Annotated in this window: 103 protein-coding genes and 4 tRNA genes (2 of these 107 only partly in view); 33 read left to right on the top strand and 74 right to left on the bottom strand. The window is 68.0% G+C overall.

What is annotated here, in order from left to right:
- The 15 genes from secD to thrS form a co-directional block, all read right to left on the bottom strand.
- A protein-coding gene (secD, locus tag OPF83_RS00795) for a protein translocase subunit SecD (RefSeq protein ID WP_264885310.1) crosses the window boundary here: on the bottom strand, positions 1-1,538 show its 5' portion. It extends 118 nt beyond the left edge of the window; 1,538 of the gene's 1,656 nt are visible here — the first part of the coding sequence; its start codon is at positions 1,536-1,538; its stop codon lies beyond the left edge, outside the window.
- A 126-nt stretch (positions 1,539-1,664) separates the two neighbouring features.
- Positions 1,665-1,997 carry a preprotein translocase subunit YajC gene (gene yajC / locus OPF83_RS00800; RefSeq protein ID WP_264885311.1) on the bottom strand — a complete coding sequence of 111 codons (333 nt, stop codon included), beginning with the start codon at positions 1,995-1,997 and terminating at the stop codon, positions 1,665-1,667.
- A 106-nt stretch (positions 1,998-2,103) separates the two neighbouring features.
- Positions 2,104-3,171, bottom strand: a complete 1,068-nt coding sequence (gene ruvB, locus OPF83_RS00805) for a Holliday junction branch migration DNA helicase RuvB (RefSeq protein ID WP_264885549.1) — start codon at positions 3,169-3,171, stop codon at positions 2,104-2,106.
- Positions 3,172-3,191: 20 nt separating this feature from the next.
- Positions 3,192-3,791, bottom strand: a complete 600-nt coding sequence (gene ruvA / locus OPF83_RS00810) for a Holliday junction branch migration protein RuvA (protein WP_264885312.1) — start codon at positions 3,789-3,791, stop codon at positions 3,192-3,194.
- Complete coding sequence (locus OPF83_RS00815) at positions 3,788-4,447, bottom strand: crossover junction endodeoxyribonuclease RuvC (RefSeq protein WP_264885313.1); 660 nt, start codon at positions 4,445-4,447, stop codon at positions 3,788-3,790. The genes ruvA and OPF83_RS00815 overlap by 4 nt, the downstream gene beginning before the upstream one ends.
- Before the next feature lie 61 nt (positions 4,448-4,508).
- Entirely contained in the window at positions 4,509-5,261 is a 753-nt protein-coding gene (locus OPF83_RS00820) for a YebC/PmpR family DNA-binding transcriptional regulator (RefSeq protein WP_264885314.1), read from the bottom strand.
- 82 nt (positions 5,262-5,343) lie between these two features.
- On the bottom strand, positions 5,344-5,958 hold the full coding sequence (gene pdxT / locus OPF83_RS00825; RefSeq protein WP_264885315.1) for a pyridoxal 5'-phosphate synthase glutaminase subunit PdxT: 615 nt from the start codon (positions 5,956-5,958) through the stop codon (positions 5,344-5,346).
- On the bottom strand, positions 5,955-6,872 hold the full coding sequence (locus tag OPF83_RS00830; RefSeq protein WP_264885316.1) for an acyl-CoA thioesterase II: 918 nt from the start codon (positions 6,870-6,872) through the stop codon (positions 5,955-5,957). The genes pdxT and OPF83_RS00830 overlap by 4 nt, the downstream gene beginning before the upstream one ends.
- A gap of 265 nt (positions 6,873-7,137) precedes the next feature.
- Positions 7,138-8,043: a pyridoxal 5'-phosphate synthase lyase subunit PdxS gene (gene pdxS, locus OPF83_RS00835; protein ID WP_264885317.1), complete on the bottom strand. Its 906-nt coding sequence runs from the start codon at positions 8,041-8,043 to the stop codon at positions 7,138-7,140.
- Positions 8,044-8,138: 95 nt separating this feature from the next.
- Complete coding sequence (locus OPF83_RS00840; RefSeq protein WP_264885318.1) at positions 8,139-8,753, bottom strand: LemA family protein; 615 nt, start codon at positions 8,751-8,753, stop codon at positions 8,139-8,141.
- Positions 8,743-9,858 carry a glycosyltransferase family 4 protein gene (locus tag OPF83_RS00845; RefSeq protein ID WP_264885319.1) on the bottom strand — a complete coding sequence of 372 codons (1,116 nt, stop codon included), beginning with the start codon at positions 9,856-9,858 and terminating at the stop codon, positions 8,743-8,745. Before OPF83_RS00845 ends, OPF83_RS00840 begins: the two co-directional genes overlap by 11 nt.
- Positions 9,859-9,866: 8 nt before the next feature.
- Positions 9,867-10,775 (bottom strand): phosphatidylinositol mannoside acyltransferase, encoded by a 909-nt coding sequence (locus OPF83_RS00850; protein ID WP_264885320.1) that lies wholly within the window; start codon positions 10,773-10,775, stop codon positions 9,867-9,869.
- A complete protein-coding gene (pgsA, locus tag OPF83_RS00855; protein WP_264885321.1) occupies positions 10,772-11,455 on the bottom strand; it encodes a phosphatidylinositol phosphate synthase in 684 nt (227 codons plus the stop codon). The genes OPF83_RS00850 and pgsA (OPF83_RS00855) overlap by 4 nt, the downstream gene beginning before the upstream one ends.
- 22 nt (positions 11,456-11,477) lie before the next feature.
- A complete protein-coding gene (locus OPF83_RS00860; protein ID WP_264885550.1) occupies positions 11,478-12,005 on the bottom strand; it encodes an HIT domain-containing protein in 528 nt (175 codons plus the stop codon).
- An 86-nt stretch (positions 12,006-12,091) separates the two neighbouring features.
- The gene (gene thrS, locus OPF83_RS00865; protein WP_264885322.1) at positions 12,092-14,191 is read right to left on the bottom strand and encodes a threonine--tRNA ligase; all 2,100 of its coding nucleotides are present in this window, start codon (positions 14,189-14,191) and stop codon (positions 12,092-12,094) included.
- A gap of 142 nt (positions 14,192-14,333) precedes the next feature.
- Here thrS and OPF83_RS00870 point away from each other — a divergent pair, with 142 nt between their 5' ends.
- A complete protein-coding gene (locus tag OPF83_RS00870) occupies positions 14,334-14,996 on the top strand; it encodes a DsbA family protein (protein ID WP_264885323.1) in 663 nt (220 codons plus the stop codon).
- Positions 14,997-15,122: 126 nt separating this feature from the next.
- Here the strand turns inward: OPF83_RS00870 and OPF83_RS00875 are convergent.
- Positions 15,123-15,197, bottom strand: a tRNA-Val gene (locus OPF83_RS00875).
- 346 nt (positions 15,198-15,543) lie between these two features.
- Between OPF83_RS00875 and OPF83_RS00880 the strand changes: the two genes are divergently transcribed.
- The 3 genes from OPF83_RS00880 to OPF83_RS00890 all read left to right on the top strand — a co-directional run bounded on the left by OPF83_RS00880 (position 15,544) and on the right by OPF83_RS00890 (position 15,843).
- Positions 15,544-15,616 (top strand) — tRNA-Gly (locus OPF83_RS00880).
- A gap of 50 nt (positions 15,617-15,666) precedes the next feature.
- Positions 15,667-15,740, top strand: a tRNA-Cys gene (locus OPF83_RS00885).
- 28 nt (positions 15,741-15,768) lie between these two features.
- Positions 15,769-15,843 (top strand) — tRNA-Val (locus OPF83_RS00890).
- 129 nt (positions 15,844-15,972) lie between these two features.
- On the opposite strand, the gene OPF83_RS00895 is transcribed toward OPF83_RS00890, so the two are convergent.
- Genes OPF83_RS00895 through OPF83_RS00910 form a run of 4 tightly spaced genes read right to left on the bottom strand, consistent with a single transcriptional unit; the run spans position 15,973 to position 19,904 of the window.
- Positions 15,973-17,064 (bottom strand): glycosyltransferase family 4 protein, encoded by a 1,092-nt coding sequence (locus OPF83_RS00895; RefSeq protein WP_264885324.1) that lies wholly within the window; start codon positions 17,062-17,064, stop codon positions 15,973-15,975.
- Between the two features lie 7 nt (positions 17,065-17,071).
- A complete protein-coding gene (locus tag OPF83_RS00900; RefSeq protein WP_264885325.1) occupies positions 17,072-18,127 on the bottom strand; it encodes a glycosyltransferase family 1 protein in 1,056 nt (351 codons plus the stop codon).
- Entirely contained in the window at positions 18,124-19,656 is a 1,533-nt protein-coding gene (locus OPF83_RS00905; protein ID WP_264885326.1) for a sugar transferase, read from the bottom strand. The genes OPF83_RS00900 and OPF83_RS00905 overlap by 4 nt, the downstream gene beginning before the upstream one ends.
- Positions 19,653-19,904, bottom strand: coding sequence for an acyl carrier protein (locus OPF83_RS00910; protein ID WP_264885327.1), 252 nt, complete (start codon positions 19,902-19,904; stop codon positions 19,653-19,655). The genes OPF83_RS00905 and OPF83_RS00910 overlap by 4 nt, the downstream gene beginning before the upstream one ends.
- A 413-nt stretch (positions 19,905-20,317) precedes the next feature.
- On the opposite strand from OPF83_RS00910, the gene OPF83_RS00915 reads away from it, so the two are divergent.
- From OPF83_RS00915 to OPF83_RS00940, 6 genes are read left to right on the top strand one after another with little or no spacing between them, the layout of a single operon-like run.
- Positions 20,318-21,259 (top strand): amino acid--[acyl-carrier-protein] ligase, encoded by a 942-nt coding sequence (locus tag OPF83_RS00915; RefSeq protein ID WP_264885328.1) that lies wholly within the window; start codon positions 20,318-20,320, stop codon positions 21,257-21,259.
- Positions 21,256-24,126 carry a glycosyltransferase gene (locus OPF83_RS00920; RefSeq protein WP_264885329.1) on the top strand — a complete coding sequence of 957 codons (2,871 nt, stop codon included), beginning with the start codon at positions 21,256-21,258 and terminating at the stop codon, positions 24,124-24,126. Before OPF83_RS00915 ends, OPF83_RS00920 begins: the two co-directional genes overlap by 4 nt.
- Positions 24,123-25,184 carry a GNAT family N-acetyltransferase gene (locus OPF83_RS00925; protein WP_264885330.1) on the top strand — a complete coding sequence of 354 codons (1,062 nt, stop codon included), beginning with the start codon at positions 24,123-24,125 and terminating at the stop codon, positions 25,182-25,184. Before OPF83_RS00920 ends, OPF83_RS00925 begins: the two co-directional genes overlap by 4 nt.
- 50 nt (positions 25,185-25,234) lie before the next feature.
- Positions 25,235-26,680, top strand: coding sequence for a flippase (locus OPF83_RS00930; protein ID WP_264885331.1), 1,446 nt, complete (start codon positions 25,235-25,237; stop codon positions 26,678-26,680).
- Positions 26,680-27,477: a polysaccharide deacetylase family protein gene (locus OPF83_RS00935; RefSeq protein ID WP_264885332.1), complete on the top strand. Its 798-nt coding sequence runs from the start codon at positions 26,680-26,682 to the stop codon at positions 27,475-27,477. The genes OPF83_RS00930 and OPF83_RS00935 overlap by 1 nt, the downstream gene beginning before the upstream one ends.
- A complete protein-coding gene (locus OPF83_RS00940) occupies positions 27,474-28,889 on the top strand; it encodes an O-antigen ligase (protein WP_264885333.1) in 1,416 nt (471 codons plus the stop codon). Before OPF83_RS00935 ends, OPF83_RS00940 begins: the two co-directional genes overlap by 4 nt.
- Here OPF83_RS00940 and OPF83_RS00945 read toward each other — a convergent pair.
- The gene (locus tag OPF83_RS00945) at positions 28,796-29,911 is read right to left on the bottom strand and encodes a glycosyltransferase (protein ID WP_264885334.1); all 1,116 of its coding nucleotides are present in this window, start codon (positions 29,909-29,911) and stop codon (positions 28,796-28,798) included. The two genes, OPF83_RS00940 and OPF83_RS00945, sit on opposite strands and share 94 nt — an antisense overlap.
- Before the next feature lie 26 nt (positions 29,912-29,937).
- Positions 29,938-31,116, bottom strand: a complete 1,179-nt coding sequence (locus OPF83_RS00950; protein ID WP_264885335.1) for a hypothetical protein — start codon at positions 31,114-31,116, stop codon at positions 29,938-29,940.
- 248 nt (positions 31,117-31,364) lie between these two features.
- Between OPF83_RS00950 and OPF83_RS00955 the strand changes: the two genes are divergently transcribed.
- Positions 31,365-33,107, top strand: coding sequence for a condensation domain-containing protein (locus tag OPF83_RS00955; protein WP_264885551.1), 1,743 nt, complete (start codon positions 31,365-31,367; stop codon positions 33,105-33,107).
- Positions 33,104-34,183 (top strand): glycosyltransferase family 4 protein, encoded by a 1,080-nt coding sequence (locus OPF83_RS00960; RefSeq protein ID WP_264885336.1) that lies wholly within the window; start codon positions 33,104-33,106, stop codon positions 34,181-34,183. The genes OPF83_RS00955 and OPF83_RS00960 overlap by 4 nt, the downstream gene beginning before the upstream one ends.
- A gap of 10 nt (positions 34,184-34,193) precedes the next feature.
- Here OPF83_RS00960 and OPF83_RS00965 read toward each other — a convergent pair whose 3' ends face one another.
- Positions 34,194-35,459, bottom strand: coding sequence for a cellulase family glycosylhydrolase (locus tag OPF83_RS00965; RefSeq protein WP_264885337.1), 1,266 nt, complete (start codon positions 35,457-35,459; stop codon positions 34,194-34,196).
- A 175-nt stretch (positions 35,460-35,634) separates the two neighbouring features.
- Between OPF83_RS00965 and OPF83_RS00970 the strand changes: the two genes are divergently transcribed.
- On the top strand, positions 35,635-36,162 hold the full coding sequence (locus tag OPF83_RS00970; protein WP_264885552.1) for a GNAT family N-acetyltransferase: 528 nt from the start codon (positions 35,635-35,637) through the stop codon (positions 36,160-36,162).
- Positions 36,163-36,193: 31 nt separating this feature from the next.
- Here the strand turns inward: OPF83_RS00970 and zapE are convergent, their stop codons facing one another.
- Positions 36,194-37,210 carry a cell division protein ZapE gene (zapE, locus tag OPF83_RS00975; protein WP_264885338.1) on the bottom strand — a complete coding sequence of 339 codons (1,017 nt, stop codon included), beginning with the start codon at positions 37,208-37,210 and terminating at the stop codon, positions 36,194-36,196.
- A gap of 52 nt (positions 37,211-37,262) precedes the next feature.
- Between zapE and OPF83_RS00980 the strand changes: the two genes are divergently transcribed.
- Genes OPF83_RS00980 through msrB form a run of 4 tightly spaced genes read left to right on the top strand, consistent with a single transcriptional unit; the run spans position 37,263 to position 41,280 of the window.
- On the top strand, positions 37,263-38,081 hold the full coding sequence (locus OPF83_RS00980; protein ID WP_264885339.1) for a dihydrofolate reductase family protein: 819 nt from the start codon (positions 37,263-37,265) through the stop codon (positions 38,079-38,081).
- 20 nt (positions 38,082-38,101) lie between these two features.
- Positions 38,102-39,592, top strand: coding sequence for an alpha/beta hydrolase (locus OPF83_RS00985; RefSeq protein ID WP_264885340.1), 1,491 nt, complete (start codon positions 38,102-38,104; stop codon positions 39,590-39,592).
- Positions 39,593-39,645: 53 nt separating this feature from the next.
- On the top strand, positions 39,646-40,842 hold the full coding sequence (locus OPF83_RS00990; RefSeq protein ID WP_264885341.1) for a glycosyltransferase family 87 protein: 1,197 nt from the start codon (positions 39,646-39,648) through the stop codon (positions 40,840-40,842).
- 9 nt (positions 40,843-40,851) lie between these two features.
- Positions 40,852-41,280, top strand: a complete 429-nt coding sequence (gene msrB, locus OPF83_RS00995; protein ID WP_182631209.1) for a peptide-methionine (R)-S-oxide reductase MsrB — start codon at positions 40,852-40,854, stop codon at positions 41,278-41,280.
- A 120-nt stretch (positions 41,281-41,400) separates the two neighbouring features.
- Here msrB and hemQ read toward each other — a convergent pair whose 3' ends face one another.
- Genes hemQ through hemE form a run of 3 tightly spaced genes read right to left on the bottom strand, consistent with a single transcriptional unit; the run spans position 41,401 to position 44,609 of the window.
- Positions 41,401-42,096, bottom strand: a complete 696-nt coding sequence (gene hemQ / locus OPF83_RS01000) for a hydrogen peroxide-dependent heme synthase (protein WP_264885342.1) — start codon at positions 42,094-42,096, stop codon at positions 41,401-41,403.
- A 3-nt stretch (positions 42,097-42,099) separates the two neighbouring features.
- Entirely contained in the window at positions 42,100-43,491 is a 1,392-nt protein-coding gene (hemG, locus tag OPF83_RS01005; protein ID WP_264885343.1) for a protoporphyrinogen oxidase, read from the bottom strand.
- Positions 43,491-44,609, bottom strand: coding sequence for a uroporphyrinogen decarboxylase (hemE, locus tag OPF83_RS01010; RefSeq protein ID WP_264885344.1), 1,119 nt, complete (start codon positions 44,607-44,609; stop codon positions 43,491-43,493). Before hemE ends, hemG begins: the two co-directional genes overlap by 1 nt.
- A gap of 98 nt (positions 44,610-44,707) precedes the next feature.
- On the opposite strand from hemE, the gene OPF83_RS01015 reads away from it, so the two are divergent.
- Together OPF83_RS01015 and OPF83_RS01020 are read left to right on the top strand one after the other, a co-directional pair.
- Positions 44,708-45,295, top strand: coding sequence for a DUF3000 domain-containing protein (locus OPF83_RS01015; protein WP_264885345.1), 588 nt, complete (start codon positions 44,708-44,710; stop codon positions 45,293-45,295).
- The gene (locus OPF83_RS01020; protein WP_264885346.1) at positions 45,292-46,530 is read left to right on the top strand and encodes an HRDC domain-containing protein; all 1,239 of its coding nucleotides are present in this window, start codon (positions 45,292-45,294) and stop codon (positions 46,528-46,530) included. The genes OPF83_RS01015 and OPF83_RS01020 overlap by 4 nt, the downstream gene beginning before the upstream one ends.
- Before the next feature lie 25 nt (positions 46,531-46,555).
- Here OPF83_RS01020 and dxs read toward each other — a convergent pair whose 3' ends face one another.
- The 3 genes from dxs to OPF83_RS01035 form a co-directional block, all read right to left on the bottom strand.
- Positions 46,556-48,448 (bottom strand): 1-deoxy-D-xylulose-5-phosphate synthase, encoded by a 1,893-nt coding sequence (dxs, locus tag OPF83_RS01025; protein ID WP_264885347.1) that lies wholly within the window; start codon positions 48,446-48,448, stop codon positions 46,556-46,558.
- Positions 48,449-48,568: 120 nt separating this feature from the next.
- On the bottom strand, positions 48,569-49,921 hold the full coding sequence (locus OPF83_RS01030; protein WP_264885348.1) for a class I SAM-dependent RNA methyltransferase: 1,353 nt from the start codon (positions 49,919-49,921) through the stop codon (positions 48,569-48,571).
- On the bottom strand, positions 49,918-51,909 hold the full coding sequence (locus OPF83_RS01035; RefSeq protein ID WP_264885553.1) for an APC family permease: 1,992 nt from the start codon (positions 51,907-51,909) through the stop codon (positions 49,918-49,920). The genes OPF83_RS01030 and OPF83_RS01035 overlap by 4 nt, the downstream gene beginning before the upstream one ends.
- Before the next feature lie 111 nt (positions 51,910-52,020).
- Here OPF83_RS01035 and OPF83_RS01040 point away from each other — a divergent pair, with 111 nt between their 5' ends.
- Positions 52,021-52,683: a TrkA family potassium uptake protein gene (locus OPF83_RS01040; protein ID WP_264885349.1), complete on the top strand. Its 663-nt coding sequence runs from the start codon at positions 52,021-52,023 to the stop codon at positions 52,681-52,683.
- A gap of 76 nt (positions 52,684-52,759) precedes the next feature.
- On the top strand, positions 52,760-53,419 hold the full coding sequence (locus OPF83_RS01045) for a TrkA family potassium uptake protein (protein ID WP_264885554.1): 660 nt from the start codon (positions 52,760-52,762) through the stop codon (positions 53,417-53,419).
- On the opposite strand, the gene OPF83_RS01050 is transcribed toward OPF83_RS01045, so the two are convergent.
- Complete coding sequence (locus OPF83_RS01050; protein ID WP_264885350.1) at positions 53,394-54,095, bottom strand: hypothetical protein; 702 nt, start codon at positions 54,093-54,095, stop codon at positions 53,394-53,396. The genes OPF83_RS01045 and OPF83_RS01050 overlap by 26 nt on opposite strands.
- Before the next feature lie 48 nt (positions 54,096-54,143).
- Between OPF83_RS01050 and OPF83_RS01055 the strand changes: the two genes are divergently transcribed.
- Positions 54,144-54,332 carry a hypothetical protein gene (locus OPF83_RS01055; protein WP_264885351.1) on the top strand — a complete coding sequence of 63 codons (189 nt, stop codon included), beginning with the start codon at positions 54,144-54,146 and terminating at the stop codon, positions 54,330-54,332.
- Positions 54,333-54,365: 33 nt separating this feature from the next.
- On the top strand, positions 54,366-58,280 hold the full coding sequence (gene hrpA / locus OPF83_RS01060) for an ATP-dependent RNA helicase HrpA (protein WP_264885352.1): 3,915 nt from the start codon (positions 54,366-54,368) through the stop codon (positions 58,278-58,280).
- Between the two features lie 44 nt (positions 58,281-58,324).
- Here the strand turns inward: hrpA and nrdR are convergent, their stop codons facing one another.
- Positions 58,325-58,780 (bottom strand): transcriptional regulator NrdR, encoded by a 456-nt coding sequence (nrdR, locus tag OPF83_RS01065; protein ID WP_264885353.1) that lies wholly within the window; start codon positions 58,778-58,780, stop codon positions 58,325-58,327.
- Between the two features lie 800 nt (positions 58,781-59,580).
- Between nrdR and lexA the strand changes: the two genes are divergently transcribed.
- Positions 59,581-60,246 carry a transcriptional repressor LexA gene (lexA, locus tag OPF83_RS01070; protein ID WP_264885354.1) on the top strand — a complete coding sequence of 222 codons (666 nt, stop codon included), beginning with the start codon at positions 59,581-59,583 and terminating at the stop codon, positions 60,244-60,246.
- Between the two features lie 44 nt (positions 60,247-60,290).
- Here the strand turns inward: lexA and hflX are convergent, their stop codons facing one another.
- Both hflX and dapF read right to left on the bottom strand, forming a co-directional pair.
- Positions 60,291-61,739 (bottom strand): GTPase HflX, encoded by a 1,449-nt coding sequence (hflX, locus tag OPF83_RS01075; protein WP_264885355.1) that lies wholly within the window; start codon positions 61,737-61,739, stop codon positions 60,291-60,293.
- Between the two features lie 83 nt (positions 61,740-61,822).
- Positions 61,823-62,707, bottom strand: a complete 885-nt coding sequence (gene dapF, locus OPF83_RS01080; RefSeq protein ID WP_264885356.1) for a diaminopimelate epimerase — start codon at positions 62,705-62,707, stop codon at positions 61,823-61,825.
- A gap of 119 nt (positions 62,708-62,826) precedes the next feature.
- Between dapF and OPF83_RS01085 the strand changes: the two genes are divergently transcribed.
- Positions 62,827-65,016: a malate synthase G gene (locus OPF83_RS01085; RefSeq protein ID WP_264885357.1), complete on the top strand. Its 2,190-nt coding sequence runs from the start codon at positions 62,827-62,829 to the stop codon at positions 65,014-65,016.
- Positions 65,017-65,151: 135 nt separating this feature from the next.
- Here the strand turns inward: OPF83_RS01085 and OPF83_RS01090 are convergent, their stop codons facing one another.
- Genes OPF83_RS01090 through OPF83_RS01100 form a run of 3 tightly spaced genes read right to left on the bottom strand, consistent with a single transcriptional unit; the run spans position 65,152 to position 67,594 of the window.
- Complete coding sequence (locus tag OPF83_RS01090; protein ID WP_264885358.1) at positions 65,152-65,898, bottom strand: IclR family transcriptional regulator; 747 nt, start codon at positions 65,896-65,898, stop codon at positions 65,152-65,154.
- Positions 65,895-66,893: a tRNA (adenosine(37)-N6)-dimethylallyltransferase MiaA gene (gene miaA, locus OPF83_RS01095; RefSeq protein ID WP_264885359.1), complete on the bottom strand. Its 999-nt coding sequence runs from the start codon at positions 66,891-66,893 to the stop codon at positions 65,895-65,897. The genes OPF83_RS01090 and miaA overlap by 4 nt, the downstream gene beginning before the upstream one ends.
- The gene (locus OPF83_RS01100; protein WP_264885360.1) at positions 66,890-67,594 is read right to left on the bottom strand and encodes a hypothetical protein; all 705 of its coding nucleotides are present in this window, start codon (positions 67,592-67,594) and stop codon (positions 66,890-66,892) included. Before OPF83_RS01100 ends, miaA begins: the two co-directional genes overlap by 4 nt.
- A gap of 238 nt (positions 67,595-67,832) precedes the next feature.
- On the opposite strand from OPF83_RS01100, the gene OPF83_RS01105 reads away from it, so the two are divergent.
- Positions 67,833-69,227, top strand: coding sequence for a DUF349 domain-containing protein (locus OPF83_RS01105; RefSeq protein ID WP_264885361.1), 1,395 nt, complete (start codon positions 67,833-67,835; stop codon positions 69,225-69,227).
- Between the two features lie 116 nt (positions 69,228-69,343).
- On the opposite strand, the gene OPF83_RS01110 is transcribed toward OPF83_RS01105, so the two are convergent.
- The 9 genes from OPF83_RS01110 to pgsA (OPF83_RS01150) all read right to left on the bottom strand — a co-directional run bounded on the left by OPF83_RS01110 (position 69,344) and on the right by pgsA (OPF83_RS01150) (position 76,134).
- Complete coding sequence (locus OPF83_RS01110; protein ID WP_264885362.1) at positions 69,344-69,916, bottom strand: hypothetical protein; 573 nt, start codon at positions 69,914-69,916, stop codon at positions 69,344-69,346.
- Positions 69,913-71,493 carry a tRNA (N6-isopentenyl adenosine(37)-C2)-methylthiotransferase MiaB gene (gene miaB / locus OPF83_RS01115; protein ID WP_375546183.1) on the bottom strand — a complete coding sequence of 527 codons (1,581 nt, stop codon included), beginning with the start codon at positions 71,491-71,493 and terminating at the stop codon, positions 69,913-69,915. Before miaB ends, OPF83_RS01110 begins: the two co-directional genes overlap by 4 nt.
- Before the next feature lie 14 nt (positions 71,494-71,507).
- A complete protein-coding gene (locus OPF83_RS01120; protein WP_264885363.1) occupies positions 71,508-72,119 on the bottom strand; it encodes a regulatory protein RecX in 612 nt (203 codons plus the stop codon).
- On the bottom strand, positions 72,119-73,222 hold the full coding sequence (gene recA / locus OPF83_RS01125; RefSeq protein ID WP_264885364.1) for a recombinase RecA: 1,104 nt from the start codon (positions 73,220-73,222) through the stop codon (positions 72,119-72,121). The genes OPF83_RS01120 and recA overlap by 1 nt, the downstream gene beginning before the upstream one ends.
- Positions 73,223-73,448: 226 nt before the next feature.
- Positions 73,449-73,643 (bottom strand): DUF3046 domain-containing protein, encoded by a 195-nt coding sequence (locus OPF83_RS01130; protein ID WP_264885365.1) that lies wholly within the window; start codon positions 73,641-73,643, stop codon positions 73,449-73,451.
- 73 nt (positions 73,644-73,716) lie between these two features.
- The gene (locus OPF83_RS01135; RefSeq protein WP_264885366.1) at positions 73,717-74,550 is read right to left on the bottom strand and encodes a PspA/IM30 family protein; all 834 of its coding nucleotides are present in this window, start codon (positions 74,548-74,550) and stop codon (positions 73,717-73,719) included.
- Between the two features lie 110 nt (positions 74,551-74,660).
- The gene (locus OPF83_RS01140) at positions 74,661-74,975 is read right to left on the bottom strand and encodes a helix-turn-helix domain-containing protein (RefSeq protein ID WP_264885556.1); all 315 of its coding nucleotides are present in this window, start codon (positions 74,973-74,975) and stop codon (positions 74,661-74,663) included.
- Between the two features lie 71 nt (positions 74,976-75,046).
- Positions 75,047-75,556: a nicotinamide-nucleotide amidohydrolase family protein gene (locus tag OPF83_RS01145; protein WP_264885367.1), complete on the bottom strand. Its 510-nt coding sequence runs from the start codon at positions 75,554-75,556 to the stop codon at positions 75,047-75,049.
- The gene (pgsA, locus tag OPF83_RS01150) at positions 75,553-76,134 is read right to left on the bottom strand and encodes a CDP-diacylglycerol--glycerol-3-phosphate 3-phosphatidyltransferase (protein WP_264885368.1); all 582 of its coding nucleotides are present in this window, start codon (positions 76,132-76,134) and stop codon (positions 75,553-75,555) included. Before pgsA (OPF83_RS01150) ends, OPF83_RS01145 begins: the two co-directional genes overlap by 4 nt.
- 76 nt (positions 76,135-76,210) lie before the next feature.
- On the opposite strand from pgsA (OPF83_RS01150), the gene OPF83_RS01155 reads away from it, so the two are divergent.
- Entirely contained in the window at positions 76,211-76,501 is a 291-nt protein-coding gene (locus tag OPF83_RS01155) for a YciI family protein (protein WP_264885369.1), read from the top strand.
- Between the two features lie 87 nt (positions 76,502-76,588).
- Here OPF83_RS01155 and OPF83_RS01160 read toward each other — a convergent pair whose 3' ends face one another.
- The 22 genes from OPF83_RS01160 to rimP all read right to left on the bottom strand — a co-directional run bounded on the left by OPF83_RS01160 (position 76,589) and on the right by rimP (position 102,084).
- Positions 76,589-79,303 carry a DNA translocase FtsK gene (locus OPF83_RS01160; protein ID WP_264885370.1) on the bottom strand — a complete coding sequence of 905 codons (2,715 nt, stop codon included), beginning with the start codon at positions 79,301-79,303 and terminating at the stop codon, positions 76,589-76,591.
- Positions 79,304-79,651: 348 nt separating this feature from the next.
- Complete coding sequence (locus OPF83_RS01165) at positions 79,652-80,305, bottom strand: TIGR03085 family metal-binding protein (RefSeq protein WP_264885371.1); 654 nt, start codon at positions 80,303-80,305, stop codon at positions 79,652-79,654.
- 4 nt (positions 80,306-80,309) lie between these two features.
- Positions 80,310-82,517 carry a ribonuclease J gene (locus OPF83_RS01170; RefSeq protein ID WP_264885372.1) on the bottom strand — a complete coding sequence of 736 codons (2,208 nt, stop codon included), beginning with the start codon at positions 82,515-82,517 and terminating at the stop codon, positions 80,310-80,312.
- The gene (dapA, locus tag OPF83_RS01175) at positions 82,514-83,461 is read right to left on the bottom strand and encodes a 4-hydroxy-tetrahydrodipicolinate synthase (RefSeq protein WP_264885373.1); all 948 of its coding nucleotides are present in this window, start codon (positions 83,459-83,461) and stop codon (positions 82,514-82,516) included. Before dapA ends, OPF83_RS01170 begins: the two co-directional genes overlap by 4 nt.
- Before the next feature lie 82 nt (positions 83,462-83,543).
- Positions 83,544-84,296, bottom strand: coding sequence for an FAD-dependent thymidylate synthase (thyX, locus tag OPF83_RS01180; protein ID WP_264885374.1), 753 nt, complete (start codon positions 84,294-84,296; stop codon positions 83,544-83,546).
- A 37-nt stretch (positions 84,297-84,333) separates the two neighbouring features.
- Positions 84,334-84,786 carry a flavodoxin family protein gene (locus OPF83_RS01185; protein ID WP_264885375.1) on the bottom strand — a complete coding sequence of 151 codons (453 nt, stop codon included), beginning with the start codon at positions 84,784-84,786 and terminating at the stop codon, positions 84,334-84,336.
- Positions 84,783-85,262: a hypothetical protein gene (locus tag OPF83_RS01190; protein ID WP_264885376.1), complete on the bottom strand. Its 480-nt coding sequence runs from the start codon at positions 85,260-85,262 to the stop codon at positions 84,783-84,785. Before OPF83_RS01190 ends, OPF83_RS01185 begins: the two co-directional genes overlap by 4 nt.
- A 10-nt stretch (positions 85,263-85,272) precedes the next feature.
- The gene (gene dapB / locus OPF83_RS01195; protein ID WP_264885377.1) at positions 85,273-86,022 is read right to left on the bottom strand and encodes a 4-hydroxy-tetrahydrodipicolinate reductase; all 750 of its coding nucleotides are present in this window, start codon (positions 86,020-86,022) and stop codon (positions 85,273-85,275) included.
- 36 nt (positions 86,023-86,058) lie between these two features.
- The gene (locus OPF83_RS01200; protein WP_264885378.1) at positions 86,059-87,345 is read right to left on the bottom strand and encodes a pitrilysin family protein; all 1,287 of its coding nucleotides are present in this window, start codon (positions 87,343-87,345) and stop codon (positions 86,059-86,061) included.
- Positions 87,346-87,469: 124 nt separating this feature from the next.
- Positions 87,470-89,725, bottom strand: a complete 2,256-nt coding sequence (locus OPF83_RS01205) for a polyribonucleotide nucleotidyltransferase (RefSeq protein WP_264885379.1) — start codon at positions 89,723-89,725, stop codon at positions 87,470-87,472.
- 361 nt (positions 89,726-90,086) lie between these two features.
- On the bottom strand, positions 90,087-90,356 hold the full coding sequence (rpsO, locus tag OPF83_RS01210; protein WP_264885380.1) for a 30S ribosomal protein S15: 270 nt from the start codon (positions 90,354-90,356) through the stop codon (positions 90,087-90,089).
- Between the two features lie 115 nt (positions 90,357-90,471).
- Positions 90,472-91,434, bottom strand: a complete 963-nt coding sequence (locus OPF83_RS01215; protein ID WP_264885381.1) for a bifunctional riboflavin kinase/FAD synthetase — start codon at positions 91,432-91,434, stop codon at positions 90,472-90,474.
- Between the two features lie 23 nt (positions 91,435-91,457).
- Positions 91,458-92,369: a tRNA pseudouridine(55) synthase TruB gene (truB, locus tag OPF83_RS01220; protein WP_264885382.1), complete on the bottom strand. Its 912-nt coding sequence runs from the start codon at positions 92,367-92,369 to the stop codon at positions 91,458-91,460.
- Positions 92,366-93,100: a 4'-phosphopantetheinyl transferase gene (locus tag OPF83_RS01225; protein WP_264885383.1), complete on the bottom strand. Its 735-nt coding sequence runs from the start codon at positions 93,098-93,100 to the stop codon at positions 92,366-92,368. The genes truB and OPF83_RS01225 overlap by 4 nt, the downstream gene beginning before the upstream one ends.
- 79 nt (positions 93,101-93,179) lie before the next feature.
- Positions 93,180-94,118 (bottom strand): metallophosphoesterase, encoded by a 939-nt coding sequence (locus OPF83_RS01230; protein WP_264885384.1) that lies wholly within the window; start codon positions 94,116-94,118, stop codon positions 93,180-93,182.
- Positions 94,115-95,533 carry an MATE family efflux transporter gene (locus OPF83_RS01235; RefSeq protein WP_264885385.1) on the bottom strand — a complete coding sequence of 473 codons (1,419 nt, stop codon included), beginning with the start codon at positions 95,531-95,533 and terminating at the stop codon, positions 94,115-94,117. Before OPF83_RS01235 ends, OPF83_RS01230 begins: the two co-directional genes overlap by 4 nt.
- Positions 95,517-96,461 carry a bifunctional oligoribonuclease/PAP phosphatase NrnA gene (locus tag OPF83_RS01240; protein WP_264885386.1) on the bottom strand — a complete coding sequence of 315 codons (945 nt, stop codon included), beginning with the start codon at positions 96,459-96,461 and terminating at the stop codon, positions 95,517-95,519. Before OPF83_RS01240 ends, OPF83_RS01235 begins: the two co-directional genes overlap by 17 nt.
- 32 nt (positions 96,462-96,493) lie before the next feature.
- Complete coding sequence (gene rbfA, locus OPF83_RS01245; protein WP_264885387.1) at positions 96,494-96,952, bottom strand: 30S ribosome-binding factor RbfA; 459 nt, start codon at positions 96,950-96,952, stop codon at positions 96,494-96,496.
- Between the two features lie 116 nt (positions 96,953-97,068).
- The gene (gene infB, locus OPF83_RS01250) at positions 97,069-99,945 is read right to left on the bottom strand and encodes a translation initiation factor IF-2 (protein ID WP_264885388.1); all 2,877 of its coding nucleotides are present in this window, start codon (positions 99,943-99,945) and stop codon (positions 97,069-97,071) included.
- A 69-nt stretch (positions 99,946-100,014) separates the two neighbouring features.
- Complete coding sequence (locus OPF83_RS01255) at positions 100,015-100,413, bottom strand: YlxR family protein (RefSeq protein WP_264885389.1); 399 nt, start codon at positions 100,411-100,413, stop codon at positions 100,015-100,017.
- A gap of 142 nt (positions 100,414-100,555) precedes the next feature.
- Positions 100,556-101,542 (bottom strand): transcription termination factor NusA, encoded by a 987-nt coding sequence (gene nusA / locus OPF83_RS01260; RefSeq protein ID WP_264885390.1) that lies wholly within the window; start codon positions 101,540-101,542, stop codon positions 100,556-100,558.
- The gene (rimP, locus tag OPF83_RS01265) at positions 101,539-102,084 is read right to left on the bottom strand and encodes a ribosome maturation factor RimP (RefSeq protein ID WP_264885391.1); all 546 of its coding nucleotides are present in this window, start codon (positions 102,082-102,084) and stop codon (positions 101,539-101,541) included. Before rimP ends, nusA begins: the two co-directional genes overlap by 4 nt.
- A gap of 107 nt (positions 102,085-102,191) precedes the next feature.
- Here rimP and OPF83_RS01270 point away from each other — a divergent pair, with 107 nt between their 5' ends.
- Positions 102,192-102,665 carry a hypothetical protein gene (locus tag OPF83_RS01270; protein WP_264885392.1) on the top strand — a complete coding sequence of 158 codons (474 nt, stop codon included), beginning with the start codon at positions 102,192-102,194 and terminating at the stop codon, positions 102,663-102,665.
- Positions 102,662-103,066, top strand: coding sequence for a ferritin-like domain-containing protein (locus tag OPF83_RS01275; RefSeq protein WP_264885393.1), 405 nt, complete (start codon positions 102,662-102,664; stop codon positions 103,064-103,066). Before OPF83_RS01270 ends, OPF83_RS01275 begins: the two co-directional genes overlap by 4 nt.
- Positions 103,067-103,152: 86 nt before the next feature.
- Here the strand turns inward: OPF83_RS01275 and OPF83_RS01280 are convergent, their stop codons facing one another.
- Positions 103,153-104,898, bottom strand: coding sequence for a proline--tRNA ligase (locus tag OPF83_RS01280; protein WP_264885394.1), 1,746 nt, complete (start codon positions 104,896-104,898; stop codon positions 103,153-103,155).
- Positions 104,899-104,956: 58 nt separating this feature from the next.
- On the opposite strand from OPF83_RS01280, the gene OPF83_RS01285 reads away from it, so the two are divergent.
- Positions 104,957-105,706, top strand: a complete 750-nt coding sequence (locus tag OPF83_RS01285) for a peroxide stress protein YaaA (protein ID WP_264885395.1) — start codon at positions 104,957-104,959, stop codon at positions 105,704-105,706.
- A 178-nt stretch (positions 105,707-105,884) separates the two neighbouring features.
- Positions 105,885-106,451 carry a dihydrofolate reductase family protein gene (locus OPF83_RS01290; RefSeq protein WP_264885396.1) on the top strand — a complete coding sequence of 189 codons (567 nt, stop codon included), beginning with the start codon at positions 105,885-105,887 and terminating at the stop codon, positions 106,449-106,451.
- Between the two features lie 19 nt (positions 106,452-106,470).
- Here the strand turns inward: OPF83_RS01290 and OPF83_RS01295 are convergent, their stop codons facing one another.
- The 3 genes from OPF83_RS01295 to mqo form a co-directional block, all read right to left on the bottom strand.
- Positions 106,471-107,502: an LLM class flavin-dependent oxidoreductase gene (locus OPF83_RS01295; RefSeq protein WP_264885397.1), complete on the bottom strand. Its 1,032-nt coding sequence runs from the start codon at positions 107,500-107,502 to the stop codon at positions 106,471-106,473.
- 82 nt (positions 107,503-107,584) lie between these two features.
- Positions 107,585-108,817: a uroporphyrinogen-III C-methyltransferase gene (gene cobA, locus OPF83_RS01300; protein ID WP_264885398.1), complete on the bottom strand. Its 1,233-nt coding sequence runs from the start codon at positions 108,815-108,817 to the stop codon at positions 107,585-107,587.
- 134 nt (positions 108,818-108,951) lie between these two features.
- Positions 108,952-110,439, bottom strand: a complete 1,488-nt coding sequence (gene mqo / locus OPF83_RS01305) for a malate dehydrogenase (quinone) (protein ID WP_264885399.1) — start codon at positions 110,437-110,439, stop codon at positions 108,952-108,954.
- A gap of 167 nt (positions 110,440-110,606) precedes the next feature.
- On the opposite strand from mqo, the gene OPF83_RS01310 reads away from it, so the two are divergent.
- Together OPF83_RS01310 and mtr are read left to right on the top strand one after the other, a co-directional pair.
- Positions 110,607-111,638 carry an alpha/beta hydrolase gene (locus OPF83_RS01310; RefSeq protein ID WP_264885400.1) on the top strand — a complete coding sequence of 344 codons (1,032 nt, stop codon included), beginning with the start codon at positions 110,607-110,609 and terminating at the stop codon, positions 111,636-111,638.
- Between the two features lie 5 nt (positions 111,639-111,643).
- Positions 111,644-113,044 carry a mycothione reductase gene (mtr, locus tag OPF83_RS01315; RefSeq protein WP_264885401.1) on the top strand — a complete coding sequence of 467 codons (1,401 nt, stop codon included), beginning with the start codon at positions 111,644-111,646 and terminating at the stop codon, positions 113,042-113,044.
- A gap of 53 nt (positions 113,045-113,097) precedes the next feature.
- Here mtr and OPF83_RS01320 read toward each other — a convergent pair whose 3' ends face one another.
- Positions 113,098-114,576: an NAD(P)/FAD-dependent oxidoreductase gene (locus OPF83_RS01320; protein WP_264885402.1), complete on the bottom strand. Its 1,479-nt coding sequence runs from the start codon at positions 114,574-114,576 to the stop codon at positions 113,098-113,100.
- A 174-nt stretch (positions 114,577-114,750) separates the two neighbouring features.
- Positions 114,751-115,343, bottom strand: partial view of a type I methionyl aminopeptidase gene (map, locus tag OPF83_RS01325; RefSeq protein ID WP_264885403.1) — the 3' portion only. 283 nt of this gene lie beyond the right edge of the window; the window shows 593 of its 876 coding nt (coding positions 284-876); its start codon lies off the right edge, out of view; the stop codon is at positions 114,751-114,753.

Genomic DNA, 115,343 nt, shown 5'->3' on the forward strand with positions numbered 1-115,343 from the left:
GCAGCCTGCTGCTCACGGCGTTCGATGCGCCGCCGTTCGGCCGCCTCTGCCTGGAGGTTGGCCATACGGCCCATACCGTTCGCCCAGGTCTTGGAGAACAAGTCCTTGGTCGACGCGAGGTACACCAATGGCCAGGTGACGGTGAACGCCACGAGAATGTCCGTGAGAGTAGTGAGGCCCAGGGTGAACGCGAAGCCACGGACCTCACCGGTCGCGAGCAGGTACAGGACCACTGCACCGATGAGACTCACCATGTTGCCGGTGACGATCGTGCGACTCGCGCTCTTCCAGGCACGTGGGACCGCGGATCTGAATCTGTGGCCGTCCCGCAGTTCGTCCTTGATGCGCTCGAAGAAGACGACGTAGGAGTCGGCGGTCATACCGATGCCGATGACCAGACCGGCGATACCCGCGAGATCGAGGCTGTAGTCGACCGTGTATCCGAGGAATACCAGCGTTCCGTAGGTGAGCACATACGACAGGACCAGAGAGATGAACGCCAGGAGACCGAGCAGACGGTAGAACACGGCGGAATACGCCAGCACCAGAAGAAAACCAATCGCTCCGGCCAGGAGGCCGGCTTCGAGAGACGCGAGACCGAGCGATGCCGGGACGTTGTCGACATTGGGCTCTTCGAATGAGATCGGGAGTGCGCCGAAGCGGAGGTTTCCGGCGAGGGCCTGTGCTTCCTCGATGGTGAAGTCGCCCGTGATGGAGGTGGCGGAACCGACAGGGGTGACGCCCTGGACGACCGGAGCGCTGATCACCTCGCCGTCGAGGAGGATGGCGATCTGACGCTGGAGGTTCTCCTGGGTCAGGCGGGACCACGTGGCGCTGCCCTGCTGCCCGGGGCCGGCGTTGAACCGGAACGAGACCTCGTTCTTTCCAGCCTGCTGGTTGAACCCGGAACTGACAGAGTCCTTGACGATCTGCTGACCGTCCAGGCGCGTACCGTCCTCGGGCTCGCCCACCAGTAGCGGAACCGGACCCAACACATACTTGGCGTCTTCGCCACAGGCGATGAGCGCCTGGGACTGATCGTCAAAACCGGCGAGGATATCTCGTTCGGGACAACGGAAGCCCGCGAGTGCCTGGGACAGCTTCTCGGGATCCCCCTGCCTGGCGTCGCGAGCCTCCTCCACTTCCTTCGCCACGGCTTCAGCATCGCCCTTGGCGGCGGGAACCGGCTCGAGATCACCCGGGTTGATCGGCTGGGTCTGGAGTACCGGACGAATGGTGAGCTGTGACGTGGTGCCCAGGTCGCGCGCCTGACTGGAGTCCTCGCCGGGAACGGTCAGGACGATGTTGCTGCCCTCGATGACGACGGTGGTGCCCGCGACGCCGAGTCCGTTGACACGGTCGCGGATGATCTCGGTCGCCAGTTGGAGGTCCGCCTCCTCAGGCTGGCCCTTGGGGATCAACGTGACGCGGGTCCCGCCCTGGAGATCGATACCCAGCTTCGGCGTGAGCCCGCGGTCAGCGACCGCGAACGCCGCCACGAAGATGATGAAGAGCATCACGGTGAAGATGCCGAGCATCCGCCATGGCTTGGGTCTCGCGTCCGCGCGCCGAGATCGAGCTGCTGTCACGGGAGTATTGCCTCGCTTCGGTTCAACATGGGCCTGGGACTGGACGGCCCTCCCACCCTACTGCCGGATCCGGCCTTACTGAGAACCCGACGCATCGGTCCCACTGTCGGTTCCGCTGTCGGTCCCGGCCTCGGTGCCCGACGTGGGGGCCGGGTCGATCTTCTCGCGGATCACGCGGCGGTCCCACCGGGTCCGCACCCCGGGAGAGATCTCGAGATCGATCGTGTCCTCGTTCACCGCGACGACCTGTGCGTGGACGCCGGAGGTGGTCAGGACGCGATCGCCCACGACGAGGGAGTCCTGCATCTGCTGCACGGCTTTCAGGGCCTTCCGCTGCTTCGAGCTCTGCAGGAACATCATCACGATCAGCGCGATGATCATCAGCGGGAGTAGTAGCTCAAGTCCCATGGGGTCCTCCTGGCGTGGACCCGGTCATGTTGCAGGCCCTGCGTCTGTTGTTATCGGTGTGTCCGCGAGTGCCGGACGCTACCGTCCGAGCTTGCCAGTCCGTGACTCACCGTGTCGTGTCGGGTCCCCCGTCGATATCAACCGGAAGTGCGGTCTGTGTGGTACCGCGATGTGGCCGATCGAGCCCCATGTGGTCCCACGCCGCGGCTGTGGCGATCCGTCCACGCGGGGTACGTGCGAGGAGTCCCGCTCGGACGAGGAACGGTTCGCACACCTCCTCGAGGGTGCTCGCCTCCTCGCCCACCGCCACAGCGAGGGTGCTCAGGCCGACGGGACCTCCCTCGTGTTGGACCAGGAGCGCCCTGAGCACCGCGCGGTCGAGCCTGTCGAGGCCCAGATCGTCGACTTCGTAGACCCGGAGTGCGGCACGGGCCACGGGCACCGTGATGTGTCCATCAGCACGGACCTCAGCGAAGTCACGCACACGGCGCAGGAGGCGGTTCGCGATTCGAGGGGTACCGCGCGAGCGTCGGGCGATCTCGAGCGCGGCGTCTGTATCCACGGGGATCGACAGGATGTCCGCGGCGCGCGTGACGATCCTCGCCAGATCATCGTCGGTGTAGAAGTCCATGTGTGCCGTGAACCCGAACCGGTCACGGAGTGGGCCGGTCAGTGCGCCGGATCTCGTGGTGGCGCCGACGAGGGTGAACGGCGCGATCTCAAGTGGGATCGAGGTGGCGCCAGGCCCCTTGCCGACCATGATGTCGATCCGGAAATCCTCCATGGCGAGATAGAGCATCTCTTCTGCAGGTCGGGCGATGCGGTGGATCTCGTCGATGAACAGGACATCGCCCTCGATGAGGTTCGACAGCATCGCCGCGAGGTCGCCTGGTCGCTCGAGCGCGGGACCGGACGTGATCCGCAGTGACCCGCCGAGCTCGGCCGCGACGATCATGGCGAGACTGGTCTTGCCCAGTCCGGGAGGGCCGGAGAAAAGCAGATGATCCGGCACCACCCCCCGTCGAGTGGCCGCGGTCAGGACCAGGTCGAGCTGCTCCCGGACTGTCTCCTGGCCGATGAACTCACCGAGACTCCGGGGGCGGAGGGCGCCCTCGACATCAGTGTCGAACGGGGTGAGTGAGGCCGAGAGCTCGCCGTCGGCGCCTGCCTCCATCTCGTCTGACCGGTCCACTATCAGCGCTTCCCGAGAGAGCGGAGTGCCAGGCGAAGTGCTTCAGCCGGGCCGAGTTCCGGCTGGGCGGCGAGAACCGCCGTCGCGGTCTTCTCCGCCTCCGCCGCGGAGAAGCCGAGTCCCTCGAGCGCTTCGGCGACCTCCGTGGCCGCCGGTACCGCGGTGGCACCGGAGGATCCGGTAGCGGGACCGTCAGCGGAGACGGGTCCGACCTTGTCCTTGAGCTCGAGCACCATGCGTTCCGCCGTCCGCTTACCGACTCCGGGAACACGGGTGAGTGCCTTGACGTCGCCGGTTCCGAGAGCGTGGATCAGGTCCGGTGGCTCGAGCGTGGCGATGATCGCCAGAGCCAGCCGTGGTCCCACGCCGGAGACCGTCTGGACGGTCAGGAAGAGTGTGCGCGCATCAACCGAGTCGAATCCGTAGAGGGTCAGCGAGTCCTCCCGTACCACGAGCTCGGTGTGGAGCATCCCCTCCGCACCGCGCCTGAGGCCCGCCAGGGCGGCGGGGGTGGCATGGACGAGAACGCCCACTCCCCCTGTCTCCACCACGCATCGATCGAGACCGATCTCGGTCACGGTCCCCCGAATGGACGCGATCACCAGCGAACTCCCTTCGTTCGAGCCATCCCCCGAGCGGCGGCCCGAGCTCGTTCCTGATCAGCGGCGGAACCACCTGCCCGATGTCCGTTAGTCGCCCCGGACGCGCGTGCCGCTGCGACCTTGGCCTCGAATCCGGCGCGGGTGCGGGCGACCGCCTGGTCCTGTGCCGCGACACGTCCCTGCATGGGAGCGCGCCAGCTGTGACACACGGCGAGTGCCAGTGCGTCGGCGGCGTCCGCCGGGCTAGGTGGCTTCTGTAGACCCAGGATCCGCGTGATCATCAACGTCATCTGCTTCTTGTCCGCGCGACCGCTGCCGGTGATCGCCGCCTTCACCTCAGAGGGAGTGTGGAAGGCGACCGGAATGTCCCGATATGCCGCCGCCAGCGCCACGACTCCGGCGGCCTGGGCGGTGCCTATCGCCGTGGACACCTGGTTCTGGGCGAAGACGCGCTCGATCGCGACGACGTCCGGCCGGTGGATCTCCATCCACTCTTCCGCCACGGTGTGCACCGCCCGCAGGCGGTGCTCGAGTGGCTCGTCTGCGGTCGTCCGCACCACATCCACGTCCAACGCCACGACCGAGCGTCCGGGCTTGGTCTCGATGAGGGCGAGCCCGCACCGGGTGAGACCCGGGTCCACTCCCATGACACGCATCGCGACCTCTCCCCGACCACTGGTAGAACCTACGTTCGAGACCCTACCAGCGGTCCGGCGGTCACGCGTCGAGGGCCGCCAGCACGTCCTCCGGAATGTCGACATTCGAGTAGACGTTCTGGACGTCGTCCGAGTCCTCGAGGGCGTCGATCAGCTTGAACACCTTGCCAGCGCCGTCCGCGTCGACGGTCACCTCGACGGAGGCGCGGAAGCCGGATTCTGCCGATTCGTAGTCGATCCCCGCATCCTGGAGCGCGGTGCGCACCGCGACCAGATCGGTGGGTTCACAGACCACCTCGAACTGCTCGCCGAGATCGTTGACCTCCTCGGCGCCCGCGTCGAGAACGGCCATGAGGAGGTCGTCCTCGGTGAGTTCGCCCTTGTCCAGGACGATCTCGCCCTTGCGGGTGAACAGGTACGCGACCGAGCCGGGATCGGCGAGGTTGCCTCCGTTGCGGGTCATCGCGGTGCGCACCTCACCGGCGGCACGGTTGCGGTTGTCCGTCAGACATTCGATGAGCATGGCCACACCGCCCGGGCCGTAGCCCTCGTACATGATGGTCTCCCACTCTGCGCCGCCCGCCTCCTCGCCGGCGCCGCGCTTGCGCGCGCGCTCGACGTTGTCGGCCGGGACCGAGTTCTTCTTGGCCTTCTGGATGGCGTCGTAGAGCGTGGGGTTACCTGCGGGGTCTCCTCCGCCGGTGCGGGCCGCCACCTCGATGTTCTTGACAAGCTTGGCGAAGAGCTTGCTCCGCTTGGCGTCGATCGCCGCCTTCTTGTGCTTGGTGGTGGCCCACTTGGAATGGCCTGCCATGTGAAGTTCCGCCCTCCGGGGGTGTCTGGGGCCGGGGCGCGCGTGTGCGCGTGCCGGTGCGAGTTGTCGCTGACCGCCTAGTCTACGAGGTCGCGGCGCGGACCATGTCGAGGAAGTACTCGTGGACCCGGACGTCGGGCGTGACCTCGGGATGGAACGAGGTCGCCAGTGCGTTGCCCTGGCGCACCGCGACGATGTGCTCGCGGTCGTCCGAGGCCCGCACCTGTGCCAGGACCTGGACGTCGGGACCGACACGCTCGACCCACGGGGCGCGGATGAAGACGGTGCGCAGCGGCTCGGGCCCGAACGCGTCCACCACGAGGTCGGCCTCGAACGACTCGACCTGTCGACCGAAGGCGTTCCGGCGCACGGACATGTCGATCGCGGAGAACCAGGTCGCGTCCGCGCGGGTGTTAACGACCTCGGAGGCGAGCAGGATCATCCCTGCGCAGGACCCGTACACGGGCATCCCCGCGGTGATCCGCGCGGCCACGGGCTCGTACATCTCGTACACGTCGAGAAGCCGGCTCATCGTGGTGGACTCACCACCGGGCAGGACGAGCCCGTCCACCGCGTCGAGCTCGGTTCGCCGTCGCACGGGAACCGCACGGGCACCAGCGGCCTCGAGGTGCCGGATGTGCTCTCGCACATCGCCCTGGAGGGCGAGAACGCCGATCGTCGGCGTGGCGTCTGTCATCGGGTCGTGTCCTTGTCGGTCGCGGTCGGCTGAGGCGTCCCGCCGGGCGTGTCGCCGGCGCCGGACAGGTCCACCGGGAAGGGCTGGGCTCCGGGTCGGAGTCGACGGGACAGGCCCTCCTGGGTCACGGCGGCCACGAGATTCCCGGACCGGTCGAAGATCCGACCCTGTGTGAGTGTCCGGCCCTCCGAGGCGGACGGCGAGGTCTGGTCGTACAACAGCCAGTCGTCGGCGCGGAAGGGCCGGAGGAACCACATCGCGTGGTCGAGGGACGCGTCCTGGGTGGGCTCGTCAGGATGCGGGATCTTGGCCGAGCCGAGCAACGTCATGTCGGACATGTAGGCCAGGGTGCAGACATGGAAGTTCAGGTCGTCGGGCAGTGCGTCCACACAGCGGAACCAGACCCGCTGCTGTGCAGCCAGCGCGGAGGAAGTCTCCAGGCGGTCCCGGGGGACGATCCGGATGTCCCACTGAGCCCATTCGTCGACGAACACACGGTGGGTCTCGTCCAGGTCCTCATACGTCGGAGCCACCACCTCCTCCGGAGGGATCACCCGAGGGATCGGATCCTGGTGTTGGATACCGTCCTGGCCCACCAGGTGGAAGGAGGCGGACATGGAGAAGATCGGTTCGCCCTCCTGGATCGCGGTGACGCGGCGGGTGGCGAAACTCCGGCCGTCCCGCAGGCGGTCGACCTGGAAGATCGTCGGCACGTCCGGGATCCCGGGCCGCATGAAGTAGCCGTGGAGCGAGTGCACGTGCTTGTCGTCGTCGACCGTCCGTACCGCCGCGGTGAGGGTCTGTCCGGCGACCTGGCCACCGAAGGTGCGCTGCAGGTGGGTGCTGATGGCGGGACCACGGTAGAGGTCCCGGTCGAGTCGTTCGATGTTGAGGATGTCCTCGATCTTGGCCACGCCGGTCACCGTCCCTGATAGTCGAGTACCGCGGCCTCGTGGAAGTGCTCGGTCTCGCCACCCGAGGGTGCCCGGACCGGACCCGGTTCAGGGGTCAGTGTGCGGTGGGGATTCATGGATCGATCGTAGCCCTGCGGCTTCCCGCCCCGACCAGACGACTCCGCCCGGGTCACGACCGAGGATCTCGGCGTGGCCCGGGCGGGTGGGTTCCGGCGCGGGGTGCGCGTGGCGCGGATCCTTGGTCAGACCGCCGCCCCGCGCGTGGTCACCAGCCGCGCTCGGCGAGGCGGTGCGGCTCGGGGATCTCGTCGACGTTGATCCCGACCATGGCCTCACCGAGGCCACGGGAGATGTTCGCGAGGGTTTCCGGGTCGTCGTGGAACGTGGTGGCCTTGACGATCGCCTTGGCGCGGTCGGACGGGTTGCCCGACTTGAAGATGCCGGAGCCCACGAACACGCCCTCGGCGCCGAGCTGCATCATCATCGCGGCGTCGGCCGGGGTGGCGATACCGCCGGCGGTGAACAGCACGACGGGGAGCTTGCCGGTCCGGGCGACCTCCTTGACGAGCTCGAACGGGGCCTGCAGTTCCTTGGCGGCTACGTACAGCTCGTCGGAGGGCAGGCTCGCGAGCGCGCGGATCTGCTGGCGGATCTGGCGCATGTGGGTGGTGGCGTTGGAGACGTCACCGGTGCCGGCCTCGCCCTTGGAGCGGATCATGGCCGCGCCCTCGGTGATGCGGCGCAGGGCCTCGCCGAGGTTGGTGGCGCCACAGACGAACGGGACGGTGAAGTCGAACTTGTCGATGTGATTGGTGTAGTCGGCCGGGGTGAGGACCTCGGACTCGTCGACGAAGTCCACGCCGAGCGACTGGAGGATCTGCGCCTCGACGAAGTGGCCGATTCGGGCCTTGGCCATGACCGGGATGGAGACGGCCTCGATGATGCCGTCGATCAGGTCGGGGTCGCTCATGCGGGCCACGCCACCCTGCGAACGGATGTCGGCGGGGACGCGCTCGAGGGCCATCACGGCCACCGCGCCGGCGTCCTCGGCGATCTTCGCCTGCTCGGCGTTCACGACGTCCATGATGACGCCACCCTTGAGCATCTCTGCCATTCCCCGCTTCACGCGTGCGGTTCCGGTGGTGTTCTCAGTGGACTGGGGCTCGCTCACGAGATAGGCCTTCCTGGCTCAGACGACGTGTAATGCCTCCCAGTGTAGGTCTCCGGCACCGGGACTCCCCAACTGCCGTCCGCCAGTGGAGGTGGTCAGGTACCGGACAGCGGTGTGTCGACGAGCTCGACGTAATCGGGCATGGGGGCACGACCGGCGAGGCGCAGTGCCCGGACGACCGTGTTCTCGCGCAGGGCACGGGTGTCGCGGACGGCGTCGTTGTAGAAGCGCCTGGCCATGGACAACCGGTCGGTGACGTCCACCAGCTCGTCGGCGAGATCCGGATCGAGAGCGCCCGGCGCGATACCCGCCAGCACCACCCCGAGCCGGTTCTCGGCCGCTTCGGCGTCCGGGGTGGACTCCGTCCCGGGCGGGGTCCGGTCGACCGTCGGTGCGAGGGTTTCCCTCCGGCGAGAAGGTGGAGTCGGCGAGGGATCGTGTCCGGTCACCGCTTCCGGGGGGTGTGCGCGGGCGTCCTTCAGTGCGTCGGTCAGCGTGTCGGCGGTGCCCGGGTCGGTGACCGTGAGGTCGCGGGCGATCGCGGCGCCGAGGGTGTGGCGTCGTTGGAGGAGGCCGAACAGCGCCGCGCGGGCGAGGTCGGTGCGGATGTGCAGCCGGTCGAGTCGATGGGCGGTCAGGTAGGCCGTGGTCAGTGCGATGACCACGACGACGGCGATGACGACGATGAGGCCGACGAGCTCACCTGACATGGAGCGTCTCCCCCGGTCCGCGGATCGTGTCGTACACCCGGATCACACGGTCCGCGACGACGGGCCAGTCGTAGTCCCGCACCTCCTGTCGACCACGGGCACGGAGTTCATCACGGACGCCGGCATCGACCAGGACCCGGGTCAGTGCGGTCGCGAGGGATTCCGGATCACCGACCGTCGCGAGCGCGCCGCAGTCGCCGTCTCTGAGGACCCGGCGGAACGCGTCGAGGTCGGAGGCCACCACGGCGGTTCCCGCGGCCATCGCCTCGACCAGGACGATCCCGAAGCTCTCCCCTCCGGTATTCGGCGCGCAGTAGACGTCGGACGCCGCCAGGACCGCGGCCTTGCGTGTGTCGTCGACGCGGCCGAGGAACTCGACCTGCAACCCGCGCGGGAGTCGTGCCCGGAGCGCGTCGGAGTCCCCGTCACCCATGATCCGTAACCGTAGGTCCGGGACGGCATCGAGCACTGCGGGTAGTGCGCGGACGAGGACGTCCATCCCCTTGCGGGGTTCGTCGAACCGGCCGAGGAAGCTGATGGTCGGTACGTCGGCGATCTCGGCACGGGCGTCGACCTCCGAGAACGCGGAGACGTCCACGCCGTTGGGGATCTCGACCGCGTCGGATCCCAGCGCCTCGATCTGCCAGCGTCGGGCGAGTGCCGAGACCGCGATGCGGCCGCGGATCTTCTCCAGTAGGGGCGCGAGGACCCCGTCGCTGGCTTCCAGCAGCATCGAGCTGGTGGTCGAGGTGTGGAACGTCGCGGCGATCGGTCCGGTGCACATGGCCAGGGCGAACATCCCGACACCGGGTGCGTTGGGCTCGTGGATGTGCAGCACGTCCAGCGGCTCTGCCCGGAGCCATCTACGGGTCGCCCGCCAGGTGGCTGGGCCGAAGCTCAGCCGGGCGACGGAGCCGTTGTACGGGATGGCGATGCCGGGACCGGTGAGCGTCATCCCCTCGATCGGTGCGTGCTCGGGACGTCCCGGCGCGAGGACCCGGACCGTGTGCCCTCGCCGACGCAGCTCCCGGGTCAGGTCCACGACATGGGCCTGCACTCCGCCGGGCGCGTCGAACGAGTAGGGGCAGATCATGCCGATGCGCATGGCGCCGATCAGCCCTCCAATCGTGTGCGCCGCCGGGCGGACAGGTCGTCGAGCCAGAGCGGCTGGAGCATGTGCCAGTCCGCGGGATGCTCGGCGATACCCGCGGCGAACTCGTCAGCCAGTGCCTGGACGGCGGACTCGACGCCTCCAGAGACGTCGATCGGCGGCGTGACCCGAACCCGCATCGTGTCCTCGTCCTCGTACCAGAAGTGCGCGACGAGCAGCGGTGCGCCCGTGGCCACCGCGAGCTTGGCAGCTCCGGCGGGCATTCGGGTGGGCTCGCCGAAGAACGTCACAGGGACCCCGGTCTCGCGGAGATCCCGCTCCCCCGGAAGGCAGACGATCTCGCCCGCCGCCAGGTGCTCGCGCAGCGCCTCGAAGGGCGGTCTGTCCCCGCCGGTGAGCGGGTAGATGGTGAAGCCCAGGCTTTCGCGGTAGTCGAGGAACCGCTGGTACAGGGACTCGGGTTTCAGCCGCTCGGCCACCGTGGCGAACCCGCCGTAGCGTCGTGCGAGCCAGGTTCCCCCGAGGTCCCAGTTGGCCGCGTGCGGGAGTGCCACCACGACCCCACGGCCTCCGGCCAGCGCCGCGTCGAGATGTTCGACCCCGCTGATCGTGCGGTCCATCTCGCGGGCGACCGCTTCGCGGTCCATCGACGGCAGACGGAACGCCTCGCGCCAGTAGCGTGCGTAGGAGCGCAGCGAATCCCGGATGAGCTCGTCCGGTACTTCTGCAGGCGGTACGTCGAGCACTCTGGCGAGGTTCCTGCGGAGCTGTGAGTCCGGCCCCTGGCGCCGCGCCGCGAGATCGGCCCCGGTCCGGAACGCCGCGCGCGCCACTCCTTCGGGCAGACCCCGGACGAGGGCCCACCCAGCGGCGTAGCCGGCATCGGCCAGACGCTCCCCGAACCGGCTCATCGGTCCCCCACCGGCTTCGCGGTACCGCCATAACCCGAACCGTTCGCAGCACCCGACACCGCCGAGTCACGGGCTCGGGACAGGTAGTCGGCGCGGCCGCCCCACACCCTCTGGACGACCGTGATCAGGCTGCCCACCGAGACGGCCGTCACCGAGACCTCGATCGCCCACGGCACGCCGAGCCCCTCCAGGCCCGCACCGAGCAGGATCAGGACGAGTCGATCAGCACGTTCCATGAGACCGCCCGGAGTGCGCAGTCCTCCCGCGTCCGCCCGGGCCTTGGAATACGAGACCACCTGGGAGAGCACCATGCAGGCCAACAGCATGACCAGCGTGTACGCGTTCCCGGGCTCCTCGGCGACGATCCACCACACGAGAGCACCCAGGATCACCCCGTCGGCGACCCGGTCCGACACCGCGTCGACCAGGGCGCCGTAGGGTGAGCCGCCGTCGCTCGCCCGGGCGACCGCGCCGTCGACCAGGTCGAAGAGTGTGCACAGCGCGATCACGATCGCCCCCGCGACGAGCTGCCCGGTGCCGAAGAGCCAGATCGCCGCGGCACAGGTCAGTACGAGTCCGGTGAGCGTGATCCCGTTGGCGGTCACGCCGAGGCGGACGAGGAAGGTGGCGAACGGATGGGCCACCTTCGTCACCCCGGGACGGCCGATCTCGCTGAGCATTGTTCTCCCCGCTAGTGAAAAGTCAGTTGGTGTCAGAGGCGTCGGCTGTGTCGGAGACGCCGGTGGCGTCGGCGCCCGATGCCGCAGTGTCCCACGCATCGGCGAGCAGTTGCCGGGTCTGCCGGAGCAACTGCGGCAGGACCTTGGTCCCCGCCGTGACCGTGATGAAATTGGCGTCGCCGATCCACCGCGGCACCACGTGCTGGTGCAGGTGATCGGACAACGACCCACCGGCCGCGCCACCGAGGTTCAGTCCCACGTTGAAGGAGTCCGGTGCCGAGACCGCCTTGATGACCCGGATCAACCGCTGCGTGTATGCCATGAGCTCCCACGACTCGTCGTCGTCGAGATCCTCCAGGTTCGCGACCTTCCGGTACGGCACCACCATCGAGTGACCCGGGTTGTACGGGAACAGGTTGAGGACCACGTACACGTGCTCGCCACGGGCGACCACCAGTCCGTCCTCGTCGCTCATCCGGGGGATATCCAGGAACGGTTCCCCGGTCATCCCCTCGGCCGGCGTCGGTTTGGGCTCCGCGATGTAGGACATCCGATACGGCGCCCACAGCAGTTGGAGGGTGTCCTCCCCCACGCCGACCTGGCGGTAGGTCTCGGCGGGGGCGGTACCGCCGCCCGTCACATCCGCTCCGCGGTGGGGGTGTCGTTCCGACGCGACGAGATCCAGTGCTGGATCTTGTCCATCGCCGCGTTACGCGACACCCCGTTGAGCTGCGTCCCGTCGGGGAACCGGAAACTCACCGCGCCGGCCTCCACGTCGCGGTCGCCGGCGAGCAACATGAAGGGGACCTTGCCGGTGGTGTGGTTGCGGATCTTTTTCTGCATCCGCTCGTCGGCCAGGTCGAGCTCCGCGCGGATACCGCGGCCGCGCAGCTCGTCGATGATGTCCTCGAGGTGCTTCTCGTGGGCCTCGGCCACCGGGATGCCCACGACCTGCACGGGCGAGAGCCACGCCGGGAACAGACCCGCGTAGTGCTCGAGCAGGACCGCGAAGAAGCGCTCGATCGACCCGAACAGCGCCCGGTGGATCATCACCGGACGCTTGCGGGAACCGTCGGCGGCGTTGTAGGTGAGGTCGAACAGTTCGGGCAGGTTGAAGTCGAGCTGCACGGTCGACATCTGCCAGGTCCGGCCGATCGCGTCACGTGCCTGGACGGAGATCTTGGGGCCGTAGAAGGCCGCCCCGCCCGGATCCGGGGCCAGCTCGAGACCGGAGTTCGTGGCCACGCGACGCAGGGTCTCGGTCGCCCGCTCCCACAGCTCGTCACCGCCCACGTACTTCTCCGGGTCCTTGGTGGACAACTCGAGATAGAAATCGTTCAGACCGTAGTCGCGGAGCAGCGAGATGATGAACGAGAGCACCGAGGCGATCTCGCCCTCCATCTGCTCCTCGGTGCAGTAGATGTGCGCGTCGTCCTGGGTGAAGCCGCGGGCACGGGTCAGTCCGTGGATCACACCCGACTTCTCGTAGCGGTAGACGGTGCCGAACTCGAACATCCGCAGCGGGAGCTCGCGGTAGGAGCGGCCGCGCGAGTCGAACACGAGGTTGTGCATCGGGCAGTTCATTGGCTTGACGTAGTAGTCCTGGCCCGGCTTGGTCTCCTTGCCCTCGGCGTCGTACTCCGCGTCCACGATCATGGGCGGGAACATGCCGTCGGCGTACCAGCTCAGGTGCTGCGACTTGCGGAACAGGTCGCCCTTGGTCATGTGCGGGGTGTTGACCAGCGAGTACCCTGCGGCGAGGTGCCGCTTGAGCGAGTGCTGCTCCATCTCGTTGCGGATGATGCCGCCGCGCGGATGGAAGACCGGGAATCCCGAGCCGATCTCGTCGGGGAAGCTGAACAGGTCGAGCTCGGTGCCGAGGCGACGGTGATCGCGCTTCTCGGCCTCGGCGAGGCGGTCGAGGTAGAGATCCATCGCCTCTGTGGACTCCCACGCGGTGCCGTAGATGCGCTGGAGACCGGCGTTGGCCTGGTCACCTCGCCAGTAGGCGGCCGACGACCGGGTGAGCGTGAACGCGGGGATGAACTTGGTCGTCGGGGCGTGTGGACCGCGGCACAGGTCCGACCAGATCACCTCGCCGGTCCGCGGGTTGAGGTTGTCGTACGCGGTGAGCGCCCCTGCGCCCACCTCCATGATCTCCGAGTCCTCGAGCGCCTCCGCGCCGTCGGCGTCACCCGCATCCGCTCGGCCCTTGTCCTCGATCAGCTCGAGCTTGTACGGCTCGTCAGCCAGCTCTGCCCGGGCCTCGTCGAGCGTGGCGTACTCGCGCCGCGAGAAGCGCTGACCGGCCTTGATGATCTTCTTCATCCGCTTCTCGAGGTCCTTGAGATCCTCGGGCGTGAAGGGCTCGGCCACGTCGAAGTCGTAGTAGAAGCCGTTCTCGGTCGGCGGGCCGATACCGAGCTTGGCCTCGGGGAACTTGTCCTGCACGGCCTGCGCCAGTACGTGGGCACAGGAGTGACGGATGACGGACCGACCGTCCTCGGAATCCGCGCGGACCAACTCCACCTCGGTGTCGACCTCCGGAACCCAGGACAGGTCGCGGAGTCGACCCTCGGGGTCGCGGACCACGACGATCGTCTCGGGGCCGCTCTTGGACTGGAGCTCACGCTCGGCGAGGATCTTACCCACCGGCTCGCCCGCGGGGATGACGGTGGTCACGGTGGCCGCACCCGTCACGTCGACATCGGTTTCCGGAATGCGGTTCTCGGACACGGGCTGCGATCTCCTCGGTGTGGACAGGGGGCGACGACAGGTCACCCGGGGGGTGCGTCCCGGATCGCGGACGGACCGGGGCCGGTCCATGCTACCCGTGCCGTCGAGGAATCCCGGATCACCCTGCGGCGTTGCACCGGTTATGCGAATTGATATCTGGTCCGACGTCATGTGCCCCTTCTGCTGGATCGGAAAACGTCACCTCGAGAAAGCTCTCGAGACCTTCCGCGCGGAGAACCCCGAAGTTCCCGTCTCCGTGGTCTGGCGCGCCTACGAGCTCGACCCGTCCGCGCCGGTGATCGCCGGCGAGACCACGGGCGAGAGCAGTGCCTCGATGCTCGCCCGCAAATACGGCATGTCCACTGCGGACGCGGAGGCGAGCCAGGAACAGATGGCAGCACGGTTCGCCGAGCTCGGACTCGAGTACGACTGGCGGTCCTCCCAGGTCTGCTCGAGCCACGACGCACACCGGTTGGCGGCCCTCGCCGCCGAGCACGGCCGCGCGAACGAGGTCGACGAGGCGCTGCGGAAGGCGCACTTCACGGACGGACAGGCGATCTCGGACCCTGAGGTCCTCCGCCACATCGGGATCGACGCGGGCATTCCCGCCGAGGCTGTAGAAGATCTACTCGCAGGCAAGGGCTACGCCGACACGGTGGCCAAAGATATCGAGATCGCCCGCGGGATAGGTGTCCAGGGCGTGCCGTTCTTCGTCTTCGAGGGACGTCTCGCCGTGAGCGGGGCCCAGCCGGTCGAGGTGTTCTCCCACGCTCTCAATCAGGCTCTCACCGGCGCCGACGCTTGAGAGACCTGAGAAGTACCCGCCCGGGCGTCGCACTCGTACCGCCGTCGCGCTCCCGGGACCCGACTTCCCGCCGGGCAACGACAGAGCCCCTCCCGGGAGACCCGGGAGGGGCTCTTCTCGAACTGCTGGTGGTCCTAACTGGGTTCGAACCAGTGACCTCTCCGGTGTGAACGGAGCGCTCTTCCGCTGAGCTATAGGACCTCGCCTGTGCCGTGGCTCTCCGCCTCGGCACTGGAACACTGTAGCAAGCCGGGACCCGGTCCCCAATTCGGGCCCCGACCAGCGTCCGAGGCCGCCTCCAGAAGAGGGTGTGGGGTCCTGCGGCCGGGTCGGAATCCGAACTGGCCGGCTCCCCTGCCGGTTGCCTGACGGCAACGATCACCGCCGACGGGAATCCACATTGATGACGACCACGGCCCACCTGCCCCTTGGTCGACGTTCACACAGATGAAACGGTATTTTCGACCCCCGATTTGTGTTCTTAGTTCGGCGTCGGCTAATGTTCTTTCTCGCAGCCCGGAGAGCCCAGAGCGAACCGGAACGCGGTGCGGATGTGGCGCAGCTGGTAGCGCATCACCTTGCCAAGGTGAGGGTCGCGGGTTCGAATCCCGTCATCCGCTCGGAGGGATCGAGGAGTCAGGTTGTCCTCACCAGGCTCGATACCTTTAGCGGTGGAGTGGCCGAGTGGTGAGGCAGCGGCCTGCAAAGCCGTCAACACGGGTTCGATTCCCGTCTCCACCTCCACGGCCGACGAGAGTCGGTCGGAGAGCTTGCGCGTTTAGCTCAGCGGGAGAGCGCTTCCCTGACACGGAAGAGGTCACTGGTTCAATCCCAGTATCGCGCACCACAGATACCGCCCCCCGGCTTCAGGCCCGGGGGGCGGCTGTCGTTTCGCCATCACTTGCCGCGGGAGCCCGCGCTTTCAGCTCTCGCCAACCGCCACCACTGCTCGGCAGCTCCGCCCTGCCGATCCAGGTCATGCCTCGGTGAGTGCCTTCACCATCGCCGGGAGCGTGTGGCTGATGTCGTGCTCTGTTCGCGCCCGCGCCCGTGCCGTCTCAGCAATCAGGTCCCGGCGCTCCGGGTCCGCCAGAAGCGCAGAGATCACTTCGGCGAGCGAGTGGGGGTCGCCCGGGGGCACAAGAACTCCAGCGCCGCCTGACAGGTACTCCGCCGCTCCCCCGTGGTCCGTTGCAACTATCGGCAGCCCGGCGGCCATGCATTCAAGCACACCCAACGGTCCGGCCTCCGGAAGCACGGACGCCGAGACGGCGATCGCCCAGCGACCGAGTACCTCAGACCTGTCGACGTGGCCCAGGAAGCGGACCCGACCCCGCAGGTCGTCCCGGTCCGCCCGCTCGTGCAGGTCCCGGGAGTACGCCTCCTCCCCCGGCAGCGCGCCCCCGGCTATCTCTACCGTCGCCCCGGGGCACCGCGCGATCGCCTCGAGAAGGATGTCCTGCCCCTTCCACGGTGTGAGCGCGGCGAGGATCCCCACCGTGGGAGCACGGTCGGCGGTGCCGGTCACGTCGTGAGGGATGGACACCCCGTTGGGGCGGACCACCACGTCAGCGACCTGGGACCGAATGGCCGAGGCGGTCACCTCGGACACCGCGACGGCTCGCCGTAGCCTCGCCGCCCCGGCGGCAACGGCGACGCGCTGCTTACGGCTGACGACCGTGTCGTGGGCCAGCCAGGTAGTCACGCCGGATCGACGCGCCCGGGGGAACGCTGCGGGTAGCGCAGGCAGGGCGAAAAGAGAATTGACGACGACGACGTCGTCCTCACCGGTCACCGAGCTCAGGATGCGCCCGGCACGAATCCAGCGGGTGAGTACGCGGGCGATCCCAACCAGTCGACCGACACCACCCCGGCCCTCGAGCCCGAGAGTGGGTATGGAGACATGACGGGTGCGGGCAGGAAAGGCGTCCACGAGCGGGCCCGGTGGACTGACCAGGATGATGTCGCGTCCGGCGGTGTCGAGGCTGTGGGCCACATCGACGAGCACGTTCTCGGCGCCCGACCGGATTCCCGTCGCGTTGACCAAGACGATCGATCCGGTGCTCATGGCGTACTCATCCTCCCGACGAGAGTGACTCGTATACAGACAGGGTCTCCCCTGCGACATGCGCCCACGTCCGCATGCCGACGACATCCTCAGAGGCGCGGCGAAGCTCGGATCGCCGGCCTGAGTCCTCGACCAGTTCCCGGAGCACCGATGTCCAGTTCTCCACTGTGTCACGGGGCACCACGACCGCGCCGTTGCCGACAGACTCAGGGATTCCTCCGACTGCGCTGGCGGCCACCACAGCACCACACGCCATAGCCTCGAGTGGCGGTAGTCCAAAACCCTCGTAGCGTGAGGCGTATGCCACGACGGTGGCCGCGCGATACAGAGCGGGGACGTCAACCCCGTCGACGTACCCGAGCCCGATCGAGCCCGACGGCCGGTCGGGTCCATCGGTTCCGGCGCCACCGAGGACCATCGGAATTCCGAGCTCCCGGGCCGCCTCGGCCACCACGTGCGGATTCTTTCTCGGTTCGAGGGTGCCGAGCTGCAGGATGAACCTCTCGGGGAGACCGTACTTCGCCCGCACCGCGTCGACCTCGTGGTCCTCGGGGACCCGCACCCATCCCGCCGGCGCCAGAGGCGTGACCGTGGCGTGTCGGCCCGTCAACGCCAGCACTCGCTCCGCAGTGAACTGTGACACCGCGATCACCGCGTCCGCGCGCCGGATCGATCGACGAAGCAGCGCACGCTCGCCCCCGGCCCGTACCTCCCCGAATGCCCAGGGGGTGTCGAAGACCGACATGTCGTGCACTGTGCTCACCGTGGCGCCGCGCTGACCGAGCGGTAGGTCAACATCGAGGGAATGAAAGACATCGGCGCCGGTAACAGCTCGCAGCCCGTGCAACGCACGCGCCGCCCCACTGCTGACCGGTCTCCGGATCGCGGCAACCGCACCGGGGAGCTCATCCACCGCATCGGCCTGCACGACCGCGGCGAACCGCCGTCCGGTATGCAGAGCGGAGGTGGCGTGGATGAGCTCGCGCTGGTAGGTCTGGACTCCGCTCCCGCCCGGCCGGAGCGCCAGGGCGCCCCACACCACGGTCCGGCCGCGTCCGGTCACTTACCAGTGCCCTTGATCACGACCAGCAATGTCAGCAGGATCGACCGGATATCCATCCAGGGCGACCAGTTCTCGATGTAGAAATTGTCGAACATCACCCGATCGGCGATGCTCGTGTCACCGCGGAGGCCGTTGATCGCCGCCCATCCCGTGAGTCCCACCGGAACCCGGTGCCGAGCGGCGTAGCCGCGGTACTCGCCACTGAAGCGTTCGACGAAGTGCGGCCGCTCCGGGCGCGGTCCCACCAGGGCCATGTCGCCGCGGAAGACGTTATAGATCTGGGGGATCTCATCCAGGGACGACTTACGGAGGAACGCACCGAGCGGCGAGATTCGCGGGTCACCAGCGATGTTCCAACGGGTCTGGGACTCGTTCTCGTCCGCGGGACGCATTGACCGGAACTTCAGCAGCTCGAACTCGCGTCCGCCCTCTCCGATACGGATCTGTCGGAACAGGACGGGAGCAGTCCGGTCATCGAGCTTGACTGCGAGAGCAATGGCCAGGAACAGCGGTGAGAGCAGGACAAGTGCCAGGCCACTCAGCAGTACGTCCATGGGCCGCTTGAACTTCCACCACACCGAGCGGTGAGCCGACCGCTTTACGCGGATCAGTGGGAGCGCGTTGATGCGATCCATCCGGCCCTCGACATTCAGGTAGTCGAACAGCCGCGGGACGATGAACACCTCCGCGTCCTCGTGGTCGCACTCGGTCAGCATCTTCAGCAGTTCGCGATCGTCATAGGCACCGAAGCCGATGATGACGGTGCGTACGCGATGGCGACGGATCACCTCGACCAGACCGGCGCTCGGGTTCTCGAGCGGAATACCCATCTCGAAGGCCGTGCGCCTGGCGGAAGCAGTCCGGTCAGCGTCGACAAGTGCGACCGGAGAAAGACCGAAGTCAGGACGTTCCCGGAGCGTGCGGGCCAGGTCCAGCGAGGTGGAACCGGTTCCGACAATGATGGTGCGATGGCGGAATGCTCTGTAGCGCCGCCGACTCCACCTCAACAGTGGCGCCACGACCATGCGCGTGATGACGAGGGTCGTCACCACCACTGCCGTGAAGTACATGAGGCTGAACAGGTTCATCCCGGCGTTCGAGACGACCGCGCCGAACACGGACAGGACCGTACCAACCACCACGACCCGGGGCAGATCGTCGAGGACGGAGACGGTAAGGCGATGTCTGTAGAGCGTGGGCGAGAACATGATCGCGACGATCAGCGCCGACGCGGTCAACCACGGCCGCTCCGGAAGAAACAGCAAGGCGATGACGACGATGGCGATCGCGTCCGCGAGTCGGTGCCACACGTCGAAGCGGTAGCGCGGGGTGACGAGCAGGAACCGAATCCGACGAACCCACGGTGAGCGATGCGTGACGGTCGCCCGCGCTTGGTCGGCCGTGGCATCGACACCCCATGTGGAGTCGCGTAGTGGTGCGGAGTCGGTTGCTCGATCAGGAGCGCCTACTCGCGTGTCTGCGTCCTCACGGGAGTCAGCCAGGGCACGGGTAGGGGCGGGAACGCTCATGCGAGGTCCTTCAGCGCTTCGACCATCGACCCGATACTGGAGAAGGTGGCCTTATTCAGACGATCGTCAGGGAACTCGACGTCAAATTCGTCTTCAAGTGCGAGCATCACCTGCACGGTTTGATGGGACGTCATTCCCGCATCAAAGAGGTTGTCGGACGCGCCAAGTCCGCTGAGATCAACTTTCCCGGCCAGAGCGGTATTGAGTGCCCCCCGGACTCGGTCCTCGGCTCCCTGCAGATCGTTCATGCCCTCCCCTTTGGCCCGTCGACACTGTCTAGTAATAGTGCAAGTGGACGGTTTTGTTACCCGCCAGTAAGGGTAAGAAGACTCACACCGCGCTCATCGGGGTCTGCGCCGGGAATCACGACTGCGCCGCGAGGTGCTGCCGGGCGATCGGATTTTCGCCGACAAGCCCTTGCCGACAGCGCAATTCGGCGACACGCAGGCGCACTTGCCACAGCGAATCCCACTCGGAAACCGGCTGTCATCACCGGACCTTGTGACCAAAACCATATCGGCGAACTCGCAGGGCCGAGACGATGATCACCAGTTGGGTAGCATCCCCTGCGGGCATACGGGTGAGTCAACGACCCTCCCGGCATCGCACGAACGGTTCGTGGGTGGCCTCAGCCCGGACACGAGAGGTGGACTGCGCCTTCATGACCTCGATCGACACGCTCCACGATCAGTTCAGGCGGGAACTCGTCGAGGCCGGGCTGCTCTTCGACACCGGACTGGACGGCCTCTACGCCCGCGGTGCCGAGTTTGAGCGCATCCTCGACGCGGTGGATCACCTGATCACTCGAGATGGACACGCTGCCAGCGACCTGACTCCTGCGGGTAGTGGATACCGACTGTATCGATTTCCCCCGGTGTTTCCTCGCGACGTGTACGACAAGACCGACTACATCGAGTCCTTCCCGGATCTCACCGGGCTCGTCCACACGTTCACCGGGTCGAGCTCGGATCACCGGGCGCTGTTGGCCCGGCGGGCAGCCGACGAATCCTGGGATCACCACCTGACCCCGGGCGACACCGTCATGGTCTCCTCTGCGTGTCACCCGCTCTACGGGGCGATCCCACAGCAGCTTCCCGAGGGCGGGATCGCGGCCGAGGTGAACGGATACTGCTTCCGCCACGAACCGTCGCCGGACCCGATGCGCATGCAGGCGTTCCGGATGCACGAGTTCGTGCGGATCGGCACCCCCTCGGAGGCTGCAGAGTTCCGGACAGCCTGGGTCGGGCGGGCCCAAGGACTGCTGTCCGGTCTGGGGCTCGAAGTGGAGGCCGTCGCCGCCAACGATCCGTTCTTCGGACGTGCGGGCAAGCTCCTGGCCAACGGACAGCTCTCGAACAACCTCAAGACCGAGCTCGTCGTGCATGTCTACGGGGACGACCATCCCGCCGACGCGATCGCCTCGTGCAATCTCGCGGAGGACCACTTCGGGCGGAACTTCTCCCTGACCCTGCCGGACGGGTCAACCGCGCACAGCGCGTGTGTCGGCTTCGGTTTGGAGCGGATCACCCTTGCCCTCCTGTCGGTTCACGGCACAGACCCGGCACAGTGGCCGGCTACTGTGCGGGAGACCCTGTTCCCGTGACGGGTGCGTCCACATCGCAGGCCACCTGGTTCGGCCCGGGCGATGCCTCCCTGTTCGGGGTCCTCGAGTACCCCACCGATCGTCGTATCCGAGCCGGTGTCGTGGTGGTTGCCTCCCTCGGCATCGAGCAGGTCACCACGTACCGCGGTGCACGCGCGCTCACGGGCCGGCTCGCCCGCGAGGGATTCGCCACCTTGCGGTACGACCATCCGGGGACGGGCTCGTCGACCGGGGACCAGCTGTCGGACACCGCGTGGGACGAATGGCGTGACGGCCTCGCGACAGCCGTAGAGTTCCTCCGGAACCAGGGGGCGTCGCACGTGATCGTGCTCGGCATTCGGGCGGGCGCACTCATCGCCGCATCGGCGATCGCCTCCGGCGCCGTGACGGGGACGTCCCTCGCACTGTGGGACCCGCCGCTGACGGGCCGTCGATTTCTCCGGGAGCAGACTGCCAAGTACCGTCTGATCGTGGGCGAGGACCCGACCGACCCCGGGGTGTCCGTCCCCGGCGGCCACTTCTCTGTAGCCACAGCCAAACAAATCAAGTCCGCCGCCTGGCCTACGGAAGTCGGGGTAGACCTCCTCGCCGCACGGTCCGACGACCTGTCCACCCCGACACTCGGGCAGCTCACAGGTCCCGACACCCGGACGGTGAAGCTCGCCCAGTGTGAGCTGTTCGTCGCACCGCTGGCCTTCATCCACCACGTGCCCGAGCCTGACATCGACCTCCTCGTCAACCACCTCTCCGCCCTCGCCGACCGCACCGACCTGCCTCATCTCCCCGCCGATTCGTATTCGGACTTCGTCCCCGACATCCGCCTGACGGCGGTCGTGGGTCATCGACCGGACGGTTCGGTGATCGAGGAGGAACTGTCGACCCTCACCCCGTCCGGGCTTCCGCTGGTGACGACCCGGGTCCGGGGCGAGCCCACACGTGGCGGCGTCGTGTTCCAGTCCACCGCCAACGAGCCCTCATGGGGTCCCACACGGGCCTGGGTGGAGGCAGCCCGCGAGAACGCCGGCAACGGATTGGCCTGCTTCCGTTTCGACAAGACCGGCGGAGGCGAGGCCGGCGCGGTCGTCCCCGGCGAGATCGCGGTGCTCTACTCGCACGCTTCCCGTGAGGAAGCCGTTAATGCGCTGCATGCCCTCGGCCTACCGAGACGAGCCCTGATGGTGGTCGGACTGTGCTCTGGTGCCTGGATGTCCGCCGAGTCGGCGATCCGGGCCGGAGCCGGGACCGCCCTGCTGTTCGGAATGATCCAGTGGTCACGGGTCCGTGAGCCCGTGACCAAGGAGTTCCTCCTCCGGCACGGATACGACCTCGAGAACCAGATCCCCCCGGCCACCGAATCTGGGACCTCGCGCCTCAAACCACTGGCCCGTCGCCTCCTGCCGTATCCGGCATGGCGAGAACTCGGGCGACGGGGCTTCACTCAGGTCCCTGGTCCCCTCCTGTCCGACTTGCACTCCGCCGGCGTCCGCACGGTCGTTGCGCTGACCCCAGAGGACGATGACCACTTCACGATCCAACGCGGCGACGCCGAGCTGCGCCGGTTACGGCGGCGCGGATTCGACGGTCGAATCGAGCGCATCCCCTCCCCTCAGGGGGATCACAACCTATACCGCCCAGACACCCGCCGGTCCGCGGTCCGCCTGATCCGGCAGGAGGCCGACACGCTGCGCGCCAGGCTGGGACTGCGGATCGAGGACCAACCGGTTCGGCCGCTACGGGCGTTGTTCGTCAACGAGAACATCGGAGGCCACGCGACCGTTCACCATGCGCTACGCCGCGTCCTGGCCGCCCGCCCGGATATCGAGGCGGAGTTTCTTGACGCTCATGGGCCAGGCCTGCCCGGCCGACTGCTCCGGGCTCCGATACCGGGGCTTGCCCGGCTCGATCTCGATCTCCAGCCGCTCCGCGGCCAGCTCGTCCACTCGTGGTCCGTCACCAAGCGTGTCCGACGCCGTCTGCGCCGGGGCGACATCGACGCCGTTCACCTCTACACGCAGAACTGCATGCTCGGAGGTGCCCGAATCCTGAAGTCGGTCCCGACCGTCATCACGACCGACAGCACCGGACTGCGCAACGCCTACAGCATCCCCTACCGCACCCCGTCCCGCTTCACCCCACTGAGCAGCCGGGCTATCCTGCCGTTTGAACGCCCGGTTTTGCACGCGGCCCATCACATCCTGGCCAATGCGGCCCCCGTCGTGGATTCGCTCACGTCGCCCGACTACTCGGTGCCGCCGGAGTCAGTCTCTCTCCTGCGGATGGGGATCTGGTCGCCCCACCTCATCGCCGGGCTTCCTGACCGCCCGGAAGATCGTCGTCCCACCATCGTCTTTCTCGGGACATCGATGGAACGAAAAGGGGGATCCCTCCTCCTGGACGTGTGGCGGAACTCCTTCCGCGAGCGGGCGGACCTTCTGCTGGTCACGCTCGACCCCGTCCCCGAAGAACCGGGATTGCAGGTCGTGAACGACCTGACGCCGGGCGACGACCGACTGTGGGACCTACTCGCCGGGTCGGACATCATGTGCTTTCCGTCGACGATTGATCAGGCGCCCAACGTCGTCCTCGAGGCCTCCGCCGCCGGACTGCCCGTCATCGCCCACCCCGGCGGCGCCGTTCCCGAGATGGTCCGGGACGGGATCAGCGGTCTGCTCGTCGACGGCGCCGACCGCGACGCGGTCGCGTCAGCTCTGGACACGCTGGTCTCAGCCCCGGCCCTGCGCCGCCGCATGGGCGAGGCGGGTTTCGCGCACGTGCGCGACAACTACAGCATGGTCCATTCCGCCGACCGGCTCGTCCGGGCACTGCAGGAGGCCACCGCCACGCGAATCACGGAGTCGATCTCATGACATTCGACCTCCGTACATCCGTTGATGAGCAGCTGCGGGCCGACTGGGCCGAACTCGCCGAACAGGTCGGGACCAGGTTCGCTTCCCGTCCAAGCTACGGACTGTCCTGGCACCGACATCTCGCCCGCGGTCCGCTTCGGATCGCCACCGTGCACCGTGATGGCCGTTTGGTCGCCCTCCTCCCGCTGCACGAACGCCGCCGATTCGGGGTTCCGGTCCTGCGACTCCTCGGCCATGGCCTGGGTACTGTCTCCGAGGCGTTAGCAACCGACGAACAGGCACTGACGGACCTGGTCTCCGGACTCGCCACCACCGGCGCGGTACTCGAGCTGACCCACCTCCCGGCCTCATCGACGCTGGTCACCGCGGTCCACCGTGATCCGGGTTGGGACTCCACCTTCGATCCGGATGATCATTGTCCGGTGATCGAGCTGCCGGTCGGCACCCGCGCCGCGGACCTACGCAGCAAATCCACCCTCTCCCGCGCGGCGTCCACCCGGCGCAAGCTGGAACGTGAAGGAGCCGGTCTTCAGGTGGAGACGGTCCGAACGCCTGAAGAACTCGATGCGCGCTGGGACGACATCGTCGCTACCGCAGCGGCCGCCCAGAACGACGAGGGGGACGACCGGCTCAATCTGTGCGCGCCCCCACATGACCAGTTCACCAGAGAGTTTCTCCGTCAGGAGGCCGCTGACGGACATCTCCTGCTGTGGGGTGGCACCTTTGGCGGCATCTGGGGCGCCCACTTCGCCACGCTGCGCACCGGCCACACGGCCGAACTGTGGTTCACCCGGTTCGATCCCGACCGGGGCCGGTCCCGCCCCGGCCACCTGCTCATCGAAGCGGTATGTGACCAGCACGACGACGTCGATGTGACCAGAGTGGATCTCCTCATCGGCCGGAGCAGGTACAAGAGGGACTGGCAGAGCCACGAGTACGCGGTCGGCACACTGACCGCCGTTCCCGCCGGAAACCGGACCGCACGGTCACGCATGGCCGCGGCAGAGCACTCGGTGCGGATCCTCAGGGCTGTCGCGGAACGGGCCAGGCGCCCGTGACCGAACCGAGCCTGGAGAGGCCGGCTCAGCACTCGCAGAGCCGGTCACTGGTGACCAACTCCTCCGTCCTGGTCGCCAGCAGGATCATCACGGCGGTGTTCGGCTGGGCCGGCACTGTCGTGATCGCCCGGACCCTGTCCCCGGAGGACTGGGGACAGTACGCATTCATCTTCGGGTTGCTGGGGATCATGGCGCTGATCACCGATCTCGGGGTGGGACGCGTCGTCCTCGCCAGGCTCGCCGCGGACGACCACGATGAGGCGCGCCAGGTGGCAGGATCGTTCATCCTGCTCCGGGTACTTCTCGGCACGCTCGGGTTCGCCGTCGCCATCGCCTACGCAGCACTGACCGGACTGTCGGTCACCATGGTGGCCGTGGTCGCCTTTGCTGCCACGAGCGTCATCCTCGCCACCCCCGCCAACGCCCTGCTGGTCCTGTACCAGGCGCGACTTCGACTCGTCCCTGTGGCTCTGTGGGACATCGTGGCGCAGCTCGTGCAGTTCGCCCTCGTCCTGGTGGTCGCCTGGGCATCGCCGAGCCTGGCGTGGTTCATCATCCCTGCGATCGTCAAAGAGTTGGTGGTCCTGGTGGCCCGGTCAACCGGGGTCCTGCGCGGATCGCTCGGCTCGGTGCCCGACTTCTCCGCCGGAACCAAATACTGGGGCGAGATGCTGCGGGAAGCGATTCCGATCTCCATCGGGTTCGCGCTCATCATGCTGCTGACCAAGGTCGACATCCTCATTCTCCAGCGCTTGGACACCTACGACGCGGTCGGCATGTACGCGATCGGCTACAAATTTTCTGACCTCGTGATCATGGTGACCGTGACCATCTCGGTGCCCATCACGACAGTGCTCGTGCGGTCGTGGCCCGACGACCCCGAGACGTTCCGTCACCGGACCCGGCAGGCGATGGTCGTGGCCGGTGGGCTCGGGGCTCTGGCATCTATCGGCTTCTGGCCGACCGCCGATTTCTTCGTGGGCCTGCTCTATGGAGAAACCTTCGTCCCCGCCTCCCATGCCGCCCGGATCCTGGTGGTCTCGAGCGCGATCAGCGGTGTGACCAACATTGGGCTCGTGGCACTGGTCGCCGCGCGCAAGCTCTCCGTCTTCCCTTGGGTAGCCGGCGCCGGCGTCCTGCTCAATGTGGGCCTGAACTATCTCGCGATCCCTCGGTGGTCCTACGACGGGGCGGCAGTGGCCACCCTGATCACCGAAGTGGTGATGTTTGTGGCCTGCTTGATCGTCGTCCAGGTCAGCCTGCGGATTCGAGGCAGCGTGCCCTGGGGTCCATTGATCCGTCAGATCCTGCTCGCCGCATCCGTGATCGCTCCCGCGGCAGTGCTCATCGGGTTCTCCGGGTGGCCGTGGCCACCGGTTATCATCGTGGCTCTTGTACTCTTCGTGGCGTTGGTCGAATACAGCGGGTCACTCGAGGACGTCACTCTGCTCGGACGAATCCCCGCGAGGATCCGCCGCGGACGGAAGGACCACTGATGGCAGTCCGGCAGCCGTCCCGCACGCTCCGCGACGCCACTGCGGGTCTGCGCCCTGGTCGTTCCGGAGTGGTATTGGCCTATCACGACGTCATCTCGGACACGGCCGAGGTCTACCCCTACGCCGTCACCGAATCGACGTTCCTGCACCAACTCGACCTGGTCGAGGCAGTAGGCCTACGACCGGTCACGCTCTCCCACTTCACCGATTGCCTCGCCGCTGGCGATGCGTCCGGGCTCGCCGCAATCGTCTTTGACGACGCCCTGGTCGGGGTACACCAGCACGCGCTACCCCGCCTGGCCGATCGGGGTCTCCCGTGGACGCTTCTGCCGGTGACCGAACGCACGGGTGTCCGTCCACAGTGGTGGCCCGAAGCGTCGCGGACCATGAACAGAACCGAGATCGACGACGCCCTGTCCGCCGGGGCGACGCTGTGCGCACACACCACTACCCACGCCTCGCTTCCCGGGATGTCCACCGCAGACGCACTCGACGACCTCCGCCGGTCCCGGGACTCACTGTCCGACTGGGCGGGCACCGACATCCGCGAGCTGTGTTACCCGTTCGGGCACCAGAACGCGCGGATCCGGGCGGTGGCGTCCGACGCGGGTTACCGGGTGGGGTTCACCTTCACCAACGGGCGCAGCGATCCCCGGACAGACATGTACGCCCAACCCCGGTTGGCGATGCACGAGAACCTTCGGTCCGCGAAATGGCTGGCCACGCTCCTGCGTCCGAGACGGAGCTGGCCCCCGGTCCGCGACCTGGGCGTCGACGATTCCGGAGATGCGTCATGATCGCCGGAATCACGGTGGCCCTGGCGATCTGCGTGGTGCTCTTTGGGCTCTCGGTCAGACGACCCCAGTGGGGCGTGCTCGCCATGACAGCCCTCATGCCCTTCCACGGGCTCCTTCTGATCTACCCGGTCACCGTGTCGTTCTGGAAGGAGGCGGCGGTTCTCGCCATTCTCGTGGCGTGCCTGTTCGCCCGGCGTATGCCGAGAACTCGCACGGTCGTCGCGCCGTGGCTGCTCCCGTTGATCGTGCTCGTTCCCCTGGGGGTCATCTCCGCACTGATCGTCCACGGTGCGGATGCCTTCTTCCCACTGAAGATCGCCTTCTTCTATATCCTCCTCGCGGTGGTGGCGGTGATGTTCCCGTTCACCCGACGAGACAAGGACGTGTTTGTCTCGATACTGATCGTGACCGGGGTCCTGTCCTCGCTGTACGGGATCTGGCAGCAGTTCGCCGGGCCATTCGCCCTCGCCGACATGGGTTACGAATGGAATGAACACATCCGGAGTGCGGGCCCACTGCTGCGCAGTTTCGGCACCTTCAACCAGCCGTTCCCCTTCGGGCTCTTCCTCATGCTCGTGATCATCGTCGGGACGGCCACCGCTCTCGCCGAGCCGCATCGACTCCGATCGCGGCTATTCCTGCTCGCGTTCCCCGTCCTCGGGCTCGGCATGGTCCTGTCGGTCGTGCGGGCGAGTTACGTCGGCGTCGTGGTAGGCCTCATCCTCATCGGGGTCCTCCTCTACCGCCGTTTCCTCGGATGGCTGGGAGTCGCTGCCGCCGGCGGCGTCCTGGCACTCGCGGCAACCGCCGCGGTGTTCGGCTCCGCCGTGGTGTCGACGTTCTTCTCCAGCAGCAGCCTGGAGGACCGCGGTGGACACTGGACGACCAACGTGCCCCTCATCCTCACCCAACCGTTCGGTCAGGGACTCGGAACCACCGGGTCGTCCGCGGCCAAGGTCTCCGACGGGTGGGACCCGGCGGCGCCGCTCTACCAACCCGACAGCAATATCATCAAGATCCTGCTGGAGCTGGGCCCGCTCGGTTTCGCCTTGTATGTCGCGGTCGTCCTGCTCATGGTCATCCCGTTGACGCGGATGATCCCGCTGACCACTGATCCACTGGAGCGAGGACTCCTGGGCGGGGTGGTCGCCGCGACCCTGGCCGCATGCGTCGCCGCCCTGTTCTCGACCTATCTCGAGATCTTCCCCATGGACGCCTACTTCTGGCTGTTCCCCGCCGTCGCCGGGAGCACGAGTCTCACTGTGCGGAATCAGATCTCCGGTCGACTACGGCTTCCCCGGCCGGCGATCCTGTCCACTCACAGGACACGGTCCACGACGGCCGCGATCCGTTCCCGGAACGCCGCCTCGGAGAATCCCTCGGCGAACCGCGTCAATTCCGAGACCGAGTAGGCCGAATCATCCCAGTCGCGCATCGCCTCGGCGAAAGCGGCAACGATGTCGTCGTCGTCACACTCTCCACCCACCAACTGACCAGACACGCCCGGCACCACGGTATCCACCGCACCACCCCGACCCAGGGCCAGAACCGGCGTACCCGCGGCGATGGCCTCAACCGGCACAATCCCGAAGTCCTCCTCGCCGGGCATGACCAGTGCACGGGCGCCACGAACGAGGTCGCGCATCTCCTCCCGCGGGAGACGGCCGAGGAACTCCACGCCGGGGCCGGATCGGGCGACGCACCGCTCCATGTCCCGCCCCTCACCCACGACGAGGAGACGGACGCCGGCCTTGACGGCCGCGGCGACGGCCCTGTCGACCCGTTTGTAGGGCACCAGGCGACCGACGGAGATGAAATAGTCACCCCGTGGCACATCACCCGGAGTGAAGTAGGTGGTGTCCACGGGCGGATGCACCACCCGGGCATCCCGGCCCCACCACTGACGGATCCGTTCCCGTACCGCCGTCGAATTGGCGACGATCTCGTTCGGCGCGGGCGACCAGCGCTTCTCATTGGCTTTCGCCCGCGCGCCGAGCACGCCCAGTGCCGCTCGGCCCGCCGCCGAGTCCGTCTCCCCGTGGCGAAAGCCCGGATCCCACGCCCAGCGGGCGGGACTGTGGACATACGCCACCGACGGCACGTCGATCGCCGCTGCGGCGATCGCGAACGCATGGTGGCTGATCACCACCGCATCCGTCTCGGCGGGAGTGATCTCCGCCCGGCGCAGCGCCCACGGCACCAGAGGCAGTAGCGGCGCGTAGGACCGCCTTCCGATCAGGTCGTAGGTCCGCTGCAGCGGGCCCGTGGCCACCCGGTGGGCCAATCCGGCCGGGATGCCCTCCGGGCGCGCGAACGGAACGTGGATCGGGGCCTCCGGCCACGTGCGGGCCATCTGCTCGACCACGTGCTCGCTGCCCGCGATATCGGTGAGCCGCTCGTGCACGAGGGCAACCCGGGGCTGACGCGACCCCACTGGATGCTCCCTCCTACCCGCGGCGGTCACTTCACTGTTTCTTGCAACCGCACCGCCACCCGGGCGGGCACACCGACCTCGGCGAACGAGGCGAGAGCGGCCTCCGCCGCCTTACCGTCCGCGGAACGGTTGTCAACCACAACGATCCCGAGATCCACGTCGGTTGCGGGCACCTCGCGCCACCACGGATCATCGAAGGACGCGCCCACCGACCGTCCCTCCTGGGCTCCGGAGGCCCGGGGCGCCTCGACCGGGTCCACATCGCCTAGGACGACGACGGTGCCGCCGGCGGAGAGCACAGCGGTCACTGCGGCCTCGGTCAGAGGCGGGAACCCCGTGCGCGACGACTGGTCGATGTCAACGGTGGCCGAGTGGCGATGGCCAGCGGAACGAGCCCAGATGGAATCGGTCCGCCGGCCCCTACGCAGCCGCGCCAAGCCCAGGACCAGGACGGCCAGTGCCGTCGTGGCGAGACCCGCCACGAGGCCCGTTTGGAACGGCTTCGGCCAGCTCGGTCCAGTGCCTCCGGACTGCGCGACGATGGTGGCCACAGGATAGGCAGTCCGGAGTTGTTCCGCACCCGCTCGAGCCTCGTAGATGAGGGCGAGAAGATCAGAGGTGTCCGCCTGGCGATCCAGACGACGACGGGCATCGATCTGCTCATTGAGACGGTCGACCTCTTTTTGAGCCGCCTCGGAGACGGGCTCCAGGATCTGCTCCCGCGCTTCGACAGACCGCAAGTTCATGGCCTCGACCGCCAGATCACCCATCTTCGCCGCGTTCAGCGGTCCGGACTGCGACCTGGTGTTGACCTCGAGGAGACCCGGGATCTTGGAGGTGGTGACCGTGACCGACGGCCTCAGTCCGTACAGGGTCACGGGCTCCCCCACGCCCTCCTCGATATAAAATCGCGCCCTCTCGTCCGTCACATATTCGGACATCCCGGCGGCAAGGGCTTCCATCGTGGCCGCGTCCCGCTCCTCGCGGCCGGGCGTGGCGACATTCACGGTGGTGGTGGCGGTGTACTCATCCCGGAACGTCGATGCGATGATTCCGGCCAACACTCCCACGACCAGACCGATCACGATCGCCGCGGGCAGAGACCTCGCAAGCGAGGAGATCACCAGGCCCAGATCGAGAACCGGTGGACGGTCCCCTCGGGTGCCCGCCTGGGTACCGCGCCCGTCAGTGCTAGCCGTCTCCATTGATGGAGTCCCTCCAGTCGACAAAGGTGGGTGCCGGAACCCCGCCGCATTCGGGACACTCCGAGTACCGCGCGATCATATCGCCCAATACCACCAGATGAGGACACCTCCCGACTGTGAGACCGAGCACCTGCTCGGTTCTCCGAACTGCCGGTAGCATGCGCGACGAACGCCCTGGCGACCTCAGACCAGGGCCCCGACCATCGTAGGTACTCATGACCGACACTTCCTCGCCGCGTCTGCCTCTCATGCCTTCACAGACCGGGATGCGTGACGGACATCTCCAAGATCCAGAAAATTCCGCCTACTCCGTTGCCCAGATCGTCTGGTTTTCGGGAGAGGAACTCGACGAACAGATGGTGATCGACGCGGTGGAAACCGGCGTCCGAGACACACGTTCCATCCTCATGACAGCCTCACTTGACGAGGACGGTCAGTGGTACCAGCAGCTCGACTCGAGCGTCGATATACCTGTGCACCGCGTCGACCTCACCACGGCGCCCGATCCGCGTCAGGCCGCCCGTGATCTCGCCTTCCGGGAGGTTCGACGTGCACTTCCGATCAGCGGCCCGGACCTGCCTTTCAGGTCCTACGTCCTCACACTCGGACCTCACTCATTCGCGTGGTTCGGCATCTGTCACCACATGTTCATCGACGGCTACGGGGCGACGCTGCTCCGAGCCCGGGTTGGTCAGGCTCTCGGGGCACTCGCCGCCGACCAGCCGGTGCCCGAGAGCCCGTTCGGCGACATCGTTGACCTGATCCCGGCCACACCGGATCCCGATCCGGCTGACCTGGAGTTCTGGAAGTCCCACGTGGCCGACGCGCCGGAGGTGATCGGGTTCACCGATCGTGTGGCACCGCCGGCACCCCTGTACGAGATGCTCGATTTCCGGACGCCCGGATTCGCCACCAGAATCGCCGAAGCCCTCGACGGCGTGAACTGGGCACACGTCGCGGCCGCCGCGGCGATCTCCTACTCCTCGGTGATTCTCGAGAATCCGGTCGTGGTGGTGGGACTGCCCGTGACGGGGCGCTTCACGCCAGAGGAGAAGTCCACCCCCTCCCAGTCGATGGGGGCACTCCCGCTCAAGATCGAGGTCAACCACGAGGCTGATCTGCCTACGCTGGTCGCGACGTTCCGGCAGACGGTCCGCAGTACCAAGGATCACCAGAGGCAGGCACCGGATGCGCTTCGGGCTGAACTCCCCGTGGCATGGCGTACCGGTCGGATGTACGGACCGATGGTCAACATCATCCCGTTCGAGATGCCGTCGATGGCCGGAGCTCTGGAGACCGGGCTCGAGGTGATCAGCCACGGTCCGTGCGACGACATCTCCTTCACCGTCACCCCCGGCCCCGAGGGCGGGATCCGCACCGAGATGCTCTTCAATCCCTCCCTGTACGGGCCGACCGTTCGTGCGGCCCACACTGCCCGTTTCCAGCGTTGGTTGGAGCAGATTGCCGACCGGCCGGACTCGCCCCTGGCCGACCTTGTCTGCCTCACCCCCGAAGAGCAGGCTGCGCACGCCGACCTCGCGGGTACCCCGGCGACAGGCGCCCCCCAGCCGTTGGTCTGGGGCACGTCATGCGCCGTCGCGGATCTCGCTGAGCGGGCCGAAGAATCCGAGGTAACGGGTATCGCCGTGCATTCGGACCTGGGCAGGCCCGCCGTCTTCGGCATACCCGGAAGGGTTGTCTTCTACACCCCGGCCGGCCCCCGGGAATCCGAGCTGCTCGTCGCACTGGGTTCAAGCGGGCTCGAGTACCGGGGAACGGTGGACGACCGGGTGGTCGTCAACGGGAACCAGGTCGAACTCGAAGCCGTTCGCCTTGCGGTCACGCGCGATCCCCGGCACGCCGATGCCGAGATCTCTGCTTCCGGCAGACGGATCACCGTCCGACTCGGCACCGAGGCCGATCAATCCGAGCGGGACGAGGTCTCCCTTCGCGTGGCAGAGGTCACCGCAGCCCCTGTTGTCGTGCAATGATCTGCTCCGACCTGAGGGTCCTCCACCTCGTCAACGAGGTCGTAGACACCGGCAACGGGATCGTCAACGTCACCGTGGATTTGGCGATCGACGCGCACGCACGTGGTCACGAGGTCGCCGTCGCCTCGTCCGGCGGCGGATTCGTGGACCTCCTGCGCTCATCCGGGGTGGCCCATCACCGCATCGACTTCCGCGGGGAGCCGTTGCGTTCCTTCTCGAAATTGCGCGCGCTTATCGCCGACTTCCAGCCCGACATCGTGCACGCCCACACCGTCGCACCCTGCCTCCTGGCCGCCGCGGTCCGCGCAGTGCCGGGCGGACCCGATTTCGCACTGATCGCCACCATGCATAACGTGTACCAGCGCTCGTCGTTACTCATGGCGTCGGCGGACATGACGGTGGGAGTGGCGCAGTCCGTTTCCGACGTGGTCGGTAGTCGCCGAATCCGGTCCCCCCTGCTCGCCACCGTGGTCAACGGCGTGATCAACTCCCCGCGGCGTGGGCGAACCGACCCTGTGGCCAGGGATCTGGGACCCCGCTCGATCGTGGCGGTCGGCGCTGTCTCACACCGCAAAGGAGTGGACGTACTCCTCGCTGCCTTCGAGATTCTGGCCACCACCCGCCGGGATCTGCACCTCTGGTTTATCGGCAACAAGGACTGGGAGGAGTTCGTCCACGAGGCCGAGTCCTCCGTCCATGCCGACCGTGTCCATCTGATTGGCTTGGCCGACGACCCCACCGCGTTCCTTGGCGAAGCCACGGTGGTCGCTCTGGCTTCACGACGCGAAGGACTCGCGTTGTCCCTGCTGGAGGCCCGAGAGTCCGGCGCGGCCATCGTCGCCACGGAAACCGACGGCGCTCGCGAAGGCCTTGACGCCGGTGAGGCCGGCCTCCTCGTCCCCGTCGACGATCCCGATGCGCTGGCAACGGCGCTCGCCCGGGTCATCGACGATCGCGAGTGCCGGGACGACCTCCGTCGGCGCTCGGCGAACGGTCTGGACCGGTTCAGCGTGACCAGGATGGCACGTGAGTACGAAGAGGTATATCGACGAGCGATCGCTCACCGTCACACCTGATCGGCCTCGGTCAGGAACCGAACCCTCCGCCGCTTCCTCCGGACGTCGGTTGCCCGATAATGGGAGCTTCGGCACCGACCGAGCCAGTACCGGTGCCCGGCACGCAATTACTGATCGCGTCCTGGAGTGCCGCGACGGCGGGCTTGGGAGTCTGATTCTCGTAGTAGAGGCCGAAGTATCGTTCCGGGTCTCCGTTGGGTGCTCCCCCGTCGATCAGCGTGTAGATGAAGATCGGCCCGATGGACCGATGTGCGGCCGCGAGTTCATAGGCTTCAGCGACCATCTGGGCCTGCAACTTGGGGCTCACCCCGCTGGAGCCCCCCGTGGGGGCGCCGTACTCAGTGAGCCAAACCTTCTTGTCCCCGTCGCCGTGAGTGGCCATGAGGTTGACGACATCCGTCAACGATCGGAACGTGTTCCATTCCGAGTCCCCCGAGGGCAGCTCCGGATAGGAATACGGATGCATTCCTATCGCGTCGGAGAAGTCACCGCCGCCAAGCTCGTAGAGCCTGTCGAGGAAGGTCAGCGGGGCGATCGTCTGTGACCCATCCGGCGCGGGCGCAAGTCCTCCTGTGATCACGGTCGCGTGAGGATCGGCCGCGTGGATCCGTCCGTAGGCGGCCTTGAGGAGTTTCACATAGTGCTCGACATTCGGATTGGGCCAGAACTTGTGGAGATTCGGCTCGTTCCAGATCTCGTACTCATTCACGTCGTTGCCGTATCGATCGGCAATCGCCCCGGCGAAGTCGCCGTACTTCGCGGCGAACTGTCGGTGCTCGTCAGTGATCGGTCCGGACGGGGGCGTAATCCACCCCGGAACCGTCTGGATGACCAAAAGCGGCTGCAGACCCGCATTCCGCGCGTGGTTGATCCTCATGTCGAGCTCGGACCAATCATAATTTCCCGGCGAGGTTTCAATCTCCGCCCAGTTGGCGCCGATGCGCACCCTCCCCATCCCGATCTCTCGGGTCGTCCGGATAGCCTCGCCGTACTCCGCGTCAGAGAAATCATCCCACTGGGCGTTGCCCGCCATGCCGATGATCTCGCACGGCTCCTGATGAGCCATCGAGGTGACTTCGGAGGTCGGCCGAAGAGAGTCGAACGGGGCGTAGCCCCAGAGGATTCCTAAGACGAGAACGACGGACGACACCATCGAGATGACTACCGTGCCCCACGAGCGGAGTGGGGACACACGAGCGGCAGTTCCGGATACCACGTTTCGCTCCTTCTGGGTTGCCTTGCTTTGCGACCACCCGAACCGATTCGACTTGCGCACCGAATCGATTCGGTCACCCAAGATGTCTGATCGACACCAGAATGATTGTCCAAGTTCTCAAACGGCCATTGCCGACGTTTCGATGATATTGATGATCCCTCCACAAAGCGTCACCTAATGTGACTTTCCACACACTACCTGGTGAATTCCCGGAACTAGAATTCGGGTCGTGACGATGGTTGTTCGCCCCGCCCTCCCCGACGAAGCAGCGACGCTCGCGGACCTCGCAGCCCGGACATTTCCCCTCGCATGCCCACCCGAGCTCCCTCGCGAAGCGATCGAGGAGTTCATCACCGAGCACCTCGATGTGGATGCCTTCCGCGGCTATCTCAACACGGACGGTTACACCGTCCTGGCCTCTGCGCGAGCCGACGGTGAGGCCTGCGCGTATGCATTACTCGTCGATGGGGCCGCCATGGATCCCGCATGTGCGCACCTGCTGGCAGGTGATCCCACCATCGGCATCAGTAAGTTCTATGTCGATCAGTCACTACACGGCAGTGGAGCCGCACGCATTCTGCTCGATGCCGTGATCGACCATGGCCGGCTGGCAGACGCGAGGAGCCTGTGGCTGGCGACCAACGTCGGTAATGCCCGGGCTCGCGCCTTCTACACCCGGAGCGGATTCGTCGAACGGGGCACCCGCATCTTCACCGTCGGCGGCCTAGACAACCAGGACGTGGTGCTAGAGCTGCCGCTGTAAGCCTCAATACTGCTGCTCTCACGGGGCAGGGTCAGCCGCCGACCTTGTCGAACCGGGACAGCGCGAGCAGACGGGACGTCGCCCGCAGGTACTTCTTCCGGTAACCACCCGCGACCATCTCCTCGGTGAAGATGGCGTCCAACTTGTCACCGGAATTCCGCACGGGAATGCCGGCGTCATACAGTCGGTCGGCCAGAACGACCAGCCGGAGCGCGATCGACTGGTCCGGCAGTGGCTTGACGCCGCTGAGGCATACCCGCGTGACACCGTCGACGAGGCGGTTGTACTTGGACGGATGCAGTGTGGACAGGTGCTGGCACAGCTCGTCGAAATCGTCCAGGGTCGCTCCCGGTACCGCCGCCGCGTCGGCAGCCAATTCCTCATCGGTCATCGGGTCCGGGGCGGGCGGCAGATTGCGGTGACGGTAGTCAGGGCCGTCCACACGGATCGAATCGAAGATCCCCGACATTTTTCGGATCTCACGCATGAAGTCCTTGGCCGCGAACCGCCCCTCACCCAACTGCTCGGGGAGGGTGTTGGACGTGGCCGCGACACTCACCCCGGCAGTGGTGAGCTCGGCGAGCAACCGTGAAACAAGCATCGTGTCACCGGGATCATCCAACTCGAACTCATCGATGCACAGCACCGAATGCTCGGACAACTCCTCCACCGCCCGGTTGAAGCCCAACGCGCCCACGACGTGGGTCAACTCAACGAATGTGCCGAAAGCCTTGGGCTCGGGGCAGTTGTGATAGATCGAGGTCAGCAGGTGGGTCTTGCCGACGCCGAAGCCACCGTCCAGGTACACCCCTGTGCCCTGCACTACCTTGGGTCGTCGACCGAACAGGCCCTTCTTCGGTGCACGTCGTGCGCTGACCGTCTCCGCGAACTCACGACACGTCTTGACCGCCGCCGCCTGCGAAGGCTGTGCGGGATCCGGAATATAGGAGTCGAAGCTCACGTCGTCGAACATCGAGGGCGGCACCATCTGGGCCACGAGTTGGTCGGCAGGGATCACCGGGGTGACGTCAGCGAGGCGAGAGACCATGGGCGAAGCTTATCGTGGGATGAGCCCACGCCAGAAAGGGAGGACATCCGACGTGCACAGTTGCCGACCCGAGGTGGTGGATGACAACCCGGCGGCGCTGGATGTCCTGTGGCGCGCTCTCGAACCAGAGCCGTTCGGGCCGGCTGTCCGGATCCGGGCGGTGATGATCTCCTCCGTCGACGGCACAACCGCAGTCGACGGACTCAGTGGGCCTCTGGGGACCCCCACTGACCGGCTCGTCTACGGCGCGATGCGGGCCCGCGCCGACGTCGTTCTGGTCGGCTCGGGTACCGCACTCGACGAGGGTTACGGTCCGGCGACCGTCGCGCCCGTGTGGACCGACCGCCGCGATCGAGCTGAACCACCGCCCGTCATCGTCCTCACTCGCAATCTCGACGATGCCCTTCTCGATCACTGCGCCAAGACAGGTTCCGGCATGCAGATCGCTGCTGCGGCGGAGACTCCACCGGCCCGGATAGCAGCCGCACGGTCTGCGGGGGTATGCGTTCACGTGATGGAAGAAGGCCCCTTCGCGCAGTCGCTTCGAGACTTGTTGGCAGAGCTCGGCGCCGGTGAGGTGACCTTCGAAGGCGGCCCGCGCCTGCTGGCGGACTTCGTAACTCAGGGTCTCGTCGACGAACTGGTACTGACTGTCTCGCCCGAGATCATCGTCGGCGGCAGGTCCCCGGGTTTGGTTCCGTCGCACACCCTGCACCGCGTCCCGATGCGGGTGGCGGCGGCGTTCTCGTGCCCGCGTGGCGGCCTCTACACTCGGTGGGTCGTCGACCACGGTGGCCGCAACGAGCCGGCCGGTGGCACCGTGTCAGACAGAACGTACGGGACCGACAGGGTGGACGGGGCTGACGAATGAGGATGTCGGGCGTTGCTCGAATGGCGGCAGCCAGCCTGTCCGCTATCGCCATGACGGTGACCGCGTGCGCACCACTGCCGGCCACGGGACCGCAGCTGGCCACCGACAACGGCCCCCGGGGCACCGGGAGTTCAGTGTCCGAGGGTGACGGACCTGCCGAGCGACCCGAATGGTTGGTTCCCCCGCGCGACCTCGACTGGTCACCGTGCGGAGACGGCCCGATCGACGGAGTCCCTGATGAGGTGTCCGTGGGATGTGGACTGGCCGGAGAGTCGCCCGCGATCCGGCTCTCCTCGTCAACGACGCCGAAGGATGCGGCGCCACTTGTCGTGGTCGCCGGACCGGAAACACCCGCGTCAGCCCTGGCCGGGAGACTCATCCGGACGGGTCGTGACCTCATGGACACCCGGCCGCTCGTCGCGGTCGATCATCGGGGACGCACCGATGCCGCGGGGTCGTGCCTGTCATTCCAGGCACGAAGGACGCTGGACGGCCTCGCCGACAACGGCGTCGATCCGGGATCGCCCGAGTTGCGGGCGGACCTGGCCGACACATCCCAGTCCTGCACTGATCAACTGATGGGTCATGAGCTCGACTATGGCGCTACCGGTGCGGCGCAAGACCTCGAGAGGCTGCGTGAACAGTGGGACGTGCCCGGGCTGGCACTACTGGGCATAGGTACCGGAGCGCGGACCGCTCTGGCCTACTCCACGACACACCCGGACCGAGTGTCGCTTCTCGCCCTCGACTCCCCCGCGCCGGACGACGGCGACCAGGAGTCCACCGCCCGCACGGCACTGGCGGGTTCTGACGCCGCTCTGAGGCTGTGGGCTTCGTCCTGCACACGGCCAGAATGCGGTCCCGGCGAGGCCGACCAGAAGGTGGAAGCGATCACGCGGGCACTTGAGCGCGCGAGAGAACCCGATGCAGACGTACCGGCAGCGTTGCTCTCGGACGTGGTTCGGTCGGCCCTCGGTGATCTCGCTGGAGCTTCGGCGTCAGCACCCTCCCAGGGCGACATCATCCTCGGGGACCTGATCGAATCGGCACCGGGCGAGATCCCGGACAGCGCCCGCGATCGGGCGCAGGCGCTCACGGCATCCTCGCTGCCCTATGTCGCGGGCTGCTCCGACCTGTCCCGACGGGTTCCGGTCAATCGGGTGGAGGAGCTCGAATCCGAATGGTCGGAGACACCGCCGTTCGGAACGATTCTGGCGGCCCAGCTGTCGGCCTGCTCCACCTGGCCCGTCCCCGATGCCACACCGCTGGAGATCTCACCGGCGATCCCGGTCCTGCTGATCGCGGGCATCGCAGATCCCGTCGCGGGTGCGGCCTATCTCGAGCCGACCGCCGGCCGGCTCACCGCCGCCGGCGCCACCGACGTCCGCACAGTCACCTGGGGCGCTCCGGGATCCGACGTCCTCGGACATTCGAGTTGTGCCCGGGAATCGCTGATCGCCTTCCTCGACGCCCCCACCGATGCCGATGAATCCACCGCCTGTCCGTCCTGACGGACCGGAGTGCCTCACCCGGGGGCGACGAAGCGAAAGGTAGCCTGCTCACCGTGCCGCTGCCCACCCGAAACACGATGACCGTGCCACGCATCCTCTCCAACGTCCTGTGGCCGTTGGCGATCATGACGGTGATCCACCGCGTCCTCATCAGGGCGATCAACGGATCGATCACCAACGACTTCGGAACGGTCTACGCCGCGACGCGGCGCTTCCTGGCCGGCGAGCCCGTCTACTCGGAGAACCTGCTGACGGTTCAGCCGCACTACCTGTACGCGCCAAGCGGCACCCTGATGCTGTCGCCGTTCGGGATCTTCGACAATTACACGATCGCGAGATGGCTGTTCATCCTGGTCAACACCGCCGCGATCATCCTCGCGTTGTGGCTACTCATGCGGCTGTTCAACCTGGACGTCAAGACCTTCGCAGCTCCGGCGATCCTCCTCGCGGCGTTCAGTACGGAAGCGGTCACCAACACCCTGGTGTTCACCAACATCAACGGCGTCATCTTCCTGTGTCAGGTGGCATTCCTCTACCTGCTCCACACCCGCCGGCTCTGGTGGGCAGGCGTTGCGATGGGCCTGTCCCTGGCCATCAAACCGATGCTGGCGCCGCTGCTCGTCCTCCCGCTGATCCGCAAGCAGTGGCAGCCGTTCGTCGGTGCGCTGGCGATCCCGGCAGCGGCGATGGCCGCCGGCTGGGCGATGACGGTGGACGCGCGGAGCTACCTCGACACCACGATGCCGTACATGGGCGAGGTGAGGGACTACTACAACAGTTCACTGTCGGGACTCGGGGTCTACTACGGCATCCCCGAACCCTTGATCCTGGTGGCCCGGATCCTGGTGGTCGCAGCGACCCTGCTCGCGGTGTGGCTGCTGCTGGACTACCGCCACAACAACGAGGTGCTGTGGCTGGCCACCACCTCCGGAGTGGTCCTGGCCGGTGTGTTCCTCGTCTCCACGCTCGGGCAGATGTACTACTCCATGATGCTCATCCCGATCATGCTGACGGTCGTTCTGAAGGACTCCCTGGTCCGAACGTGGCCGGCCTGGCTGGCGGCGTACGCGTTCTTCTTCCCCGACGTCTGGGAGTCCGTCCGCTGGCCGTACTACGGCCGTGTTCTCGAGTTCGCCCACCCCACGTTGGGCTGGTTGCTGCTGCTCGTCACGGTCCTGGTCGTGTTGCTGTGGCGTCGTGCATCGCCGGACCGGCACGAGCGGATCGCACCGAGCGCCGCGGCGGCGTAGCCTGCGGGCATGAGCGAGACCACCAACACCCCTCAGCCTGACTTCACCCTCGACGACGCGGAGTGGCGACGTCGACTCACCCCGGACGAGTACCAGGTGCTGCGGCAGGCAGGTACCGAGCGACCGTTCACGGGCGAGTACAACGACACGAAGACCGAGGGCGTCTACCGTTGCCGCGGCTGCGGTGCCGAACTCTTCCGCAGCGAGGGCAAGTTCGAGTCCAACTGTGGCTGGCCGTCCTTCTTCACGCCGCTGGCCGGTGACGCGATCATCGAGAGGGAGGACACCTCCCTCGGGATGCGCCGCGTCGAGGTACTGTGCGCGAACTGCCACGGTCACCTCGGTCACGTCTTCGAGGGCGAGGGCTACCCCACGCCCACCGACCTGCGCTACTGCATCAACTCGCTGAGCCTGACGCTGGAGCCCACGCAGGACTGACCCCGCCACGCCCACCGGGCACACCGAATACGACGAAAGCCCGCCGGGAATCTTCCCCGGCGGGCTTTCACCACGCATCGACTGAGCAGGTCAGTGCATGTCAGTGCGTGTCTGGACTTGTCAGGGCATGGAGGCCGCGAGCTTGTCCGGCGTCACGCGCGGCCCGGTGAAGAACGGGATCTCCTCGCGGACGTGGCGCCGCGCCTCGGTGGCCCGCATGTCGCGCATGAGGTCCACGATCCGGTCGAGCGCGGGCGCCTCGAAGGCGAGCAGCCATTCGTAGTCACCGAGGGTGAACGCGGGCACCGTGTTGGCGCGCACGTCCGGGTACTCCCGCGCGGCCCGGCCGTGGGCGGCGAGGATCTGGCGCCGCTCCTCGTCGGGCAGCAGGTACCACTCGTAGGAGCGCACGAACGGGTACACGGAGATGTACGCGCCGGGCTCCTCCTCGGCGAGGAACGCCGGGATGTGACTCTTGTTGAACTCGGCGGGACGGTGCAGCGCCGTGTTTGACCAGAACGTGGTGCTGGCCTTCCCGAGCAGCGTGGTGCGACGGAACTCGTTGTAGAACCCCTGGAGGTCCTCGATGTGCTCGGCGTGGGTCCAGATCATGAAGTCGGCCTCGGCGCGCAGCCCCGAGACGTCGTAGATCCCACGCACCACCACGTCGGTGCTCTCATACTTCGCGAGGAAGGTTTCCAGGTCCGCGGCCACCGCGTCCCGGTCGTCCCCCAGCTGGCCCGGGGTCACGGTGAAGACCGAGAACATCAGGTAGCGCAGGGTTGAATTGAGCTTCTTGTAGTCAAGGCGTGCCATGGCTCAATCCTGCCACTGTGCGGCCAACCGGCGGGCCGCGGCCCGGGCCGACCCGATGCACGCTGGCACGCCGACGCCCTCGGTGGCGCCTCCGACGAGCTCCAGCCCCGGCACCCGCTGCGCGAGCTCGCCACGGATCCCCGCGATGGTCGCGTCGTGGTCGGGTCCGATCTCCGCGAGTGAGTCCTGCCATCGCCGTACCCGCGAGTGCATCACGATCGGGTCCGAGCCGCACACGTCCGCTAGCCCGGCGACGGCCATCCTGGTCAGGGCCTCGTCGCCGGAGTCGAGCACCTCGTCGTCGTCGAGCCGTCCGAACGACACACGCACCAGGTGGCCCGGCCGGTCGTCCAGATGCGGCCATTTGCGGCTGGTGAACGTCATGGCCTTGTACGGGACCGGCTCGTCGGTGGCCACGAGGACCCCCGACCGCTGTGGGAGGTCGAGCGCGCGGTCGACCTCGAGCGCGACGACGGCCGACGAGGCGGTGCGGATCCCCGACAGGGATCCGGCGGCGGCCTCGGCTCCCCCGATCGCGGTGAGGAGCGGGAGGGCCCGGGGAACGGGGACGGCGACGACGACGAGGTCGGCCCCGACCGACCGGGTGCCCCCGGCCCCGGTGACGTCCACGGCGTACCCCGGCCCGTCCCGGCGGATCGCGGTGCACCTCGACCCGGTCGCGATCTCCGCGCCCGACGCCCGCCCGAGGGCCTCCACGAGCACGCGGTACCCCCCGTTCAGGGTGGCGAACACGGGCCCGGTCGCGCGCCGGGCGGTCAGTCGGCGCGTCGCCTCGGTGAGGCTGGGCGCGCCCTTGTCGAGGGCCTCGGCGAGGCCCGGCACGACCTGGCGCAGACCGAGACCAGCGCTCCGAGCGGCGTAGACGCCGCCGAGCATGGGGTCGACCAGGCGCCGGACGACCGCCGGCCCGAAGCGCTCCGCGACGAGATCGCCCAGCGACACGTCGGCGCCGGGGGGCCACTCGAACGGGATCTCCGGTTCGCGCGCGGCGCGGGCCACGTCCTCGGGATCGAGCACTCCCGCCAGCGTGCCGGCGTCGGAGGGCAGACCCATCAGGGTCCCCGTGGGCATCGGCTCAAGGCGGCCCCCGGTGAGGATCGCCGGGCCCAGCGTCCCGGGGTGCTCGAGGCGGTCGGTCAGGCCCAGCTCGTCGATCAACCCTGCTGCCTCGGGCCGGCGGCAGATGAACGCCTCCGCCCCCAGCTCCATGGGGCCCGACGGGAAATCGGTCGTGGCCAACGCGCCACCCGGGGCCGCACTCTCCTCCAGGACGGTGATGTGCGCGCCGGGGAGGTCGAGCGACAACTGGTACGCGGCGACCAGGCCGCTGAGTCCGCCACCCACCACCGCGACACGGGGCCCCGGCCGGGTCATCAGCGGGCGGTGAGCTCGTGGACGAGCTCGGTCACATGGGTCAGCACTGCCGGATCGGTGCTCGGCAACACGCCGTGACCGAGGTTGAACACGTGGCCCCGCGCACCGAGGTCGCGGGCGCGCCGGGCCTCGTCGAGGACGCGTCGCACGTCGGCGTCCAGGGCGGACCGGTCGGCGAAGAGTGTCGCCGGATCCAGGTTCCCCTGCAGCACCTTGCCCGGGACGCGGGAGACAGCGTCGTCGAGCGGGAGTCGCCAGTCGACCCCCACGACATCGGCGCCTGCTTCGCTCATCGCGCCGAGCAGTTCCCCGGTACCCACGCCGAAGTGGGTCCGGGGCACGCTGGAGACCAGCTCGTCGGCGAAGATCCGGGACGAGTGCGGCATCACGAGCTCACGGTAGTCGCGCTGGGTGAGCGCGCCGGCCCAGGAGTCGAACAGCTGGATCGCGTCCACCCCCGCGGTGACCTGGGCGCGGAGGAACACCGTCGTGAGGTCGGCGATCTTCGACATGAGCTCGTTCCACAGTTCCGGCCGCGACCGCATGAGCGACTTGGTGTGCTCGTGGTTCTTACTGGGACCGCCCTCGATGAGATACGAGGCGAGCGTGAAGGGAGCGCCGGCGAAACCGATCAACGCCACGGCGGGGTCGAGCTCGGCGACGATGAGCCGGACGGCCTCCTCGATCGCCACGAGTCGGTCGGGGGTGAGCTCGGGGAAGGCGGCCACGCCGGCCTCGTCCCGGATCGGCTGGGCCACCACGGGGCCGACGCCCGGCACGATGTCGATGTCGATCCCGGCCGCCGCCAACGGGATCACGATGTCCGAGAAGAATATCGCCGCATCCACACCGTGCCGGCGCACTGGCTGGAGCGTGATCTCACACGTCATGGCGGGATCGAAGCACGCCTCGAGCATCGTCGACGAGCCGCGGACGTCCTTGTACTCCGGCAACGACCGCCCAGCCTGGCGCATGAACCACACCGGCGTGTGCGCGCCGCCCCGTCCGGTCACCTCGTCGAGGTACGGCCCGGTTCCCGGCCGACGGCCGGTGCTCGCGGCGGAGGTCTCGCCGGAACGGGAGGTCAGGGACACATCGGAGTTCAACACGCCGTCCATGATCCCATGATCTGCGCCCGGGGGGCCGTGAGCCCACCCTCAGCGGCGACGGCGCGCCTCCGCTGCGCATCGCAGAGCGGTGACTAGCGTGACGAACCGTGAGTAACCCGGTCAATGACGGCGAGCCCGAGATCTTCAGCGCGGCGGTCGAGTCACTGTCGCGACTCGAGGTCCGTCCGGAGATCTCGGTCGGACCGATCCGTCCCCCGCAACGTCTCGCCCCGTACAGCCACGCCCTGGGTGTCGAGATCATCCCACCCACGGGTGACGACGTCCCCGAGTTCTCGGACGGCGACGCGTTCGGTCGGCTCATCCTGCTCCACGACCCCTCCGGGGACGACGCGTGGAACGGGACGCTACGTCTGGTCGCCTACATCCAGGCCGACATGGAGGCCTCGGTCGCCGGTGACCCACTGCTCCCCGAGGTCGCCTGGGGGTGGCTCACCGAGGCCCTCGACAGTGACGCCGGACCGTACACGGCCCTCGGGGGAACAGTCACCAGCACCGCGTCCCAGCGCTACGGCGACATCTCCGGCCCACCCCAGGCCCATCAGCTCGAACTGCGTGCCTCGTGGACCGCCCTCGAACCCGATCTCACCGGTCACGCGGCGGCGTTCTGCTCGACGCTCGCGCACGCGGCCGGACTTCCTCCCGTGGGCGTGACGTCGCTGCACCCCCGGACGTGAGTGGTCGGCGCCGGAGCGAGACCCCGCCCGGCATCACCCCGCCTCCGGCCAAATACGAGTTCGTCGACGGCGCGGCCGGCATCGCCGAGGTCGCCACGACGCTGGCCGGGGCGACAGGACCTCTAGCCGTCGATGTCGAACGCGCCTCCGGGATCCGGTATTCCGAACGGGCCTTCCTGCTCCAGCTCCGTCCGGCCGACGGTCCCGCACTGTTGGTCGATCCGGAGACCCCGGGACAGACCGTCGGCCCCCTGGCCGGGGTGCTCTCGGACCGTCCGCTGCTCCTCCACGCGGCGAGTCAGGACATCCCGTCCCTGCGCGAGCTGGGGATCGTCCCCTCCGCCCTGGTCGACACAGAGCTCGCCGGTCGGTTCCTGGGACTCGAGCGGGTCAACCTCGGCGCGATGATCTCCGAGTTCCTGGGGATCGGACTGGCCAAGGCACACTCGGCCGCTGATTGGTCTCGCCGCCCGCTGCCGGGTTCCTGGCTCGACTACGCGGCCTACGACGTCCTGTTCCTCCACGATCTCGCGGACGCGGTCCTGCCGCGCCTGGACGCGCTGGACCGACGTGAGTGGTTCGAGGCGGAGTGCCGTCATCTCGCCGACACCGCACCCGCACCCACGCATGCCGAACCGTGGCGCAGATTGTCACGTCTCTCTTCGCTGCGCGACGTCCGGCAGTTGGCACGGGCCCGGGAGCTGTGGATGGCCCGGGACCGGATAGCCGCCGACCGCGACGTCGCCCCGAAGCGGCTCCTGGCCGATGCGGCGATCATCGAGGCCGCGCGCATCGGTCCCACCAGTCGGTCCCGGATCCTCGCGATCGACGGGTTCGACGGGCCTCACCGTAGGCAGATGGCCGGGGACTGGCTCACCGCGATCGAGTGGGCCGACGGCTTGGGTCGAGACGACCTCCCCAGTCGACAGGGCCCCCGGGGAGAGCACCCACCGCATTCCTCCTGGAAGCGATCCGAGCCAGCGGCCGCCGCACTTCTTGAACTCGCCCGCGACAAGATGAACGTCCTCGCCGAGGAGCTCGGACTGGAGGCTTCCCTCCTGCTCAAGCCGGCGACACTCCGACTGTGGGTGTGGCGGGCGGCCACGACGACCCCGGACGACGACGCGGAGCTGCTCCACTCAGCCCTGACCGGTGACAACGCCCGCCAGTGGCAGGTCGGCCTCACCACCGCGCACCTGCTCGAGGCGGTCAGACAGTTCCGGGCGTCGCAGTAGACATACGCCGATCGCAGTATGCGCCCTACGTCGTGGACGCGAGTTCGGCCAGCCGGGCGGTGATCGACCCGGCCACACCGTCGACGGTCAGTCCGACCTCGGTCAGTATCTCACCCCGCGAGGCGTGATCCAGGAACTCCTGCGGCAGCCCCAGGGAAAGCCGGTCCGCACGGACTCCGGCAGCGTCGAGGGCCGCACACACGGCGGAACCGACCCCGCCGTGCAGCCCGTTGTCCTCGACGGTCACGACGAGTCGGCGGGAGCGCGCGTCCTCGACGATCGACCGAGGGACCGGGTACACCCACCGCGGGTCGACGACGTCAACGCCGACACCCTGCTCCGCGAGGTTCTCAGCCGCGCCGACGGCGGTGGCGACCATCGAACCGACGGCCACGATCAGGACATCGGCCGACCCGTCACCGTGGACGCGGTCGACACCGTCAGGTGATGTGGCCAGAGCCGCGACGTCGGTTCCCACCGCGCCCTTCGGGAAGCGGACGACGGTCGGCCCGTCAGAGACCCCCGTGGCCTCGCGCAACCCGAGACGAAGCGTCGCCTCGTCGCGCGGAGCCGCGACCCGGACTCCCGGGATGATCCCGGTCAGCGACAGGTCCCACATGCCGTTGTGGCTCGCACCGTCGGGGCCCGTAACGCCCGAGCGGTCCAGAACGAGGGTGACGGGCTGCTTGAGCAGCGCGACGTCCATGAGGAGCTGGTCGAACGCCCTGTTGAGGAACGTCGAGTAGATCGCCACGACCGGGTGCATCCCACCCAGCGCGAGCCCGGAGGCCGAGGCGATGGCGTGCTGTTCCGCGATCCCGACGTCGAACATGCGGTCCGGGAACCGATCACCGAAGGCCGTCAGACCTGTGGGACCCGCCATTGCCGCGGTGATCGCGACGATGTCATCGCGCTCGCCACCGAGTGCACACAGCTCCTCCGAGAACACCGTGGTCCAGTCGGTCGAGGACGACGGGGACAGCGGCTTGCCGGTCTCCGGATCGATGACGCCGGTCGCGTGCATCTGGTCCGCCTCGTTGTTCTCGGCGTGCACGTAACCCATGCCCTTGTTGGTCACCACGTGGACGATCACCGGACCGCCGAAATCCTTCGCCAGGCGCAGAGCGGCCTCCGTGGCGGCCAGATTGTGCCCGTCCACCGGGCCGATGTATTTGAGCCCCAGGTCGGCGAAGAGTTCCTGCGGGGAAACCGCGTCCTTGAGACCGACCTTGACTCCGTGCAGCACCGAGTAGACCGCCCGACTGATCGGGCCCTTCCGCGAGGTCAACGCGGTCTTGGTGCGGTCCATCGCCTTCTCGTAGGCCGGCTGGAGGCGCAGTGCACCGAGCCTGTCCGCCAGGCCACCGATCGTCGGTGAGTACGAGCGGCCGTTGTCGTTCACCACGATGACCATCGGGCGGTCCTTCGCGGCGGCGATGTTGTTGAGTGCCTCCCACGCCATCCCGCCGGTCATGGCACCGTCGCCGATCACGGCGACGACCGTGCGGTCGGGCTCACCACGCAGGGCGAAGGCCTTGGCCAGCCCGTCGGCATAGGACAGGGACGCGGTGGCGTGCGAGGACTCCACGATGTCGTGCTCGCTCTCGGCCCGACTCGGGTACCCGGACAGGCCGCCGCGGGTGCGCAGGCCGTCAAACTGGTCCTTACGACCCGTGAGGATCTTGTGCACGTACGACTGGTGACCCGTGTCGAACACGATCGGATCGCGCGGTGAGTCGAAGACACGGTGGAGCGCGACGGTCAGCTCGACGACTCCGAGGTTGGGCCCGAGGTGCCCACCGGTCGCGGCGACCTTGCGGATCAGGAAATCACGGATCTCCTGGCAGAGCTGTCCCAGTTGTGTGGGGCTGAGCCCCCGGAGATCTGAAGGGCCGTTCACCTCATCGAGCACGCTCATTGCCGTCGATCGCCCCTTTCATGACCGTTACCCCACTGGGCCGAACGCCCAGTCTACGTTCTCGATGCTCCCGGGTACTCCTGTGGGCGGCGGACGGAGATCCTGATCACCCGGTTCACGTCACGTCCGTCCCGGCGCGTCCAGGACCGCGACCCCCTCGACGTGATGGGTCCCGGGGAATGCGGCGACTCCGCGGAGATCCCGGAGCTGCCACCCCGCCGACACCAGGACGCCGACGTCCCGGGCGAGACTGGCCGGGTCACATCCGACATGGATGATCCGCGACCGCGTGGCCGAGGCGAGTACCTGCATGACCGGGATACCGGCACCTCCACGAGGTGGATCCAGGATCACGATGTCGGCCGCGCCGGAGACGGGCCGGGCCCCGTCTTCGGTCGACTGTGTCGTCCCCGTAGGACCGGACTCGAGAAAGGTCTCGACGCGTGACCGGACAGTGTGTATCCCCGCATCCGCCCCGAGGGTCTCTGTGGCCGCGGTCAGTGACCCCTGGGCGGATTCGACGACCGTGATGTGCGCTCCGGCGAACGCGTCCCGGGCAGCCGCACCGAAGACCCCGGCCCCGCCGTAGAGGTCCCACACGACCGGGTCCGTCGACACCCCGGGGGCGTCGGCGACCGCGGCGCCGACGAGGTCGCTGTAATGCGACGCCGCCGACCGGTGTGCCTGCCAGAACGCATCGACTGGTACGAGCCACCGACGAGAACCCACGCGGCGTTCCACCATCGGCCCGCCGAGTGCCAGCTCCCACCGCCGCCCGGCTGCGGTGCGCGCGCGGGCCCGTGTGGCCGCCGCCCGCCCGGACGCACGACCACGACCCCGGCGAACGTCGGTGTCCGCCGCCCGGTGCGCGACGTGCACGGTGCCGTCGTCGCCCAGTACTCCCAACACCTCGCGGCGCCGCCCGACCCCGGCCCCGAGGACCGCGTCGAGGACGCGCGGATCGGGCTGAGAGCAGGGCTGGGACACGATCTCGCGGGACCGTAGCCGTCGGACTCCCGGCCGGGCGTCATCGTCGGTGAACCATCGTGCGACGGTGCGCCATCCTGACCGGGTGTCGTCTCCGGCGGGCACGTCCACGGCGACGGTGCCGTGCGGGGGCTCGAAACGACCGATACGTCCGGCCTGTTCGGCCAGAACCCTCCCCGCGAGGTCACGCGCAGTGGCCGGCGCGATGTGGCTCCAGTCGCAACAGCCACCACCCGCAGCGGCGGCAGGACACGTCGGTTCCACCCTGCCGTCAGAGGCCTCGATGACGGTCTGCACGGTGCCGCGACAGAAGCCCCTGCCCGGATCGTCGTCGACGCGGACCTCGACTCGTTCACCGGTGAGGCCGCCCCGGCAGAAGATGACGCGGCCGTCGTGGCGTGCGACGAACTCGCCGCCGTGTGCGGGCCCCTCGATACGGACCTCGAGAACCTGTCCGGTCCAGTCGATCGTTTCGTGAGTACTCATCGTGCCTCCGGTCCACCCCAGCGTCCGATGAGCGGTGCGTCGCGAGCCTGCTGCGCACGGCCCCGCGACGACGACAGTTGCCACGGGACGCTGGTCACCATGACACCTCGTTCGTAGAGCAACCGCGACTTGAGCCGCAGTGCGCTCTGGTTGTGGAGGAACTGTTCCCACCAGTGCCCGACCACGTACTCGGGGATATAGACGATCACCACGTCACGAGGTGACTGCGTCCGCAACCTCGTCACATACTCCACCACAGGGCGGTTGATCTCCCGGTACGGGGACTCCACCACCTTGAGAGGCACGGTGATCCCGCGATCCCCCCACTCCCGGACCAGGGCTTTGGTGTCGGCGGTGTCGATGTTGACCGTCAATGCCTCGATGGTGTCCGGGCGCGTCGCCCGGGCGTACGCGAGCGCCCTGAGGGTCGGCAGGTGCAGCTTCGACACCAACACGACGCAGTGCGTCCGGCTCGGCAGGACGACCTCCCAGGAGGAGTCCTCCAGTTCCCTGGCTACGGACCTGTAGTGCTGACGGATCGACTTCATCACCGCGAAGATCACGATCATTCCCAGGACGGCGATGTACGCGCCGGACAGGAACTTGGTGAGCATGACGATCAGCAGCACGCCGGCGGTGAGCACGAGACCGGTCGCATTAACCGCTCGGGCGCGCTTGATCCGGCCTCTCTTGCCGGCGTCCTCCTCGCGTCCCAGACGGCGGTTCCAGTGCCTGATCATCCCCCACTGTCCCAGCGTGAACGCGACGAACACACCGACGATGTAGAGCTGGATCAGCACCGTCACCCTGGCGTCGAAGATGATCACCAGCGTGGCGGCGGCGACGGCGAGGAGGATGATCCCGTTGGAGAACGCGAGACGGTCCCCGCGGGTGGCGAGCTGGCGCGGCAGGTACTGGTCCTTTGCCAGGACGGACGCGAGCATCGGGAAACCGTGGAACGCCGTATTGGCCGCCAGAACCAGGATCAGACCCGTCACGGCCATGGTCAGGTAGAAGCCCACGGGAAAGTCGCTGAACACGGGCTGCGCGAGCTGGGCGATCATCGTCTTCTGCCGATAGTCCTCGGGTGCGCCGCTCAACTGTGCGGAAGGATTCTCGGCGATCTGCACCCCCAGTCGCCGCGCCAGCTCGAGAAGGCCGAGCAAGAACGTCACCGCCAGGACACCGAGCATCCCCAACGTCGTCGCGGCGTTTCTCGCGCGGGGCTTCCGGAATGCCGGGACCCCGGTGTGGATGGCCTCGACGCCGGTCAGGGCCGCACAGCCCGCGGCGAACGACTTGGCGACGATGAAGACCAGTGCCAGGCCCGTGACCGACAGTCCGTCCGGGGTGACGAGGGTGAACCCCGAGGATTCGGCGGTCAGGTCCCGTCCCAGGACCTCCACCTGGAACAGCCCCCAGACGATCAACACGGACATCGCCGCCATGAAGGTGTAGACGGGGATGGCGAACATCGCGCCTGATTCCCGGATGCCCCGCAGGTTCACCGCCGCGAGCACGGCGATCGCGGCGACGGCGAACAACGCCTTGTTGTCGTGGATGAACGGGATCGCCGAACCGATGTTCTCGGCGGCTGCGGCGATCGAGACGGCCACCGTGAGCACGTAGTCGATGAGCAGCGCGGCTCCCACGCCGAGTCCGGCATTGGGTCCGAGGTTGACCGTCGCCACCTCGTAGTCGCCACCGCCGGAGGGGTACGCCCGGACGTTCTGCCGGTAGCACGCGATCACGACGAGCATGACGACCGCCACAGCGAGTCCCACCCAGGGAGTGAACGTCAGCGCCGACATCCCGCCCATCGACAGCACGAGGAAGATCTCCTGCGGCGCATAGGCGACCGACGACAGTGCATCGGAGGCGAACACCGGCAGGGCGATCCGCTTGCGCAGTCTGGCGGCGCCGATGGTGTCGCTCCGGAACGGTCGACCCACCAGGAGACGCTTCATCCCAACTGAGACCTTGGAGATCCTGGACACCGACACATCGTAGGACCCGCACGTCGCCCACGACAGTCTCCGTGCGTGCAAGTAGCGTGACCCGTTGACAGCACGTGGTGTGCGGTGAGGAGTGAGACCACCATGAGGGTCGTCATCATGGGGTGCGGGCGCGTAGGCGCCGCACTCGCCACCGAGTTGGACGCCTCCGGATACGAGGTGGTCATGGTCGACCGGTCGTCGGAGGCCTTCGACCGGCTACCCGAGGGGTTCACCGGACGTACCGTCACCGGGATCGGGTTCGATCGGGCGGTGCTCGACGAGGCGGGTCTCCGGGGAGCAGGTGCCTTCGCGGCCGTGTCCTCCGGGGACAACTCGAACATCATCGCGGCACGCGTCGCCCGCGAGTCCTTCGGCGTGGAGCGGGTGATCGCCCGGATCTACGATGCCGGACGTGCCGAGGTCTACGAGCGTTTGGGGATACCCACGGTGGCGACCGTCCCGTGGGCGACCGGGAGGCTCGTCCGGTACATCACCGACGGGTCGAGTCCTGTGGTCTGGCGCGACCAGACCGACTCGGTCTCACTCGTCGCGCTCGACGCGCCCGAGAACTGGGTCGGCTCTCCCGTCGAGACGATGGCGGCCGCCGCGGGAGGTCGTGCCGTGACCGTCACCCGATTCGGTGAGTGCTCGCTGCCCGGAGCGGACACACTCGTCCAATCCGCCGACATCATCCATCTCGCACTACCGTCGACCTCTGTCACGGAGCTCGACGACCTCCTGAGGCAAGGACCGGTCGATGCCTGAGAACCCGGTACCCGATTACGCGGACGGCGCGGGACTGCTCGGTGACGCCCCGGCACGTTCCGCCCAGTCGACCAGCCTGCGGGTCGTCGTGGCTGGCGCCGGGGTCGTCGGTCGCTCGATCGCCCGCGACCTGCTGGGTGGCGGCCACGAGGTCGTACTCATCGACAAACGCCGATCAGTGTTCGACTCGGATCCCGTCGACGGGGCCCGCCAGGAGGTCGGCGACGCGTGCGAGATGAGTGTGCTCGCACGCCTCGGTGTCGAGGACGCCGACGTGGTGGTGGCGGCCACCGGAGACGACAAGGTCAACCTGGTCGTGAGTTTGCTCGCCAAGACGGAGTTCGCAGTGTCCCGGGTAGTCGCCCGCATCAACGAACCCCGCAATGAATGGCTGTTCGACGACCGCTGGGGCGTCGACGTGGCCGTGTCCACGCCGCGGCTCATCGTGTCCGTGGTCGAGGAGGCGGTCTCGGTCGGGGACGTCGTTCGGCTGATGACACTGCGCCGCGGCGGGGCGAACATCGTCAGTGTGACGTTGCCCGAGCAGACACCGCTCGCCGGCCGGCCCGTGGGGCGTGTCAGGCTCCCCCGCGACGTCGCCCTGGTCGCGATCCTCCGCGGCGGTCGCGTGGTCGTCCCCGAGCCCGACGTGCCGTTCGAGCCCGGCGACGAGCTCCTCTTCGTGGCACCGGAAACCGCAGAGAAGGAGCTCAGTCAGGTGATCCTGCAGGGGTGACGGTCACCGAGATCTCACGGCCGTAGTCCCATCCCGGGGCGAGCGGAAGGGCATCGCCACTCCAGAACCTGCCCGGGTCGTACCAGCTCGTGTCGCCCGCAGGGAGCAGTATCCCCATCGACTCGAGGGTGGCACCCACGACCTCCGCGCAATATGCGGCCTCCAGCCTGTTCCCGGCGCCCTTCGGGCCCGATTCCCCCGGAGCTCCGGGGTTCTGCGTGCGGGTGTCCCGCTGCGCGCCCCGTGCGGACCACCGGCCACGAGCCCACCGGGCTGTGAGACGGCCGGCGGACGGGAACGACACCCCGTTCAGTCGGGCGATCGACTGTAGGAGTGCATCCTCGTGCTCCGTGCCGACTTCCGGACTGAGCTGCCGGAACCACGCCCTCTGGCCGTAGGGGCCAGTCCATTGACGAACGGCATCGGCGAGGACGTGGAGTTGGACACCGCGCTGCTTCTTACCCGTCCACACGTCAGGCAGCGCACGCCCCATCTCCGCGTGCCACATCAGTGGCGGCATGTCCTCGAGAACCACCGCGATGCCGACGTGGTTCACGGGAGAATTGGTGAGCGTCTGGATGAGGCGGTCCGCAACAGAGTGCCCGCGGAACACCCACAGATCCCCGGTGCGGGTGCGTTCGACGGCGGCGGCCAGTGGCACGGTGTCGACTGTCATGGACCGATCCTGCCAGTCACCCGTCCGAACCGGCTATAGGCTCGTCTCATGGCACCCCGAGGACGACAGTGGCTCAAACTGCTCGGCGCGGCGGGTGTGGCGGGCGTCGCCGCCTCCGGAATCCTCGCCGCACGATCCGAGCGCCAGCGTCGCGCATACGAGCCGGACGAGATACGCGAGCGACTCCACAGCCGGTACGCGCAGATCCAGTCCCGCCGGGAGAGCGGCGACGACTGAGCTCTGCATTGGAATCGTTATCCTTGCGACACCATGTCGTCGTCCTCTGCGCCCTCCCCTGAACTCCGCCGGGCCCGCCACGAGCTGCTCGTCCGGCTCGACGAGGTCGGCACCCTCGACGCCCACCGTCTCCGGTCCCGGATCCGTCGGGCCCGTCCCGATCAGCTGACCGAACTCGGTGACCGGATCGACCGTGCGGCCGAGCGTCTCGCGCGACGTGCCGGGGCCATACCGGTGCCCGAGTACCCACCACAGCTTCCCGTCAGCGCCCGTAAGGACGAGATCGCCGCCGCGATCAGGGACAACCAGGTCGTGGTGATCGCCGGTGAGACCGGGTCCGGGAAGACGACCCAGATCCCCAAGATCTGCCTCGAGCTGGGGCGGGGCGTGCGTGGGATGATCGGGCACACGCAGCCGCGGCGCCTGGCGGCCCGGTCCGTGGCGGAACGTATCGCGGAGGAACTCGGTGCGGAGTTCGGCGGCCTGGTCGGTTCCGCCGTGCGGTTCGGCGACCACACCTCGGCGGACACCTCGGTCAAACTGATGACCGACGGCATCCTGCTGGCCGAGATCCGCCGGGACCGACTCCTGCGCGCCTACGACACGATCATCATCGACGAGGCCCACGAGCGCAGTCTCAACATCGACTTCCTCCTCGGCTACCTCAAGCAGATCCTGCCCAAGCGTCCCGACCTCAAGCTGATCATCACGTCGGCGACGATCGACCCCCAGCGTTTCGCAGACCATTTCGCCGACGCCTCCGGCAGATCTGCACCGGTCATCGAGGTCTCGGGCCGCACGTACCCGGTTGAGATCCGGTACCGACCGCTGCAGGTGGAGCACGCCGACCAGGTGATCGACCTGGACCCGCTCGACGCACTCGCGGACGCGGTGGCGGAGTTGTTGCGTGAGGGCGACGGCGACGTGCTGGTCTTCCTGTCGGGAGAGCGGGAGATCCGCGACGCCGAGGAGGTCCTGCGCGGCCGGAAGTTCCGGAACACCGAGATCTTCCCGCTGTTCGCCCGACTCACGGCGGCCGAACAGAACAAGGCCTTCCGTGCCCACTCGACCCGCCGCGTGGTGCTCTCGACGAACATCGCGGAGACGTCGGTGACGGTCCCGGGCATCCGCTATGTCGTGGACACGGGTCTCGCCAGGATCTCGCGGTACTCCACACGGACGAAGGTCCAACGGCTCCCGATCGAACCGGTGTCGCAGGCTTCCGCCGCCCAACGTGCCGGCCGCTGCGGCCGCGTCGCCGACGGCATCTGTATCCGCCTGTACTCCGAGGACGACTTCGAGACGCGACCGGAGTTCACCGACCCCGAGATCCTGCGGACGAACCTCGCGTCCGTGATCTTGTCGATGGCCGACCTCGACCTGGGTCCGGTGGATGACTTCCCGTTCGTGGAGCCTCCGGACCGCAAGGCGGTCCGGGACGGGATGACCTTGTTGACCGAACTCGGGGCCCTGGAGGTCGACGACGACGAGCGGCCACGCCTGACGGAGGTGGGCCACGACATGGCGGTCCTCCCACTCGATCCCCGGCTGGCGCGCATGGTCGTAGAGGGACACCGGAACGGCTCGCTCGGCGACGTCCTGGTCGTGGTGGCCGCGTTGACTGTGCAGGACGTCAGGGAGCGTCCCGCCGAGGAGCGGGACAAGGCCGATCTGCTGCATCGCCGGTTCGTCGACAAGACGTCGGATTTCCTCGGTTACCTCAACCTCTGGCGTTACCTCACCGAGCAGCGTCGGGAACTCTCCGGAAGCGCGTTCCGCCGGATGTGCAGGGACGAGTACCTGCACTGGCTCCGTATCAGGGAGTGGCAGGACCTCACTACGCAGCTCCGGAGCATGTGTCGGGAACGAGGCTGGCATCCGCCGTCAGGCCAGGCCTCGGAGGACGATCTCCACAAGGCGATCCTCTCGGGGTTACTCACCAACGTCGGCATGCGGGACGAGGAGACCCGTGAGTTCCATGGGACACGCGGTATCCGTTTCCAGGTGTTCCCCGGATCCAACCTGTCCAAGAAGCCACCCCGGTGGGTGATGGCATCGGAGCTCGTCGAGACCTCCCGGTTGTGGGCTCGCGATGTCGCGCGCATCGATCCCGCGTGGATCGAGCAGATCGGCGCGCACCTGGTCCGCAGTCAGTACTCCGAGCCCCACTGGTCGGATAAGCAGGGCGCGGCCATGGCCTACGAGAAGGTGCTCCTGCTCGGTCTCACCGTGGTCGACGCCCGCCGCATCCTGCTCTCCCGGGTGGATGCGCCACTCGCCCGCGAGATGTTCGTCCGTCACGGCGTCGTCGAGGGCGGCTACGCCACCCGCGTCCCGGTGATCCGGGAGAACGCCGAGGCCGTCCGCGACGCCCGTGAACTCGAGACTCGGAGCCGACGCCGGGATCTGGTGATCGACGACGAGGGACTCGTCGCGTTCTACCTCGAGCGACTACCCACCGACATCACCTCGGGCCGGCATCTCGAATCGTGGTGGAAGAAGAAAGGGCACAAGCAACCTGAAGCACTCCGCCTGGCGCCGTCGGATATCCACACCTCCGTGTCCGGGCCTGATGCCGGAGATTTCCCACCGTTCTGGCAACAGGGCGAGCGTCGATTCGCCCTCAGCTACGAGTTCGAGCCCGGGGGCGCGGCGGACGGGATCACCGTCAGGATCCCCCTCCCGCAGCTGTCCTCGGTCACCACCGCAGGGTTCGAGTGGCTCGTCCCGGGCTTACGCGAAGAGCTCTACACCGAGATGCTGCGTACGCTGCCCAAATACCTGCGACGGATGTGCTCTCCCCCGGCCGAGTACGCGGCACTGCTGGCCGAGGACGTGGTTCCGCGCTCGGCACCACTGTCCGTCGCCCTGGCCCGGGCACTCGGTGAGCGGATCGGCACGAGCATCGATCCGCGGGAGTTCCGTTCCGATCAGCTCCCCGACCATCTCGTGATGCGATTCGAGGTGATCGACGGTGACGCCGTCATCGACTCAGATACTGATCTGCGAGCACTTCGTACCCGCCTCACCGACACGGTGCGCCAGACTCTCAACGAGAAACTGATACCGGACGACGGACCGTACCGCGAATGGACGGCGGACACGATCGGTGACCTTCCCGATTCGGTCACCGGTGTGGTCGACGGCGTCGAGGTGACGGTCTTTCCGGCCCTCAGTGTCCGCGACGACGGAATCCACCGCCTCGCCTGCGCCACCGCAGAGGAGCGGAGGACCGCCCAGGCGAAAGCGGTCCTGACCTTGCTCACGGCCGATCTCGTCCCACCTGCATCGATCCTGCGAGGACGCCCTGTCGAGCAGCGCTTGGCGCTGACCCAGTACCCGCACGGCGGGATCGACGCGCTGGTGGAGGACGCGGCTCTCAGTGCGTGTGCTCGACTCGTCGCCACGCGTCACGGTGCGCCTGTCCTGCACGTAGCGGACTTCCAGAAGCTCCGTGCGGCGGCGCGGTCGGAGGTTCCCGGGACGGTGGCGACAGCGATCTCCACTGTGGTCATGGCGATGGTGGCAGCGCAGGCGGTGTCGTTGAGACTGGACTCGGCCCCGCGACCGCTCCGGGAGGCGATCCTGCCTTCGCTCGACTACCTGGTGGGCAAGGGATTCCTGGCCCGACATCCGGCCACTGTGCTCACTCATCTCGAGCGCCATGTCCGCGCGGTCGGGATGCGCCTGGACCTCGCCGAGAAGTCGCCGGAAAGGCACGAGGAGCTGACTGCTCACCTCGCCTTGTCGGAATCGCTGGTGGAGGATGCGAGCGCCGCTCTACGTGGGCGTCCGGGCGGAGCCAGAGCGATCCGCGAGCTGCGGTGGATGGTGGCGGAGTATCGGGTCGGGTTGTTCGCGCAGTCCCTCGGTACTGCGCGTCCCGTGTCCCCTGAACGGATCCGACGCGCGGTCAAGTCCGCTCTCGCGCCGAAAGATACGACGTGACCAAGGCCTCGCGCTCCCTGAGGATGCAGGTCTACCCGGCCGGGTCAGCGGAGGGTCCGGCGTTCCTTCAATGCGACGATCTCGCGTTCGAAGTCATCAGCTGAACTGAACTGCTTGTACACCGACGCGAAACGCAGGTACGCGACCTCATCGAGGTCCTGGAGTGGTCCGAGGATCGCCAGACCGATCTCATGTGCCGCGACTTCGGCAGCGCCTTTCGCGCGAACCCTGTCCTCGACTTCCTGGGCGAGACGACGTAGTGAGTCCTCGTCGACGGATCGACCTTGACATGCACGCCGGACTCCACGAATCACCTTGTCGCGGCTGAACGATTCGGTCACACCATTGCGCTTGAGGACAGTCAGCAGTGGTGTCTCGAGCGTGGTGAAACGATGCCCGCACTCCGGGCATTCCCGACGCCGACGGATCGCCTGTCCCTCGTCCACCGACCGCGAGTCGATGACGCGCGAATCCTCGTTGTGACACTTCGGGCAGTACATCCCGTTACGCCCTTCGTCTCCTGACCATGAGACCCGAGGACATGACGCCCTCAGAACCCGGGACCGACCCTGTGCCGTCCCGATCACAGTCTAAAAGGCGCGACCCGCGATCACACGTAGGTGGGTCCGCCGAGGAACATCACGACGACGAGCATGAGAACCGCGAGCACGACACCACAGGCGAGCAGCGCCCAGGTCGGAACGTCGTCGATGACGCGCACGGGCGCCGCGGGCTCCACCGTGCACGCTCGAACAGCGTGCGTCGGCCTGACGAAGACGCGACGGCCGGGCGCGACCGGGGCCTGGGTAGTCGAACGCCTCGGACGCACCTGCTGCTGCGCGACCGGACGCGTTCGATCGACGTTGCCGAGGCCACCACGCTGACGTACAACCGTCTCTCCCGCCGGACGTGAACGACGCCCGACCGCCGGCATGCCCGTTCGCGATTCCTGGATAGCCACTCCCCTGTGACCAGCAGATTCCCGCGACACGGAGAGTCCGTGCTCCACCGGGCAGGCTTCGGTCCAACTGCGGGCAACACCGGAGATCGGCTGCAACTCCTGAACTGACATGTCCACTCCCTCTCGACGCGTTGTGCGACATTTGTTCGCACAAGCTTTGGCAACGTGCGAAACATCTGTTCGAACTCGAACACTGATCAAGTTGTATCACGGGGGTACGACAGAGTCACCATTCCGACCAGAAAAATTTCGAACAGGTGTGTGGCGCAGCGGCGATCCGCCGTCTAGTGTGTAGAAAGAGACAGAGGTCGAACATCCATTCGTCGAAGGGACTCCGGGATGTCCAAGCCGGACTTCGAGGCGCTCACGCCTCGCCAGAAGAGCGTTCTGTTGCATATCCACGACACGGTCAAGGACCGCGGCTATCCGCCGAGCATCCGCGAGATCGGGGACGCGGTGGGACTGCAGTCGACATCGTCGGTGGCCCACCAGCTGCGGACCCTGGAGAAGAAGGGGTTCCTGACCCGGGATCCGCACAAGCCCCGCGCGGTCGACGTCCACGGAGTGCCGGGGCAGAAAGGCCGAAGTCGTCGATCAGTGGCGGTGCAGGACCGTCCCTCCGGTGCGGCCGAGCCCGTCTATGTGCCGGTTCTCGGACGTATAGCAGCAGGGGGTCCGATTCTCGCGGAGCAGGCTGTGGACGAGGTGTTCCCGCTCCCCGCCGACCTGGTGGGTTCCGGCGAGCTCTTCATGCTCAAGGTCGTCGGCGAGTCGATGATCGACGCCGCTATCTGCGACGGGGACTACGTGGTGGTGCGCCGACAGAACGTCGCCGACAACGGTGAGATCGTCGCCGCGATGATCGACGGTGAGGCGACGGTCAAGACCTTCAGGAAAGACGACACCGGGGTTTGGCTCCTCCCCCACAATCCGGCGTTCAGCCCGATCCCCGGTGAGCACGCAACGGTCCTCGGCAAGGTCGTGACCGTCTTCCGCAAACTCTGAACTGTCGCGACGCGCCCGCGCCGTCTGGGTCCCGTGACCGGGACTCAGGCGGCGCCGTCGTGTGAACCGTCCACGGCGAACACCGAGAGTTCGCCGGCGATCGACTCCGGAAGTCGGACCACGATCCTGGTCCCGTCCTGACGGTGTTCCTCCTCCAGTACCGCACCCTCGGCATGCACGCGGGACACCACGTCCCCACGTGAGTAGGGGATCTGAAGAGTCACCTCCACATCGCCCGAGGCGATGATCTGCATGATCGTCGACATCAGGTCGTCAATGCCCTCACCGGTGACGGCAGAGACGAACACCGCATCCGGTACCGAATGGTGGAGCGAGGTGAGCACGAGAGGATCGGCGACATCGATCTTGTTGATCACGAGGAGCTCGCGCGGGCGCTGCGCGTTCTGTTCCTCGACCACCTCGTTGATCACCGCGCGCACCGCTTCGATCTGGCGCAGGGGGAACGGATCGGAGCCGTCGACCACGTGCAGCAACAGCTCGGAGTCCACCACTTCTTCGAGTGTTGACCGGAACGCCTCGACCAACTGGGTCGGGAGATGCCTCACGAATCCGACCGTGTCGGTAAAGACCACAGGCCGACCGTCCGGCAACTCCGCCTTACGAGTGGTCGGATCCAGGGTGGCGAACAATGCGTTCTGGACCAACACGCCCGCATTCGTGATCCGGTTCAACAAGCTGGATTTTCCGGCGTTGGTGTACCCGGCGATCGCGATGGACGGAACCGGTGTCGCCCGACGTCGGTGCCGTTTGGTGTCGCGAGCTTGCTTCATGCCCTTGATCTCACGACGCAGACGAGCCATCCGCTCACGGATGCGACGCCTGTCGGTCTCGATCTTGGTCTCACCGGGGCCACGGAGTCCGACACCACCGTTGCTACCCGCACGTCCACCGGCCTGGCGCGACAGGGACTCACCCCAGCCCCGCAGCCGGGGCATCATGTATTCCATCTGCGCGAGGGAGACCTGCGCCTTGCCCTCCCGACTCGTCGCGTGCTGCGCGAAGATGTCGAGGATCAACGCGGTGCGATCGATAACCTTGACGTTGACCGCCTTCTCCAGGGCGAGTAGCTGGCCACCCGTCAGCTCACCGTCGCAAATCACGGTGTCCGCCCCGGTCGCCGCGATGACGTCCCTGAGGGTGTCGACCTTCCCGGAACCGATGTAGGTCGCCGGATCCGGCTTGTCACGACGTTGAATCAACGCATCGCAGACCTCTGAGCCGGCGGTCTCGGCGAGTTGGGCGAGCTCGTCCATCGCGGCCTCAGCCTGCGCTGCCGAGCCTTCGGTCCAGACGCCCACCAGGACGACTCTCTCCAGACGCAGCTTTCGGTACTCCGCGTCGTTGACGTCCTGGAGTTCGGTGGACAAACCTGCAACGCGCCGCAGCGAGGAGCGCTCCTCGAGCTGCAGCTCGCCGATCGAGGGGTCGAGGTCGTTGTGGGGGCGGCCCGAGGCCGTGATGTCGTCAGTCATTCACGTCCATGATCGCACAACCGGCCGTGAACTGCCCGCGCAGATAAATCCAGGAACGGAGGCCCCGGATAATCCGCACCGGACTACACGCCCCGATACGTGCCCTGAGCAACGAGCACCGACGGACCGGTGAGGGTCGATCCCTCTCCGGTGAGGGTCACCGTGAGGTCACCACCGGGGACGGTGACCACGACGTCTCCCTCAGTCGAGCCGTTGTCTGCAAGCGCGGCGACCGCCGTGGCGACGACGCCGGTGCCGCACGACATGGTCTCCCCCGCACCTCGTTCGTGAACCCTCATCCGGACGCGCCCGTCTAACATCGGAGTGGCGATCTCCACGTTGACCCCCGCCGGGAAGAACTCCGAATCGAACTGCGGCTGCGCCTGCACTGCAAGAGCAGCCAGACCTTCGGCGTCGAGGTCCGGGACGACACAGGCCAGGTGGGGATTGCCCATGTCGATCGCCATCCCGGCGAACGTACGGTCACCGATCTGCACTGAGGACAGCCCCAGGAATTCCGGTTGTCCCATATCGACCCGGATGACCGCGCTGTCACCACCATGGTCGATGATCTCAGCCGGCCGAAGCCCTGATCGCGTGCCGACCCGCACCGAACCCACCTCGGCGCGTCCGGTCGAGACCAGGGCATGGGCGAACACCCGGACCCCGTTACCGCACATCTCGGCGATCGACCCGTCGGCGTTGCGGTAGTCCATGAACCAATCAGACGCCTCGACTCCTGCCGGCAGGGTGGACAGGACGCTGGCGGACAGCAGCGCTCCGGCCGTCGCGACCCGGAGTACTCCGTCCGCGCCGATGCCCCCGCGCCGATCACACAACCGTCGGGTCAGCGCGGCATCGAGGGAGAGCTCTGCGCGGTCGTCCGTGATGATGATGAAGTCGTTGAGGGTTCCGTGCCCCTTGATGAAATCGATTCCCGTGTCAGTCGCGCGGTAGGTCTGAGCCATGTGGGCCATGTTACTCGGCAGACAGTTCATTCCACACTGCGGAATCGGCAGATGAACCCGTGGTCGGCGCCCACTAGAGTCGGCGTCAAGAACGATCCCCTGATCAGAGGAGAGCATCGATGTCCGAGCGCATCACCGTCGGCGGAATACAGGTCGACAAGGTTCTGTATGACTTCGTCAATTCGGCGGCCCTTCCCGGGACCGGCGTCGATCAGGACGCCTTCTGGGCCGGTGCCGCGGAGATCTTCACCGATCTCGCGCCCCGGAACCGCGAGCTCCTGGCGAAGCGGGACGAGCTCCAGTCACAGATCGATGAGTGGCATCGCGCTAACCCGGCTCCGATCGACCAGGCTGCGTACAAGTCGTTCCTCACCGAGATCGGCTACCTGGTCCCCGAGCCGCAGGGCGTCACCGCGTCTACCGAGAACGTGGACGAGGAGATCACGTCCATCGCCGGCCCCCAGCTGGTGGTGCCGATCCTCAACGCGCGCTTCGCGCTCAACGCCGCGAATGCCCGCTGGGGATCGCTGTATGACGCGCTGTACGGCACGGACGCGATCAGCGAGGCGGACGGAGCGGAGAAGGGGTCGTCCTACAACAAGGTCCGCGGCGACAAGGTCATCGCCTGGGCCCGCGAGTTCCTCGACGAGGCCGCGCCTCTGGAGTCGGGAAGCCACGTGGGTTCGACCGGATACTCCGTCGTCGACGGTGCCCTCCGGGTGACCGTCGCAGACGGTTCCACCACCGGGCTCGCCGATCCTGCCCAGCTGGTCGGCCTGCTCGGTGACGCCGCCGCTCCGACGAACGTCCTGCTGCGTAACAACGGCCTCCACATCGACATCCAGATCGACGCGGCCTCGCCGATCGGTTCCACCGACTCCGCGGGCGTCAAGGACGTCGCGCTGGAGTCCGCCGTCACCACCATCATGGACTTCGAGGACTCCGTCGCGGCCGTCGACGCCGAGGACAAGGTCCTGGGATACACCAACTGGCTCGGTCTCAACCGCGGCGATCTGTCCGAGGACCTGGTCAAGGGCGGCAAGACCATCACACGCACGCTGAACGAGGACCGGGTCTTCACGGCCGCCGACTCCTCCGGAGAGGTCCGTCTCCACGGCCGGTCGCTGCTGTTCGTCCGCAACGTCGGCCACCTCATGACCACCCCGGCCGTACTGGACGCCGACGGCGCCGAGCTGCCCGAGGGCATCCTCGACGGCATCGTCACCTCGCTGTGCGCGATCCATGGCATGGCCGAGGGCAACGACCTCCGCAACAGCCGGACCGGGTCGATCTACATCGTCAAGCCGAAGCAGCACGGCCCCGAGGAGGTGGCCTTCACCACCGAACTGTTCGGCCGTGTCGAGAAGCTCCTCGGCCTTCCCACCAACACGCTCAAGGTGGGCATCATGGACGAGGAGCGCCGCACGACGGTGAACCTGGCCGCGTGCATCGCCGAGGCCCGCGAGCGAGTCGTGTTCATCAACACCGGGTTCCTGGACCGCACGGGCGACGAGATCCACACCTCCATGGAGGCCGGGCCGATGGTCCGCAAGGCCGACATGCGGTCGGCCGCGTGGATGCCCGCGTACGAGGACTGGAACGTGGACACCGGCCTCGCCCTCGGCCTCCGTGGCCGCGCGCAGATCGGTAAGGGCATGTGGGCCAAGACCGAACTCATGGCAGCCATGCTCGAGGAGAAGATCGGACAGCCCCGTGCCGGCGCCAACACCGCCTGGGTGCCGTCTCCCACCGGCGCCACCCTGCACGCGACCCACTACCACCGGGTCGATGTGGCCGCCAAGCAGGAGGAGCTCCTCGCCGGTGGCCGTCGGGCCAGCGTCGACCAGATCCTGACGATCCCGCTCGCCACCGCGGACACCGTCGCGGGCTGGACCGACGCGGAGAAGAAGGAGGAGGTCGACAACTCCTGCCAGACCATCCTCGGCTACGTCGTCCGCTGGGTCGAGCAGGGTGTCGGCTGTTCCAAGGTGCCCGACATCCACAACGTGGACCTCATGGAGGACCGCGCGACCCTTCGCATCTCCTCGCAGATGCTGGCCAACTGGATCCGCCACGGCGTCGTGACGGAGGAGTTCGTCGTGGACTCCCTGACGCGCATGGCCGCGGTGGTCGATGAGCAGAACGCCGGCGACGCCGAGTACCGGAACATGGCCCCGAACGTCGAGGAGTCGACGGCCTGGCAGGCCGCCCGCGAGCTGATCGTGGAGGGCACCACGCAGCCGTCCGGCTACACCGAGCCGATCCTCCACCGTCGCCGGCGCGAGTTCAAGGCCGCGAACGGCCTCTGATCGCCTCACGGTATCGGGGATCTCCCCGGTGAGGTGAGACCAGAGCCGCTACCAGCCCGACAGGGCGGGTAGCGGCTCTGCTGTCGTTCGGCTCTGCTCTCGTTCGGCTCTGCAGGCGATCAGCTGGTCAGACGATCAGCTCTGCAGACCCGCGACCGCATCGCGGAGAATCGCCACAGCGGCGTCCCGGCGGTCCTCGGTGAACCTGGCCTCGGGACCGGACGCAGAGATCGCGAACGCGGCCTCGCCGACACCCACAGCGATCGCCACGCAGCGGACGCCCTCTTCCTGCTCGGACTCGTCGGTGGCGAAGCCCAGTCGGCGAACCTGCCGGATCTCCTCCAGGAGGACGTCCGGGTCGGTGACCGTGGATTCTGTATAGCGGCGCATCCCGGCCCGGTCCAGCATGGCGCGGACCTCATCGTCGTCGTCCCCCGCCACCAACGCCTTGCCCACGGCGGTGCAGTGGACCTCCACACGGCGACCCACCTCGGTGAACATCCGCATCGAGTGCGGCGAGGGCACCTGGGCGAGGTACACCACCCCGTCCCCCTCCCGGACGGCCATGTTCGCGGTCTCACCGGTCCCCGCCACCACCGCGGCCAGGACGGGCTCGGCCCACGAGGCGGTGGCGACCCGCGCGGCCTCCCCGATCCGCTGCAGCCGGGGACCGAGGAGATAGTCGCGACTGACGTCACGGCGCAGGTGCCCGGACTCCGCGAGGGTCGCGCACAACCGGTGCACGGTGGCCGCGGCCAGTCCGGTGTCGGCCGCCAACTCACCCAGCGTCGCCCGGCCGCCGCGACGGCTCAGGGCGTCGAGGAGCGCGAACGCGCGATCCACCGACTGCACCCGCCCGCGACCGGATCCGTGCGTACTCATCTGCTGGCCTCCTCCAGATGTGCCCACGCCACCTCGACCGGCGTGGGCCCGTCCCCCGGCCGATCGACCGTGTCCGTGTCGATCCAGTGGATGCGGTGGTCGCGGCCGAACCAGGAACGCTGACGACGAACGTAGCGCCGCGTCCCGATAAAGGTCTGTTCCTCGGCGCGCGCCAGCCCGGCGTCGTCGATCGCGAGGTCGGGATCCATCTCGTCGAGCACCTGCGCGTAGCCGATCGCCTTGCGGGCCGTGACCCCCTCCAGCAGTCCGTCGTCGACGAGCGAACGCACCTCGTCGACCAGCCCGTCGGCGAACATGCCCGCGGTACGGGCGGTGAGCCGCTCGTCGAGTTCGGGCAGCGCGCAACGCACCCCCAGCATCCGGGTGCCCCAGCGGGGCTCACCGATGGTCGGACGGGACGCCGAGAAGGGTCTCCCCGTCAGCTCGATCACCTCGAGCGCCCGCACCGTGCGTCGCGGGTCGGTGGGCAGGATCTTCTGCGCAGCCTCCGGGTCCACCCGTGCGAGTTCGGCGTGCAGCGCCTCGACCCCGATCTCGGCGAGCCGGCGTTCGTAGACGGCCCGCACCTCGGGATCGGTGTCGGGGATCGACCAGCCGTCGATGAGTGCCTGCAGGTACATCATCGATCCACCACACAGGATGGGGACGTTCCCCCGCCCGCGGATCTCGGCGAGCTCACGCTCGGCCTCGTCGCGGAAGTCGGTGACACTCGCGGTCTCGGTCACATCGAGGACGTCGAAGCGGTGGTGCGGGATACCCCGGCGCTCGGCGACGGTGAGCTTCGCGGTGCCGATGTCCATCCCGCGGTACTGCTGCATCGCGTCACAGTTGATCACCTCGCCGCCGAGTCGCTCGGCCAGGTCCAACGCGAGGGCGGACTTCCCGGTGCCAGTGGCGCCCACGACCGCGATCGGTCTCGTGTCTCTCGAATCCGGCCCGCTCGTGGCCGTACCGCTCACACCCGTGCCCGTCATGCCCGCGTGCCCGGGGTCAGCTCGTGACGATCCCACCGGGCCGCGTGGTACCCGACGCCGAACGGAGCCCACGAGATCGCCTCCCGGGCCGCGGCACCGCCCACCAGGTCGTCCAGGAGCCGCCATGCCGGCCTGCTCCACCAGCCGATCTCCTCGGCCGTGTCCGCGCCGGGGTCGGGCAGTGCTCCCCCGTCGCGCAACCAGGCCGCCAGGCCTGAATCGAGCGCCACGCCGCGCGGGTCCTCCGGGACCGGCGCGCGAAGGTTGAGTGAGGCGGGGCCGTCGGCGGCGACGACGACGAGGTCGCCCTCCCCCAGCATCGACGCCCAGCCGGGTGTGCCCGCCTCGCCTGGGCCACCGGCGACGCCGATGAAGGTCCGCGGAACCTCCGACCCCGCCCTGTCCAGCAGCCACCAGGCGATCACGCACGTGTCCGGCACCTCGGCGTCCGTGGCCGCGGGATCTCCGGCCCGACCCACGCGGACATCGGCGCCCCAGCGTCCGAGTGTCGAGCTCCTGCCGGTCAGTCGCCGCCCGGCAGGGTCGGTCCCCACCACCACGACGCGGGTGACGTCGCGGTGCGCGTCCCGGATCAGCCCGTGCACCACCTCGAGCGGACCGGCACTGACGGCGGCGGCGGTGCCGGAGAGCTCCGGCACCATCACCGGGGCCCCGGGAACGAGAACGACTGGACTGTGCACGTCATGGAACTTTACTGGCCAACTGCGCCGGACCTGCCCCGGACTCGCCTTCCCGCGCCCGGTCGGCGGAGGTCGGCAGGTGCCCGTTCTGACGCCACGTGCCAATACAACCGACGAACTGCACAACCTTGGTACACACTAGGGGGATGCTGCCCCTCGACGGGTCGGCGTGGCGATGACCGGGCCCGCAGCCCGGCGACGGTGCCGTGGATACGCGGCAGAAGGAAACGAGGACCAGATGAGCGACCAGTCACCCACCGCCACAGGCGGCCAGGCCTCCGGCGGAGCGTCGCCGACCCCCGGGCCACGGCCGGGCCCGTCGCCCGCCGAGCTCGCGCGCAAGGCTGCTCCCCGCCCCTCGGGCACCGTGGCCCCACGGCCCGCCGCCGCACCGGACGCCCGTCCGTCGCGCGCCTCGGATCCGTCCGAGTGGGGCCGCGTCGACGAGTCCGGGGCCGTGTTCGTCCGTACCGCGGACGGCGAACGCCAGGTCGGTTCGTGGCAGGCCGGCGAGCCGGCCGAGGGTCTCGCGCATTTCGGACTGCGCTACGACGACCTCGTCGCGGAGGTGGCCCTCCTGGAGACACGCCTGGACACGCACCCCCTGGACGCCCGCAAGACACGCGCCTCCGCCCAGACCCTGGCCGAGCAGATCCCGACCGCCGCGGCGGTCGGTGACCTAGATTCCCTCGCCTCACGAGTCACCGCCGTGATCGAGCGCTCCGGAGAGGTGGAGACTGCCGCCCGCCAGCGCAAGGACGAGCAGCGCGAGGCCTCGATCGCCCGCAAGGAGGCACTTGCCGCCGAGGCCGAGGAGATCGGCGCGTCATCGACGCAGTGGAAGGCGGCCGGGGATCGACTGCGGGACATCCTCGAGGAGTGGAAGACCATCCGCGGAATCGACCGTAAGACCGATGACGCCCTGTGGAAGCGGTTCTCCAAGGCGCGGGAGGCGTTCAACCGTCGTCGTGGATCCCATTTCGCCGAGCTCGACCGCAACAAGGCCTCGGTGAAGAAGGTCAAGGAGCAGCTCGTCGAACGGGCGGAGGCGATGTCCGACTCCACCGACTGGAACGAGACGGCTACCGCGTACCGCAAACTGATGGACGAGTGGAAGGCGGCCGGAAGGGCACCGCGTGAGGCCGACGACGCACTGTGGAAGCGGTTCAAGGCTGCGCAGGACACGTTTTTCGACAACCGTCATGCGGCGGCCGCCGAGCGCGACGCGGAGTTCGAGGAGAACGCCACCGCCAAGGAAGCGCTTCTTGACCAGTACTCCGGTCGCATCGATCCGACATCTGACCTCGCGGCGGCCAGAAGCGCACTTCGGGAGCTCCAGTCCCGGTGGGAGGAGATCGGCAAGGTTCCGCGGAACAAGATGGGCCAGCTCGAGGGTCGGATCCGCGAGCTCGAGAAGTCCGTCGCCGACGCCGCCGACACGGAGTGGCGCCGGACCGATCCCGAGGCCAAGGCCCGCGCCGGACAGTTCTGGGACCGCGTGACGGATTTCGAGGAGCAGGCCGCCAAGGCCGATGCCGCCGGCAAGCCGAAGGACGCGGAGAAGGCGCGTACCCAGGCAGCGCAGTGGCGCGAATGGGCTGAGGCCGCGGAGAACGCGGTGGACACCCGCTAGGGCTCAGACCACGGGTCGCACACGGATCCGGGCGAGGGGTCGATGCGCCACAGGGGGCGGGACGCCCGTGCGTCCCGCCCCCTGTGGCGTGTGGATGGCCCTCTCGGCGAGTGCCCTCAGTGACCGTCGCCGTGCCGCGCGGACTCCTCCAGTTGGCGCTGTTCCGGGGTGCGCGACCACAGCACCGCGGCGAGGGTTCCCGCCAGGAGGACGAGCAGGATCTCGCTGAGGTACATGCCGATTCCCGGTGCACCGAAGCCCACAAAGTTCGGATCCACACCGCGGCCGGACTGGCGTAGCCAGATCGCGAGGACACCGTAGACGGCGGACACGCACGTCGCACACCACGCGATCCCCGCAGCCCACCACTTCTGGGTGAGGATCATGACCGCCCCGAAGCCGATAGTGCCGACCGCGTAGAGCAGGACGAACACGTGCGACGGCAGCGACGTCTCCTGCGATCGGGCGGCCTCGGTGAAAAACAGGACGTCGAGTCCCATGACTCCGGCGCTGTGCGGGAGCAACAGTGCCACGGTGAGTAGGGCGATCAGCACCAGCGACGCGACGTAGCCCTTGCCGATCACGAGGGTACGACCGAGCATGCGGTCTTCCCGGCGGAGATCGGACTCCGCCTGGCGGGTGACCTCCATGATCCCGGCGATGGGATCCGGACGATCCGAGGAACTCATGTGGGACATCCCTTCTCGATAACTGTCGACCCGAGGTCGGCCGGGCGCAGCGTGGGTAGTCCGAGTCCCACTCCGATCGGCGGGGTCGCGGGCTTCTCACCCGCTTCGTGCCGGTCGCCGGCTCTGGTCGCGCGGTAGGTCAGAATTCCGTCATCTGCGAGCAGATGATGCGGCGCTGCCGCGGTGATGCGGGTGGTGATGACGTCGCCGGGACGGACCCTGTCCGCGTTCTCGCCGATCGGCGTGAAGTGCACCAGTCGACCGTCACGGCCGCGACCGGTCATCCGGGCGGTCGCCGAGTCCTTACGGCCCTCGTGGGCGGTCACCAGCACCTCGACCTCGCGACCGATACGCGCCTGGTTCTCCTCCAGGGTGATCCGCTCCTGCAGCTCGATCAGCCTCTCGTAGCGCTCCTGAACGACGGCTTTGGGGATCTGGTCCTCCATAGTCGCGGCAGGGGTACCCGGTCGCGGGGAGTACTGGAAGGTGAAGGCGCTGGAGAACCGCGCCTTCTCGACCACGTCTAGGGTCGCCTGGAAGTCCTCTTCGGTCTCTCCCGGGAACCCGACGATGATGTCGGTGCTGATGGCGGCGTCCGGCATGGCGGCACGGACGCGATCGATGATGCCGAGGAATTTCGCCGAGCGGTAGGATCGGCGCATGGCACGGAGGATCCGGTCCGACCCGGACTGCAGTGGCATGTGCAGCTGGGGGCAGACGGTCGGGGTCTCGGCCATCGCCTCGATCACGTCGTCGGTGAACTCGGCCGGGTGGGGTGAGGTGAACCGGATCCGCTCGATCCCCTCGATCTGTCCGGCCGCACGGAGCAGTTTGGCGAAGGCATTCTTGTCCGAGGGCTCGTCCGGATCGTGGAACGAGCGACCGTAGGCGTTGACGTTCTGCCCCAGCAGCGTCACCTCGATCACGCCCTCGTCCGCGAGAGCCTGCACCTCGGCGAGCACTTCTCCGGGCCGTCGGTCAACCTCCTTGCCCCGCAGTGACGGGACGATGCAGAAGGTGCACGTGTTGTTGCAGCCGACCGAGACGGACACCCAGCCCGCATAGGCGGAGTCGCGGGTCGCCGGCAGGGTCGACGGGAAGTGCTGGAGGGAATCGGCGATCTCGACCTCGGCACGCTGGTTGTGTCGCGACCGCTCGAGCAGCGTCGCGAGGTGCCCCAGGTTGTGGGTGCCGAAGACCACGTCCACCCAGGGAGCACGGGACAGGACCGCGTCCTTGTCCTTCTGCGCCAGACATCCGCCCACGGCGATCTGCAGCCGGGGGTTGGCGTCCTTCCACGGCCGGAGGTGCCCGAGAGTCCCGTACAGGCGGTTGTCGGCGTTCTCCCGCACCGCGCACGTGTTGAAGACCACCAGGTCGGGAAGTGCGCCGGTCGCGGGGTCGGGCTCGCCCTCGAAGGGCACGTAGCCCGCCTTGTCGAGGACACCGGACATCCGCTCGGAATCATGGACGTTCATCTGGCATCCGAAGGTGCGCACCTGATACGTCCGGACATCGGCGCCGTCGACCGGGGCGTCCGCGAGTTCCGGCTGCTGTTCGGTCACGAGAGAATCCACGCAGGCCAGGGTACTCAGGACGAGGCGTGGGCCGCCAATTCCGAACGCACCACGGACATCGCCAGCCCCGTGGGATAACCCCGGCGGGCCAGGAACGCCACCAGACGACGCCGCTCCCCCGTCACCGCGTCCCCACGGAGGGCGGCATCAGGTCGGCGCGCGAGCCGGGCCCGGACCAGGCTCCTCGCCTGCTCCCAGTCGTCCGTGGTGTCGATTCCCGACACCGCGTCAGCGATATGCCCCTCGGCGATCCCCTTGCCCCGGAGCTCACGCTCGAGCGCTCCCCGCGACTTGCCGCGACGATTCCGCCGCCCGCGAACCCATTCCGCGGCGAACTCCGCATCGTCGATCAGGCCCCACACACGGAGTCGGTCGACCGCCTCGTTGACAGCCTCCCCGGCGAACTCCTTCTCTGACAGGCGCTGCCGCAGTTCGTGTTCGCTGCGGGGGCGATATCGCAGCAACCGGAGCGCCGCGGAAGCCGCCTCGTGGGCCTCTGGCGCGAGCGGCGGGAGATCCTCGGAGCCGGACGGTCGCGCCTGGACGGCCGCGATGGCCGCGCGCAACTCGTCCGGATCCATCCGCGTCCCGTCAGAACCGTGCGCCGCCGACCGCTGTTCCTCCATCAGAACTCGACGGGCACCACGTCGATCGGGGCGTCCTCATCCGACTCCGCCTCGATCTCCGCGATCTCCGCGCCGGCACCGATGTTGAGCTTGTCGAGGATCTTGCGCTCGATCTCGTCCCGCACCCCGGGGTTGTCCTTGAGGTACCGCCGGGCGTTCTCTTTACCCTGGCCCAGCTGGTCCTTGCCGTAGGTGAACCACGAGCCGGACTTCTTGATGAAGCCGTGGTCGACCCCCATGTCGATCAGCGAGCCCTCGCGGCTGATGCCCTCGCCGTAGATGATGTCGAACTCCGCGATCTTGAAGGGCGGCGCGACCTTGTTCTTGACGACCTTGACCTTCGTACGGTTACCCACGGCGTCCGCACCGTCCTTGAGCGTCTCGATACGACGGACGTCGAGCCGGACCGACGCGTAGAACTTCAGCGCCTTACCGCCGGTGGTGGTCTCGGGGGACCCGAACATGACACCGATCTTCTCGCGGAGCTGGTTGATGAACACCGCGGTGGTGCCTGTGCTGTGCAGGGCACCAGTCATTTTGCGCAACGCCTGGCTCATCAGGCGGGCCTGGAGACCGACGTGACTGTCCCCCATCTCCCCCTCGATCTCCGCGCGCGGCACGAGAGCGGCCACCGAGTCGATCACCAGGATGTCGATCGCGCCCGATTTGACGAGCATGTCGGCGATCTCCAGCGCCTGCTCACCGGTGTCCGGCTGCGAGACGATGAGATTGTCCGTGTCCACGCCGAGCTTGCGCGCGTACTCAGGGTCCAGTGCGTGCTCCGCGTCGATGAACGCAGCGATGCCACCGGCCGCCTGGGCGTTGGCCACGGCGTGGAGCGCCACGGTGGTCTTACCCGAGGACTCCGGGCCGTAGATCTCCACGACGCGACCCCGGGGGAACCCACCGACGCCGAGTGCCACGTCGAGCGAGAGAGCGCCGGAGGGGATGACCTGGACCGCCGGCCTGGTGTCATCCCCCAGCCGCATCACGGAACCCTTGCCGTAGGCCTTGTCGATCTGCGCGAGGGCCAGCTCGAGCGCCTGCTCACGGTTCTGCGCGTTGCCGGACTTACCGGACCCGGCCTTGGGCTTGGCTGCCATGTGTCTGCTCCGTTCGTGATCGACCCCCGGCACCTGCCGATCGGTCTGCTGTGTTCTCCGCTTGCGGACGTTACGGGCCGGGTACGACACGATCCGTCCGATCAGGCCCGGCGACCGCTCCCTGTGGAGGAACGACGCCCTGTGGACAGCGGGACGCGCTTGTTCACGCCGACGAGTATGCCACGAACGGATGTTCGAGGGGTAGCGACACGCCGCCCACGACGGGCTAGCGCAGTTGTTCGGAGACGTCGAACTCGTCACACAGCGCCCACCACACCTGCTTAACCGACTGCCCCTCGTCGATCGCCTCGTGTGCTGTCCGCCCCCCGCACGCTGCCAGGTGATGGTTGCGGACGAGATGGTCGGCCCTGAGTTCGCCGAACGCCTCGATCGTCCTCGCCTGGAACTCGGTCAGGGTCATCGCGGGTCCTCTTCACTTTCAGACACGGCGACGGGCCGCTGGCAACACTGCCGACGGCCCGTCGCCGCAGAGATCACTGCTGGTCGGTCTGCGCCTGCTGCTGCTGCGGCGACGCGGCCGGCTGCGACTGTCCCTGACCGAGCTGCCCGGCGGAACCGGTGCCCTGGCCGAGCTGCTGGCCGCTCTCCGCCTGCATCGACGCGCGGATCTGCTCGAGTCGGCTGTGGCCGGCCATCTGGGTGGAGGCCTGTTCGATCTCCATCATCCGGCCCTGCACCGAGTTCTGCGCCAGCTCGGCGGAGCCGAGGGCGTTGGCGTACCGCTGCTCGATCTTGTCGCGGACCTGGTCCAGGTTCGGGGTGTTGCCCCCGGACGACAGCTCGGACATCGACTGCAGGGACGCGCTGACCTGCTCCTGCATCTTGGCCTGCTCGAGCTGGCTGAGCAGCTTGGTGCGCTCGGCCACCTTCTGCTGCAGGACCATCGCGTTCTGCTCGACAGCTTTCTTGGCCTGGCCTGCGGCCTGGAGCGACTGGTCGTGGAGGCCCTTGAGGTCCTCGACGTTCTGCTCGGCGGTGACGAGCTGCGCGGCGAACGCCTCCGCGGCGTTCTCGTACTCGGTCGCCTTCTGCTGGTCGCCGTTCTGCCGGGCCTGGTCCGACATCTGCAGGGCCTGGCGGGTGGAGCCCTGGAGCTTCTCGATGTCCGCCAGCTGCCGGTTGAGCTTCATCTCCAGCTGCCGCTGGTTACCGATGACGGCTGCGGCCTGCTGCGAGAGCTGCTGGTGCTGCCGCTGCGCGTCGGCGATCGCCTGCTGGATCTGCACCTTCGGATCGGCGTGCTCGTCGATCTTCGAATCGAACAACGCCATGAGGTAGCGCCATGCCTTGGAAAACGGATTGGCCATCGCTGCGTAGTGTCCTTCTGCCGATTCGGACGACGGGTCGGTTCCACGTTACCCAACACCGCCGAGATGGGACCACCGGGATGTCTCCCCGGTTCAGATCAGTCGACCGCTCAGGCTGCCAGCACGGGCTCGGTGAAGGTCCCCGGAGGAGACACCTCCAGGGCCGCTCTGATCAGGATCTCGCCGAGTGACACGTCCAGTGCACTGGAGATGGAGGCCAGCAGCTCGCTCGAGGCCTCTTTCCGACCACGCTCGATCTCGGAGAGATATCCGGGGCTCACCCGTGCCGAGTCCGCCACGTCGCGCAGGGTGCGGCCGGTCTCCCCGCGCAGGCCCCGCAGGACCGTCCCGAGTGTCTCCCGTAGCAGCGGCGGCGTCGCGGGCTGGTCGGGTCGGGGCAACGTGGTCATCTGGATATTCGGCATCACGGGGTACAACGCATCACCGTCCGAAATCGTTCCCGTCGTCGTCGTCCCGGTCGCCACACCGTCGCCCGTCATCGCTGCCACTCCTCTCCCGCGCCGGTTCCCGGCGCTCTCGCCGCGTCCGTCACCAGCGCCAACGCCGCACCACATGTACGCTCCCGGATCTCCCGTCGGTCACCGGAGAGCGCCAACTCCACCGACCACGGTTGACGGTCCGGTACGCAGATCCCGACGTGCACGGTGCCCACGGCCACGCCCTCCTGCCTGTCGGGACCGGCGACTCCGGTCAGCCCGATCCCCACGTCGGCCCCGCACCTCCGGGCCGCACCGACCGCCAGCGCCCGGGCCGTATCCGCTGACACGGCGCCGTGCGTCTCGAGAACCTCCACGGGCACGTCCGCGAGGCTGTGCTTGAGTTCGGTCGCGTACACCACGACGCCACCTCGCAGGACGGCGCTGGCCCCCGGGACATCTGCGAGTGTTGCGGCGACGAGCCCCGCGGTCAGCGACTCCGCCGTCGCCACGGTCCAGCCCCGCTCACGCAGGGCTGCCACCACCTCGGTGGCCCCGTCGGTACTCACTGCTGCGCCGCCTGACGGGCCTTGACCAGATAGTCGATCCCCGAGTACGCGGTCAGCACCACCGCCACGCCCATCACGAACCACTCCACCGGCCACACCCAGTGCGGCAGCGGGAGGATCAACATGCCCACGCCGAGAGTCTGGGTCGCAGTCTTGAGCTTGCCGCCCTTGCTCGCCGCCACCACATGATCCACGCCGACGAGCCGCCACACCGTGATGCCCACCTCGCGGACGAGGATCACGACGGTGACCCACCAGAACAGTTCGTGGACGAGGGAGAGCGAGATCATCGCGGCCGCCATCAGCGCCTTGTCCGCGATCGGGTCGGCGATCTTTCCGAAGTCGGTGACCAGCTCGAGCTTGCGGGCCAGGTAGCCGTCGACGTAATCGGTGGCCATCGCGAGGGCGAACACCGCGAACGCACCCACCCGCCACCACGCGTCCTGGGCACCGTCGACGAAGAACACCACCACGAACACCGGGACCAGCAGGATCCGCAGGACCGTGAGGATGTTCGCGATATTGAGAACGGGGACCTCGGCGGTGGGGCGGCCGTCGCCGGTCGTGGAGGAAGTCACCCCCTCACCTTAGCGAGGCCGCGCGGCATACCCTTGACGGCACGACCCGCACGCCGGACCCCGAGGGAGAACACACATGGCACTCTTCGCCGTCACCTACCGCTACGAAGCGGAGCAGACCGCCGAGCGCGAGGCGAACAAGCCCGCGCACCGTGCATGGCTTCAGGCGAGGGTGGCCGACGGGGAGATCCTCACCGTGGGACCGTTCCTCGACGGGTCCGGGGCGTTGCTCCTGGTGGAGTCCGACGACGACGAGGCCGCCCGAGCCCTGGTCGCCCGCGACCCGCACTGCGTCGAGGGCATGGTCTCGGAGGTCGTCGTGCGCCCGTGGACGCCCGTGTTCGGGCTGCTGGCCGACGGCCACTGACCGACGAGACGAGGGCCGGGCGACATCAGTATCGCCCGGCCCTTTTCGGCTGGTACCTCTCAGCCGGACCTTCTCTGCTGGGCCTTCTCAGCCGACCGGGGTCTCCACCGGTGCGTCGAATTCAGCGCCGTCCGCGGGGCCACCCTGACCCGCATCGCCCTCGCCGAACGCGTCCCCACCGTCCTCGGGAGGAGTGCCGCCCTTGATCGTGTACAGCACGGACGCGAGCTCCTCCGGGCGCACGAGCACCTCGCGGGCCTTGGACCCCTCCGACGGCCCCACGATGTCGCGGGTCTCCATCAGGTCCATCAGTCGGCCCGCCTTGGCGAAGCCGACGCGCAGCTTGCGCTGGAGCATCGACGTGGACCCGAACTGGCTCGACACGACCAGTTCCACCGCGGCGAGCAGATCGTCCAGATCGTCGCCGATGTCCGCGTCGATGTCCTTCTTGCCGTCATCCTTGCACTCGGTGACCGACTCGTCGTAGTCGGGCTCCGCCTGGTTCTTGGCGAAGTCCACGACCTCGTTGATCTCCTCGTCCGTGATGAACGCACCCTGCATACGGATGGGCCTGGACGCACCCATCGGGATGAACAGACCGTCGCCCATACCGATGAGCTTCTCCGCTCCAGGCTGGTCGAGGATGACCCGGGAGTCCGTGAGGGATGAGGTGGCGAACGCCAGTCGCGACGGCACGTTTGTCTTGATCAGGCCGGTCACCACGTCCACCGACGGGCGCTGCGTGGCGAGCACGAGGTGGATACCGGCGGCACGCGCCTTCTGGGTGATCCGGACGATCGCGTCCTCGATATCGCGCGGGGCGGTCATCATCAGGTCCGCGAGCTCGTCGACCACCGCGACGATGAACGGATACGGCCGGTACACCCGCTCGCTGCCGGGCGGCGTGGTGATCTGACCGGAGCGCACGCGGTCATTGAAGTCGCTGATGTGGCGCACGCGCGTGGACTTCATGTCCTGGTAGCGCTGCTCCATCTCCTCCACCAACCACGCGAGAGCGGTAGCGGCCTTCTTCGGCTGCGTGATGATCGGCGTGATGAGGTGCGGTATGCCCTCGTACGGGGTCAGCTCCACCATCTTGGGGTCGATGAGGATCAGGCGCACCTCGTCCGGCGTCGCGCGGGCCAGCAGCGACACGAGCATCGAGTTGACGAAACTGGACTTACCCGAACCGGTCGACCCGGCGACGAGCAGGTGCGGCATCTTCGCCAGATCGGCGGTGACGAAGTCCCCCTCGATGTCCTTGCCCAACCCGATGAGCATCGGATTGTGCTTGCCGGCCGTCGCCGGATCGGTGAGGACGTCCGCGAGGCGGACCAGCTCCCGGTCGAGGTTCGGGACCTCGATACCGACCGCGGACTTGCCCGGGATCGGCGCGAGCAGTCGCACATTGTCGGTGGCCACGGCGTACGCGATGTTGCGGTGCAGTGCCGTTATCTTCTCGACCTTGACACCGGGACCCAGCTCGACCTCGTACCGGGTCACTGTCGGACCACGCGTGAACCCGGTGACCGCGGCGTCGATCTTGAACTGCTCCAACACGCCCTGGATGGCTTCGATCATCTGATCGTTGGACTCGCTGCGTGACTTGGGCGGGTCGCCGGCGGTGAGCAGCTTCAAGGGGGGAAGCGTGTAGTCGACACCGCTGAGCAGCTGCTGTTGCGAGTCCAGGCGCTCGGTGTCCGCCTCCGCTGCAGTGTGCGTGGACGGGGTGTTGGACTGAGGAATCGCCGCGGCGTCCACCTCGGCTGCCCGTGCACCCGCAGATGCACCTCCGGCGGGCCGGTTCGGCCGTGCCGCGACGTCCTCCGATCGGCTCGCGCGGGCCGAGTCGCTCCCCCCGCCACGGGGCGCCCCGGCGGCGGACGATCCGGCTGCTGCAGCTCCCGCACCAGCCGCGGCAGCTCCCGCACCGGCCGCAGCAGCTGCACCTGCACCTGCACCTGTCGCTGCTCCCGCGCCTGCAGCCGCCGTTCTGCCGGAGACGCCACGGGTCGGGGCGTCCACGGGAGCCGTCGCACCCTCGCGGGCCGGATCCGCGGTCGGCATCTCGACGGTCGGATCCGTCGACGGACTGTCGGACCAGTCCGCGACCCGACGCCGCTGCGACCGGCGGGTAGCGGGCCGGGGTGACTCCGGCTCCCTGTCCGCCTCACCTGTCTCCGCGATCGGATACGCGGTGGTGGCGTCGTCGTCCCAGTCGAGCTCGTCGTAGTCATCCACGATGTCGCCACTGCCGTCCCAACCGAAGAACTCCCGGACCAGCCCGGGGATCTCACGGGCGGGGCGGCCGACGATCACCAGCGCACCGAAGGCGATGAGGAGATCGAGCAGAGGCACAGTGACATAAACCGACAAGCCCGCTTCGAGGCCGCCCCCGACGATCCGTCCGAGAACTCCCCCGCCCGTGCGCACGCCGACGGGGTCCGCAGGAGAGCCCGACGCGAGATGCCACAGCCCCAGCACTCCGAGTGCGGAGATCATGGTTCCGACGAACCACCGGGAATGGACGTCGGGGCGGGGTTCGCGGGCCATCACGAGTACGCCCCACCCGACGAGCAGCAACGGGAGAAGCGCCGCCGGCGTGCCCACGACGGTGCGGATCCCGGTGTCGATCCACTGTCCGACAGGGCCGGCGGCGCTGAACCACACGGAGCCCGCGAGCACGATCGCGACTCCGACGAGGAACAGTCCGAGTCCATCCCGCCGATGTGGGGGCACGACCTTGTCGTCGTCAGATCCTCCGCCGAGGCCACGGACGCCGTGCCCGACTCCCTTGGCCATCGCGGACCATCCACTCCGCAGACCACGGCCCACGGCGCCGAACGCGCCAGAGGTCCGCTCCGGCGCCACAGACGCCGCACGGGCGCCACCGCGGCCCGTCGCCCGGGCACCGGACTTCGGGGTCGAGACAACTGCACCTCGACGCGAGCTACCACCCCGGTTCTTTTGGGTGGTGGACGTGGTCGACCGTGCTGATCCGGACTTCGACGCGGGGCGTCGGCCGCCGGGGGCACGGGTGGATCGCGTGCTCGAGGTGGATGCCATGGGTGTCACTCTATCGTCTCTAGCAACACCAGTAACAGCAGCCACACGCCGGAACCGCCATGACGTGACGAACGCTACCGCGACCTACACCCGTCGGGACACCGATTCGAGCGCCTCGATCCCTGCTCGCGCACCCGAGATCTCGATATCGACCTCGTTCCTCCCGAAACTCCACAGGAGCAACTCGACAGGATCGGCGATGACGGTGACATACGGCGCCAGTGCGGCGCCCGTCGACACCGGTGCAGCACCTGTGCTCTCCGACGCGGCCGGAACACACAGGTCGATCCGGGCACGGACCTTCCGCAGCTTGGTGCGGGCCACCAGCGTGGACAGGGTCCACAGCCGGTCCAGATCGGCCTGGTCGAGCTCCCGACGGGTCCAGCCGTCGGCCGCCCGCCGCACGTCCTCGTGGTGGACCAGATACTCCGCGGTGTTCGCCAACGTGTCGGCGATCCGCAACGGGGAGTACCACGGGGGGCCGGCCTCGATCTGCTCGAGGAGCTCGGTCCACGGTCGCTGAGCCTCGACGAGGCGGAGCGACTCGAGTCGAGCCGCGAGCGCCGGCACGAGGACTCCCGCCGCCTCCGGGCGGGCCTCCCGCACCACGAGGTGTGCGGCGAGATCCCGCGTGGTCCACCCGTCACACAGCGTCGGCGCGTCGGGACCGGTACCACGCATGGTCTCCACCAGCGCGGAACGCTCCCGACGCGCGAGAGACAGGCCCTCCGACGCCACTCGGTCAGCCCTCCGCGACCGCAGAGGTGATGACGGTCGGCACGATCATCGGCTTACGGCGCCACTTCTCGGACACCCACCGGCCGACCACACGACGCACCGTCTGCGCGAGACGGTACGGATCCGTCTCGCCCTCGCCGGCGAGATCCCACAGGGCGTTCTCGACCAGTTCGACGACAGGCGAGAGTGCACCCGGCTGGTCGGTGAAACCCTTGTCGACGATCTGGGGCTTGCTCACCGGACGGCCGGTACGCGGGTCCACCACGACGGTCGCGATGATGAATCCGTCCTCGCCGAGCACCGTCCGGTCGGCGAGCACCGTGTCACCGACGTCACCGGTCGACAGTCCGTCGACGTACAGGTTGCCGACGGGGATCTGGCCGACGGCGCGCGCTTTGCCGTCGACGAGGTCGACGACGACACCGTTCTGCGCGAGCACGACGTTCTCCTCGGAGACGCCGGTGGCGATCGCGAGAGCCTTGTTGGCGCGGAGGTGACGCCACTCGCCGTGCACCGGCATGGCGTTCTTCGGGCGCACCGCGTTGTAGATGAACAGCAGCTCGCCGGAGTATCCGTGGCCGGAGACGTGGATGTTGTCGTCCCGTCCGGTGACCACCTCGACGCCCATCTGCGAGAGGCTGTTCATGACACCGAACACCGCCTCCTCGTTTCCGGGGACGAGTGAGGAGGAGAACAGCACCGTGTCGCCCTCGGAGAGGTTGACCTGACGGTGCTCGCGCCGCGACATCCGCGACAGGCCCGCCATCGACTCACCCTGGGTGCCGGTGGTCACCACGACCAGCTTCTCCGGCGGCAGCTTGCCGGCGGAGTCCATGTCGATGATGACGCGCGACGGGTCGGTCAGCAGTCCCATCTCGAGCGCGATCTCCATGTTGCGGAGCATGGAACGCCCGTTGAGCGCGACCTTGCGCCCGGCCGCTGCGGCGGCGTCAACGACCGACTGCACGCGGTAGACGTTCGAGGCGAAGCAGGCCACCACCACGAGCTTCTTCGCTTCCGCGATCCGGCGCTGCAGGGCCGGTCGCACACCGGACTCGGACGGGCTGATGCCCGGCGTCGTGGCGTTGGTCGAGTCCATCAGGAGCAGATCGATTCCCTCGTCGCCGAAACGGGACATCTTCGGCAGGTCGGTGGGGCGCTTGTCGGTCGGCAGCTGGTCGAGCTTGATGTCGCCGGTCATCATGACCGAGTTGCTGCCCGCCTTGATCACGACGCCGAGGCACTCGGGAATCGAGTGGTTGACGTCGTAGTACTTGACCTCGAAGGGCCCGAAGTTCGAGATGCTCGACTCGTCGACCTCACGGAACACGGGCTTGATCCGGTGCTCGCGGCACTTCGCGGCGACGAGCGCGAGGGTGAACTTAGAACCGACGACCGGGATGTCGGGGCGGAGCTTGAGCAGGAACGGGATCGCACCGATGTGGTCCTCGTGGCCGTGCGTGATGACCAACGCCTCGACCTGGTCGAGACGGTTCTCGATGTGGTCGAAATCCGGGAGGATCAGGTCGACGCCGGGCTCGGTGGAGCTCGGGAACAGGACACCACAGTCGACGATCAGCAGCTTCGAGTTGTACTCGAAGACGGTCATGTTCCGGCCGATCTCGGAGATACCGCCGAGTGCGACCATGCGCAGGGCACCCTTGCGGGCCTTGGGAGGCTGCGGGAGGCGCACCGTCATGTCGCCGCCCTGCATGGTCTTGACGCCGCCGAAGTCCGCCGTCGACGAGTCGCCACGGCCACGACCACGGCCACGCCCACCGCGGTTACGACCGCCGTTCTGGCCACCGCCGTTGCCGCCTGATCGGCTCCCGCCGTTCTGGCCGCCGGAGCGCTGGCCGCCGCCGTTCTGGCCGCCGCTATTCCCGCCACCGGACGACCCCTCGGACTTCGACGAGGAGCCGCGACGCCCGCGGGAGGTCGACTTCGTCTCCCCCTGGGCGTCCTGCGCTCCCTTGGCACGGTCGCTCTTGCCCTGATGCGGCGCGTCCGCGCCGGCCTTGGACTTCGAACCGCCTCCCTTCGCGCCGTCCTTGGCTGCACCGGACGTGGTGTCCTGCGAGGCGGCGGCCGGGGCTGCGGTCGGCTCGGTGAACTGCACCGCGGTCACAGGTGCCGGTGCGCCCGTGGGTCGACCGGCTGCGCGGCGGGAACGGCCACGGCTGCGGGAGGTGGTGGAACTGTCTTCTGTCATGTAGTGACTCCTGCTCTGTGGAGCAGCGCCGCGAGGGCGTGTCGCTGCTCATCGGTTGGTGGTAACTGCGGGAGACGCGGCACACCGGCCGGGATCCCGAGAAGTTCTAGTGCTGCTTTGGACATCGACACACCGCCGAGCGCCCGTTGGGCGTCGAAGAGTGGAAGGAGTCCGAGGTTGATCTGTCGGGCTCTCTCGACGTCGCCGGAGAGGAATGCCGCACGGAGTTCGACGAGCTGCGCTCCGGCGACATGGCCGATCACGCTGACGAATCCGGACGCTCCCACCGAGAGCCACGGGAGATTGAGTTGATCGTCTCCCGAGTAGTAGACGAGGTCGCAGTGGGACATGACCGTCAACGCGTCGTGGAAATCGCCCTTCGCGTCTTTGACAGCCACGATATTCGGATGGTTCGACAACCCGATGAGGGTGTCGGCCTGGATAGGGACCACCGACCGGGGCGGGATGTCATAGAGCATCACCGGACGGTCTGTGGCGTCAGCGATCGTGCGGAAATGGGCGTCCAGGCCCGCCTGGGTCGGCTTGGAGTAGTACGGGGTGACGACGAGCAGGCCGTGTGCGCCCGAGGCCGCGGCCTGTCGGGCGGCGTGCACGGAATGCGCGGTGTCGTAGGTCCCGACCCCTGCAACGATCGTCGCCCTGTCCCCCACCTCGGCGAGGACGGTCTCGAGGACCGCCGTCTTCTCCGCGTCGGTGGTGGTGGGCGACTCCCCCGTGGTGCCCGATACGACGATTCCGTCGCATCCTGAGTCCACGAGATGTCTCGCGACACGGGCGACGGCTCCGAAGTCGACGTATCCGTCTGCTCCGAACGGCGTCACCATCGCCGTGACAACGGTGCCGAATGGCGCGGGGCGCGCGTGTTCGGTGGAGGACTGGACCGGAGCAGCCGCCCCGGTTCCCCCAGTGGTCACGTGTGTCATGAGGTCCCAGGGTACCCGCTGTAGGGCCCTGATCCCGATTCCGACCCTGCCTTCGGAGGGAGGTCGGGGCGCTCTACCCGGCTCATCCCTCGAGGACGTAGGGGCTGACCGCGATCTCCGAGCCGTCGTCGAGCGTGGCGATCTCGAAGTCAGAGAACACGGCTGGTGCGAGGTCACGGAGTTGGCGGAGGACGTCGATCGCGAGACCGCGGATCTCCGTGTCGGCGTGTTCGGTGGCCCGCATCCCGATGAAGTGTCGCCAGGACCGGTAGTTACCGGTCACGACGATCCTCGTCTCGGTGGCGTTGGGAAGAACCGACCGCGCGGCCTGCCGTGCCTGCTTGTGGCGGAGCATCGGGTTGGGGACGTCGGCGAACCGCTCCTCCAGCTTCGAGAGCATCTCTGCGTACGCCTCGCGGGAGGCATCGGTCGCACGCAGGAAGATCTCGACGAGCTCCGGGTCCTCCGCGATCGCAGGCGGCGGCACGACCTTGGAATCATGCTCGGGAACGAATCTCTGGGACAACTGACTGTAGGAGAAGTGACGGTGCCGGATCAGCTCGTGGGTGCACGACCTGGAAATACCCGTGATGTAGAAGGTCACGGTGGCGTGTTCGAACACCGAGAGATGCCCCACCTCAAGGATGTGCCGGAGATAGCCGGCGTTGGTCGCCGTGCGGGGGTTCGGCTTGTCCCAGCTCTGGTAGCACGCACGACCGGCGAACTCCGCGAGCGCGGCGCCACCGTCGGCGTCCGTTTCCCACCCGAGTTCCTCGGGCGCGGTGAACTGGGTGTGCGCGACCAGACGGACCTGCCGTCGGACGAGCTCGGACATGGTGGAACTCCTTATGCTGTCAGGGCTTCGCGGGGGCTCAGCCGAGAAGATGCGCGGCGACGGTGGCGGCGACCTCTGCCACCCGGTCGAGCTCGTCCCGACCGGGCTCGCCGGTGAGTTGGACGGCCGGGGCGACCGCGTGCAGTCCCCACCCGGTGATGATGCGTTCCACCGACGAGACGGCGCCCGCGGTGTCGTTGTCCCCGTGCACGCACAGCGCGTAGGGGCGCCCCGACACTGCTCCTTCACAGGTGTAGTAGGTGCGATCGAAGAAGTGCTTGAGTGCGCCCGACATGTACCCGAAGTTGGCCGGGGTGAGGAGAACCAGGCCGTCTGCGCGGAGGACGTGATCGTCCGTCGCGGCCAGGGCGGGCACGGTCTCCACGTCGATGCCCTCGAGCTCGGGATGCGCAAGGCCTGTGTCGATCGCCTCGAGGATCCGGCGGAGGCGCGGGGACGGGGCGTGGTGGACCACCAGGACCATGCTCATCGCGCCGCCGCCTGCCCGGACAGTTCAGCCTCGCGCAGCGCGATCGCGGTGCGCATCACCTCACGGGCGCGCACCCGGTCCCCCGCGTGGTCATACGCACGCGCGAGCCGGTAGTTGGTTCGCCAGTCCTCGGGAGAGGCCTGGTACTCGGCGCTGACCCGGTCGAACAGTTCGTCCGCGACCTCGTGCTCGAGCCGCCCGGACGGACGGTGGGGCAGGTCCGAGATGTCGAGTTCGGCTCCCTCGGCGGCGGCCGCCGCCGAGATGCGCTGAAGTTCGAGGCCATTCCGCAGGATCGCCCATGTCGCCCAGGCCCCCACGATCGTGAGGAGGATGATCCCCGCTCCCAGTCCCTTCATCGCGAGATGCTCGGATCCGGCGATCATCGACCATCCGAGGAAGAGCAGGTAACAGAACGCCACGGCGAGGCCGATGGCGGTGAGGACCATCACTGCGGGCTTGACGACTCGATCCACGGTTCTGGTCCTAGATGTCCATGAAGGCGTCGAGACCCACGGTGAGTCCCGGTGATGTGGCGATCTGCCTGACGCCCAGGAGGACGCCGGGCGCGAACGACGTACGGTCGAGGGAGTCGTGCCTGATGGTCAGGGTCTCCCCCTGTGTCCCGAGAATGACCTCCTGGTGGGCGACCAGACCAGTGACGCGCACCGAATGCACCCTCACGCCGTCAACGTCGGCACCACGGGCACCGGCGAGGCCGGTCGAGGTGGCGTCCGGCGACGGACCGAGGCCTGCCTCGGCGCGCGCCGCGCCCATCATCGACGCCGTACGATGCGCGGTACCAGACGGCGCATCGGCCTTGTTCGGGTGGTGGAGCTCGACGATCTCGGCGGAGGGGAAGAACTTCGCGGCCTGTACCGCGAACTTCATCATGAGGATCGCGCCGATCGCGAAGTTGGGGGCTATCAGGACGCCGGTGCCCGGGCTGGCCGCCAATTGCGAGCGGAGGGTGTCGAGCCGCTCGTCGGTGAACCCGGTGGTGCCGACGACCGCATGGATCCCGTGGGAGATACAGAACTCGAGATTGGGCATGACCACATCCGGATGGGTGAAGTCGACGACTACCTCGGCTCCGGAGTCGACGAGGAGCGACAGGGAGTCCCCCTGGTCCACCTCGGCGACGAGCTCCATGTCCTCCGCCTCACGTACGGCCTCGCAGATCGCCGTGCCCACCTTGCCGCGTGCACCGAGCACGCCGACCTTCGTCACCGTCATCGTCTCCCTCTCCGACTTCTCTCGTACCTGCCCAGACTATCCGCCCAGGCGGTCGAGGAGCCCAGCCGCGCCAAGGTCCGGCATGCCGGGGCCGACCGCCGCCAGGCTCCAGGGGGCGACTTCGCTCTCCCAGTACCGGGTCACGTCCTCGGCGGTCACCGCCAGCAGCCTGTTCATCGACGTGGCGACGGGGACGACTGTGTCCCGGTCCAGGAGGTGTCGGCCGATCCTGGTCATCCGGGATAGCGGATCGTCGAGCCCCAGGAGGATCGAACCGGTGAGGTGCCCGACAGCCCGGTCCACCTCGTCGGTGCCGGGCGCGGACGAACGCATCCCTGCCACCACCTCACCGACCTGATCGCACAGTTGTTCCGCCCGCTCGACCGGGCATCCCGCGACCACCGACAGGACCCCGGTGAGCCGGTACTGATCGATCGAGGAGTACACCGTGTAGGCGAGACCGAGTTCCTCCCTGATGCGTTGGAACAGCCTGGAACTGAGGCCACCGCCGAGAATCGCCGTCGCGATCTGCGCGGCTGCGCGGTCCGCATCGTCACGCGCGGGGGTCCGCCGCGCCAGCACGATCTGCACCTGCTCGGAGTCCTCGTCCATCCCGACGAGGACCGGGCTCCGTCCCCACAGTCCGGAAGACCGGGCGCTTGCGCCCGGCTCCGTGTTGGGACCCACGACTGCGGGCAGCGGCCCCTCCGCGATGAGACGTACCAGTGTCTCGTGATCGACCCGACCCGCCGCAGCCACCACCACGTCCCCGGCCCGGAGGATGCGGCGATGGAACTCCAGCAGGGTGTCGGCGTCGAGGGACCGCACCGACTCCTCTGTCCCGATGACCGGTCGGGCCAGGGGGTCCTCCCCCAGGACCGCACACGTCGCGAGCTCGCAGGCCACGTCCTCGGGGTCGTCCTCGCGACCGGCCAACTCGTCGAGCACGACATCTCGTTCCACGTCGACGTCGTCCGGATGGCACCGTCCGTTCGCGACCACGTCGGTGAGCACGCCGATCGCCTCTGCGAGACCAGGTGCGGGGACGTGGACGTGGTAGCAGGTGTGCTCGCGCCCGGTATAGGCGTTGAGGTCACCTCCGAGCAGGTCGATCCGCTCGGACAGTTCGCGTCCGCTCGCCGACGAGGTCCGTTTGAACAGGACGTGCTCGAGGAAGTGCGCGGCACCGTGTTCACCCGGTCGCTCATCGGCGGAGCCGGCGCCCACCCAGATCCCAACGGCAGCACTGTGGCACCACGGTAGGTGCTCCGTCACCACCCGGATCCCGGGGATTGAGCGGTCCACTTCGATCGTGGTGTCCACGCCACCTGCACTCTCTGTTCGACTTCCGACGTGCGGCTCCCATACGGCCGAGGCACGCACCCCGGGAGCCGGGGTGCGTGCCTCGAAGGTGCCGGATCAGATGGTCACGTGATCCGGCGGTGACTCAGTTGTCGGCCTCGGCGTCCGCGGCCTGGTCGGCCTCATCGGAAACCGGGACGAGGCTGATCTTGCCACGGTTGTCGATGTCCGCGATCTCGACCTGCAACTTGTCGCCGACGTTGACGACGTCCTCAACCTTGGCGATGCGCTTGCCCTGGCCCAGCTTGGAGATGTGGACCAGACCGTCGCGGCCCGGCAGGAGCGACAGGAACGCACCGAACGGAGCCGTCTTGACGACGGTGCCGAGGAAACGCTCGCCGACCTTGGGCAGCTGCGGGTTGGCGATCGCGTTGATCTTGTCGATCGCGGCCTGGGCCGACTCGCCGTCGGTGGCGCCGATGTAGACCGTGCCGTCGTCCTCGATGGACACCGAGGCGCCGGTCTCCTCGGTGATCGAGTTGATCATCTTGCCCTTGGGTCCGATCACCTCACCGATCTTGTCCACCGGCACCTTGATCGCGACGATCCGCGGAGCGTGCGGGCTCAGCTCGTCCGGCTCGTCGATGGCCTCGGCCATCACGTCGAGGATCGTCAGGCGGGCCTCGCGGGCCTGCGTGAGCGCACCGGCCAGGACCTCGGACGGGATCCCGTCGAGCTTGGTGTCCAGCTGGAGTGCGGTGACGAACATGCCCGTGCCGGCGACCTTGAAGTCCATGTCGCCGAACGCGTCCTCGGCACCGAGGATGTCGGTCAGCGCGACGTAGCGGGTCTCACCGTCGACCTCGTCGGAGACGAGGCCCATGGCGATGCCGGCCACCGGTGCCTTGAGCGGCACACCGGCGTTGAGCAGCGACAGGGTCGACGCACAGACCGAACCCATCGAGGTCGAACCGTTGGACCCCAGGGCCTCGGACACCTGGCGGATGGCGTACGGGAAGTCCTCGACGCTCGGCAGCACCGGAACGAGGGCACGCTCGGCGAGCGCACCGTGGCCGATCTCGCGGCGTTTCGGCGAGCCCACACGTCCGGTCTCGCCGGTGGAGTACGGCGGGAAGTTGTAGTGGTGCATGTAGCGCTTGCTGGTCTCGGGACCGAGCGAGTCGATCTGTTGCGCCATCTTGACCATGTCGAGCGTCGTCACGCCCATGATCTGGGTCTCGCCGCGCTCGAACAGGGCGCTGCCGTGCGCGCGCGGGACGACTTCTACCTCTGCCGACAGCGCGCGGATGTCGCGCACTCCACGGCCGTCGATGCGGAAGTGATCGGAGATGATCCGCTGCCGCACGATCTTCTTGGTCAGCGACTTGAACGCCGCGCCGACCTCGCCGAGGCGATCGGAGAACCGCTCGGTGAGCTGCTCGAGCACGGCGGCCTTGAGCTCGTCCGTGGCGTTGTCGCGGTCCTGCTTGTCGGCGATCTGCATGATCTCACCGAGCTTGGCCTCGGAGACCTCGGCGACCGCCGCGTAGGCGTCGTCGGCGTACGGCGGGAACAGCGGGAACTCGCGCGGCGTGGTGGGCGCGGCGGTCGCCAGCGCCTGCTGCGCGGCGCACAGCTCGGCGATGAACGGCTTCGCGGCCTCGAGGCCCTCGGCCACGATCGCCTCGGTCGGCGCCTGGGCACCGCCGGCGACCTTCTCGATGACGTCCTCGGTCGCCTCGGCCTCGACCATCATGATCGCGACGTCGGCGGAGTCGCCCGAACCGACAACCCGGCCGGCGACGACCATGTCGAAGACCGCGCCCTCGAGCTGCTCGACCGTCGGGAACGCGACCCACTGACCGGCCGGGTTCTCCGCGGTCGGGATGAGGGCGACGCGCACGCCGCCGACCGGACCGGAGAACGGCAGACCGGACAGCTGCGTGGAGGCGGAGGCGGCGTTGATCGCCACCACGTCGTACAGGTCCTTCGGATCGAGGCTCATGACCGTCACGACGACCTGGACCTCGTTGCGGACACCGTCGGCGAACGTCGGGCGCAGCGGGCGGTCGATGAGCCGACAGGTGAGGATCGCGTCGGTGCCGGGCCGGCCCTCGCGACGGAAGAACGAGCCCGGGATGCGGCCCGCGGCGTACATGCGCTCCTCGACGTCCACCGTGAGCGGGAAGAAGTCGAAGTGCTCCTTGGGGTGCTTGCCGGCCGTGGTGGCGGACAGCAGCATGGTGTCGTCGTCGAGGTAGGCGACGACGGAGCCAGCGGCCTGCTTGGCGAGGCGACCGGTCTCGAACCGGACCTCGCGGCGACCGAACTCACCGTTGTCGATGGTGGCGACGGACTCGAAGACCCCGCCTTCGACCTCTACGGCCGTGATCTGTGACATAGATATTCCTGTCATGTCTGGGATAGGGGCCACGCGGCGGGGGAATCCCGCCGGGGCCACCGGCACGGCACCGCCGGGCTGATCCCGGTACGACCTCGGTCTTCGATTGAAGCGGCCGGTTCCTGCGCCACGCTTGTGCGGGCGTCCCGGATCCGGCAGCCACTACCGAGGACCGCCAATCGGACCTGTCGACCACCCCGGCACTGCGCGCCGGCCGGATATCAGCCTATCAGGGAAAACACCGCGGGTCACCGGAGCGGACGGGCGCGCCGCCCCCGGTGAGCACCGGAGCAGAGACGACGATCCCCGCCCCGGGGGTCCGGGGCGGGGATCGTCAGGAGTACGTGCGAGCGGGGTTCGCTCAGCGACGCAGGCCGAGCTTCTCGATCAGCGCACGGTAGCGGTTGATGTCGACCTTGGCGACGTACTTGAGCAGGCGGCGACGACGGCCGACGAGCAGGAGCAGGCCACGACGCGAGTGGTGGTCGTGCTGGTGGGTCTTGAGGTGCTCGGTGAGCTGCGTGATGCGCGTGGTCAGCAGGGCGACCTGGGCCTCGGGAGAACCGGTGTCGGTCTCGTGCAGGCCGTACTCGGCCAGGACGGCCTTCTTCTCTTCAGTGCTCAGCGCCATGGGGCGTCTCCTCTTTTTTCCAGTCCACGATGGTGAATTGGCCCCGCCGCCGCGGACCACAGGAGGGCCTCGGGAAACGTTACCAGCAGGTGGGACCGCGGCCCCAATCGCCTCGTCAGATACCGAGCACGTCCCTGGTGCGCGTGACGTCGCGCCCCATCGCCACGAGCAGCTCGTCGACGGAGGAGAACTTCTCCATGTCGCGCACGTGGTCCACGAAGTCGACGGCGGCGAGACGTCCGTAGAGGTCGGCCGTTTCGTCCAGGACGAACGCCTCGACACTGCGGGTGGTGTCGCCGAAGGTCGGATTGGTTCCCACGGAGATCGCCGCCGGGTAGCGACGGCCGGGGACGATCGAGCCGTCGACCGGATCGTCGTCGAGCAGGCTGAACCAGCCCGCGTAGACGCCGTCGGCGGGAACGGCCATGTACGGCGGGAGCTCGAGGTTGGCGGTGGGGTATCCGAGGTCGCGCCCGCCCCGGCCGGCGCCGTGCACGACCGGGCCCTCCACGCGGTGCGGGCGACCGAGCATCTCGGCGGCGGCCGCCACGTCGGTCCCGGACAGCAGGCGGCGGATACGTGTGGAGGACACGGTCTCGCCGCCGTCGGAGAGCAGGTCCACGATCTCGCAGGTGATGTCCCGCTCCGTACAGAGCCGGGCCATCGTCTCCGGGGTTCCCGCGGCCTTGCGCCCGAAGGTGAAGTTCCGTCCCACGACCACGGCGCGGCAGTCGAGGCCGTCCACCAGCACGTTGTCCACGAACGCGGCCGGCTCCCACGACGCCATCTCCGCGTCGAAGGGCAGCGCGAACACCGCCTCCATCCCGTACTCGCCGGCCAGTTCGGCACGACGCTCCAGGGTGGTCAGCGCGCTCGGGTGCGAGCCGGGACGGACCACCTCGACGGGATGCGGGTCGAACGTGACGAGCACCGGGTCGGCGCCGAGTTCCCTCCCCAGGTCGACGGCTCGGTCCACCAGGCTTTGATGGCCCCGGTGGAGTCCGTCGAACACCCCGAGGGCGACAGAGGAACCGCCGTCGGGGATCACGATCTCGTCGAACGTCCGCCACAATTGCACGGCGACCACCTTACGCCCGCCGATCACAGGCCCGCAGGCCGCATGACCACGACGGGGGCCGCCCGCCTGCCGGACTCGGAGACCAGAGCCGCGACCCTGCCGTCCGGCCCCACGGCCGCCACCACGCCGGTGTCGCCGCGCGCGTCGAGCCAGCGACCGTGCCGGAGACCCTCGGCCTGCTCCGCGTCGATGTCGCGTCGGGGGAACGCTGCCAGTGCGGCGGCGTCCAGGTCGAGTGAGAGTTCGGGTGTTCCCTCGAGTTGGTCCAGGGTCCGGGCCACGTCCAGTCCGAATGGGCCGACGGCCGTCCGTCGCAGTGCCGTGAGGTGTCCCCCCACGCCGAGCGCCTCGCCCAGGTCCCGGGCGAGCGCGCGGATGTACGTTCCGGTCGAACAGTCGACGACGACGACGAGGTCGATCACCCCGCCGTCGCGCCTTCGCTCGAGCACGTCGAATCGCGACACGGTGACCCGCCGCGACGCGAGGACGATCTCCTCTCCCGACCGCACCATGTCGTACGCGCGCCGTCCCGCCACCTTGATGGCGCTGACCGACGAGGGGACCTGGTCGATCTCCCCCGTGAGCGCCGTGATCCCGGCGTCGATCGCCTCGTCGGTGACCGCAGAGGCGTCGGTGGTCGCAGTGATCTCGCCCTCGGCGTCATCGGTGGTCGTGGCCTGCCCCAGCCGGATCGTGGCCTCGTACGACTTGGTCTCCAGGGCCAGCTGCCCGAGGATCTTCGTGGCGCGCTCGATGCCCACCACCAGCACTCCGGTCGCCATCGGGTCGAGGGTCCCGGCGTGTCCGACCTTGCGGGTGCCGAAGAAGCGGCGCAGGCGACCGACCACGTCGTGACTGCTCATGCCCCCGGGCTTGTCGACGATCACCAGTCCGGGCTGGGGTGCGGGTCGGGGATCGGGTCTGCGCGGTGTCACGACTCCACGGTATCCACACCAGCGGGCCGGAGCACGATCGCCGAGGCCACGAACCCGTCCCGGACCACCCAGCGACCGACGAGCTCCACCAGGTCCGGTCCTCCGTCCGCTGCACTGGGGTCGACGAGGATCCGGGATCTCAGAACGCCGGTGACCACCGTGTCGTCGTCGCCCTTGTCGTCGTCCCGGTCTGGCACCAGGGTGATGTGCGCGTCCTCGAAGCCCAACCACCGACGGGTCAGGGGATACCACGCCTTGTAGGTGGCCTCCTTCGCCGTGAACAGCAGGGTGTCCCAGTGCACCGACGGCATCTCCGCCCCCACCGCACGGACCCACTCGGCCTCTTCGGGCAGCGACACCACGCCGAGCACGCCGTCCGCGAGCGGCGCATGGGGTTCCACGTCGAGCCCCACCGACCGCACCCGGTCCGCCGACCCGAGTGCCGCGGCACGGAGTCCGTTCGTATGTGTGAGAGTTCCCACGACACCCGGCGGCCACACGGGCATCCCGCGGCCCCCTCGGACGACCGGACCGGCCGGCACGCCCAGTCGGGTCATGGCCTCGCGGGCACACGCCCGTGCCCACGCGAAATCGGCGCGGCGGGTCGCCACGGCCTTCGCGATGAGCTCCGCCTCCGCCGGATACAGTGCGGCCTCCACGTCGGCGTCGGACATCGGCAGGTCGGCGTCGGTCACCGTCACCACGTCTCGTGGCACGATCCCGTGGATCATCGTCTCTCCTCCTGCTCCGTCACCGGTCGTCCTGGTCCGTCACCGGTCGTCCTGGTTCGTCACCGGTCGTCCTGGTTCGTCACCGCTCGTCGTCAAGATAGGGACCCGGCTCCCCCGCACGCGCGATCCGCGGTATCCCAGAGTCGCCACGGACCCACTTCACCTGCGGTTCCTCGGGATCGGGCAGTATCTGCCGCGTCAACGGTTCAGGACGACCGCGTCCGTTCCACTCCCGCGGGTAACCGAGAGAGACCTCCTCGAACCGCACCCCGTCGTGGACGCTCGTCCGCGGGATGTGCAGATGCCCGTACACGCTCACCCGCGCTCGGTACCGCCGGTGCCAGTCCGCGGTCTGTTCGGTCCCGCACCACAGCGCGAAATCGGGGTGACGCAGCACGCGGGTCGGGTCCCGCAGGAGCGGCCAGTGGTTGACGAGGACCGTCGGGTGCGCCGGATCCAGGCCCGCCAGTCGCGTCGTCGTGGCGACGAGTCGATCCCGGCACCACGCCGCCGCGTCGGCGAACGGTCCCGGGTCGATCAGGAACTCGTCGGAGGCCACGACCCGGCGCTCCCGGGCGCCAGCGAGGGCGACGTGCCGGGGCTGGCCGGGAACCGGGGTCCATGAGTAGTCGTACAGGAGGAACATCGACACCACCCATGCCGGTCCTCCCGGCCCCGTCCACAAGGGGTACGGGTCCTCGGGCGTGAGGACACCGATCGAGCGACACTCCTCGACGAGCCGGTCGTACTTCGTGGTGGAGGTCATCCCGTCGTCGTCGCGGCCGATCCAGAGCTCGTGATTGCCGGGCACCCACAGGACGCGCTCGAAGCGCTCGGCCAGCGTGGCCAGGGTGTCCCGGATCTGGGACGTTTTCTCGGCCACGTCCCCCGCGACGATCAACCAGTCCCCCGGGTGGTCTGGCCAGAGCTCGTCGAGGACGCCAGAGTTACCGCGGTGCCCCACATGGAGATCAGACACCGCACGCAGGGTCGGGCCGGGACCCGCATCAGTCCTCATCCGGTCTGACCTCCCGTCTGCGATCCGACCCCGGTGTCCTCACCGGCCGCGACGTCGGGAGTCCGCCCGGGGGTGTGCGCCCCCAGCACCATCCACCGGTCGCCGCGAACGCGGATCGCCACGGCGATCAACCTCATCACCACGAACGTCCCCATCCCCCACCAGATTCCCGCCAGTCCCCAACCGAAGTAATGGGTGGCGAGGAGGACCGGCAGGAATCCGGCCAACGCCGCGATCACGGTGGTCGTGCGCAGGTACGCGGCGTCACCGGACCCGAGCAGCACTCCGTCGAGACCGAACACGATCGCCGCCGGGATCACCACCACCGCCATCCCCACCAACGCCACGACCAGTCGCGACGCGACCTCCGCATCCCCGGCCAGCATCCCGGCGAGCTGATGCCGCAGCGAGATCGTGATGATCGCCAGAACCGCACCGAGGGTGACCGACCAGAGCACGACGGCCCGCGCGAGAGCCCGGCCGTGAGCGGCGAGGCCCGCCCCCAGTGCGGCACCGACCAGAGACTGCGCCGCGATGGCGACCGAGTCCAGAACGAGCGTGTACAGCGACCAGAGTTGCTGCGCGAGGTGGTGCGCGCCGAGCGAGGCCACCCCGGCCGCCGCGGCGGCCGTGGTCGCCACGGCGAACGTGATCTGGAATGACGCCGTGCGGATGATCAGGTCGACCCCCATCCGCAGCTGGGAGACGATCACGGCCCGGCGGGGACGGAACGGACCCGGTCTCTCCAGCACGAGTGCCACGAGGAATCCGATCGCCATGATCAGCTGGCCGGCGAGGTTCGCCCACGCGCTCGCCATGAGCCCGTAGCCCGGCAGCGGGCCCACGCCGGGCACGAACACCACACATCCGACGGCCGACACCCCGACACCCACCGCGACCAGGACGAGAGGCGTGCGCAGGCGCTGCACCCCGCGCATCCACCCGTGACCCGCGGACGAGACGAGAATGCAGGGAATGCCCCAGACGGCCACTCTCAACCATTGCGCGGCGCTGTCCGCGACGTGCTGGTCCGAGGACAGGACCGAGGTCAGCGGACCGAGGAGGGCCAGTACCGCCGCCACCACCACGGCGCCGACGGCCACGGCGATCCAGGTGGCCTGGACGCCCTCGGCCACGGCGTCCGCCCGTCGCCCCGCACCGTGCAGTCGGGCAGAGCGGGCGGTCGTCCCGTAGGACAGGAAGTTCATCTGGGTGCCGAGCACCAACAGCACGAGCGAGCCGACGCCGAGCGCCGCGAGATCCTCCGGTCCCTGCCTGCCGACGACGATCCCGTCGATCAGCAGGTACATCGGCTCCGCCGCGAGCACGGGCAGCACGGGAAGAGCGATCGACCACAGGCGCCGCCCGAGTTCACCCACGCCGACGGCGGACGTGCGCTCAGCCGAGGAGGCCACGAATCCTCGCCATGACGGAGTCCACATCGCCGTGCATCGTGCATCCGGCGGCGGCCGGGTGTCCGCCTCCCCCGAGTGCGACGGCCACGGCGGAGACGTCGACGGCGTCCAGACCGGGTCCGCCGTCACGGGATCGCAGGGACACCGCCCATTCTCCTGGCAGATATTCCTTGAGCAGCACGGCGACGCACGCCTCTCTCACGCCGCGCAGGTGCGAGACGAGGGACTCGACATCGTCCTCGTCGGCGGTGGAGATCACGTCGTACGGGACCGCCAGCCACACGGTGCCCCGACCGCCCACGGATTCCGCGTCGAGCGTCACCGACCTCAGGAGCCGTCCGAGGACGGTCAGCCATGCGAAGGAATGCGCGTCGAGGAGATCGTGACCCAGCCGCGTCGTCTCGGCCCCGGCGGCGATCAACGCGCTGGCGGTGTCGTGTGCGCCGGGGCCGCCCCACCGGAAGGAACCGGTGTCCGTGACCAGACCGGCGTACAGGGCCGTGGCGATGTCGGCGTCGACGGGGTATCCGCCCGCCCGCAGGATCTCCAGCACGAGGGTCGCCGTGGACGCAGCGGCCGGATCCAGGAGCATGTGACTACCGAATCCGGGGTTACTCGCGTGATGGTCCACGACCAGGACCTCGGAGGCTGCCGTGCGGAGGCGCTCCCAGCCACCCACTCGATCCGCGCTCGCGCAGTCGAGGGTCACGACGAGACCGTGGTGGACGGGAACGTCGTCCAGTGAGACGACCAGGTCTGCCCCGGGGATCCCGCTGAGTCCGGCCGGGACCAGACCGGGATCGAAGGAGTGGTGCACGGTGATCCCGGCCGCACGTAACGCTCGGGCGAGTCCGGCCGAACTGCCGAGCGCATCGGCGTCGGGGCGGAGGTGGCAGAGCACGGTCACCTCATCGTGCCGTGCGAGCACCTCCGCCGCTCCCCGGGCGTCGACCCTCCGCGTCACTGGCCGGCGTCTCCCGCCTGTTCATCCTCTGGTTTCCGGTACGGATCCTCGTCGCCCGCCGGGCGGGCACCCTCAGCGGCCTTGCGGACGAGTTCGTCACTCGCGCGTGCCTTGGCGAGCAGCTCCTCCATGTGCCGGGCGGCGTCCGGGACGGAGTCCAACTGGAACGTCAGCTCCGGGGTGAACTTCACGCCCGTCTGCTTGCCCACGAGTGTCCGCAGACGCCCCCTCGCGTTCGCCAGGGCGGCCTCTGCCGACTCGAGATCGGGTTCCTCGTCCAGGGTCACGCCCCGGACTGTGTAGAACAGGGTGGCCACCCGGAGATCCGGGGTGATCCGGGAGTCGGTGATGGTCACGAACTCGAGCCGCGGGTCCTTGATCTCGTTGTCGATCGCCGTGGCGACGATCTCCCCGATCCGCTTGCCGAGCCGACCCGCGCGTCCTCTACCGGTCATAGCGATCCTCCTTGACTCGGACCGGCCACCTTCTGCGGTGACCGATCTCCTACAACATGCCGCGGGGGCAGGCCCGCTGTCCACGGAACCTGCCCCCACGGTCGACACCGGCGGCGTCAGTCGCGCGGCTTCTCCACGAGCTCGTAGGTCTCGATCACGTCGCCGACCTTGATGTCGGAGTACGTCACCGTCAGACCACACTCGAAGCCCTCGCGGACCTCGGTCGCGTCGTCCTTCTCGCGACGCAGCGACGAGACGGTCATCTCCTCGACCACGACGTTGCCGTCGCGGATGAGGCGCGCCTTCGCGTTACGCCGCATGATGCCGTCGAGCACCATACAACCGGCGATCGTGCCCACCTTCGACGAGCGGAACAGCTGGCGGATCTCCGCCTGACCGAGCTGCTTCTCCTCGTAGATCGGCTTGAGCATGCCCTTGAGCGCGGCCTCGATCTCGTCGATCGCCTGGTAGATGATCGAGTAGTACCGGATGTCGACGCCTTCGCGGTTCGCCATCTCGGTCGCCTTGCCCTCGGCACGGACGTTGAACCCGATGATCACGGCATCGGAGGCGGCAGCCAGGTTGACGTTGGTCTCGGTGACAGCACCGACACCGCGGTCGATGACCCGCAGCTGCACCTCGTCGTCGACCTCGATCCCCATGAGGGCCTCTTCGAGGGCCTCGACGGTACCGGAGTTGTCGCCCTTGACGATGAGGTTGAGCTGGCTCGTCTCCTTGAGGTGCGAGTCCAGATCCTCGAGGCTGATCCGACGACGGCTGCGGGCGGCCAGTGCGTTGCGCTTACGCGCATTGCGCCGGTCCGCGATCTGCCGAGCCGTGCGGTCCTCCTCGACCACCATCAGGGTGTCGCCGGCGCCACAGACGCTGGTCAGGCCGATGACCTGGACCGGACGCGACGGTGCCGCCTCCTCGACGTCCTCACCGTGCTCGTCGACCATGCGGCGGACGCGACCGTAGGCGTCGCCGGCGACGATCGAGTCGCCGACGCGGAGGGTACCGCGCTGGATGAGCACCGTGGCGACCGGACCGCGACCGCGGTCGAGGTGCGCCTCGATGGCGACACCCTGCGCGTCCATGTCCGGGTTGGCCCGGAGATCGAGCGACGCGTCCGCGGTGAGGACGACCGACTCGAGCAGGGAATCGATGTTGAGTCCCTGCTTGGCGGAGATGTCGACGAACATCGTGTCGCCGCCGTACTCCTCCGGCACGAGGCCGTACTCGGTCATCTGTCCACGGATCTTGTCGGGCTGTGCGCCCTCCTTGTCGATCTTGTTGACCGCCACGACGATCGGCACCTCGGCCGCCTGCGCGTGGTTGATCGCCTCGACCGTCTGCGGCATCACTCCGTCGTCCGCCGCGACCACGATGATCGCGATGTCCGTCGACTTGGCGCCGCGGGCACGCATGGCGGTGAACGCCTCGTGGCCCGGGGTGTCGATGAAGGTGATCGTGCGATCGACCTCGTCGACCGGCACCGTGACCTGGTACGCACCGATGTGCTGGGTGATGCCTCCGGCCTCACCCTCGCCGACCTTGGCGGACCGGATGCTGTCGAGCAGCCGGGTCTTACCGTGGTCGACGTGACCCATCACGGTCACCACCGGAGGACGACGCTCGAGGTCGTCCTCGTCACCCTCGTCCTCGCCGAACGACAGGTCGAACGACTCGAGGAGCTCGCGGTCCTCGTCCTCGGGGCTGACGACCTGGATCTTGAAGCCCATCTCCTCGCCGAGGAGTTGGAGCGTCTCGGGCGTCACCGACTGCGTGGCCGTGACCATCTCACCCAGGTTGAACAGCGCCTGGACGAGCTGGGCCGGATTCACGTCGATCTTGTCGGCGAAGTCGCTCAGCGACGCACCCTGCGCCAGTCGCAGGGTCTGCCCGCGACCGTCGGGGAGCCGGACGCCGCCGACCTCCGGTGCCCGCATCGAATCGTATTCCTGACGCTTCTGCCGCTTCGACTTACGACCACGACGGGGAGCGCCACCGGGACGACCGAACGCGCCGGCGGCACCGCCGCGCCCGCGACCGCCACCACCGGGACGACCCCGGAAGCCACCGCCACCCCCGGCAGGGGCTCCGCCACCACCGGGACGGAAGCCGCCTCCACCAGGACGACCGCCCGGACCACCGGGACGGCCACGACCGCCAGCCGGACGCGCGACCTGACCGGGCATCTGACCGGGGTTGGGACGCGGCGGCATGTTACCGGGAGTCGGACGGGGTCCACCCTGACCCGGCCCACCCTGACGCTGGGGAGGACGGGGGCCGCCCTGACCCGGTGCCGGACGAGAGCCTCCCGGACGGGGGCCGGCCTGGCCCTGACCGGGACGGGGACCGGCCTGGCCGGGACCCGGGCGCGGACCACCCTGGGGACGGGGCGCCGGAGTGGTGCCGCTCGAGAACGGGTTGTTGCCGACGCGCGGGCTCTTGGGCCCGGGCTTGCCGGCCGCCGGACGCGGCCCCGGAGCAGGCCGGGACGCCGCCGCCGGCTTCGGACCGGGGGTGGCGGGAGCTCCGGGCTTGGCGGCACCGGGCCTGGGACCGGGGGTACCCGGCGTCGCTGCGCCGGGCTTGGGTCCGGCGCTCGCGGCCGGCTTGGCCGGGGTGGTCCGGTCCGGAGACGGGGACGCCGCCGGCTTCGGCGCCGGGGCACCCGGCTTGGGACCCGACGACGCCGGAGTCGCTCCGGGCTTGGGGGCCGCGGTTCGCGGGTCGGCTCCCGGACGGGGTCCGGGCTTGCCCGCCGCGCCGGGCTTGGGCGCTGCCGAACGCCCGGACGTGGACGGCGCCGCGCCGTCGCCGCCGCTCGCCGGTGCCATGGACTCCCGGAGGCGACGGACGACCGGCGCCTCGAGCGTCGACGACGCCGACTTGACGAATTCTCCCTGATCGCGGAGCTTCGTCAGAAGTTCTTTACTGGTGATACCGAACTCTTTTGCCAGTTCGTGTACCCGGGGCTTGCCTGCCACTGCTCTCCTCACTGCGAGGTCTTCACGGCAGGGCTGGCCGCGCGACCTCGATCTACATTCGATGGACGTTCATCGCTGGAGCTTCACGGTGTGCTCATCGTGTCTGGTCCGTTCCTTTTCTGATGCTCCCCCTACCGGCCACTTCGGACGGCGGGTGGTGTCGTGCTCCGGGCTCATCGCCTCGAGCACCTCCGAGATCGCGTCCTGGGACACGTTCCCGGCGATCCGCAGTGCCCTCGTGAAGGCCTTGCGGTCGACAGCTGTCGTGATACACCGCTCGTCGCGGTGCACCCAGGCTCCTCGTCCGGGCGCCTTACGGCGTGGATCAGGCGAGAGAGCCGCCGTGAGGGGATCGTGGACGATCCTCAGAAGCCGGGAATCAGAGTCCCGACCACGGCAACCGACGCAGGTCCTGATCGGACCCGCCACCTCGACGGAGCATGAACGCTGGTTCTCACGTACCCGCATCCTGCCCGCCTCGGTTTCTCGCCATCCCGCCGTTAATGGCAGATGAACGTGAAGTCACTGTGACAACTCGTCAGTCTACAGACAACGAGGGGCTGTGACTAACGGCGCGCCCGACCGCGTGGACGAGCCCCAGTGACCACTGTCACTCGGCGTCGCTGTGGATGTCGATCCGCCACTGGGTCAGCCGATGGGCCAGGCGGGCGTTCTGACCTTCCTTGCCGATGGCCAGCGAGAGCTGGTAGTCGGGAACCACGACCCGCGCTGCGCGTGTGGCCTCATCCGCGACCGTGACAGTTATCACCTTGGCCGGCGACAGCGCGTTGCCGACGAACACCGTGGGATCGTCGTCGTAGTCGACGATGTCGATCTTCTCCCCACCCAGCTCGGACATGACCGCCCGGACCCGCGCACCGTTGGGGCCGATGCACGCACCCTTGGCGTTGAGGCCGGACACGGTCGACTCCACCGCGATCTTCGTCCGGTGGCCCGCCTCGCGTGCGACCGCGGCGATCCGGACGGAGTCGTCACCGATCTCGGGAACCTCGAGGGCGAAGAGTCCCCGGACCAGGTCCGGGTGCGTACGCGAGAGCGAGACCGAGGCCCCGTGCGGCCCCTTGTGGACGCCGACCACATGGCACTTGATCCGGTCACCGTGCTCGTAGGTCTCGCCGGGCACCTGCTCGGCAGGAGCGATGGTGCCCTCCGTGCCGCCGACCTCGGGCCCGATGCGGACGACGATGATCCCGCGGGCGTTCGCACGAGAATCCGACTGGATGACGCCGCTCACGACCTCCCCCTCACGGGTGACGAGATCGCCGTAGATCTTGTCGGTCTCGGCCTCCCTCAGGCGCTGGAGAATGATCTGACGTGCGGTCGCCGCGGCGACCCGTCCGAAGTCCGACGGGGTGGCATCGAATTCTCCGATGCGATTGCCCTCGTCGTCGACCTCCGCGGCCAGCACCGCGACGGTACCGGCCTTACGGTCGAGTGCGATACGCGCGACGCGATGCGCACCATCTGTACGCTTGTACGCGGTGAGCAAGGCGTTCTCGAGAGTCGCCACCAGATCGTCCAGTGGGATCTCACGTTCCTGCGACAGCATGTTGAGGGCCGCCATGTCGATGTTCACTTGTGTTCTCCTTCTCGCACGCCACGCCCGGACGCGTCCGTGTCCGTCAGCAGATCGAGTTCGTCCTGGGGGGCGGGCCGAAACTCGACCCGGACCACGGCGCGGGCGATATCCGACAACGTTACCGACCGGGCGGCGAGGCCTCGACCCGACTTCGACACGATCCGCACCGACGGAACCGTGGCGTCCAGATCTCCGACCCTTCCACGAGCCGGACCGGTTTTACCTTCGACGTAGGAGAGCTCCACCTGCCGACCGCGGGCGCGACGCCAGTGTCGCTGCTCCTGCAGTGGCGCGTCGATTCCTCGGCTCGTCACCTCGAACGTCACCGGGATCGAGTGCGGGCCCCACTCCTCGGCGAGCGGGTCGAGTTCTGAGGACAGTGCGGAGAGCACGTCCAGACTCACCCCATCGTCGCCGTCGACGACGACCGTGACACTCCATGCGTTGGCCCGCTCATCCTCCCGGAGTTCCTCGAGGTCGAGTCCGCGGTCTGAGACCGCCTTGCGGATGAGGGCCCTGTCGGGCTCGGGGACGATCACTGTGCTCCTGATGTGCGGGCGTTGTCTCTGTCCGGTCCGGATCACGGACGGCCGAATCACTGTACCGCCTCCACCCCCGGGTTCCCGCCCCCTGGCAGGATGTCGGGGTGCCCAGCTCCTCCCCCACGCTCATGACGCGACGCCGATTCCTCGGCGTCACCGCCGGCGCGGCCGGCCTCCTGGCGGCACCGGGATGCGCACTGCCCGAACCCGATGACACCCCCGACCCCGTCCTCGACCTCGTTCTCTCGGCGGAACGGGATGCTCGTGAGTTCGCTGCGGCGGATCGCACGCACGGTGACCATGTCGGAGCGCTCCATCGACTGGCGGACGTCCGTCGGATCCAGGCAGGACAACTCGAGGCGGCACTCACCTCGCCGCGGCAGACCCCGACCCCGGCGCCGTCCGCCGGCTCGCCCGAACCGGTGCGGTGTCCTCCGGTGGACGAGGTGCGCACCCGACTCCGCGCCGACATCGCCACGGCGACCGAGGTCGCTCTGGCCGAATCCGGCATCAGAGCAGAACTGGCCGGGGCCGTGGCCGCGTCCTGTACCGCCGCTGTGGAGGTAGTCCTGACATGACCACCCCGATCGGTCTCGCCGCCGAGGACGCCGCCGTATACGGATACGGCATCATCCTGGCCGGTGCGGACGCCAGCATCATCGGCGCTGTGCGTCGCGAGCTCGCCGCCCATCGAGCACGCCGTGATGCGGCCGAACAGCTCTGGCCCGACGCCGCCCCAGCCCCGGTCGGTTATCTCACCGGGGCGGACACCTCAACGGCTCCTGTACTGCTCGCGATCCGGATCGAATCGGATTGCTGCGAGGCCTGGCGGGCCGAGCTGGGGTTCGCATCCGATAGCGAGACCCGCCGGTTCTGTCTGGACGCTCTCACCGCGTCCGCGATTCAGCTCGCGCGCTGGCGGACGTTGATCCCGGGAGCGCCGTTCGAGGCGCTGCCCGGGTTCCCGCCGCTCGCCTGAGCCGCATCATCCGCGGCTGATCCGCGTCAAGCCCGGGCCGGTCGCTACAGGCGCGGCCCAGCCGCGACAGGTGCCAGCCAGCCGCGTCAGGCGCGGATCAGCCGGATGATCTCGTCAGCAGCACCCTCGACCGGCACCTGGGTCACTTCGCCGGTGGCGCGGTTGCGCAGTTCGACTGTGCCCTCCGACCAGCCGCGGCCCACCACGACGACCCACGGTACGCCGATGAGCTCGGCATCCTTGAACTTCACGCCGGGCGACGCCTTACGGTCGTCGAAGAGGATTTCCAGGCGCACCTTGTCGAATGCCTCGACGAGTGTCTGAGCCCCGTCGATCGCTGCCTGGTCCTTGTTGGCGATCACCACGTGGACGTCGGCCGGTGCCGCCTCCGCGGGCCAGACCAGACCCTTGTCATCGGCGAACTGCTCGGCGAGAACCGCCACCAGACGGGACACGCCGATGCCGTACGACCCCATCGTGACCCGAACGGGCTTTCCGTTCTCGCCGAGAACGTCGAACCCGAATGCGTCGGTGTACTTCCGGCCGAGCTGGAAGATGTGACCGATCTCGATACCTCGCGCCAGAGTGAGGGTGCCGTGTCCTCCGGGCGCCTCGTCGCCCTCCCGGACCTCCGCGGCCTCGATCGTGCCGTCAGGGGTGAAGTCACGACCACAGACGAAGTCGACGACGTGCTTGCCCTCTTCATCTGCGCCGGTGATCCACGACGTACCCTCGACGACCCTCGGGTCGACCAGATACCGGACCTCGTTCGCCTGTAGTGCACGCGGACCGATGTATCCCTTGACGAGGAACGGGTTGGCCGTGAAATCGGTCTCGTCGAGGACTGCCACCTCGGACGGCTCTAGGGCCGCCTCGAGGCGCTTCATGTCCACCTCCCGGTCGCCGGGGACACCCACGGCGAGCAGCTCCCACTCCCCGCCCGGCGCCCGCACCTTGAGCAGGACGTTCTTCAGTGTGTCCGCGGCGGTGATCTCGCGACCCAGATCCGCGCCGTTCGCCCACTCGACGAGCGCGTCGATCGTCGGCGTGTCCGGCGTGGAGTGCACCACCGCCTCCGGCAGGCCGGCAAGTGGGATGGCGGCCGGTGCCGGTGTCTCGACGGCCTCGACGTTGGCGGCGTACTGCCCGTCGGTGGAACGGACGAAGGTGTCCTCTCCCGCGGCGGAGACAGCGAGGAACTCCTCGGAAGCGGAACCACCCATCGCACCGGACGTCGCCGCACAGATCACGTACTCGATCCCCAGCCGGTCGAAGATGCGCTGATACGCATCCCGGTGAGCCTTGTAGGACGCGTCCAGCCCGGCATCGTCGAGGTCGAAGGAGTACGAGTCCTTCATCACGAACTCTCGGCCACGGAGGATGCCCGCACGGGGACGCTCCTCGTCCCGGTACTTCGTCTGGATCTGGTACAGCATCACCGGCAGGTCCTTGTAGGACGAGTACTCGCCCTGAACGGTGAGCGTGAACAGTTCCTCGTGTGTCGGACCGAGCATCATGTCGTTGCCCTTGCGGTCCTTGAGACGGAACAGTGCGGACCCGTACTCCGTCCAGCGACCGGTGGTCTCGTACGGCTCCCGCGGCAGCAACGCGGGAAGACTGATCTCCTGGGCGCCGGCGGCGTTCATCTCCTCGCGAACGACGTCCTCGATGCGGCGCAGGGTACGCAGACCGAGCGGGAGCCAGGAGTAGACGCCCGGGGCGACACGGCGAACGTAGCCGGCGCGGACCAGCAGCTTGTGGCTCAGCACCTCGGCATCGGAGGGGTCGTCGCGGAGCGTACGGAGGAACAGGTGGGACAGACGCGTGATCACGGTGGTCAAGCGTAGCCGCCCGGCGATGTGGACCACGCCCGACGGTAGCCTCTGGCGGGTGCGCATCCTCCTATCTCCCTCAGAGACGAAATCAGTGGGCGGCTCGGGCGACCCTCTTGATCTGCAGGCTCTCTCACTGTCCACGCTCACCGAGACCCGGAAGCGGGTCGCAGATGCGCTGGTCGCAGTGTGTACCGATGATCCGGCGGGTGCGCAGAAGGCACTCGGGCTCAGCGATGCACTCGCGGGCGAGGTCGAGTTGGACGCGCAGCTGTGGACCTCACCGACAGCTCCGGCACTGGGTCGCTATACGGGGGTGCTGTACGACGCACTGGATCAGTCGTCGTTCACCAAGGCGACGCGGTCCCGCGCCGAATCCAGACTCTGGATCGGATCAGCCCTGTTCGGCCTCGTCGCCGCCGCGGACCCGATCCCCCATTACCGCCTATCTGCCGGCATCCAGCTCCCGGGACTGGGCACACTACGGTCGACCTGGCGTCCGGATCTCACGGCGGCGACCGCCCACTGGGAGGACGAGCTCGTCGTCGACCTCCGTTCCGGCGGCTACCACCAGCTCGGTCCGGTGCCCGGGGCCGTCACCGTCGACGTGGTGACCGAGTACCCCGACGGGACCCGCAAGGTCGTCTCCCACTTCTCCAAACACCACAAGGGACTACTCGCACGCACACTCGCGACCTCCCGCGCCGAGATGTCCGATGTCCCGGCGCTGCTCCGGGTGGCCCGTCGGGCCGGTCACACTCTTGAACGGACCGCGGACCGAGTACTGACGATGGTCACTGAGCCGTGATCGGGTGAGAGGGCTGAAGCCCGAATACGTCCCGACCATTGACCGCGACCGGAACCCGGTCCTAGCCTCGAACCGAGACCTTGACCGGCACTCCGCAGGTGAGCAATGACGAGCGTCGTCCTCGTGGACCGCGCCGCCCACCTCCGCGAGCACGGACAGCGATCGGATGTGGTGCAAGGTGACCAGACGCGTGGTGATCACCCAGAACATGACCCTCGACGGCGTCGTGGAGAACGACGGCAGCTGGTTCGACCCCACCGAGGAGTCGGAGCGTGGACGGGAACTCGCCCGGATCACCCGCCAACACGCCGCGGGGTCAGACGGATTCCTCGTCGGACGGGTCACGTTCACCGAGATGAGAGAGTTCTGGCCTCGGCGTGTGGATGACTCGACCGGCGTGACCGACCATCTCAACAGGGTGGAGAAGTACGTCGTGTCGTCCACGCTCGATGACCCGGGCTGGGAGGGGACCACGATCCTTCGGGGTGGCGACCAGCTCGCCACGGAGATCCGGAAGCTGACCGTCCGGGAGGGCTCCGACATCGTGGTGACCGGGAGCATCACCCTTGCCCGTGATCTCCTCGCACTAGGACTCGTCGACGAGCTCAGACTGTTCGTCTACCCCGTGGTGGTGGGTGCGGGAAGACGACTGTTCGACGACGCCCACGATCTCCGCGCGTTGGAATTGATCGAGAACAAGGCTGTCACCGGTGGAGTGGTCCTTCTCCGGTATGCGATCCACTGATCCCTCATCGAGAGGAACCTCAGCGCCACCCGAGTTCGGGAGCCACATGCGTGAGAATCGACTCGAGAAGATGTGCGTTGTAGTCGACCCCCAACTGCGTCGGCACCGTGATGAGCAGCGTGTCGGCCTCCCGGATCGCCTCGTCCCCGCGTAGCTGATCGACGAGCTGATCGGGCTCGGCGGCGTACGACCGTCCGAAAACGGCGCGACTGCCTGGTTCGATCTGCCCGAACTGGTCCTCGCGCTCGCCGCCGCCCATGAAGTACCGACGATCGGTGTCACTGGTGATCGCGACGATCGACCGGGTGACGGACACCCGGGGTTCAAAGCCGTGGTCGTGGCGGGCCCACTCCTCGCGGAACGCCTCGATCTGACGGCGTTGCTGGACGTGGAGCGGCTCACCCGACTCGTCCGCCTTGAGGGTGGAGGACATCAGGTGCATGCCCTGCTCGGCTGCCCACCGTGCCGTCGCGTCGGACCCAGCACCCCACCAGATCCGTTCACGGAGCCCTTCCGAATACGGCTCGAGTCGCAGGAGTCCGGGTGGATTGGGGAACATCGGCCTCGGATTGGGCTGCGCGAACTTCTGTCCCAGGAGAGCCTGGAGGAACACCTCGGTGTGCCGCCGCGCCATGTCGGCATCGGACTCGCCTTCGGCCGGTTGGTAACCGAAGTACCGCCACCCGTCGATCACCTGTTCCGGCGACCCCCGGGATACACCCAACTGGAGTCTGCCGCCCGAGATGAGGTCGGCGGCTGCCACGTCCTCGGCGAAGCCCAACGGATTGCAGTAGCGCATGTCGACCACACCGGTACCGATTTCGATCCGCTCGGTCCGGGCGCCCACGGCCGCGAGCAACGGCGCGGGCGTGCCGAGTTGCTGCGCGAAGTGATGAACCCGGAAATACGCACCGTCGATACCGAGTTCTTCGGCGGCCTCGGCCAGTTCGACGCTCTGGACTAGCGAATCCCGAGCGGTCCGCACCACGGAGTCGGGATGGTCCATCCAGTGACCGAAGGACAGAAACCCGATCGACTTGACAGTACTCATGCGGTCAGTCTGCCCGAATCCGTCTGGCCTGAACGGGATTCGTGGGGCGACCACGCACCTACCGGTGTGAGTGGGCCGCGCTTCAGGGCTTACCGGCCACAGTCGCCTGCGACAGGCCTGCGACGTCGCCCACCACCACGATGGCCGGCGGCCGGACATCGTGCGTGGAGATTGTCTCGGCGAGATTTCCGAGGGTGCACCGGTAACTCACCTCGTCCTCGAGGCTTCCGTCCGCGATCACCGCCGCCGGGGTGTCGGCAGCACGACCACCGTTGATGAGTGCCTCGGCGATCTTCGGTGTGTTCTTGACACCCATGAGGACCACGATCGTGCCCCGAAGTCGGGCGAGGGCGTCCCACTGGACGAGCGATCCGGGGTGGCCGGGCGGGAGATGGCCGGACACGATGGTCACCTCGTGCGTCATGCCCCGGTTTGTGACCGGGATGCCCGCGAGAGCTGGCACGGAGAGCGCGCTGGAGACGCCGGGGACGACGGTGCAGGGAACTCCCGCCTCGGCGCAGGCCTGCGCCTCTTCGTAACCGCGTCCGTAGAGGAACGAGTCGCCGCCCTTGAGTCGCACGACGAACTTCCCGGCCAGTGCGCGGTCGACCAGCACCTGGTTGATTGCCTCCTGCGCCATGGAACGTCCGTAGGGAATCTTGGCGGCGTCGATGATCTCCACGTCGGAGCGGAGTTCGGACAGTGGCCGCTGAGGTGCGAGCCTGTCGACCACCACGACGTCAGCGCTCGACAGGAGACGACGGCCCCGAACGGTCAGGAGGTCGTCCGCGCCGGGCCCTCCACCGACGAGGGCGACGGTGCCCCGGAGTTGTTCATCGACTCCCGGCGCCTGTACCCCTGCGTCGGTGAGTGCTTTCGCCACGATGTCACGGGCCTCGACGGTACGAGCCCGATCACCGGTGAGCACCGCGACGACCATCTCGTCTCGTCGGATGACCGCGGGCGTCGTGGCGCTGCCCGAGTTCACGGCGTCGGCGCGGACACAGAAAGTTCGGTTCTGTTCGGCTTCGGCTGCGACGCGCGCATTGACCAGTGAGTTCTTGGTCGCCGCGACCACATACCAGGCTCCGTCGAGGTCGCCTGTGTGGTACTCGCGTGCCTCCCACCGCAGTCGCCCGGCGTCGACCAGTCCCTGCAGGGTGGGAGTGATGTCGGGACTGACGAGGTGGACTGCCGCTCCGGACTCGAGGAGTACCGGAACTCGTCGCTGCGCGACCGATCCCCCGCCGATCACCACGACCCGACGGCCCTCCAGGTCCAGACCGACGGGATAGGGGTTCACGGACCTAGTCATGTCGCTGATTCTATCCGTCGCCTCCTCCTCTTCCCGTCCCGGGCGACAGCTGCGTGATACAGGTCATCCCCCGACCTGCGCCTGGCGCTGGTCGGGGGATGTCGCGTCTGAAGACTCAGTGTGACCTGGAGGTATCAGGCCTTCTGATTGAGCTTGAGGGTCCGGGTCGACCGCTCGAACTGCTCGGTGAAGAGCGAGGCCTCGGCCGAGAGGTCGCGGCCGAGCGACGGGATCATCTCCTCGAGTGCCGGCTTCCACTCCGCGAAACGGCTGGGGAAGCAGCGCTGGAGCACGTCGACCATCGCGTCGACCGCGGTCGACGCGCCCGGCGATGCACCGAGAAGGCCGGCGATGGAGCCGTCGGCACCGTTGATCACCGCGGTGCCGAACTCGAGGGTGCCGCCGCGCCCACCGGGCTTGGGCTTGATCACCTGGACGCGCTGTCCGGCGACGACCTTCTCCCAGTCGCCGTCCACTGCCGACGGCACGAAATCACGGAGGGTGTCGACTCGCGCGCCGTGGTTCTTGGCGAGCTCGGTGATGAGGTACTTCACCAGTCCCATCTCGGTGAGACCGATGTTCGCCATGGGCAGGAGGTTCCCGGGGCGGATGCTGGACGGCAGGTCCAGGAAGCTGCCCATCTTGAGGAACTTGGGGGTCCAACCGGCGAACGGGCCGAAGAGCAGGCCCTTCTTGCCGTCGATGACGCGGGTGTCCAGGTGCGGCACCGACATCGGCGGGGCGCCGACGGAGGCCTGGCTGTACACCTTGGCCTGGTGCTGCTGGACCAGTTCCTCGTTGGTGCAGCGCAGCCACTGGCCGCCGACCGGGAAGCCGGCGATGCCCTTGATCTCGGGGATGCCCGACTTCTGCAGGAGGTGCAGGGCACCGCCACCGGCACCGACGAAGACGAACTTGGCGTCCACGGTGCGCTCGTCGCCGGTGTGGCGGTTCTCGATGGTCAGCCGCCAGGTGCTGTCGGTGTTCCGCTCGAGGTCCTTGACCTGGCTCTGGTAGTGCACCTCGGCCCCGGTGCGGGTGAGGTACTTGACCATCTGCCGGGTGAGGGCGCCGAAGTTGACGTCCGTGCCGTTCTCGAAGTGGCTCAGGGCGAAGGGCTGCTCCGGCGAGCGCCCCTTCGCCATGAGCGGGACGAGCCGCTCGAGCTCGGCGAAGTCGGTCGTGTGCTCCATGCCCGGGAACAGCGGGTGCCCGGCGAGCGCGTCGTAGCGCTTGCGGAGGTAGTCCTGACCGTCCGTGCCGGACACGAAGCTCATGTGCGGGACCGGGCGGATCCACTCGGTGGGGTCGCCGAGGATGTTGTTCTCGACGGCGTAGGACCAGAACTGGCGCGAGACCTGGAACTTCTGGTTGACCCCGATGGCCTTGGTGATGTCGACGCCGCCGTCGGCGGTCTTCGGCGAGTAGTTGAGCTCGCACAGCGCGGAGTGGCCGGTACCGGCGTTGTTCCACGCGTCGGAGGACTCGAGTGCGGGTCCCTCGAGCCGCTCGTAGATCTGGATGTCCCAGTCAGGCTGAAGTCGACGCAATAGGGCACCGAGCGTCGCGCTCATGGTGCCGGCGCCGATGAGCGCCACATCTGTCGTTTCGTGCTTTGCCACCTGGTCTGCAGTCACCGGCTACCCTCGCTCGTTGGTCGTGGACCCGAATTCCCCCGTCGTCGCGACTCCTCCCGGGAGCGCGACCTGAGGGTTACCAGACTACTCACGGCCGCGCGTCGCGAGCACATCGGTCCGGGCGCTCGCCGTTGTTGACTAGGGTGGTCGCCGTGTCGATCTCCTCTTCCGACCCCTCGTCGCGGGGTGGCCCTGTTCCGGAGTGGTCCCCGGATCTCCTCGGTCCGGCCTACCGACGCCGCGCACTCCCCCTCGGCGAGGACCCGGACGGTGAGGGGGTCATCGAGGCGACCCTTGTCCGGCACGAGGACGCCCCGGTGGACGCCGTCGCGGTGGTTCTGGTGGTCCACGGACTGTCGGACTACTTCTTCCACACACACCTGGCGGAGTACCTCGCCACGCGTGGGATCGCGACCTACGGGGTGGACCTGCGCAAATGTGGCCGATCGAGGCGGGAGGGTGTGACGCCTCATTTCAGCACCGACCTGGAGAGATACGACGACGAGCTGGATCAGGCCCTGGGGGTGATCGCCGCAGAGCGACCCGGATCGCCCGTGGTGGTCGCGGCGCATTCGACGGGCGGTCTGGTCGTTCCTCTGTGGCTCTCCCGCCGGCGTGACCGTGGCCGCCTCGACCCGGTCGTGGGCGTCGTGCTGAACTCCCCGTGGTTCCAGCTCGACGTGCCGGAACGGACCCGGAGGTTTCTCGATCCGGTCGTGTCGGCGATCGGTGCGGTGCGGCCCTTCTATCGGCTCCCCCTTCCGACCTCGGATCTGTACGTGCGCAGTACGCACGTCGATCTCGACGGAGATTTCGTCTACGACACCACGCTCAAGCCCCCGGGTGGGGTTGGCGTACGTGCAGGATGGCTGGCCGCCGTCCGACGAGCCCAACGGCGTCTGCAGCGCGGCCTCGACCTGCCGCTGCCGGTCCTCCTGCTCCGGTCCACGGCCTCGTCGGTCGGCAGGCGCGGCGCGCATGTCGACGTCGACACCGATCTCATCCTCGACGTGCGCTCGATGGAGCGTTTCGTCGACCGGGTGTCCGCCGACGTCACCGAGGTGCCCGTCGAGGGCGCGCGACACGATGTCTTCCTCTCCAGGCCCGATGTCCTCGAGGTGGTCTTCGACCGCCTGGGGATCTGGCTGGACCACACTCTGTCCTCACCCACCAAGGAGTTCTGACCCCCATGACGCAGACCCCCTCGCGCCACTTCGACCTCATCGTGATCGGCACGGGCAGCGGCAACTCGTTGATCGACGAGTCCTTCGCCGACAAATCCGTCGCGATCTGTGAGAAGGGGTCGTTCGGCGGCACCTGCCTCAACGTCGGCTGCATCCCGACGAAGATGTTCGTCTACGCGGCGGACACCGCGACCTCCGTCGCGCACGCAGGGACCTACGGCGTCGACGCGACGTTGGACGGCGTGCGCTGGCAGGACATGGTCTCCCGGGTGTTCGACCGGCGTATCGACCCCATCGCCTCGAGCGGCGAGGACTACCGGCGGAACCGCTGCGAGAACGTCACGGTCTACGACGGTCACGCCACCTTCGTGGGACCCCGCACCATCGACACCGGCACCGGCGAGATCATCACCGCCGACGAGGTCGTGATCGCCGCCGGCGCGCGGCCGTCGATCCCCGAGATCGTCACGGAGTCGGGCGTGGCGTACCACACCAGTGACGACGTGATGCGGATTCCCGAGCTGCCGCGGTCGATGGTGATCCAGGGCTCGGGATTCATCGCGTGCGAGTTCGCCCACGTGTTCTCGTCGCTGGGAGTGGAGGTCACCGTCATCGGCCGCTCGGACGTCCTGCTCAAGCACCTCGACCGCGAGCTCGCCGAACGGTTCACCGAGAGTGCGCGCGGCCACTGGGACGTCCGGCTCGGGCAGCACATCACCGCCATGACCGCCACCGGCGAGGACAACAGGGGCGTGGAGATCACGTTCGAGGATGGCTCGACCTGCGCGGCGGACTCGCTGCTGGTCGCCACCGGCCGCACCCCCAACGGCGACCTGTTGGGGCTCGACTCCGCCGGGGTCGCCATGGACGGCGACCGCGTTCAGGTGGATGAGTTCGGCCGCACCTCCGCCGGGGGCGTGTGGGCCCTGGGCGACGTAAGTTCACCGTTCCAGCTCAAGCACGTCGCCAACCACGAGCAGCGTGTGCTCGGACACAACCTGCGTCACCCCGACGACCTGCAGCCATTCCATCACACGAACGTCCCGTACGCCGTGTTCACGTGGCCGCAGATCGCGTCGGTCGGCATGACCGAGGACGAAGCGCGTGCGGCCGGCCATGACATCACGGTCAAGACCCAGGACTACGGCGACGTGGCCTACGGCTGGGCGATGGAGGACTCGGTCGGCTGCTGCAAGCTCATCGCCGACCGCTCGACCGGTCGTTTGCTCGGCGCCCACATCATGGGCGCCCACGCCCCGTCCCTGATCCAGATCCTCATCCAGGGCATGGAGTTCGGCCTGACCGTGCCTGACATGGCGCGGAAGCAGTACTGGATCCATCCGGCAATGGCCGAGGTCGTCGAGAACGCGCTTCTGGGACTCGACTTCCCCGACCGCGGATTCTGACGGTGGTCGGCGGTGTCCCGGGACTCAGCTCTTCGGGGTGAGCTCACTCGGGGTCAGCTCACCACGTAGTCCGACTGGTCGATGTCGCGGAGCTGCTTGCGGTAGCGGAACGTGAACGTCGGCCACTGCAGTGAGTTGCGGCCACTGGAGTCGAAGTACCAGCTGGAACACCCGCCCTCGTTCCAGACCGTCTCCGCCAGTTCGCGGTCCATACGGTCCGCGTAAGCCGACTGCACCTCGGGTCGGACCTCGATGGTATTCTCCCGGGCCCGCTCGGCCAGCCCGATTAACCTGCTGACGTGCTCGGCCTGGGATTCGAGCATGTAGACGATGGACGAGTGGCCGAGGTTCGTGTTGGGCCCGTACATCAGGTACAGGTTCGGGAAGTGCGCGACGGTCACGCCGTTGTGGGCACGGGGGCTCCCGTCCCAGTGCTCGGCGAGGGTGCTGCCGTCCGCGCCCCTGATCACCCGCGAGATGGGCGGCTCCGACGGCTGGAAGCCGGTGCCGAAGATGATCACGTCGGCGGCGATCTCGGTGCCGTTTCCCGCCACGAGTCCTGTGGGTGTCACTGACGACGCAGCGTCCGCGACCAGCGTCACGTCCTTCCTGGTCAGCGTCGGCAACCATTTGCTCGTGAGCAGGATCCGCTTGCAGCCGATGGAGAAATCAGGGGTCAAGGCCGCGCGCGTCGCGCGGTCACGCACCGTGACGAACAGGTAGAACCGGGCGAACCACTCGAAGAACCTCAGCAGGAACTGTGCGCGGGTGAACACGATCACGTACAGCTCACGACCGAGGTAGTTACGCCCACGGACGAGCTTCTGCAGGATCGGCCACCGCGCATACACCTTCTGGCGGGACTCGCCGATGCTGCGGTCGAGCCGCGGCAGCACCCATCCCGGCGTCCGCTGGAACACGGTGACGTGCTCGGCCACCCCGGCGATCTCCGGAACGAACTGCACAGCGGACGCCCCGGTGCCGACCACGGCGACACGTCGACCCTCGAGCGGGATGTCGTCACGCCACCGGGCCGAGTGGAAGATGTCGCCCCGGAATGTGTCCAGGCCCGGTAGCTCAGGGATCGACGGCGCGGACAGTGCCCCGGTGGCGGCAATGAGGTGCCGTGCCTCGATCTGCCCCTTGGAGGTCTCGACAGTCCACACGGACTTCTCCGCATCCCACGAAGCCCCGGTCACCTCGCAGGAGGTGACCAGTCGTTCGCGCAGTCCGATCCGGTCGGCGACGCCCCTGAGGTAGGAGAAGATCTCGGGCTGCCGACCGAACGCGTGCTCCCAGCCGGGGTGTGCGTGCCGGGACAGCGAGTACAGCGCGGTGGGTACGTCGCAGGCGCACCCGGGATACGTGTTGTCCCGCCACGTTCCCCCGACCTCGTCCGCTGCCTCGAGCGCGAGGAAATCCTTGCCCCGCTTCTCACGGATCAACCTGTCGGCCATGGCGATCCCGCCGAAGCCCGCCCCCACGACGAGGATGTCGATCCGGTCCACGCGTCCACGAGGAGTTTCGATCATGCTTGACAGTATGCACAGTGATGTACACCTGCGGGGCCGCTAAACCGGACGCCAGTCCAAATAGGTTTTCCCGATTCGCGACGATTCCAGGGCAGCGACGCCCAGAGCCGGCGGCTACCAGGGGCAGCCCGGCCGTCAGGTCGACAAGGGCGAGACCGGGTCGCCGGCAAAGGGTCAGATCGAGGAGGGCAGGGTCAGGATCTCGTACCCGTCCTCAGTGACCACGATGGTGTGCTCGAACTGTGCGGTCCACGCCTTGTCCGGGGTGGTGACGGTCCAGTCGTCGTCCCAGACCTCGTAGCCCGGCGCACCCAGCGAGAGCATCGGTTCCACCGTGAGGGTCATTCCCGGCTCGAGGACCTCGGTCCGCCCCGGCTCGTCGTAGTGGAGGACGACGAGCCCGTTGTGGAAGGTCGGGCCGACGCCGTGTCCGGTGAACTCGCGGACCACCGTCAGGTCGAAGCGCCGAGCGTACGACTCGATCACCCGCCCGATCACGTTGACCTCCCGACCGGGGCGGATTGCCTTGATGCCACGGTTCATCGCCTCTTCGGTGCGCTCGACCAGGAGGCGGATCTCCTCACTGGGCTCTCCCGCGAAGAACGTCGCGTTGGTGTCACCGTGGACGCCGTTCTTGTACGCGGTGACGTCGATGTTGACGATGTCGCCCTCCTGGATCACCGTCGAGTCGGGGATCCCGTGACAGATGACCTCATTGAGCGACACGCAGCACGACTTGGGAAACGCCTTGTAGCCGAGAGTGGACG

This window comes from Dietzia sp. NCCP-2495, from assembly GCF_026011735.1.
Lineage (GTDB): Bacteria > Actinomycetota > Actinomycetes > Mycobacteriales > Mycobacteriaceae > Dietzia.

Coding starts and splice junctions, on each gene's coding strand:
- yajC (WP_264885311.1), bottom strand. CDS start 1,997: ATGGGACTTGAGCTACTACTCCCGCTGATGATCATCGCGCTGATCGTG.
- ruvB (WP_264885549.1), bottom strand. CDS start 3,171: ATGGAGGCAGGCGCCGACGGCGAGCTCTCGGCCTCACTCACCCCGTTC.
- OPF83_RS00815 (WP_264885313.1), bottom strand. CDS start 4,447: ATGCGTGTCATGGGAGTGGACCCGGGTCTCACCCGGTGCGGGCTCGCC.
- OPF83_RS00820 (WP_264885314.1), bottom strand. CDS start 5,261: ATGGCAGGCCATTCCAAGTGGGCCACCACCAAGCACAAGAAGGCGGCG.
- pdxT (WP_264885315.1), bottom strand. CDS start 5,958: ATGACAGACGCCACGCCGACGATCGGCGTTCTCGCCCTCCAGGGCGAT.
- OPF83_RS00840 (WP_264885318.1), bottom strand. CDS start 8,753: ATGTCAGGTGAGCTCGTCGGCCTCATCGTCGTCATCGCCGTCGTCGTG.
- OPF83_RS00845 (WP_264885319.1), bottom strand. CDS start 9,858: ATGCGCATCGGCATGATCTGCCCCTACTCGTTCGACGCGCCCGGCGGA.
- OPF83_RS00850 (WP_264885320.1), bottom strand. CDS start 10,775: ATGAGCCGGTTCGGGGAGCGTCTGGCCGATGCCGGCTACGCCGCTGGG.
- pgsA (WP_264885321.1), bottom strand. CDS start 11,455: ATGCTCAGCGAGATCGGCCGTCCCGGGGTGACGAAGGTGGCCCATCCG.
- OPF83_RS00860 (WP_264885550.1), bottom strand. CDS start 12,005: ATGTCCTACATCGCGGAGCCCAAACCGACGCCGGCCGAGGGGATGACC.
- OPF83_RS00870 (WP_264885323.1), top strand. CDS start 14,334: ATGCGAATTGATATCTGGTCCGACGTCATGTGCCCCTTCTGCTGGATC.
- OPF83_RS00895 (WP_264885324.1), bottom strand. CDS start 17,064: ATGAGCACCGGATCGATCGTCTTGGTCAACGCGACGGGAATCCGGTCG.
- OPF83_RS00905 (WP_264885326.1), bottom strand. CDS start 19,656: ATGAGCGTTCCCGCCCCTACCCGTGCCCTGGCTGACTCCCGTGAGGAC.
- OPF83_RS00910 (WP_264885327.1), bottom strand. CDS start 19,904: ATGAACGATCTGCAGGGAGCCGAGGACCGAGTCCGGGGGGCACTCAAT.
- OPF83_RS00915 (WP_264885328.1), top strand. CDS start 20,318: ATGACCTCGATCGACACGCTCCACGATCAGTTCAGGCGGGAACTCGTC.
- OPF83_RS00925 (WP_264885330.1), top strand. CDS start 24,123: ATGACATTCGACCTCCGTACATCCGTTGATGAGCAGCTGCGGGCCGAC.
- OPF83_RS00935 (WP_264885332.1), top strand. CDS start 26,680: ATGGCAGTCCGGCAGCCGTCCCGCACGCTCCGCGACGCCACTGCGGGT.
- OPF83_RS00940 (WP_264885333.1), top strand. CDS start 27,474: ATGATCGCCGGAATCACGGTGGCCCTGGCGATCTGCGTGGTGCTCTTT.
- OPF83_RS00950 (WP_264885335.1), bottom strand. CDS start 31,116: ATGGAGACGGCTAGCACTGACGGGCGCGGTACCCAGGCGGGCACCCGA.
- OPF83_RS00955 (WP_264885551.1), top strand. CDS start 31,365: ATGCCTTCACAGACCGGGATGCGTGACGGACATCTCCAAGATCCAGAA.
- OPF83_RS00960 (WP_264885336.1), top strand. CDS start 33,104: ATGATCTGCTCCGACCTGAGGGTCCTCCACCTCGTCAACGAGGTCGTA.
- OPF83_RS00970 (WP_264885552.1), top strand. CDS start 35,635: ATGGTTGTTCGCCCCGCCCTCCCCGACGAAGCAGCGACGCTCGCGGAC.
- zapE (WP_264885338.1), bottom strand. CDS start 37,210: ATGGTCTCTCGCCTCGCTGACGTCACCCCGGTGATCCCTGCCGACCAA.
- OPF83_RS00985 (WP_264885340.1), top strand. CDS start 38,102: ATGGCGGCAGCCAGCCTGTCCGCTATCGCCATGACGGTGACCGCGTGC.
- msrB (WP_182631209.1), top strand. CDS start 40,852: ATGAGCGAGACCACCAACACCCCTCAGCCTGACTTCACCCTCGACGAC.
- hemQ (WP_264885342.1), bottom strand. CDS start 42,096: ATGGCACGCCTTGACTACAAGAAGCTCAATTCAACCCTGCGCTACCTG.
- hemG (WP_264885343.1), bottom strand. CDS start 43,491: ATGACCCGGCCGGGGCCCCGTGTCGCGGTGGTGGGTGGCGGACTCAGC.
- hemE (WP_264885344.1), bottom strand. CDS start 44,609: ATGGACGGCGTGTTGAACTCCGATGTGTCCCTGACCTCCCGTTCCGGC.
- dxs (WP_264885347.1), bottom strand. CDS start 48,448: ATGAGCGTGCTCGATGAGGTGAACGGCCCTTCAGATCTCCGGGGGCTC.
- OPF83_RS01030 (WP_264885348.1), bottom strand. CDS start 49,921: ATGAGTACTCACGAAACGATCGACTGGACCGGACAGGTTCTCGAGGTC.
- OPF83_RS01040 (WP_264885349.1), top strand. CDS start 52,021: ATGAGGGTCGTCATCATGGGGTGCGGGCGCGTAGGCGCCGCACTCGCC.
- OPF83_RS01050 (WP_264885350.1), bottom strand. CDS start 54,095: ATGACAGTCGACACCGTGCCACTGGCCGCCGCCGTCGAACGCACCCGC.
- OPF83_RS01055 (WP_264885351.1), top strand. CDS start 54,144: ATGGCACCCCGAGGACGACAGTGGCTCAAACTGCTCGGCGCGGCGGGT.
- hrpA (WP_264885352.1), top strand. CDS start 54,366: ATGTCGTCGTCCTCTGCGCCCTCCCCTGAACTCCGCCGGGCCCGCCAC.
- nrdR (WP_264885353.1), bottom strand. CDS start 58,780: ATGTACTGCCCGAAGTGTCACAACGAGGATTCGCGCGTCATCGACTCG.
- lexA (WP_264885354.1), top strand. CDS start 59,581: ATGTCCAAGCCGGACTTCGAGGCGCTCACGCCTCGCCAGAAGAGCGTT.
- hflX (WP_264885355.1), bottom strand. CDS start 61,739: ATGACTGACGACATCACGGCCTCGGGCCGCCCCCACAACGACCTCGAC.
- dapF (WP_264885356.1), bottom strand. CDS start 62,707: ATGGCTCAGACCTACCGCGCGACTGACACGGGAATCGATTTCATCAAG.
- OPF83_RS01085 (WP_264885357.1), top strand. CDS start 62,827: ATGTCCGAGCGCATCACCGTCGGCGGAATACAGGTCGACAAGGTTCTG.
- OPF83_RS01090 (WP_264885358.1), bottom strand. CDS start 65,898: ATGAGTACGCACGGATCCGGTCGCGGGCGGGTGCAGTCGGTGGATCGC.
- miaA (WP_264885359.1), bottom strand. CDS start 66,893: ATGACGGGCACGGGTGTGAGCGGTACGGCCACGAGCGGGCCGGATTCG.
- OPF83_RS01105 (WP_264885361.1), top strand. CDS start 67,833: ATGAGCGACCAGTCACCCACCGCCACAGGCGGCCAGGCCTCCGGCGGA.
- OPF83_RS01110 (WP_264885362.1), bottom strand. CDS start 69,916: ATGAGTTCCTCGGATCGTCCGGATCCCATCGCCGGGATCATGGAGGTC.
- OPF83_RS01120 (WP_264885363.1), bottom strand. CDS start 72,119: ATGGAGGAACAGCGGTCGGCGGCGCACGGTTCTGACGGGACGCGGATG.
- recA (WP_264885364.1), bottom strand. CDS start 73,222: ATGGCAGCCAAGCCCAAGGCCGGGTCCGGTAAGTCCGGCAACGCGCAG.
- OPF83_RS01130 (WP_264885365.1), bottom strand. CDS start 73,643: ATGACCCTGACCGAGTTCCAGGCGAGGACGATCGAGGCGTTCGGCGAA.
- OPF83_RS01135 (WP_264885366.1), bottom strand. CDS start 74,550: ATGGCCAATCCGTTTTCCAAGGCATGGCGCTACCTCATGGCGTTGTTC.
- OPF83_RS01140 (WP_264885556.1), bottom strand. CDS start 74,975: ATGCCGAATATCCAGATGACCACGTTGCCCCGACCCGACCAGCCCGCG.
- OPF83_RS01155 (WP_264885369.1), top strand. CDS start 76,211: ATGGCACTCTTCGCCGTCACCTACCGCTACGAAGCGGAGCAGACCGCC.
- OPF83_RS01160 (WP_264885370.1), bottom strand. CDS start 79,303: ATGGCCAAGGGAGTCGGGCACGGCGTCCGTGGCCTCGGCGGAGGATCT.
- OPF83_RS01170 (WP_264885372.1), bottom strand. CDS start 82,517: ATGACAGAAGACAGTTCCACCACCTCCCGCAGCCGTGGCCGTTCCCGC.
- dapA (WP_264885373.1), bottom strand. CDS start 83,461: ATGACACACGTGACCACTGGGGGAACCGGGGCGGCTGCTCCGGTCCAG.
- thyX (WP_264885374.1), bottom strand. CDS start 84,296: ATGTCCGAGCTCGTCCGACGGCAGGTCCGTCTGGTCGCGCACACCCAG.
- OPF83_RS01185 (WP_264885375.1), bottom strand. CDS start 84,786: ATGAGCATGGTCCTGGTGGTCCACCACGCCCCGTCCCCGCGCCTCCGC.
- dapB (WP_264885377.1), bottom strand. CDS start 86,022: ATGACGGTGACGAAGGTCGGCGTGCTCGGTGCACGCGGCAAGGTGGGC.
- OPF83_RS01205 (WP_264885379.1), bottom strand. CDS start 89,725: ATGTCACAGATCACGGCCGTAGAGGTCGAAGGCGGGGTCTTCGAGTCC.
- rpsO (WP_264885380.1), bottom strand. CDS start 90,356: ATGGCGCTGAGCACTGAAGAGAAGAAGGCCGTCCTGGCCGAGTACGGC.
- OPF83_RS01225 (WP_264885383.1), bottom strand. CDS start 93,100: ATGATCCACGGGATCGTGCCACGAGACGTGGTGACGGTGACCGACGCC.
- OPF83_RS01230 (WP_264885384.1), bottom strand. CDS start 94,118: ATGAGGACTGATGCGGGTCCCGGCCCGACCCTGCGTGCGGTGTCTGAT.
- rbfA (WP_264885387.1), bottom strand. CDS start 96,952: ATGACCGGTAGAGGACGCGCGGGTCGGCTCGGCAAGCGGATCGGGGAG.
- OPF83_RS01255 (WP_264885389.1), bottom strand. CDS start 100,413: ATGCGGGTACGTGAGAACCAGCGTTCATGCTCCGTCGAGGTGGCGGGT.
- OPF83_RS01275 (WP_264885393.1), top strand. CDS start 102,662: ATGACCACCCCGATCGGTCTCGCCGCCGAGGACGCCGCCGTATACGGA.
- OPF83_RS01295 (WP_264885397.1), bottom strand. CDS start 107,502: ATGAGTACTGTCAAGTCGATCGGGTTTCTGTCCTTCGGTCACTGGATG.
- cobA (WP_264885398.1), bottom strand. CDS start 108,817: ATGACTAGGTCCGTGAACCCCTATCCCGTCGGTCTGGACCTGGAGGGC.
- mtr (WP_264885401.1), top strand. CDS start 111,644: ATGACGCAGACCCCCTCGCGCCACTTCGACCTCATCGTGATCGGCACG.
- OPF83_RS01320 (WP_264885402.1), bottom strand. CDS start 114,576: ATGATCGAAACTCCTCGTGGACGCGTGGACCGGATCGACATCCTCGTC.